This window comes from Streptomyces camponoticapitis, assembly GCF_014646115.1.
Taxonomy (GTDB): domain Bacteria; phylum Actinomycetota; class Actinomycetes; order Streptomycetales; family Streptomycetaceae; genus Streptomyces; species Streptomyces camponoticapitis.
In genome coordinates, this window is the sequence record NZ_BMMV01000003.1 from 154,770 (window position 1) to 265,004 (window position 110,235).

Sequence of the window (110,235 nt, forward strand, 5' to 3'; positions counted from 1 at the left end):
GAGACTTCCCCTTGTGTGTCGGCCGGCCGACTCCGGCCGACTCGTGCGAGTCTGTGATGTCCCCCGCGTTCTCGGCCTCCTCCCGGCCGGTCTCGCTGGCGACATGAGAAACATACGGCGGCACCAGGTCACCCGGCATGGGCCCCAAGGCCCAACCCCAGGCCCAACCAGCGCATTGGGCCCTCGCTCCGGACGTCCTGGGATTCGCACGCCATGAATATCGGCACGTCACGGGGCAATAACGGGATACCGAGCCGGACATGAGGAAAGCCCGGCAACTCCTGAGAGCTGCCGGGCTTCCGACCTGCGATCCAACTGCTGTGGGGCTAACAGGATTTGAACCTGTGGCCTCATCCTTATCAGGACTCTCGTCTAAGTCCGCCTGCTCCCCTGGTCAGCGCTGTGCGGCTCTGACCAGCGTCTACATCGCTCTACACGGACCGGCACACCCTCTACACGGGCCAGCACGGGTACCCGCTGGGGGAATTCTGGGGGAGTCCTGGGGGAGCTCACGCCACCAGCCGCAGGCGCTGACCCTGCCCCCTCTTCTTGTCCTCCAGCGCAGCCAGGACCTGGCCGGCCACGTTCGCCGCCGCGTGCGTGTAGAGCCATGTCACCGCAGCTCCGCGCTCATGCCCGAGGACCTCCTGGACCAGGACCTCGGGCATCCCGAGAGCATGGAGGCGTGAGGCGAAGGCGTCCCGCTGGTCCCGCCACTCCGGCCACCAGTCCGTCCTCTTCTTCTCCACCGCGCGCGGTCGCCCTGTCGCGTCGTTCATCTCCTGGACCGTGACGACCTTGACCGTCGGTCGGGCGACTCCGGCCCGCTGGATCGCCTTGACCCACGCCCGGTGCACACCGGAGCGGCGGACCGGCGACCGATGCGGCTTGCCCTCCCGGTTCATCCGGTTGCGTCCGTGGAAGACGAGCTCCTCCTCGCGCATGCCGTCGTCCGGCTCGGACACCGCGAAGCTTGCTCCGGGCTCCTGGTCCAGGAGGTCACGGAGTACCCGTGCAGCCAGACCGGTCAGCGGTACGGTGCGCATTCCCGCGTAGCTCTTCGGGTACTTCTTCCGCTTGACCTTGCCCCTCGGCTCGATGAGGACTTCGCGGACGTGGAGCATGCGGGCCTCCAGGTCGACGCGGCACCATCGCAGCCCGGCCAGCTCCCCGAATCTAAGGCCCGTTTCCTGCGCGAGGATCTGCAAGGCGTGCATGTGCTTCGGCAGGTTGGCGCGGACGAGCCAGAGCTGGGCGTACGTCGGCGGGCGCTTCTCCTCCGGGTGCTTCGGGGGAATCGGCGGGAGCTTGATGCCCTCCGCCGGGTTATAGGGGACACGCCTGTCCCGCCGGGCGGCTTCCAGCATCCTGTCCAGGACCTGGAAGACCTTCGTCACCGACGACGCCGCCAGCGGACCGCCGTTCTTGTCGTGCAGCTCGTTCACCCACGTCTGGATGCCGAGCCAGTCGAGCTCGTACAGCGCCAGCGACCCGAACTTGGGAGCGATGTGGTTCGTGTATGCGCCGTGGTCGCGCTGGAGCGTGATCTCCTCCCCCGTCTGCGTCGGCCACCAAATACGGTGCCAGACGCACAAGGTGATCTCGCTGCGGGAGGGGTCGATCCACTCCCGTTTGCGGATCATGGTGCGCGTCTCCTCGAGGAAGGCGACGGCTTCGTCATAGGACGGCTTGAGCTTGCTGAGGGGCTTTCCGCCCGGTGCTGTGTAGCGGGCCTCCCACGAGCCGGTGTGCTCCGTGGCAGGCGGCCGGTTCCCCGGGTACTTCCTGAGGCATGGCGGGCAGCCGCATTTCATTGACGGGCTGGGCCGCGGATTGTTGGTCTGTCGGGTCGTCTTCTTCGTTGGCGTACGCACCACGTTGTACCTGCCTGATCAGGGTGTGGGTGCGCCGGTGGTGCTGTGCGGGAGGTCGGGCTCGGTGGGGAGCTCGATCGGGTCACCGCAGAAGCAGCGGAGGCCGGCGCCGGTGGTCGGGGCGCCGAGGTCGGACAGGAGTGCGCGCAGTTCCATGATCAGGTCGTGTGGGTGGGTGCCCCGTTGGACGGAGATGGTGATCTCGTCCGGGTCCCAGACTGCGGTCTCGTTCTGGCCATCAACCACGGCGATGAGCATGCACACAGGTGTCCCCCCAGAGATCACGATGGCTGGAAACCGCAGCGGGAAGACAGCGGGAATTGGAGATTACGCCTGTGTGCGTCTTGTGGAGACAGGTTCGGATTTTTAGTTGAAAGCTCCTTCCATTCAGCGAATTGCCACCAAAATCCAGACATACTTAGGCAACCCTTACTATTTCCCCGAACCCATGGTTCCGCGCAGCAGCTCCGCATGCTGAATCAGCGCGCGCTGCCCCTGAACAGGAAGGCTCCGATAGATATCGAGAAGCTTCCGCTCACGCTCCTCGACCGCCGGCCCGGGAACCGGTCGGCCACTGGCCTCGACCATCTGTCGTGGAGTTACATCCGCGCCCCAGCCACGCAGGGCGTCCGCGAGAAGCCGGAGGTCGTCCATCTTGATGCGCGATGTACCGCGCGTACGTGTCAGCCAGCTGTTGAGGCGCGAGTAGTTGATGCCCGTCTGGGTCGCCAGCTCCTTCTGCTCGCGCCCCGTCTCGGCAAGGAGACGGAGGAGTAGCGCAGGCAGATCCTCACCGTTGGGCGTGGGGCCCTCGGTGTTGGGGTCGTGCTGGCCGGTGGTCACAGAGAAGAGGATCGGGCATGCGGGTCTACATCCGCAAGTAGAACGTGGATTGTGCGGGCCCCTTCGGGGGACTGGCCGCAGCACGCCTCTCGGTCTACACGCGCCCCTGTGCGCCCCCGCATGACGATCAACCGGACATGCCGCACAGACCGTTGCCTCAATCCACATCCACATGTAGATTGTGGATTGCGGGATCACAGGGACCCCGCAGTAACCGAGGTTCACCATGCGCCGATTGGACAAGGGAGTGCCCCTCCGGGCCGCGATGGCAGCGGCCGGCCTGGACATTCCCACCCTCGCAGCCAAGACGGGCCTGAGTAAGACACTCATCGGCTTCACCGTCGGCAAGGGCCGTTCCGCTCGCGAAAATTGCAGCGACCGCACGGCCGAGCTCATCGCCAAGGCACTCGAAGTGGAGGTTGACGCTCTCTTCGAGGTCGTTAATTTCACGCTCACTGAATCCACATCCACACGTGGAACGCGGATTCTGGCGAGTCGATCGCCGCTGCCGGACCGCCTTATGGACCAGCAGGAGCTCGCACGGTTTCTCAAGAAGTCGTCGACGTGGATCGACCGGCAGATCCGGATGAATCCGGAATGGCCGGGCCTGATTTACGCGGGCCGCGCCCGCCGGTTCGACCCGTACGCCGTCGTCGACGGCCTGCGCCCCGAGCGCACCTCTGCCTGACACATGCGCGGGGTCGCCCCGCACGCCAGCACCAGGCGACCCCGACCGACCACACACCACCCGAACAGAACAGGAGGCGGGCCTTGAAACCACAGGCTAGCCCCAAGATCCAGCAGCCGGGAGTGGCCGAGCCGGAGATCCTCCGTCTCGCCCGCACCGGCGACAGCAAGGCATTTGCCGCGCTGTACAACGAGCACCACGAGACGGTGTCCCGGTACATCATGTTCCGCGTCCGTGACCGGCACCTCGCGGAAGACCTGACGTCGGAGACGTTCCTCCGCGCACTGCGTCGCATCTCCACCTTCAGCTGGCAGGGCCGCGACATCGGGGCCTGGCTGGTCACGATCGCCCGGAACATCGTCGCCGACTACTACAAGTCGAGCCGGTTCCGGCTGGAGTGGCCCACCGGCGAAATGCGCGACATGGACCAGATGGTCGGGGATTCTGCTGACGTCGCCCTCGACACCCTGGCCAAGTCTGACGTGCGCGAGATCGTCCGGACGGCCGTGGCCCGCCTCAACACGCGTCAGGCGACCGTGATCCGACTCCGGTACCTGGAAGAGCGCTCGATCACTGAGACGGCCGCCGCGCTGAACACGACGACCGGCGCTGTCAAAACGATGACCTTGCGCGCCATGCAGAACCTTCAGCACTCGCTGATCGACATGCGAGGTGTGGCATGAACAAGAACATTCCCCACGTCATCGCCACGATTCGCGAGGTCACCGGTTTCACGCCGGACGCCGCGAATGCCCTCGCGCAGGCGCTCAACAAGGCCGGCCTCCTGGCCGACCGGTTCGCCACGGCTGGGATTGTCCTGCGTAAGCACTCGGCGACCGGGACCTGGACTCGCCAGGCCACGGCCGCCGTACGGCCGGTGACCGAGCTGGAGCAGCAGACGGCTGCCTGGGATGCCTCGTGCGCCAGGGCGACGGTGCTTGCCGAGAAGATCGAGCGGGAGTGCGCGGAGGGCACCGGCTTGATGAGCGTCCGTACGGACGGCGATCGGCTCCTTGTATCTGTGCAGGTCACCGAGGCTGGACAGTGGGCTTCCTGGCGCACGTACCTCGGAATCACCGTGGACGTTCCGCAGACTCTCCCCTACGCGTATTGCGGTGAGGGGCACCGTGACGGTGTTTCCGTCAGCGTCCTCGCGTACGACGCTCCGCAGGTCGAGGCGAGGTTCACGGCTGCGGCGAGGATGCCGTACCGGCACGGGGGCCAGCTGTACGACCTGGCGCTCCCTCAGCGCGACTCGTCCGGCGCGGTGTGGGACTTCCACAGCACGCGTACGGACGGGATGCCGATGCTGTCGATGCGTGGCGTAGACCCGTCGGCCGCCCCGGTTCCGCTGTCGAACGTGGTGTACCACGTGGGTCCGCTGGTGGCCGTGCGCGAGCAGCTGCCCGTGCCGACCGTGCGCGAGGCCCCCCAGGTCGCTGCCGGTGCGGAGGTGTCGGCATGAGCACCGCGATGCCCCCGGAGCAGGACGAGATCCGCGTCCGCATCAGCCTCGACCACTACGACCTGGCGCACCCGGGCGACCGGCAGACGCAGGTGTACGTCACCGTGCCCGACGTCGTCCGCGTCTCCTACATGCTGCCTGCCCACTTCTACGAGACCATGCGCGACCAGGCATGGGGCGAGGTCCTGGACCAGGCCCACGGCTACTACACAAGCGCCGTGTGGGCAGACACCGACGCGGCCTCGAAGGCGAAGCTGCGCGAGTGGCTCGGGGTCGACGAGCACCGCGACCAGCTCGCCGACGCTCACCGCCAGGACCACATCCGCCGTGACCCGATCGCGCGCGGCCTTCAGACCGAAGTGGCAGTACTCAAAGCCACCGTCGCCGAGCTGGAGGCGCAGCGCGAGCGCCGTCGCGGTCGGCTGGTCGCCCTCCAGAACGACGCGACCAACATGCGGGGTGCCCTCTCTCCGAACGGCCAGCCGCGCCGAGTGCCGATGGAGCTGGGCGAGACGCTGACGCCGGCCGTCGAGTGGCTGATTGCCCGCGTCGCCGAGCTGGAAACCGCGGCGGGGGTGGAAAACGACACCCGCGAGGGCGAGTCCACTCCGCTGATCGTCTACCGGGCGGTCTACGAGCCACCTGGCCAGCCAATCCCGCTGGGCTGGTACACGACAACTGAGGCGGCACGAGCGCATTGCGAGACGGCGCTCAGGTTCGACAATCCGGCGCACGTGACGCTCGACCTGGACTGGATCGGCGACGAATCCGAACCTCTGGACCCCTGGGAGCTGGTTGCCGCCGTCGACGGCTCTGACGAGCAGCCCACGGGCTACGTCGTGACACCGATCGAGGTCGCTTCGACGTACGACCCGGACGCCGACGAGATGACCACCGCCGACCTCTTCACCGGCGACGAACTCCGCGAGATGGACCAGGCGGACGAGGCACGGTTCGACGCAGAGGACGACGCCCGCAACGCGGCCGAGGCCGGTGAGGACGAGTGAGCGCCTACACCCGTGCCTACCAGGGCCTCGTCCGGGGCGGCATGACACCCAACGAGGCCGCCCGCGTCCTCGCCGACCTGCGGCAGGACACCGGCACCGAACTGGGCACTGCCCTCCGGGTCCACGCCGCCGAGCAGTACGCGCCCGCACCGGCCGACAGCCGGGCCATCCACCGGCGGAAGAAGGCGCAGTTCGGCGCGATGTGTCGCGGCGCCGACTGGATCACCACGGCCGCCGCCGGCCCCAGCACCACCATCCCCGCACAGCGCAACACCGGGAGCACCACATGACCACCTTCACCTTCGCCCCGGCGACCCGCGAGACCGCCAAGGCCCGCATCGGTCTTCAAGGCCCCGGCGGCTCCGGCAAAACCAAGTCGGCCCTGCGCATGGCCGAGAAGCTCGCCGACGGCGGGCAGATCGGGCTCATCGACACCGAGCGTGAGAGCGCACTCAAATACGCCCCGGTCCCCGGCAAGCCCCACCTCGGCGGCCACGCTTTCGGGCACATGCCGATGACCGTGTGCAGCCCGGAGAACTTCATCGCGGCCGTCCGCGCCGCCGAGGACGCCGGGATCGCCGTGCTCATCGTGGACTCGTGGTCCCACTTTTGGGCGGGCAAGGGCGGCCTCCTCGCTCGCGTCGACCAGGAGTCGAAGAAGCCCGGTCACTACGGCGGCTCGTACACCGCGTGGGCTCCGGTCAACGACCTGGAGCAGGAAATGCTCGACGCTCTCCTCGGCTTCCCTGGCCACGTCATCGTGACGATGCGCACAAAGAACGACTACGACATGCAGGGCAAGACCGTCACGAAGGTCGGCGTCAAGACGATCCAGCGTGAGGGCGCCGAGTACGAGTTCGACGTCATCATCGACATGGTCAAGGGCACCGGCACAGTCACCAAGACCCGGTACGACGGTCTCGATGACCTGTCGGTCCATCACCCTGGCCCGGAGCTCGCAGAGACGATCCTGGAGCAGCTCGGTCAGGGCGTCGACCCCGTGACAGTCATCGTCGACGGAATCGCCAACGCCGATCTCACGCTCGACGGCGTGCTTCAGCTCCAGGGGGACGCCGCCCGCCGGCGCCTGATGCAGACCGGGCTCCTGCACCCGGGCACCGGCACCCCGACCACCATCGCCGCGCTGCTCCAGGAACGCCTGGGCGACATCGTCACCGGGCTCTTGGGCGACGAGGCATTGACGTACTCCGGTGCGCTCGACCTCTACCGCCGGGCGGACACCGGGAAGTGGTTGGGGGTGCCCCGGGCCCTTGAGTCGGGCGAGACGACGACGCTGGGCGACCTCATCAAGGAGCGCGGCACGGCCCTCAAGCCCGCCGAGTCTTCCGCCGAGGCGACGACATCGCCCGCGGTGACGCCCGAGACGCCCAGCGAGACGCGGGAACGGGGGCTCCGCGCCGCGATGGAGTCGGGACATCCCGAGGTCGAGGAGAGCGCGTTCCGAGAGCTCGTCGATCCCCCTTCGGAGGAGTCGGCTCCGGGCAAGCCCGAGGCCTCTGCCTCCGGACTGGCGACCAGCCCGCAGATGCGGAAGATCTTCGCCTCCTTCAAGGAGCTCGGGATCGCCGACGACCGCGAGCGGCGCCTCAAGGCAATCGGCCTGCTCATCGGCCGCCGGATCAGCACTCAGAACGAGCTCACCTTCGGCGAGGCGTCGCTGGTTGTCGAGGCGGTCGTCGAGTTCGAGGGCACGGCCGACGGCCCCGAGCGCTTCAAGGCGTACCTGAACGAGCTCCTGACGAAGGCCCAGGCCCGCGACCGCGAGCCCGCCACCGTCTGACGGTCCACCACACCGCGGGGCCTGGCCGTCCACCCCCCGGCCGGGCCCCGCACCACCCAGAAAGGAGGAGCACCACAGTGGTGGACCCAACTCCAGAGCAGCGAGAAGCGATTGCCACGTACGGCGACGGCATCGACTGCGTACTCCAGGCCGGCGCAGGATGCGGCAAGTCGAGCACGCTCAAGATGATCGCCCGCTCCGACCGGCGTCGCCTGATGACGTACGTCGCGTACAACAAGGCGATCGCGAGCGACGCCAAGCGCAGCTTCCCGCAGAACGTGGTCGCGAAGACCGGCCACGGCCTGGCGTTCGACCCGCGTCACCTGCCGCGCCTGAACCGGCCGCGCCAGACCGCGCACGTCGCCGCCCAGGCCCTGGACGTCAAGCGCATCCTCGGCGTCATCGGCTCGACTCCGTCCATCGCGACGGACCTCGGGCCGCTGAAGGCCATGACGTACAAGATCATCATGCGGGTCGCGCTCGACACCGTAGAACGCTGGTGCCAGTCCGCGGACCCCGAGATCGAGGCCCGGCACGTCCCGCAGTACGACGGCCTCACCCGGCCCGAGCCGCGCGCCGCGCTCCTCGCCCTGGTCCTCCCCGTCGCCCGAGCAGCGTGGACCGACCTGCTTGCCGAGGACGGCGTCCTCAAGATGTCGCACGACCACTACCTGAAGATGTGGGCCCTCTCCGGGCCGAAGCTGCCGACGGACGTCGTGCTCCTCGACGAGGCGCAGGACACCAACGACGTCCTCGCCCGCGTCCTCCTGGACCAGGAGCACGCGCAGCGCATCGCGGTCGGCGACAGCTCGCAGGCCATCTACGAGTGGCGCGGTGCCAAGGACGCGCTGAAGCAGTTCGTGCGCGAGCTCGGAGCCCCGGAGCTGACGCTCAGTCAGAGCTTCCGGTTCGGGCCAGCCATCGCCGAGCAGGCCAACGTGTGGTTGCACGTCATCGACGCGCCGCTCCGTCTTACCGGTTACGAGCGGTGCGAGAGCACGGTCGGGCCGATCGACGACCCCGACGCGATCCTCTGCCGCACCAACAGCGGTGCCATGGGGATCGTGATGGAGTCCCTGTCGGCCGGGCGGAAGACGGCGCTCGTGGGCGGCGGCGGCGACATCAAGCGCCTCGCCTGGGCGGCCGAAGCGCTCCAGTCCGGGCAGCCCACGGACCACCCGGAGTTGATGGGTTTCGCGTCCTGGGACTCCGTACGGGAGTACGCGGCCGAGGAAGACAACAGCCTCGAAGTCCTCGTGAAGCTCATCGATGAGCACGGTACGGACCGGATCGTGGAGGCGGCCGACGCGCTCGCCTCGGAGGACCACGCGGACCTGGTCGTGTCGACGGCGCACAGGTCCAAGGGCCGGGAGTGGCCGAAGGTCCGGATTCACAGCGACTTCCGGGCGCCGAAGCCGGACCAGCGGAGCGGGCTCGTGATCCTTCGCCGCGAGGAGGGGCGGCTGGCGTACGTCGCAGTCACCCGAGCCCGCGAGCGCCTCGACAACACGGCACTGGCCTGGGTTCGCGACGTGACGGCGGTGGAGGCATGACGGGCTCCGAGTACTTCACGGTCGGGATCATCGCGTGGCTCGCCTGCCTCGCCGCCAGCATCAACCTGGTCCGCATCGCCGCTGGCATGCCGGGCGACGAGGACGACGTCGAGCTCACCGAGGACATCGCGCAGCCGGCCGACCCGCACATGGAATCGCTCCTCACGGTCCAGGCCGGTGTTGATGCCCCCGCGCGCGGTCTCGACCCGGACCTCGCCCTCTGCCGCGAGCTGTACCCCGATGCTCCCGCCTGGCCTGACGCGCACACCTCCGCCGGAGAGGACGGCACCTCATGACCGACACCACGGAGTGGATCCCCGAGGCCGCGTGCATCGGTCCCGACAGGGACAACTGGTTCCAGGAGCGCAGCGTCACCGTCGACGCGATCGCAGCAACCCTGTACGCCCGCCGCGTCTGCGAGAACTGCCCGGTGCGCGAGGCGTGCCTCGACGCCGCGCTGGCCGAGGAGGGCGGCTGTGGCCGCGACTCACGGCACGGCATCCGCGGCGGCCTCGACGGCGACGAGAGGCACACCCTCGCCCGGCGCCGTGCCCGCGCGGCCCTCGCCGCAACGGCGCCCCACTGAGACCTGGTGCGCGGCCGTGCCTCCCCATACCGGCCGCGCACCAGCCCGAACCCCCCAACTCCCCCTTTTAGAAAGGCGCACATGACCACCAAGACCACCGCCGAGGAGCCGGAGCAGACGGTCGTCCGGCCGTTCGCCGCGTTCCTCCAGGAGCAGTCCGGCGGCCAGTTGCACGACGAGCTGTCCGAGAAGCTCCACGGCCTGATCGAGGCCATCAAGGAAACCGGCAAGGGCGGCTCGATCAGCCTGAAAATCGACATCAAGCCCATCGCCGGTACCGACGGCCGGACGCTCACCGTCACGGACTCGGTCGCCGCGAAGCTCCCGAAGACCGAGCGCCCGAAGTCGATCTTCTTCGCCACGGACGACGGCAACCTCTCCCGGTCTGACCCCCGCCAGCCCGTCATCACCGGTCTGCGCGAACTCGACACCCCCGCCACCAAGACCCAGCTCAGGAGCGCCAACTGATGAACCTCAGCGGCAACAACACCGAGGCCCAGGCCGTCATCGACGTCGCCCAGGCCGCCGTCGCGCCGAAGGCCCTGGAGCCCGGCAAGGTCCACGTCGTCGCCCTCGGGCGCGGCGAGTACCGCCAGATCGATCTCACCGGCCCGGAGCACACCGGAGTGCCCGCTCGGAAGTCCGGCACATCGATCGTTCGCGACGTCGATTCCTTCGTGGCGTACTTCGAGAAGCACGGCGACGACGACTCCGAGGTGTACGCGGACGTCGAGCAGCGGACCATCACCGCGGTCTTGGACGCTCACTCCGCGGAGGGCGCCCGCTGGGGCCGACACCGCCTCCAGCTCCAGCTCCGGCACACCCCGGCCTGGCTCGCCTGGACCAAGGTCGACAACCAGCTGATGCCGCAGAAGGACTTCGCCGAGTTCATCGAGGACAACCTCCTCGACCTGGTCGAGCCCTCCGCCGCGACGATGCTGGAACTGGCCGAGTCGTTCGAGGCCACCACGTCCGCCGCGTTCCAGTCGTCTCAGCGGCTCGACAACGGGCAGCGCCGCTTCTCCTACACCGAGGAGATCAGCGCGAAGGCTGGCCACAAGGGCGACATCGTCATCCCGGCCACGCTGAGGCTCGGCCTGCGCCCTTTCGAAGGCTCCGAGCCGTACAGCGTGAACGCGCGCTTCAAGTACAGCCTCGCCAAGGAGGAGTTGAAGCTCGGCGTCAAGCTCGACCGCCCCGGAGACGTCCTCGCCGCCGCCTTCAGTGACATCCGGACGCTCATCGACTCCGACGTCCCGATGGCCGTGCTGAATGGCGCCCCGCTCCGCTAGCCACTGGTCCCGCGCGGCCGGTCGCTCTGGCCGGCCGCGCAACCCCCCGCACCACCTGAGGAGTTCCGTGGGCAGCCGCCTGTACGTCGAGGTGCTGGACTTCGCACCGGAGACGCTGACGCATCGCGAGAAGCTGTTCCTCGCGGTGCTGGCGGACGACGCCCGTGACACGACGCGGATCACCTGGTCCAGCGTCGAGTCCCCGAAGACGCTCCGACGCGGGAAGGTGTCCCGCGCTCAGGTCTACGAAGTGATCAAGGCCCTCATCTCGAAGGGGTGCCTGGAGCGGATCAGCGCGGGCCAGAAGAACGGCGTCGCGAAGTACCGGATCCTCCCTCTTCAGTCTCCGGAGATCCCGGACGCTGACACCGACGCTCAGGGTCCGGATTCTGCGGACACTGACCGGTCTCAGAGTCAGGGATTCCCGGACACTGACGCAGCGTCTCAGTGTCAGGAGTTCCCGGACACTGACCCATCTCAGCGTCCGGAAACTCCTGACACTGACCCCGAATCCCAGTGTCCGGAAAACCCGGACACTGACGAGTCTCAGTGTCCGGAAATCCCGGACGTCAGTGTCCGGGAATCCCGGACGCCTACTCTCTCTCCTCTCTCTACAAGACCTCTCTCGTTCGGTGACGACCCGTCGGAACCTGCCGGTCAGGACGACGCGGAACCCGAACCGGAGATCGAGGCAGAGATCGTCACCGCGCAGGTGATCGTCGGCGAGTGGCTGGAGCGCGTCCCGAAACGCCCGCCGAGCTCCGTCATCGGCCAAGTCGCCAAGCAGGTCCGCGTGCTCCTCGATGAGGACCACATCGAGCCCTACGACATCCGGCGCGGCATCGCCACCTGGATGAAGAAGGGCCTCCACCCCTCGACCCTCCCCAGCGTCGTCAACGAGGTCATGAACGCCATGCCCGCCGGCGCCCCAGCCGCCCGCCGGGCCCCCGGCAACAACCTCTTCGACCCGGCCAGCGGAACCACCGTCTTCGACCGCGCCCGCGCCCGAGCCGCCGCACGTACCGCGCAGGAAGGACCCACCCCGTGAACCAGGACGAAGCGATCATGCTCCTGGAGTACGTCTCCGCCGCCTGCCCCGCCCAGCGCGTAGGCGAGTTCACCCCGGATGTCTGGGGCGAACTCCTCGCCCCGTACGACCTCGCCGACGCCCGCGCCGCCGTCCTCGCGGTCGCACGCCGCCAGCCCTTCGTCAGCCCCGCCGAGATCATCACCGAGATCCGCGAGCGCCGAGCCGAGCGCATCGAGCTGGCGCACGTCGTCTACGACGGGGACCCGGGCGAGACGGGCATTGAGTCGGCGCGCTCCGTACGCGCCCTCCTCCGCGCCGCCGCCGACGGCCAGATCCCGCCCCGCACGCCCTCCGTCGCCCTCGGCACCGCCGAGCGCCTGGCCCTCCCGCCCGGTGAGCCCGGCCCGTACGCCGGACGAGCCGCGGCAGCCCGCGCCGCCGTCGGCCAAGCGGTGCCCCGCGTCCGCGAAGGCGTCGTCAACCCTCGCGCGATCTCCTGCCGTCGCTGCCAGGCCATGCCCGGCGCCTCCTGTACCGCGGGCGGCCGCCGCATGACCGACGTCCACCCCGGCCGCCTCGAAGACGCACGTCGGACCGCCGCCGGCCTCCCCCCGATTGACCCCGCCGACGAGGAGCGCGAGCAGGCCCGACGCATCGCGGCTTCCGCCGCTCGGGCCGCCGCCGACACCACCCAGCCCGACTACGAGGACGCCACCTGATGGCCCGCCTCCGCTTCCCCCAGCTCGCAGTCCGCTGCTCCTGGTGCAAGGCCGCCCCCCGTGACCTCTGCACCAACCCGCAGACCGGCAAGCCTCGCGGCTCCGGTACGCACGACGCCCGCCGAATCGCCTGGGTCATGACAACCCCGTGCCCCGAGTGCCACGCCACCCCCGGCCAGCCCTGCACCGCCCACATCCGCGGCAACAACATCCCGCTCCCCGACGTCCACCCCACCCGCGCACACGCCGCCGAAGCCGCGTACGCCGCCCAGCACGCCCACGACCAGCAACTCCAGATCGCCATCAACCCGGACGGACACCGATGACCGAAGCTCTCCACGGCCCGGCCCGCGCCGAACTCCGAGACGACCTCGCCAGGCGCTACAACGCCGGCGCCTCCATCCGCAGCCTCCTCCCGTACGCCCAAGGCCGCTCGTACGGCTTCGTCTACCGCCTCCTCGTCGAAGCCAAGGTCGTACGACGCTCCCGAAACCAATTCCGACCTACCACCAAGTAACCAACCAGACAGACACCAGCCCAGCACCGGTTACTGCCGGTCTACGCGCAAAGGAACAGCACCGTGACACTGCCCACCATGACCGGGATCGGCCGCCTCACCGCCGACCCGGAACCCCGATACACCGCCTCGGGGAAGGCCGTCGTCTCCATCAGCCTCGCCTTCAACTCGCGTCGGAAGAACCCTCAGACCCAGGAGTGGGAGGACGGCGACGTCCTCTTCATCCGCGGTACGGCCTGGGAGCGCCTGGCCGAGAACGCGACCGAGACCTTGGCCAAGGGGATGGAGGTGCTGGTCACCGGGGAGCTGCGTACGGAGTCGTGGGAGAAGGACGGTCAGAAGCAGTCGCGTGCCGCTCTCTTGATTCGCTCTATCGCCCCCTCGTTGGCGTTCAGCGTCGCGACCGTGACCAAGGACGCACACAGCGTGAATGGGGCGCAGAGCGGCGGCCAGGGGCGTGGAGGGGCGCAGCAGGGATCTTCCCAGCGGTCGCGCCCGACGCAGCCGCCCCAGGACGACCCCTGGGCCACCGGCACACCCAACGAGCCCCCGTTCTAGAACCGGAGATCACCGACATGCGACTCATCCCGTTCGCCGCGGCGTTCCTGACGACCGTCGCTCTGCTCACCGCCTGCGACAACGAGCCCGACCGGGACGACTGCGACATCGAGGCCGCGGCTCCGGCCGTCGCCGCCCTGGCGCTTCCTGGGAAGACGTCCGGAGGTTCGAGTGGAGGCTCCCGCTCCGGCAGTTCGAGCAGCTCGGGCAGCTCGGGCACCAGCAACAGCAACGGCGGCAGCACCGGCGGCACCTCGGGCGACTCGAAGCCCGGCAAGGCCGCAGAGCCGAAACCCGTGAAGCAGGAGCCGGCACCCGCCCCGAAGAAGGGGAGTTCCGGCGGACACAGCAGCCACCACGACGACTGCGACGACGACTGATGGCCTGCCTCCTCACACTCCCCGGCGGCACACGCGACGCCTCCGAGATCGTCGAGGCACTCCTGGTGGCCGCGCAGGCCCGCGAGAACACCGCCCCCGAACTCTCCACCCGATGGCGCCTCATCGCCGACCAGATCGGCGACGCCCTCGACCAACTCCCCGCCCCGACAACCCCCCAGGAGCACCCGTGATCGACGTCAGCAAGGTCCCCAGCGGCCTCGTGAACCTCACCAAGACAGCAGCCGACAGCCTCCAGAAGCACGGTCTCACCGGCACCAAGGCCGCCGTCTACCTGGTCCTCGACCACTCCGGCAGCATGTACCCGCACTACCAGTCCGGTGCCGTCCAGCACCTCGCCGAACAGGCCCTCGGGCTGTCCGCCAACCTGGACGACGACGGGTCGGTGCCGCTGATCTACTTCGGCTCGCACGCCGTGGTCCAGGACGACGTCCGTCTCGACAACTACCAGGGCGTCATCGACCGCACCCACACCCGCGTCCACTGGGGCAGCACCAACTACCCGGCCGCGATCGGCGCCGCGACCCGCGAACACAAGGCCTCCGGCGCCACGGACCCGGGCCTGGTGATCTTCCAGTCCGACGGCGACCCCGACAGCGCACACGCCGCCGAAGCCGCGCTCCGCAGCGCGAGCCACGCCCCGCTGTTCTTCGCGTTCGTCGGCTTCGGCAAAAGCGTCGGCTTCCTCCAGCGGCTCGACACCCTCACCGGTCGCAGCGTCGACAACGCCAGCTTCTTCCACGCCGTCAACCCGCTGAACACCTCGGATGCCGACCTGTACGACGGCATCACCCGCGAATACGGGACCTGGCTCACCGCGGCCCGTACCGCTGGCATCATCCGCAATCACTGAGGAGCAGCACCATGCGCATCTTCTTCGACACCGAGTTCCTCGACGACGGCCGCACCATCGACCTGATCAGCATCGGCATGGTCGCCGAGGACGGCCGCGAGCTCTACGCCGTGTCCGCCGAGTTCGACCAGGCCGCCGTCCGCCGGCACGGCTGGCTCATGGCCAACGTCTGGCCCAGCCTGCCGATCGTCCGGAACCTGCCCGGCCAGCGCGGCCTCGACCGCCTCGACCTCGCCCACCCCGACGTGCGACCCCGTGCCCAGATCGCCCGCCTCGTCAAGGAGTTCGTCCTCGCGACACCGGACCCCCAGCTCTGGGCGTACTTCAGCGCGTACGACCACGTCGCCCTGGCTCAGCTCTTCGGCCCGATGAGCAACCTGCCGGCGGGCATCCCGATGCAGACCGACGACCTGGTGACAGAGGCGAAGCGACTCGGAATCCGGCCGGTGGACCTGCCCGAGCAGGCCGACGGGCACCACAACGCCCTCGCCGACGCCCGCCACAATGCAGTCAAGGCCGCGTTCCTCGACAGCATCGCCGCCCAGCGCCGCCGCTGAATCACCCGCCGTACGACCGGTCTTGGGGCGCAACACCTGTGTGCCCACCCCGGTGCCCCGAACCCAGGAGCACCGATGTTCGGACTCACCACCACCCGCAGCCTCCGCGCCGCCGAGCAGGCCCACGCCGCCGCATTCAGCGCACAGTTCCGCCAGACCATCCGCAGCGTGAACGCCCACTCCGCTACGAGGGCCGACCTCGCCGCCGCCAACCACGCCCTCACCGAAGTCTGCTCCGGGATCATCACCGAGCGCTTGCAGGCCGCCCGCGACCACGAGCACTACCGCCACCGCCTCACCCGCGCCCTCCAGGCCGTAGCCCGCTGGCGCACAGAGGCCGGCCGCGCCCGCCGCGAAACCCGACTCCTCGCCGAGCAGCTGCTCACCGCCACCTCTGGCGAGAACACCGCCGCCCGCCGCGCGCTCGGTCTCGACGTCGATCCGTGGCGGGCCGCAGTCGACGCGCTCAACACGCTCGTCGACGCCGGCGCAAGGCCCTACGCCTGGAACGACGGCATCGAGAGCGGCATCGGCAACGAGCGCATCGAGTACGCAGCCGGGCGCTGGCGCCTGGTCCACGACGAGACCAGCCAGCGGGCTGATGCCCCGTGAACCAGAACGTTACCGACGCTCAGATCATCAGCCTCCTCCACCGCGGGATGTCCAACACCGGGATCGCCCAGCAGATCCACTGCTGCAAGGCACGGGTCGCTCGCATTCGCCGGCGCCTCGGCATCCCGAACGTCCCTGCCCAACCGCTGACCCTGGAGCAGAAGTGGGCGGCGAGAACCAGGTCGGTCGACGGCGGGCACCTCGAATGGACGGGCGGTCGGCAGAGCACCAGCGGCACGCCGGTCATGCGGTACGGCGACAAGCTGCATACGGCTGCCGCCATCGCGTTCCGTATCCGCACCGGCCGTGAGCCGCAGGGGTACGCGTACGCCGAGTGCGGGTTCAACCACTGCGTCGCCCCGGCGCACGTCGACGATGAGCCGGCTCGCGCGAAGACCCGCGCGGCACTGCGGTACCTCACCGGTCTCGGTGAACGGCCGGCCAAATGCGGTCAAGGGCACGACCAGGCCGTCGAAGGCCGGTACACGCCGAACGGCCGGTCGTACTGCGAGGCGTGCAAGCGCGAGCGCCGGTCGGAAGAGCTCGCGCAGCGGACGCGGGAGCTCACCCGGTGACGCACACCGTCCTCCCGTCGGTCGTCGATCCGACCGTGCCTGTGGTGTGCGACGACTGCGACCGGCCGCTCACGGACCCCGCGTCCCGAGCGGCCGGTCGCGGCCCGGTCTGCGCCGCGAAGTACCACCGGCCCCGCGGCCGCCGTGAGGCCAGTCCCGACCAACTCACCATCCCGGAGGCCCACATGCCTGAGCCCACGAACCCCGCCGCCGCTGTGGAGGTGCGTGACCGGTGCCCGCACTGCGGTGACCATCAGCTCGTACCGCGCCGCCTGATGGCCGAGCACCTGGCCCGTCTGCACCCGGACCAGCCAGCACCGCGCGGACACTGCGGGAACGACCCGCGCACCGTCCTCAGCCCCGGCGACCAAGCCGCCATCGACGAATTCAAGGACTACCTCGCCGAGCGGAAGCGCACCGGGACCACCAGCCCTGCCGAGCCGGAGACCGATGAGGAGCGGGAGCAGCGCGAGGACCAGGAGGAGACCGAGCGCGCCCACGCGGCCGGGGACCACCGGTTCTGCGGGCCGACGTGCGAGGTCGAGTTCACCAGCGAGGCACTCCGCAACACGATCCTGGCCCGTGCGGTCCCAGGGTCGGCCGGGATGCTCGACGAGCTGCTGCGACGCGCGCGCGTCGCCGCCACCCCGAGCACCGCGGCCGAACTTCCCACCCCGCACGAGGCCCTGCACAAGCTCCGCTACATGCTCGACCGGGGCAAAGGGCGCGGCATCTTCGCCGAGTACTGGCGCGATGTCCTCGACCGACTGACCGACGGTCCGGTCGAGCCGTGCGACAGCGCGGAGCAGCACGACCGCGCGCAGCGGGCGGAAGCCGCGATCGAGCGCACGGTCGACCAGATGCGCGCGTACGTAGCGGCGGGCAGTACCGGTGTGAACCCACGCCAGGTGATCAACCTGTTGTCTCCGACGTGGCCTGACGGCAACTTCGAGGCACCGGCCGAGACCGAGGAAAGCCCGGCCGACAACCGCCGGTACTACGCCGTCGAAGCCGGTCTCGGCTGGTGCCGTCACTGCCCCCACTCCACCCAGGAGCCGACCCCGGTGCCGTGCACCTGCTCCATGGGCGCCCGCTGCTCCAACTGCCCCGACGACATCAAGGAGCCGACCTCATGACCGAACGCGCCCGAACGCACATCAAGGCGATCGTCCAGGAGCTCAAGGACGCGGCGACTCCCGGCGACGAGAGCACCGCTGCGGTGTTCGTGTCCGGCATGCTCGCTGGCCTGGCCATCTCCGTGCAGATCCTCGACGGCCAGACCGCCGAGCAGGCGATGCAGCAGATGGTCGGCAGCTTGGAGACTGCTGTCGGCAAGGCGTACCTCGACGGCACCCTGCCCGCGCCCGGCTCGGAAAAGCAGGACGCAGGGGTCGACTGGGAGGCCGTCGTCCGGCGGCGAGAGATCGAGCTGAAAACGGTGGGCGACGCGCGGCACCGGGCGGAGGACGTCGTCGCGCGTGCTCGCGCGCTCTGTATCACCTGGCGCGCCACGAGCATCCCGCTCGGCACCAGCATTTCCCGCTGGTGGGACGCCCGCCTGGTCGAACTCAGCGCCGCCCTCGATCCCGTGCCCGAGACGTGCTGCGTATGCGGCGGCCCCGGCGTCGTCTACCACAACTACCGTGAGCAGCCGTTCTGCTGGGAGTGCGCGGACTGCGGGTGCAACCAGGACCTGTGCGTACGGACCGACATCAACAAGACCGCCCCGGTCCTGACGACCGATGCAGCCCCCGATCAGAGCATCCCGCTCGACGTCCAGGTGCGGCAGGCACACGCCGACGCCCTGGCGATGATGCTCCCCCACGCCGACAGCTACCTGAGCGACGACGCTCGGCGAACGATGGCCCACGCTCGCCTCAACGTCTACCGGCGCGCTGCCGAGACGAAGGCAACCGTGGACCTGCGTGGCCGGTTGCAGGAGTTCGCCGACCAGCTCGACGACGTCGACCGCGAGGGCCTGCTCGATGTGATCGGCATGCCGCCGACCCCGGCCACCGGCGGTACGGCGGCCGCGCGCGAGGCCGTACGGATCGCGCGCGGCCACGACGCGGCCCCGCAATCACCCATCACCTTCGCCCATCCCACGGACGTACGGCCGCCAACCCCCGACGAGGCCGCAATCGAGCGCGTGCGCACCCTGCACCGTCCCGCCGACTACGCCGATGCGGGCATGCGCTGTGCCGGCTGCTGCGGCAGCGACCCGTACGTAGCACCCACGCCAGGGGCCTGCCCCACCCTGGCCGCCCTCGACGGACCGAAGGAACCGACCTCATGAGCAAGAAGAACACCGGCCGCCGAATCAGCGGCGACCCCCGCAAGACCGGCGGAGACATCGTCGGCCCCGGCGGACCCCGCGACCGCCACGGCGTCATCCTCGACGACCGGAACGCAGTACTCCTCGACCACTCCACCGTGACCCTCGTCGAAACGGCCAACGGACAGCCCGTGCTCGCCGCCCTCCTGGAGGGCCGCATCAACAAGACCACCGAGCGGGCCCGAACTCTCTACCTGATGAACGAGGACGGGGCGGCCGCACTCGTCTCCGAACTGCTCGCCCTGGCCCACAGGATCGGCCCCGAGTTCGGCGAGCGGTTCACGGCGCGGGTCCAGAAGTTGGTCGACGACGGGGCCTTCGGCTCCTGAGCATGCAGGAGGGGCGCGCCGCAAACGTCTGACCAGGACAGGCGCGCCCCCAGGTGCTGATCACCGTACCGCCCCGCGACACAGGAGCACGCGATGACCACCACCGACAGCACCATCAGAGCCCTCACCACCGTCCTCACCAACTGGGACTCGCTCCGCGACCTGCTCGACACCCGCAGCCCCTCCGTCTGGCCGCCCGCCGACCCAGCCGAGTACACCGCCCAACTCGACCAGCACGACGCCGCCGAAGTCGCGCTCACCCAGGAGCGGGAGCACCTCGTCCTCCGCGAAGTCGGCGCCCCGCTGCGCCTGCACGTCCTCGACACGATGCGCACGGTCGAGACCGCGCTGCTCCAGGTCGCCGACGAGATCGCCTCGGAGATCCAGCGCGCCGCCATCACCAGCAGCCGCCCCTCGTCGCTCGACCCGGTCCAGTTCGACATCGAGCGCCTGGCCGCACACGACGCCCGCGACCCCGCACGCTGGCGCTACAACCGCGGCCCCCGCACCGCGACCGCTGCCGCGCAGTGGCTCCGCGCCCGCGCCCACGGGGAGGCCGGCCCCTGCACACCCCTGACCGACGACCACTGGCAACTCCTGAACCGCGTCGCCAGCAATGCGGCGCGCCGCATCGAGCAGCTGCTGGGCGCCGAGCGCCGGCACGACGCCATGCCCCGCCCGTGCCCCTGGTGCAAGGGGCCGCTGATCCTCCACCACGGCGGAGTCGACGAGGCGGAGTTCGTCACCTGCGACAACGGGTTCGACTGTGCGGCACCCGTCCAAGTCGTCGGCGGCCGCCGCGCCTGGTCCACCCCGCAGCAGTTGGTCCAGCTGTACGCGGCGCTGGAAGCCGCCGAGCGGCGGGCACGACGCGCTGCGGCGAAGAAGCGCCAGCGGGACGCCTCGCGCGTAGGAGTGAACTGAGCTAGGGCACACGTAATGGGACGGGAGCTTCCTGCCCGTCCCACTGCACTAGAACCATCGGCGGAATGGCGTTTACCATGTCTCCGGCCATCATGAAGTCCACAACTTCACCAGGACCGAGCGTCAACCCCGCGGGCAGGTTGCCGATCAACGTGGGAATCTCCTCCGCGAAGTGCACGTTGTGGGCCGGGGCGGTTCCCTCGTTCGCCAATTGGAACCTGCTCCGACTGCGGTGGTGCAGAACCATAGCCACCTTGGGCGCAGCGGCCTCAGCCTCCGCAGCCCGCCGCTCCTCTGCTTCCCTGCGCTGCTCGGCCAGCGCTGCTTCGGCTGCGTCGGCGGAACGGCGGCCGTCGACAACCGATGCTTCTGCGGCCGCAGCCGACCGCCGGGCTTCCGTGACGGAAGCCTGCGCGGCGTCAGCCGACCGCTTCCCGTCTCCTCGTGCCTTCAAAGCCACGCCCAACGCCCCGGCCGCCAGCACCAATGCACCCCAAGCGGGCGCGTCTCCCCAATCCATGGCTGGGACCCTACTGGTGGTCTGCGTAGTTGAACCCCGGTATGAGAACTTCCCCCATGAGAGTGATCAGTCTGTGGAAGACCCTCAACTCCTCTACTGCCGCGCGTACCAAGAGCGCATGAACCTGATCACCCGCGGTCTTGCTGCCGCCGCCCTGCTCGCCCTGCCCCTCGCTACCACCACGCCGGCCGCCGCAGCACCCGAGCCCGCCGCGGCGCCGATGTCGCTCACGGCGAGCATCAACGCGCTGCCCACCGCCGACGAGGACCGAACCGGGTACCAGCGCACGAGCTTCAAGCACTGGACCGATGAGGACCGCGACGGCTGCAACACCCGAGCCGAGGTGCTGATCGCCGAATCCCGTATCGAGCCGACGATCGGGCCCGGGTGCCGGGTCACCGGAGGCGAGTGGTTCAGCTACTACGACGGCGAGACGTGGACCGCCCCCGGCGACGTGGACATCGACCACGTGGTGCCGCTCGCCGAGGCCTGGGACTCCGGGGCGTCCGCGTGGAGCGCGCAGCGTCGCCAGGCGTACGCGAACGACCTCGGGTCTGACGTCTCCCTCATCGCGGTCACGGACAACGCCAACCAGTCCAAGAGCGACCAAGACCCGGCCGAGTGGCTGCCGCCGCTCGCCGGCGTCCGCTGTACGTACGTCGCGGAGTGGGTGGGGACGAAGCTGCGCTGGAGCCTGGCCGCCGATCAGGCGGAGCGGGCCGCGCTCGCCAGGGTCGCCGAGGGCTGCGGGCAGCAGCAGGTGGACTACGCCCTCGCGCCGTAACCGCGTCACCGTGCCCGCCTCGGATCGGCGCCGGGGCGGGCGCTCGTTCGCCCGGACACGACAGAGCCCTTGAGCTGCGGGAACTCGAGGGCTTCTGTACCTCCGGGGGCGACACGGCAGTGTGCCGGAACTCGCCCCCATCGGGGCGAATGTGCGGATTCAGCCGCAGCGGATCGGCGGCGGAACTCGTTTACCGAGGCATGGATCGCGACTTCACCCCAGACCGTAGGAGCGCCTGGCCCCGGTTCAAGCATGACCACGAAATCGGTGGACGCTCTTGGGACTGCCAGCACTGCCATTCGCCCCGAGTCTTCCAAGCCAGTGGCGTGCGCCTTTGCGCCTCATGCGGATATCAACAGAAACCCACGGGCCAATGCCTTGCCTGCGGAACCCAGCTCTACACCAAAGGGGGCGCCTCCTCGGACGGCCTCTGCCGCCAATGCCGTCAGCGCGATGAAGAGGAGATCGCCAAACCAGACTGATCGCCAAAATGTTCGGCCTGTCGCCAGCCGACAGCGCGCCTCTTCCGAGATTACGCCCGCCCCAGCGAGTCCCCGGGGCGGGCGCTCGTGCGTCAGGACACCCGAAGCACCTTGTCTGGCTGGCACACGTCGCACGGTGTGGCACCGTCGGCCAGTGCCTCGATCGCCTCGGCCCGGTCCACCGTCTGCGTTGCCTTCCCGGATGCCCAGCAGTCCGCAGCGTGAAGAACCTGCCTGGTTCCGCTGGGCAGGCGCTGGACGATCCACCCGGGCGCGGGCGCCAGCGGTTGGTGTTGCGCGGCGGCGGTGCGCTGCTCCTCGTCGGCGATCCAGCGGTCTGTACGCGCGAGGTCCTGCGCCTGGACGCGGCGCAGGAAGCGCAGCTTGGCGAGCCGCTCGGCAGCTGAATCGGACACGCGTTCGAGTGTAGGTGGCAGGCATCCGGCAGCACGAAGCCCCGAACATGACAGTCGGGGGGCTTCGTCGCGCGGCCGTTTGGCGTGGACGCCTGGCCACCGACCGGGCCCCACCACGTCATTCTTTCGCCCCTCCGTTCGATGCGTCACGGGTTGTCCAGACCTTCACCCGCCCTCTTACGTGGACGGGCAAGTGACCGATACCGTGGGCCACCTGGGGGAAGTGCCGCGCTGCCCGTGGACCTGCCGAGTCGCGACTGGGGGCGACTCGCCTACGGTGAGCGAGGGGCACTAGAGGGGACGATCATGGCAGCGACAGCGTTAGACGTAGCCGCGTACATACTGGCTAAGGAAGCGCCGATGTCCGCGATGAAGTTGCAGAAGCTGTGCTACTTCGCCTACGGCTACCACATGGCGTGGGAGGACCGGCAGCTGTTCCCGGAGCGGTTCGAGGCGTGGGCCAACGGCCCCGTGGTCTACGAGCTGTACGACCAGCACCGCGGGAAGTACCGGCTCGACCACGGCGACATCATCGGAGACCCCGCCGTCTTGGATGACGACGAGCGGGAATCGGTGAACATCGTCCTGGAAAGCTTCAAGGCTTACACCGCCCACGAACTGTCAGCGATGACTCACCGGCCGGGCCCTTGGCTCGACGCCCGCAGGCGAGCCGGCGTCGAGGATGACCTCAAACGGAGCAACGAGGAACTGCGGGACGAGGAGATCGCCGACTTCTTCGGCGCGCTGGTGGGTCGCGAAGACGACTGATGCGCAAAGGGGGGAAGGCCAAACCGAAGAAGATCCAGCAGGTCCCGGACGCCACGGTCGCGGACCGAAAGCGGACGGGCGATCCGCAGGCGCTGTTACCCAGTGGAGCCACTTCCAGCGACCGGGTCTGCTGGCGATTGACTCATTTAGACATAGACGGTCCGTGGGGGCTGAAGTCTTTAGATCATGACCGGCTGCTACTTCTCCTGACGGACATGGCCAAGTTTGAGAGCCAGACGGTGAACGAGCTGTTCCATCAAGGTGAGTGGCCGGGGAAGTGCCATGACGTCCACGCCTTGCCGAACAGGGTGGCTTTGGCCCGACTTGACGCCCTTGGCCTGTCGGACATGACGAAGATCTGGAAGCTTCGCATCGGCGGCGCGGGTAGGCTCTGGGGCTTCCTGGTCGGCAACGTCTTCCACGTCGTGTGGTGGGACCCAGAACATGAAGTCTGGCCATCGAAACTGCGGAACACCTGACGAAGCCCCCGGCCGGATGGCCGGGGGCTCAGTCGTGCGAGCGGGCTACGGGCGCCACGCCTCCCGGTAGCCCGGGTGGTCGGCGTACGCGGTGGCGATGCGCAGACAGACCTCCCGCAGGGTCTCGATGTGCCCCTTCCAGTACGCGGCCCGATCCGTCGCAGCGGGCGCCCCCAGGGCGATGTCGTACTCATCGACGGTGGTTCGGTGGGCCTGGATCTCGCGCAGCACGCGGGCCGGGTCATGGCGGGCGATGTGCTGCGCCACACCCTCACCGTCCGACGCGGCCGGGTCCACGTGCGTGATCACACCTTCGTCCATCGCGTCCTCGATGTACCAGCGCTGGCCACCGTCTCGGGCGCCGAGCGGCGAGGGCTCGGCACGCCAGACTGCCGCGTCGGCGCACCACGTTGCCGCCCCCGCCGCTGCCGCGTCCTCGTCGAGCCGGGCCCGCAGGAACGCGATCAGGTCATCCACCATCGGACTCCTTCTTCGGCCGGGCCGTACCCGAGCCGGAGTAGCCGCGGAAGACATCCTGCACCGTGCTGAGCTTGCAGCCGAGACGGTCCGCGATCTGCCGGTACGAGAGCCCGCGCCCCTCGTCGTTGAGCTTGAGGATCATCTCCCGCCGCTCCGCCGACCACTCCCTGTTGCGCTTCACCTGCGCAGCCATGACGGCGCTCTTGGCCCGCACGCGCGCCTCGGGATCCTCGATCCGCTCGACTTCATCCAGCGCGTCCGCCACCCGCCGCACCTCCTCTTCGTCCACGCCGGCCCTCTCTTCCGGTGGGCCGCTTGCCAACACTGTAGGGGACCCCTACAGTCATGGGCAAGCAGTCCGCGACTGCCCAATTGGAACGGCCCCGACCGGAGTTGCGCCTCTGGTCGGGGCCAGCCAAACCGCCTGCCACACAGGAGGAATGACATGCCCGAGCGTACCGATCACAGCTGGATCGACACAGCGCTCCACAAGATGCTGACCGAGCCGAGCTGGCCCGCCCGGCTCCTCTGCTCCACCGCCGCGTGTCTGGAGAACGGGCAGCCGTTCATGGTCCTCGACATCCAGACCCTCTCCGACGCCGAAGAAGCGGCCAAGGAGCAGGTCCTCGCCGATCTCCCCGACATCGTCGCCCAGGAGGCCGAGGACCTCGCCTCGCTCGCGATGCCGATGCTCCGCCCGCGCGAGACCGGCGGCGAGTACGCACTCCGCCTCCGTGCGATCGCAGGCACCGTCTGATGCCGCCCGAGCCGACCCCCGTAGTCGAGGACGCGAACGCCACGCGCGCCGAGCTCCAGCAGCGCGCCGCCGACGACTACGAGGCGCAGACCGCGAACGCCGCCGACCACGACCGGCGCGACGACGCCCACCTCTGACCCATCCCAAGACCGCCGGGCCCGCGACCACCCCCACGCGGGCCCGGCCCCATACCTCAAGGACCCACACCCATGCGCACTGCCGCCATACGCGCCCTCGCGTACGTCGCGCTGCTCGTCATCGTCGGGATGGGCTCGGCCGCAACCTTCGCGTACGTGCTGCTCGATGACAGTTCGTGGACGGACCGCCCGGCCGAAGCCGCCACGCCCCGGCCGGCCCCGAAGCCCAGCCAGACCGCGCGCCCCGCGCCCGACGCTGTGACCGCCAGCGACTGCTACACGCCCGACCTCGCCCCCGTCGGCTGCACACGGGACGGGGCGCTCGCCGTCGTCGGTGTCATCGATCAGCCCACCAAATGCCCGTGCTCGCGGTTCCCCGAGACGGTCCTCGTCTGGCACACCGGCACGAAGGCTCTGTGCCTTGCCTCACCTCGATAACCCGCCTACACCCGCCTGGAAGGCATCACGACGATGACCATCGACCGCCTCACCGACTGGGTGCTCGCGCACCCCTGGCCGGCCGCGGGCATCACTGCGGCGGTGCTCCTGGTCGTCGCCGGTGTCCTGTGGGCGATCGTCCGTACGGCGCGCGCCGTCACGCTGCCCCCGGCCTCCGCCGTGGCGGCGGTCGGCGCGCTCGTATGCACCGTCTACACGGCGGACACCAGTTGGCGGTTCGCTGCGCACCAGTTGGGCATGCGCGACCTCACGGAGCGGCTGATCATGTTCTCGGCCGCCGAGATCGCGTTGCTCGCCTGCGCGTTGATGGCCCGCGCGAACAAGGCCGCGACCGCCACCGAGACCGAAGCCGGGTCACCGGGCGTGCCGGGCGCCCTGGTCTGGGTCATCACCGGCGTCCAGATCATTCCGGCCTACAGCGAGTCGGGGTTCGTGGGGGGCACCGTCCGCGCGATCATCGGGCCGATCATGGCCGGTCTGCTCTGGCACCTTGCCATGGGGCTGGAGGTCCGCGTCGTGCGGCCGGGCGCCATGTCGACCGGCCTGCCCGCGATGATCGCCCGCGAGCTCCGCGAGCGGCTGCTCTCCCACCTCGGTCTCGCGGTGCGGGACCGTACCGCAGAGCAGATCACGCGCGACCGCTGGACAGCGAAGGCCGTCGACCTTGCCGCGCGCCTGGCCCCGATGAAGGCGGGCAGCCGAGGGCACGCCCGTCTCTCCCGGCGGCTGTCCGTAGCGGTCGGCCGCGCACAGGTCGGGTCCCACCCGGAGCAGCGCCGCGCACTCCTGCAACTGCTCTCCGCGCGGCTGCACTCGGGTGCACTCGCGGACCTGGATCTGCCGTCGCCGTGGGAGCTGCGCGCACCCGGCGCCCCGTCCGGTCCCGTCCGGCCGGCCCCCGTCGTCGCGTACGAGCAGCTGCGCGAGATGCCGCAGCTCGACGCCGTCACCACGGTCGCGGATGCGCACCCCGACCTCCCGTCCGAGCAACTGCGCGAGCTCCTCCTGGACCACGGCGTCGTCGTCTCCCCGGCACAGGTCGACATGGGCCGACGTCTGAGTGCATCCGCGCAGCCGTCCGCGCTCGCGGGCGCATCCGCCGCAGCTCAGACCCTGTTCGCGGTTCACGCCCGATGGGACGGCGAAGACGCGTCGGATGCGCTCGGCGACGACCCGGATGCACCCGGAGCGGATGCGGATGCGGACGTCCCGGATGCGGCTGCGGACCTCGCGCTTCTTCCGGACGCGCGCCGTGTCGACGCCGCCCACCAGGCGCAGCACGGGCGCCCCGCCGGATTGCGTGCACTCCAGTCCGGGTTGCGCATCGGCCAGGCCCGCGCTCAGCGGATGCGCGCACTCCTCGACGCCCCGAAGGACAGCTGACCGATGGCCGACAAGCCGATCATCCCGTCCCGCATCATCCCCGCCGGCCAGCCTCTTCCCCCGCGGCCGCCGCAGCCTGGTGAGGCTCCGCCGTGGCGCACACCGCCGCCCTCGCCTCCGGCACCGCCTGCCGCTCCGGAAGCCCCGCCGCTCGCGATCCAGGTGCACGTCACCCTCGACCTGGCACCGGTGCCCGAGCCGACCTGGCGCGAACGGCTCTGGGCATGGGTCGCGCGCATTCGCCCCTGGCAGGCCCTCGCCGCGCTCGCCGCCGCCGTGTTCCCGATCCCGTTCACCGGCCACAGCGCCGCCACCACCTGGGCGTACACCGTCGGCGAAGCGCGCGACGGGTTCGGTCCCGGGTATGGCTACGCCCTGGCCGGTATCCCGCTCGCTGTCGTCGTCTGGCGCCTCGTACGGAAGGGCGGCACGTTCCTCCGCGTCTTCGGTCTGGCCGTCTTCCTCGTCGGTCTGACCGGCGCCATCTCCCTGTACGACCCCGTCACTTGGATCACTGGAGTCACCCCATGATCGGCACGACCCTCGCCGGGGTGGCCATCGCCCTGGCGATCCTCTTCCTCAACCTCCGCAAGTGGTGGACAGGCGGACGGGCCCTCAAGGACCTCATCCCCACCGGACAGGGGCTCATCACCGGCGCGTTCAGCACCGTGTGCGTCGGCGGCCTCGCCGGATGGCTCGCCGGATGCACCCGCCAGGCCACCAATTTTGGCGGCGGCAAGGTCGTCAGCGGTACAACCGGAACTGACTCCGGCGGCACCATCGCGAGCGGCTCCCTCGGATCGCTCAGCGAGGAGGGCGGCGTCGTCGTCTTCATCCTGTTCGTCGCCACCGTGGCCGCCTACAAGGCCTTCTCCAAGGAGGAGAAGGGCCGCCTGATCGGCGCGTTCGTCGCGGGCTGCATCCTCTGCGCGACCGCCGGCGTCGCCGGGATGCTCAACGGGCTGCCCGAGATCGCCAACAGCCTCGGCACCGAGGGCAAGAACTTCTTCGGGGGGCAGATGTGACTCGCCTTCAGCGCCTCGCGGTGCGCCTGGTCGACGGCTCCGGACTCCTGACCCGGCGCCTCGCGGGCCGCGCTGCGGCGTGGATCCGCGCGGGCCGCCGCGACGACCTCACCGGTTTCGCCGCCGTCCTCGGCTGCTGGGTCCGCCTCGGCCTGGTCGTCGCCGGACTGTGGGTGCTCTGGCGCGTCGTGCGTGCTGCCCCCGCGCTGCTCTGGGCGCTGGTGCCGGTCTGGGTCGTGGCTTCGTTGCGTATCCGGCCCGAGCCGACCCGGTCCGCGCCCCAGGCCAGCACCGTTTCGGAAGGGGACGAAGTCGAGGCCGTACGGGCGCTCCTCTTCGAGGTCATGGGCGACCGCCCGGCTGTGCATCTCTCGACGGTCGTCAAGCACCTCCAGAAGGAGGGTCACCACCCCGACTGGACGGTGACCGATCTGCGCGTCCGCCTGGGGGCCCTGGGTATCCCTCACGACCGCCGGGTGAAGGTGGGCCGCGTCCCGACGTGGGGGGTCCGCCGGAGGGACCTCGAAGCCCCTTCCCCGGACGACGGCCCGGGTCCGTCTCCCACCTCGTCTACCGCCGTCTGACCTGCACTTCTACCGACGCGTCTACCGCGATCTCCCGCCGGATCTACCGGCCATCTACCCCGGGGCGGCCGTCCGCCTGGCAGCTAGCCGGCCGCCCCGGTTCACCCATCCCGAGAGACAGGAATCGCCAGCATGGCACTCCCCAAGACCATGTCCGCCGACGAACTGCGCCGCCGCAACGAGCAGACGAAGGCCGCACAGCAGCAGAAGACCGGAGCGTCTGCGCCGACCACGCCGAAGACGGGACGATAAGGACATGGCGACCACCGACCCACACCACTCGTACATCCAAGCCGTACAGCACACCCTCGGCGACCTCCACGACCCGGCCGAGTCCTGGACCGAGTACGCCTCCGACAACGGCGAGGTCATGCTCATGGAGACCGCCATCCGTATCAACCGGCACGCCGACGAGGAATGGCCAGAGCCCGTCTTCCTGTTCTGGGACCAGGTCCACGGCTGGACTTGGGCCTACGAGACCGAACCCGGCCGGAACTCCGATCCGCTGCCCCTGCTGACCGGCCCGCTGGTGCCGGACCCGGTCGATGTCGCCCGCGCCGTAAGCCACCTACTCAACGGAACCGCCGACCAACTGCCCCTCCCAAACTGCCGCGAGCGCCCCTACAGCGACACCGAGCCCATCGCCCTCACCCCCGCACTCACAGAGGCCCTCGGGGACGGCACCGACGACAACCCCGGGAACATCGACCACACCGGTGCGGTCGCGCTCGCCGCATACGCCGACCCGGTCCGGGCGATGACCGACGCCCTTGCCGCCGCCGGGCTGTCCGGCGCGACGGCCGCCCCCGACGTTCACGACCAGAGCGCCGTCACCGTGCGGATGACCCCGGCCGCAGGACGCGCCCTGGGCCGGCATCTCGGCGTCGGCCCCGAGGCTCTGTTCCCGATGGCCCTGTGGGACGTCGGCGTCCGGCCCATCGGCGGCGCTCACATGCCCCACGGCATCACACTCCACCTCGACGCGCACGCCGCCGGCCGCCTGACCGCCCTGCTCCGCCAACCCCCGGCACCGGGGGCAACCAACAAGATGATTAACCGTGACGACAACATGAGGGACAGTCAGATGAGTGAGCAAGTGAACGTGCGGGTCCTGTTGCTGGTGGGGGATCAGGCGGAGGTGGTGGCGGACGCTGGGGATGCTGGGGAGCCGGCGCGGTATCCGGCGGTTGAGATCTCGGAGGCGGTCGGTGTGCCGGTGCGGGAGTTGCCGGGTGTGCGGCTGACGGCGGATGTTGGTGCTGGTGATCGCTTGTCGGGGTGGCGTCTGCGGTAGTTCGCTGGTGGGGACGGCTCTGGATCTTCGGATGCGGGGCCGTTTTCACTCCCAAGAGTGTTGCAAATCGATCCATCAATACGGCATAATTGAGCCCAAGAGGGAACGGGCCGCGAACCCGAACCCCACACCCACAACAGAAAGGCGGACACCATGTCCGACACTCCGGACTCCATGATGGAGGCCTTCGAAAGCCGCCTCACCACCGTCTACATCGGGCTCGTCTCGGTGTGCGAGAACCTTCCGGTGCCGATCACCCTGCCCACCGGTGTGGTCCACAGCAAGGAGCTGGTCCAGACGGTGCGCCGGGTCGCTGACATCGCCGAAGAGCAGCCGATGCCCGAGGAGCAGCACGCGATGCTTTACACGGGGGCCGTCATGTGGCTCGCGGCGGCGGACCTCTTCGGGATCCTGACGCGTACCGACTATGTCGAGGCCCGAGCGGCTGGCGGGCTCGGCATCCTGCTGATCGCAGGCGATTCCATCTCGGAGCTCGGCGCATGGCTGCTGGACAACGAGATCTGATCTAGGTCGGCGGCGCCCCTCGGCATCCAGCCGGGGGGCGCTTCTCGTTTCGGCGATTCACTCGCAGGGGTGTTGCAAAACGATCCACCAATACCCCATAATGGAGACACAAGGGAAGGGGCCGCGAACCCCAACCCACCACCCACACAGGAAGGAAGCCGAAATGGCCGACTCCGAAGACCAGGCGATGAAGACCCTGGCCCGACACCTCTCCCAGGCCTACACCGTCCTCGCGACGCTGTGCCTCAACCTCCCCGTCCCGGTCACGCTCCCCACGGGCGCCGTGTCCAACGTGGAGACCGTCCCGGCCGTCCGCCGCATCATGGACATCACCGAGGACCAGCCGATGCCCGAGGAGCAGCAGGCTCTTCTCTTCGCCGCCTGCTCGTTCTGGCTCGGGGGGCTGGACATCTACGGACTCCTGATCCGTGACTTCCACACCGCCCGAGCCCACTCGGCAGCCGCCAACCTGATCATGTGCGACGACACGATGCACGACCTGATCGTCTGGCTGGCGGACAACCAGAAGTAAGACCCACCCCTGTCGCCCCCGGCACCCAGCCGGGGGCGGCCCCATTCCCCGGACAGCACAAGACCGGCGGGCCCGAGCCGAAGCCCAGACACCCCCGCGAAGGGGGCGCTCGCGAAAACCCACCGGTCACACCCAGCCAGAAAGGCCGGACCACCATGGTAGACAGACCCACGCCCACGGGCGAGACGTTGCGCGAGATCGCCGCCCGCCACGGCCGCGCGTACAACACGCTGCGCACCGTCTGGTCACGACACCCCGACTGGCCCGAGCCGATCGGTAAGCGGGGCCGCTCGTACGTCTACGACTCGGCCGCCGTCGACAAGGTCGTCGCCGAGCACTTCGCTCGCGATGCCGTCGAGCTGGAGCCGCTCCGGCTGTACACCGCCCGGCAGATCGCCGAGGCCACCGGCATCAGCGCAGCCACCATCCGCGCTGACCAGGCCAAGACCCGTGCGGACGGCACACCACGTTGGCCGGCCCCCGACGACACGAGCGGACCCGCGAACCGCTGGTACGGCAAGACAATCTCACACGCTTTCTCAAAACGCCGCAACTACCAACAAAAACCGCTCTAATTAGCGTTGTGGCAGGGGATGCACGCTTGAGTAACCCGCAATTGCGGGTAACATCTTCACTTGCGAAGCTAGCTAGGTAAGTGAAGTTGAAATAGGCCTACGAGAGTCACTAATAGTGAACGTGGGTATCAAGTACGAAGGGCCCAACCCGGGACTGGCATCCCGAGTCAGGCCCCTCAACGCAGTTCACGAGTCCGGTCGCTCTCCTGGAGACCGGGCTCGCTGCGGTTGCAGCTGCTGCCGGGTTCCCGACCGGGGTCTCGCGCGCGGCCCTCAGATGGACTGAGCGAACTGTCCCGCGCTGGTGATGATGGCCACGAGCACGCCCATCGCTGCGAGTACGACCTGCCACTTCTCGGGGCCGGTCCATCGCTTACGCGGCTTGCGCATACCGGGACTTACCATCGCGCTTCCTCCTTCTCCTCCTACCAGCCCCGAGGTTGGGACTGGAGCCCATGAACTCGGGCCCCCGCGCCCTGAGTTCGGGGAGGGTCGGTGAAAGCAGGTTCATCATACTGGCGGGGTCCGTACATCCGCGCGCACGCCATCACACCGACACGCCGAATGACGCAAGCCCTTCCACAGAGATGTTGATCTTTTCCACAGACAAAGAAGGCGAATAATCGGAAGTCGGACTTCCGATGGCTAGGCGCTGGTCGGGGGTGCACAGCTCCGCACCTGAGGCCGCCCCGAGCGGCGGTGAAGCCTGCCCTTTCGGGCAGCCGTACGCGCATCCCCGACCGTCTCCATGCCGCTGCGATGCTTCCTGGCCGGCAGGTTCTTGCACATTGGTGATCAATGTCGCACCATAAGCGCACGGACCCGGCATGCCCGGAACCGGAAGCTGATTTCCTCCCCCATCACACCGTCCGTCCCGGATGATGGCGCCTTCAACCACCGTCCTTGGGGGGACCATGCGAACTACCACCATCACGGCGCTCGCCGCCGGCTTACTCCTCGTCACGCTCACCGGCTGCGACGCCGAGGAGTTCGACAAGCAGGGCGCGGCCGTCATGTGCGAGGAGTTCGTCTCGAAGTCCCTGAAGGCCCCCGGCAGTGCCGACTTCTCGGGCGTCAGCGACACCACGATCGAGACGCTCAGCGACGCGAAGCCCTGGAAGTACAAGGTCAACGCCTTCGTCGACAGCCAGAACGGCTTCGGCGCGAAGATCCGCACCGACTACGTGTGCACCATCTCGACCAAGGACCACGACACCTGGACCCTGGACGACCTGGACACCAGCGAGCGCTGACCCACCCCAGACTGGGCCCGACCGTTCCGTGCTCCGGCGGTCGGGCCTTTCGCATGCCACCTAGAACGGCGCCGCGCCGCTCCCGGTGATGACCAACGGCCCCGTACTGAAGTCGCCAGCGCTCACCAGGAACTCCCCCTCGCGGCCGTCCGGCAACCGCAGCCGTGCCATGTCCGCGTCCGAGATGCTCCAGGCCGCGTCCGGCCCCTGCACCGTGAGCGTCCCGCCCCACGACCTCAGGCCCTCGACCGTCTGCCGCATACCTCCCGCGATGAAGCCAACGTGCTCCGTCTCGACGCGTAGGTCAGCGGTCACCTCGTACTCAACGGCGTTCACGATGACCGTGGCCTCGCCCTGATAGGTAGTCATGTGGACAGTCTGCGGGCCACCGGCCCCAACTGCCCTCACGGGGAGGTGACCGGTGGCCAGCACCCGCCCAGTCACCGACGAGGAGCGCAAGGAGATCCGGCGCCTACACGGCGAGGGCAAGAGCCGGAACGCGATCGCAAAGTACCTGCGCCGCTCGGGCCGCACGATCTCCAAGATCGTCGCCGAGATGGGGCTGTCCTTCGACCGCGCCACGATGACGGCCGTCGCGACCGAGGCCCGCTCGATGGACCTCGCCGCCCGCCGCCTCCGACTCGCTGAGGACCTCCAAGTCGACGCCGAACGAATGCGCCGCCAGCTCTGGGAGCCCGCAGTCGTCTTCAACTTCGGCGGCAAGGACAACACCTTCGAGAAGCGCACGCTGCCCGAGGCGCCCGCCGAGATGAAGAAGACGATCATGGGCGCCGTCGGCATCGCCATCGACCGCTCACTCAAGCTCGCCCCTCCGAAGGATGAGACCGGCACAGAGGAGGGCATCGCGCTGATCACCAACCTGATGTCCGGCCTGACCGCCATCCACCGCGCCCGCCAGGAGCAGGAGGCCACCGAGGGGGCGTGATGCTCAACCTCGACGACTTCCCCCTCTCGCCGAAGCAGATCGCTTCCATCGTCGAGGCCGACGCCCGCATCAACTTGTGGCACGGCGCCATCCGGTCCGGCAAGACGATCGCGAGCCTGATCGCGTTCCTCTACGCCGTCGCCACCGCGCCCCGGACCGGCCTGATCCTCATCACCGGCCGAACGCTCGACACCATCGGCCGCAACATCATGGAGCCGCTCACCGACCCGGGCCTGTCCGGCGCCCTGGCGAAGCTGATCGACTGGACGCCCGGCGCGAAGACGGCCGTCATCCTCGGCCGGACCGTGCACCTGGTGGGCGCCAACGACCGGCGGGCCGAAGGCAAGATCCGCGGGGCCACGGTCGCGCTGGTCTACTGCGACGAGGTCAGCCTGCTGCCGAAGGACTTCTTCCGCCAGCTCCTCGGCCGCCTGTCCGTCAAGGGCGCGAAGCTCCTCGGCACCACGAACCCAGACAACCCCGCGCACTGGCTGAAGAAGGAGTTCATCGACCGGGGCGGGGAGCTCAACCTCCGCAGCTGGCACTTCGGCCTCGACGACAACCCGTCCCTTGACCCGCAGTACGTCGCCGACCTCAAGCAGGAGTACGTCGGCCTCTGGTACCGCCGCTTCATCCTCGGCCAGTGGGTCCAGAGTGAGGGCGCGATCTACGACATGTTCGACCCGAACCGGCACGTCGTATCGACGCTGCCCCGGATCGAGCGCTGGATCGCCGACGGGATCGACTACGGCACGGTCAACCCGTTCGCCGATGTGCTCGTCGGCTTGGGCGCCGACCGCAAGCTGTACGTCGTCAGCGAGTACCGGCACGACTCGCGCATGCAGCGCAAGCAGATGACCGACCGCGAATACTCTGCGGCCCGCCGGAAGTGGCTCGCGGCCGTTCCCCACCCGCACTCAACAGTCGTCGGTGTGGCACCGGAGTGGACGGTCGTCGACCCGTCCGCGAGCTCGTTCATCGAGCAGCTGCACCGCGACGGCGTCGCCGGCGTCACGCACGCCGACAACGCCGTCCTCGACGGCATCCGCACCGTGTCCTCCCTCCTCGCCAGCGAGGACCTGAAGATCCACGAATCGGCCGTCGGCCTCATCGACGAAATGCCGGGTTACTCCTGGGACGACACGGCGGCCGAGGCTGGCGAGGACAAACCGATCAAGGAAAACGATCACAGTTGCGACGGTCTCCGCTACGCCGTCCGTACGACCGAGTCCCTGTGGCGCCCGTACCTGCCGACCCGCCTGGAGGCCGCCGCATGATGCCCACGGTCGACCAGGCCATCGCCAACGCCGCCCGCCTCCTGGAGCGCGCGGAGATCGACCCCAACCCACAGCAGATGGCGACGTACGACGCCATCGCCGCCTCGTGGATTCAACTCGCCAGCCTGCTGATGGAGAAGGAGCGCGTCTGATGCCCCTGCCCACCAGCAACGTGCCGTGGCCGCCCCCGTACCTCAAGCCCGCCCTCGACGCCATGCACTCCTGGGACACCTGGTGGAGTGGCGACTCCGACCGCCTGGAGACCTTGTACGGCGGCGGGTCCGGCAGCGGCACGCCCGATCCGAAGCGACTCCAGTACGCCGGCGGCGTCGTCGGTCGGATGGCCCGCTGGTGGTGGGGCACCCCCACCGCACCGGGCGAGCGCCGGACGAAACTCCACGTGCCGATCGCTGGTGACCTCTGCTCCGGCAGCGCCAACTTGCTGTTCTCCGAGCCGCCCACGTTCAGCGTCGATGACGACGTGACACAGAAGCGCCTCGACCTCCTGGTCGATGACGGGATGCTCGCCACCCTCCAGTCCGCCGCCGAGGTCGGTGCAGCACTGGGCGGCGTGTACCTGCGCCCGGTGTACGACCTCGACCTGGCCGACGCACCGTGGCTCGACGCCGTCCACGCCGACCGGGCCGTGCCCGAGTTCCGATGGGGCCGCCTGAGCGCCGTCACCTTCTGGCGGATCGTCCACGAGTCGGACGGTCAGGTCTGGCGCCACCTGGAGCGACACGAGCCGGGCACTATCGAGCACGGCCTCTATCAGGGCACTGCGGGGAAGCTCGGCCGTCCCGTGCCGTTGCAGGACCATCCGGTCACGCAGGGCTTCGCCGAGATCGTCTCTGACGAGGGCCTCATCGAGACCGGTTACGAGGGGCTCGATGTCTCGTACATCCCCAACGACATGTCTCGCCGGTGGCGCTGCAACGTCGCGCTCAAGGACCTGGGCAGGAGCGACCTGGACGGCGTCGAGCCGCTCATGGACTCCCTGGACGAGGTGTACGCCTCCTGGATGCGCGACATCCGGTTGGGCAAGGGACGCATCGTTGTCCCGAGTGCCTACCTCCAGTCCCACGGTCCCGGCCAGGGGGCCAGTTGGAATCCGGACCAAGAAGCGTTCGCCGGTATCAACATGCTGGCCAGGGGCGACGGTGCACAGCTGACGGTCGCCCAGTTCGCCATCCGCGTCCAGGAGCACCGGGACAGCGCGGAGGATTTCGTCAACCAGATCCTCCGGTCCGCCGGCTACTCGGGGCAGACCTTCGGGATTGGCGGCGACGTCGCGGTGACAGCGACGGAGTCCAACGCGAAGGAACGCCGCTCGATGACGACGCGCGGGCGGAAGATCCTGCGCACACGTCCGGGGCTTGGCAACGCCGGGCATGCGATGCTCGCGCTCGACCGGCACGTGTTCGGCACCAAGGTCGTGCCGCAGCGTCCGAATATCGAGTTCTACGACTCCGTGCAGGAAGATCCGCTGTCGCTGGCGAACACTGCGGACGTCCTCAAGCGCGCCATGGCCGCGTCCACGGACACCTTGGTCCGCATGGTGCACCCGGAGTGGGACGAGACCATGGTCAAGGCCGAAGTCGGTCGGATCCAGGCGGAGTCGGGGCAGGCCGTAGAAGACCCGATGCAGGCCGGGGCGTTCGCGTAGAGGGGCGGACCGCGATGCCTGTCTCTCCGTCCATGGCTGAGGACCTCGCTGCGGCGATCGCCGATCTGTACGAGGCGGCCGAGGGCACGATGATCGCGAGGATCCGCGACGCCCTGGCCGCCGGCATCAATTCGCCCGCGTGGGTGGAGATGAAGCTGGCGGCCCTTGGCAACTTGCAGTTCGCTATCCAGGAGGTCATCGACGCCCTGGTCCTCGACGCGTCCGGGGCAATGCACCAGGCCGTTGCGGAGGCGTACGACCGTGGGCAGCAGGCGGCCGTCGCCGAGCTCGGCGCCGTGGCTGTTGGGCAGGCTGCGGTCGCGGCGACGGTCCTGCCGTCCGCCCCGGCCGTGGACCGTCTGGCCGCCGCGCTCGTCTCCGAGACCGGGCCGGTGCATCTGCGGATCCTGCGGCAGGGCATGGACGTGTACCGGGACGTCGTAGCCCGCGCGGCGGCCGCGCCGCTCCTCGGTGCGCAGACCCGCCGCCAGGCCGCGCAGACCGCGTTCGACGACTTCGCCCAACGCGGGGTGACCGGCTTCGTGGACCGGACCGGACGCGGATGGAACCTGCGCAGCTACGTGGAGATGGCGACCCGTTCCGCCGTCGGCCGCGCCGCCGTGGATGCGCACAGCGACCGCCTGGGCGCCGCGGGCATCGACCTCGTGATGATCTCGGAGTCCCCGGAGGAGTGCCCGCGCTGCCGCCCCTGGGAGGGCAAGATCCTCACGCTCACGGGCGGGGGCGCCCGCACGATCGAGGTCGAGCACGCCACGGAAGATGGCCGCATGGTCACCGTGCAGGTGGCCGGCTCCCTCGCCGAGGCCCGCGGGGATGGGCTCTTTCATCCGAACTGCCGCCACAACCAAGTCGCGTACCTGCCCGGCCTGACCCGCCGCCCGCCGTCCGTGCCTGCGCGGGCGACGTACGAGCAGACGCAAAAGCAGCGTCACCTGGAGCGTCAGGTCCGGAAGTGGAAGCGCCTCGCTGCCGCCGCGCTCAACGAGCAAGCTGCGACGACCGCGCGCGCCAACGTCCGCGCCTACCAGGCGAAGATCCGGGCGCTCCTCACGGAGACGGACCTGCCGCGTAAGCGCCACCGCGAGCAGCTGGGCGGTGCTCGTTAGCGCAGTCGGGGAACCGGACGATCGGCCCTGCCCACAGGATCTCCGGTCACGCTGAACCACGCCGTCGGGCCGTAGACCGCGATCGGCACTGCCTCCTTCCCGATCGTCTCTCCGTCCTCCTTTTCGTAGATGGACAGAGCTCCGCTCCCTTCTGCTGTGTACCGGTACTCGCGGCCTTCGCCGTCTTCGTATCGCTGGTCGTCTTCGCGGTTGGTGAACTTGATCTCGACAGACATACCGGCAGATTAAGCCGACTTCCCTATTTCCGCGTGAAGTTACCGAAACTTCGGTCCGCCAGGTGCGGGCCGGGACACCGGCCGCCGCCAGGTGCGGGGCCACCATTCGGGCCGGCCAGGAGTCGGTCACTCCCCGACGCGCACCAGGAGTGCACGCATGCAGAAGCGAACCCTCGCGCGCCACACCGGCAGAACCGGTGGATGGGCGCACCCGTATCGCACGGGCCCTTTCGACCCGTACTTGTACGCCGACGGAGGGGACGGAGACGACTCCGACTCCACGGACGACGGAGCAGACGGCGACGCGGACGCTGATGGCCAGGACGACGCCGCCGGAAGCGGCGACGACAACCAGGACGACGCGGACAAGGGGGCGAAGGAGGACAAGCCGAAGCCCAAGGCACCAGCGCAGAAGGACGGCGGGAAGGATCTCGCCGCTGAGAACGCGCGCCTCGCCAAGGAACTGAAGGCGGCGAACTCGGAGTCGGCCAAGGCCCGCGTCGAGGCCAAGGACCAGGCGGCGAAAGAGGCCCGCGACTCGCTCGCCAAGGACCTCGCCAACTTCCTCGACCCGAAGCGCGACGAGAAGGCCGACCCGCCGGACCCCGAGAAGCTCATGGCGCAGATCTCCGAGGAACGCACCGCGCACCGCGGCACAGCCATCGAGCTGGCGGTGTTCAAGGGCTCGTCGAAGCACGGCGCGGACCCGGAGCTGCTTGCCGACTCGAAGTCGTTCATGACGAAGCTCGGCAAGCTCGACCCGGCGTCCGACGACTTCAGCAAGAAGGTCGGCGAGGCCATCAAGGCGGCCGTCGCCGACAACCCGCGGCTCAAGGCGGGCAACCAGGCGCCCGCGCGGAGTAGCGGCGATTTCAACGGCGCGACGAAAGACACGGGCGCCGACCCCGAAGACATCGACGAGATCCGCAAGGAGCGGCGTAAGCGCCGTAGCGGATAAGAAAGGACACACCCCATGGCCAACCAGTTCCTGACCGCGCAGGTCATCGCGCGCCAGGCCCTCGCCAACCTGTACGAGACCACCGTCATGGCGTCGCTCGTGCACCGCGACTACGAGGACGAGTTCGCCCGCAAGCAGGGCGACGCGATCACCATCCGGAAGCCCGCCGTCTTCGAAGCCCACGAGTACAACCGGGCGCAGGGCATCATCGTCCAGGAGGCGACGGAGACCAGCGTCAACATGACGCTGAACCACTTCGCTGACGTCAGCTTCGCCGTCACGTCTGAGGACATGACGCTGAAGATCGCCGACTTCGACGAGCAGCTCCTCACTCCGGCCATGGAGGCGATCTCCCAGAAGATCGACAACGACCTGCTGCTCCTGCGCAACGACATCGTCCAGGAGGTCGGCGGCGTCGCCGAGAACGCTGCGGGCGAGGACTACAACTACCCGGGCGGCCTCTACCCGTACAGCGACTCCCGAGTCCTGGTCCAGACGGGGGCAGTCCTGACCCGGAAAAACGTGCCGCTGTCCCAGCGCAGCGTCGTCGTCGGCCCGACCACTCAGGCCCGCTGGGTCGCCGAGAAGGCGTGGCGGAACGCGGAGAAGCGCGGGTCGACCGAGGGTCTGCTGGAGGCATCCATGGGCGGCCGGGTCTCCGGCTTCGACCCGTACATGACCCAGAACATCGGCCAGCCCGCCGAGGACCCGGACACCGGCGAGCCGACGACCGAGGTCAACCTCGCCTTCCACCGGACCGCGTTCGCCCTGGCGTTCCGGCCGCTGGAGCTCCCGAAGGGCGCCCAGAATGCCGCGATCATGGACTACAAGGGCTTTGCGCTCCGGGTGATCTACGGCTACGACCAGGACAAGAAGCAGGACGTCGTCAGCATCGACACCCTGTACGGGGCCAAGACACTGGACGCCAACCGGGCCGTCCTCATCAAGGGCGCCGACGCCGCCTGACCGACGGCGCCTCGCGCGCCACCGACCCAGCAGGACCCGCTCGCTGCGGGTCCTTTCGCATTCCCAGGAAGGGATTCCACATGGGCTACAAGGTCCACACAGTGGACGGTCGCGCGGGTGAGGTCGACACCTCGACGGCGCGCACCTACAGCAAGGAAGTCCGGGTCGCGTCCGGCACGGCCGGCACATACCAGCTCTGCAAGGTCCCGGCGGGGGCGGCTGTGATCGCCGTACGGGCGTACCGCACGGGCGGGTCTGCGGGCACGGTCCAGGTCAAGAAGAACACCTCGGACATCCTCGCGGCCCCGATGGCGACCGCGACGGACGCGTGGGCGGGCTCCACCACCGTGCAGAACGCCGCGTGCGCTGCGGGCGACAACCTGTCCGTCGTCCTCGCCGCCCCGGGCGGGAGCCCGACGGAGATCCTCGTCCAGGTCGACCTGCGAACGGCGGTCCCGGCATGAGGTACTTCAACGAGAACACCGGCGACGAGGTCCAGCTGGACGGACAGTCGGCGCGGCTTGACTCCCTGGCCAACTGGAAGCGAGTCGAGGACGGCGAACTGCTTCCCGAGGTCGTCGGCGACGGTGTCCTGTCGCGACCCTCTCTGGGTGGCGCGCGACCGTCGAGGGCGCCTGGTCAGGTGCTGGTCGAGACGGCTCCGCCAGCCCCGGAGGACGTACCGACGCAGGAGACGCCGCCCGTCGAGCTCACGCCGGTAACCAGCCCGGTCGCGGACGACGTGAAGGAGCCAGCGAAGAATGCCAGCAAGGCCGACTGGCTGGCGTACACGCGCACACGTACTCAGACCTCCGAGGAGGAGGCCGAGATCGAAGCCCTTTCCCGAGACGAGCTCGCGGCGCGGTACGGGGGCAGTAGCTGATGGCTCTGTCGAGCATGCTGGCGATCTGCGCCAGTGCGGACCTGAAGACGGCGCTCGATCTGGGACCCGCGTCGGCGTCGGCCTCGGTGGCCCGTTCCGTCGTGCTCGGTTCGGGCACTGGGGCGGGCAAGGCGGACAAGGTCTTTCATGACCGGCGCACGCTGGCGGCGTCGGCCAGCGAGGATCTCGACCTGGCAGGGGCCTTGGTCGATGCCTTCGGGCAGACGATCACTCTTGCCCGGGTCAAGGGCCTGGTCATCAGCGCGTCAGCGGACAACGTGAACAACCTGACCGTCGGGGCCGCTTCGGGGTCGCCTTGGGCGACGCTCCTGGGCGCGACGCACACGATGACTCTGCGCCCCGGCGCCACCTTCGCAGTGATGGCCGGGCAGGCGGACGCCACTGCGTACGCGGTGACCGCATCCACCGGCGACCTGCTGAAGGTCGCCAACTCCGGCGCCGGGTCGGCGGTCCAGTACGACGTCGTCATCATCGGCGCGAGCGCGTAAGGGGGCTCTGACCGTGCCCGACGTGGGAGACCAGGTCATCGTCCGTCTCGAAGTGTCGCCGCACGACGAGACGACGGCTGTCACGTTGGCGGTAACGAGCCCGTCCAGTGCGGTATCCACACCTGTGGTGTCGCCTGTGGACAACGGGGCGGCGTGGACCGCGCCAGTGGATTACACGGCGGCCGGGGTGTGGCGTCTGTCCTGGGCGGTGACCGGTACCGGAGCCAGCGCGGAGCACCAGCTCGTTCCCGTCGCCCCCGTCCCGGGGGCGACGGGGGACGGCCGCGTGTACGCAACGACGACCGACCTCGCGAACGCTCTGAAGGAAGCACCGCCGCTGAACGCTCAGAAGCTCCTGGAGCGCGCGTCCGAGCTGCTGGACTCGGACTTCCTACTCACGGCGATCTACGACGTGGACGACGAGGGCATGCCGACGCACCCGCTCGTCATCAAGGGGTTCCGCGATGCGGTCTGCGCGCAGGTCGAGTTCTGGGAGGAGGTCGGCGAGGAGACAGACATCTCCGGGCCGCTCCAGGGCGCGCAGATCGGTTCCGTCAACTTGCAGTTCGGCGCTGGCGCGAACCGCTCCGGGCCCGCGTACTACGCCCCCAAGCTGACCCGGGCGCTCCAGCTCATCCCGTCGGAGCACATCCGCTTCACGGTCCTGGCCGGCTGCTGATGGCAGCCATCCCGCGCCGGTTCCTGCGACACCGGATCATCGTCGAGCCGTACCTCGGGACGACCGGCACCGGAGACTCGTACGGACCGCCGGTCGAGATGCGGTGCTTCCTCGACCAGAAGACCCGCAACGTGCGCACCCCTGCAGGCGACACCGTCGTCTCGTCGTCGACCGCGTACGCCTCGCCCGGTACGTCCGCGCCGCCGCTGTCCCGCGTGACCCTGCCAGGCGGCCGTCAGACCAAGGTCATCCAGGACGCGCCCCGGGACAGCGGCGGCCTGGGCGCCCCGGACCACGTCGAGATTCAGCTCGAATAGCGGGAGGTCGGGATGCCGCGCTACCGCCTGACGGTCAACACCACGGCGGTACGGCGCGAGCTCCGCGCCGCCGCCGCCCGCGGGCTGCTCCTGGCCGCCGAGCACGTTCTCGGCGAGTCCACGGCAGTAGTCCCGCTGGATGAGGCCGCGCTGTCCCGCTCCGGCACGGTCAGCGTGGACGAGCCGACGCTCACAGCCGCGATCAGCTACGACACCCCGTACGCGATCAAGCAGCACGAGGAGCTCAACTTCCAGCATGCGCCCGGCCGTACGGCGAAGTACCTGGAGGGACCGCTCAACGCGTCGACCGCCCAGGTGCGGGACATCGTCGCCGCCCAGCTGAGGCGGGCGATGCGGTGAGCTACACCACCGACCTCGTCGAGGGCTTCGCCGACCTCCTGGTCGACGGGGCCCTCGCCGCTTACCGGCCCGACGGCCCGCCGTACGGCCCGGCGGAGACCGGGATCTATCTCGGGGTGATGCCGCCGGACCCGGACCGGGCGATCGCCGTCAACGCGTACCCGGTCGAGGACGACGACTCGACGGACGCGGTCACCGGACTTCAGTTCCGGCTCCGCGCCGGCCGCGACGTCCGCCAGGTCGACGCCCTCGCCGACGAGCTCTTCGACCTCCTCCACAACCGCCGCGACTACCGCGCGCGCGGCATCTACGTGGCTATCACCTGGCGGCAGTCCCAGGCCTGGATCGGCCAGGACACCCATGGGCGGATGGAGATCACCGCCAACTACTACGCCCGGACGGTCCGTTCGGCCCCCCATCTGCACGAATAGGAGACGCGCGATGTCCACACCCACCGAACAGACCGAGCTCGCCAGGGAATGGCGCCTGGAGATCAACGTGGCCGCCGCCGACGCGGAGGAGCCGGACTGGCAGCTCTGCCCCGGTGTCCGAGAGTTCCAGCCCGCGTCCGAGCCGAACATCGAGGACTCCTCGGACTACGACGGCGAGGGCTGGGCGGGCAACGAGAAGACCGGCCAGGCGTGGGAGTTGTCGGTCACGATCCGCCGGAAGGCCAACAAGGCAGTCAAGGTCTACAACGCAGTGCACGAGAAGATCCGCCTCGCCCACTACGCGTACGGCGCGGACAACAAGATTCACCTCCGCTACATGAACCGGCTCGGCCTGCCGGAGGCGTACGAGGGCAAGGCGATCCCGAACTGGCAGCCCGCTGGTGGCGAGTACACCGCCCTCGGCGAGACGGAGATCACCTTCACCGGCGACGGTCCGCTCACGCCGATCGACAACCCTCTGGCCTCCTGATGGCGGAGCGGTTCGAGGCCCTCGACGACTTCCTCGACAACGCCCTGGAGCTCCCGGTCACTGGCAAGGACGGGGTGGAGCGGATCTACCGGATTGAGGACCCGGCAGCCGACGACGGCCTGAAGGTCGAACGGATCACTGCCCTGGCGGCGCGCGCTTTCGCCGGCGGCGCCGCGCCCACGGAGGACCTCCTGGACGACGAGGAGGAGCTGGACCTGTACCGGCTATGCCTCGGCGATACCTGCGACAAGCTGCTCGCCGAGGTGGGCTGGACCGACTTCAAGCGGGTCGCACTCACCGCGATGTTCTGGATCACCGCTGATCTGGAGACCGCGAAGGCCTGCTGGAAGTCAGGTGGTGACCCAAATCGCCTGGCTCCGAACCGGGCGACTCGGCGGCAGAAGCCCGGCTCCACGGAGTCGGGCGCGGCGAGTACGACCCGGTCACGGAGCTCTACGAGTGGTACGAGGGCGGGTTCCCACCGTCGCAGGGGCAAGGGCGGCGGGCGGGGCTGACGCTCGCCGCCGTCCTCGCTGAATGGCCGCTGGTCGAGGCCGACTTCCAGCAGACGTACGGGATCGATCTGTCCATGCCGGGGCTGCTCCGTGAGCGGTCCTGGCGGTGGCTGAAGGTCCGGATCTACGGGCTCCTGAGCGCCGAGACGCGACTCAACAGGCACTTCACACCTCCCGAGCGGAGGCTCAAGCACAAGTAAATAGGGGGCGTCGTGGCGCTGACCGTTGGCGAGTTGGTCGGCTTCATCCGCCTGGACGACGGCGAGGTCGATCCTGCCCTGACGCGTATGGAAGGGGCGCTCAACGCGTCCGGGCAGCGGATGACGGCGGACGCCGACGCCGCCGGTACGCGCGCGGGCCAGGCGCTCGGCGACGGCATCACGCGGGGCGCTGACGGCCGTCTCCGCAACGCCCAGGGCCGTTTCGTCACCGCGGGCCAAGCGGCCGGGGACGGCTTCGGCGACAGCGCGGCAGCGGGGGCGCGTACGGGCTTGACGCGGCTGACCACCGTGGCGGGCCAGGCGGGCGACCGCGCGGGCGACGCGCTCGGCGACGGCCTACGCGAGGGGGCAGCGGACGGCGCGGACGACGCGGTCGCCGAAGCCGAGGGCGGCATGTCCCGCATGCAGATGATCGCCGCCGGTGCAGGGGTCGCCGCTGGCGGCGCGCTGCTGGTGGGGATCACGAGTGCACTGGAGCAGTCGCAGATCACGGGCAAGCTCGGTGCCCAGCTCGGCGCGACCCCTGCCGTAGCCCAGCAGTACGGGAAGATCGCCGGGGCGATGTACGCCGACGCCGTCACCGAGGACTTCCAGGGCGCGGCGGACGCGATCTCAGCGACGATGCGCGCCGGGCTGCTCCCTCCGGGGGCAACGAACGCACAGATCCAGTCCATCAGCACGAACGTCAGCGACCTGGCCACCACGTTCGAGCTCGACCTCGGACAGGCCGCGAACGCGGTCGGCCAGATCATGAAGACCGGCCTCGCGCCGAACGCGAAGGTCGCGCTCGACATCATCACGCGGGGCATGCAGGTCATGGGCCCGCGCGCTGACGACATCGCGGACACGTTCAACGAATACAGCACGATCTTCAGGCAATTGGGGATCTCCGCTGGTGACGCCACGGGGATCATGGCGCAGGGCCTCGCCGCTGGCGCGCGGGACACTGATGTCGTCGCGGACTCCCTCAAGGAGCTCGTCCTGATCACTCAGGGCGGCGGCGAGGAAGTCGACAAGGCATTCAAGAAGATCGGCCTGTCCGGCTCCGAAATGCAGACCGCCTTTTCGAAGGGCGGCCCCGCCTCAAAGCAGGCGCTCGATCAGATCTTCGACGGGCTCCGCAAGGTCAAGGACCCGGCCGACCGGTCCGCGCTCGCGCTCACTCTCTTCGGGACCAAGTCCGAGGACATGCAGAAGGCCCTCTTCGCCATCGACCCGTCCGGAGCCGTTGGCGCGCTCGGGGAGACCGCTGGCGCCGCTGACAAGGCCGGGAATTCGCTGCGGGACAACGCAGGTGCGAACGTCACCCGGTTCCAGCGCAGCCTGGAGCAGGGTCTGGTGAACGTCATCGGCGGGGATGTGATCCCGGCTCTGATGAGTCTCGGGCGGTGGATGAAGGAGAACGAGACCACGGTCAAGGTGCTGGCCGGCGTCATCGGCGGGGTCATGGTGACGGCGCTGACGTTCATGTCGATCAACGCCACCAGGGCGGCGATTACGAACACCGCCGCCTGGTTCACCTCGGGAGCGGGTGCCGGGGCGAGCGCGGCCCGGCAGGTCGCTGCCGCTGGGCGCGTCGTTGGGGCCTGGCTGCTGATGGCTGGACGGGCTGCCATGCAGGCGGCGCGCGTAGTCGCGAGCTGGGTCCTCATGGGCGCGCGCGCAGTCGTCCAGGCGGGCATCCACGTGCTCCAAGCCGGTCGGGTTGTGGCTGCCTGGGTTCTGATGGGCGCCCGAGCCATGGTCCAAGCGGCGATCATGGCCGGAGCCTGGTTCATTGCTCTCGGGCCGGTGGGTTGGGTGATCACGACGATCATCGCTCTCGCGGCCCTGATCTGGGCCAACTGGGACAAGATCAAGCGGTGGACGACTGAGGCGTGGAACTCGGTCTGGACCAAGATCAAGGCTTTTGGTGGGCTGATCCTCGGCTACATCAAGTCGATCCCGCTGGTGAATCTGTTCCTCAACCACTGGGACAAGATCAAGTCGGGAACGGTCTCCCGGGTGCTCGGTCTCGTCAGCTACGTGCGCGGCATGCCCGGAAGGATCAAGTCGGCTCTCGGCTCCCTCGGCTCCCTCCTGACCGGGGCCGGCCGGAACGTCGTCCAGGGCCTGTGGAACGGCATCAAGAGCATGGGCGGCTGGCTGAAATCCCAGCTCATCGGCTTCGCGAAGTCGCAGATTCCCGGCCCGATTGCCAAGGCCCTCGGAATCAGCTCCCCGTCGAAGGTCATGGCCAAGGCAGTGGGCCGCCACATTCCCTCGGGCATCATCGCGGGGATCAACGCGGGTGCGCCCGCGCTGGACCGCACCATGGCAAACCTGGTCGCCCCGCCCAACGCCGGGATGACGTACGGCGGTTCCTACGGGTACGGCGGCGGGAGTCGTCGCGGCGGACAGCCGATCAGCGTGCAGTTCACCTCCGACGGCGGGCAGGTAGGAGACACCCTCGTCGGTCTCATCCAGGACAACGTCCGGGTCAAGGGCGGCAGTGTGCAGCGCGTGATGGGGGCTGGTCGCTAATGGCGTTCCCAGAGCAGGCTCTGGATCTGCGAGCCGAGGTACAGATCGGCGGCCTGTGGACAGACATCACGTCCCGACTGCGCACTTCGGATCCGCTGGTGGCGAGCTACGGCATGAGCGCGGAGGGGACCAGCGTGGACCCCTCCACGTGCACCCTGAAGGTGGACAACAGCGACGGAGCGCTGAGCGCCAGGAACCCTCTCTCCCCGTGGCACGGAGCTCTGGGCAGGAACATCCCGCTCAGGGTGACCGTGCCCAGTGGCGAGTCGTACCTGGCGCTCACCGGCACCTCATCCGACATCGCATCCGCCCCGGACCACAACGACCTCGACATCGTCGGGGACTTGGACCTGCGGGTCGAAATCACCGGCGACCTGTACAACCAGGCGGTCACACAGAACCTGATCGGGAAGTGGGACGACGGCCCCAACCCGAGCTTCCTGCTTCAGATCTCCACCGACAGCCAACTACGGCTGCGCTGGTCAGACGCCTCCGCAGCGTTCCGTAGCTACACGGTGACCCTGCCTGCAGCGCTGCCTCGCCGGGTGGCTCTGCGCGCGCACCTGGACGTCGACAACGGGGACGATGGGTTCATCGCCCGCATGTACTGGGCGCCTTCGCTGGCCGGCCCGTGGACACGGTTCGACTCCGACATCCCCGGAACCGGCACCACCAGCATCTACAGCTCGACCGTCCCACTCAGCATCGCTCCCACCAGTCAGGTGTCATCCACCCCGGGTGTCCCCCTGGCCGGCCGGGTGCATGCGGCCGAGGTCCGCAACAGCTCGGGCGTGGTCGTTGCCAGCCCGGACTTCGCTGCACAGGTTCCTGGGACCGCCACCTTCACGGACAGCTCCGGCAAGACCTGGACCCTGGCGGGGGCGGCGGAGATCACGGACCGCGAGTACCTGTTCCACGGGGAGATGTCCAAGTCGCCGCCGCGGTGGGTACCGAGCGGTAAGCAGGTGTGGGTGTCCGCCGAGGCAGCAGGCATCCTCCGGCGTCTGGGGCAGGGCAGGAAGGCCCTCGACAGCACGCTGCGCCGTCGCATCCCCAGCGCTCCGGGTTTGGTTGCCTATTGGCCGATGGAGGAGATGACCGGGGCGACGCAGGCATACAGCCCGGTAGCAGGTGTGGCGCCGCTGAAGATCACCGGCTTCGACTTCGCCACCGAGGACACCCTGGGTGGTTCCAGTCCGCTGCCGAAACTGAAGAACCCGGCCTCCCTCTCGGGCGCGGTCCCACGGGCTGCGACCAACGGGTGGCAGGTCGAGATGGTGTACCTGCTGCCGACCATGCCCGCCGCGCAGACTGAGATCCTGCGCGTCAGCGTCGGCGGTTCCACGATGCGCACGGCGCACGTGTACGCCAGCACTGCGGGGATCCGGGTGGAGGCCCGCGACAGCGAAGGGGATGTGATCCAGTTCTTCCTCTACACCGGGCCGAACGGGATCGCGGCTTTTCACTCGCGCTGGAACAAGCTCGTGATCTTCGTGTCCAACGAGGGCGGCGGAGATGTGCGCCTGACCGCCGGCTGGCAGGACGTGACCGAGATCGGCGGACGGTCTACCGTTTCAACAATCTTCACCGGATCACTCGGATACGTCACCGCCGTCACGGGGTCGTGGGGCGCGGCGACCGAGGGGATGGCCCTCGGTCACCTCGGCGTGATGGCCGTCGCAGGGGCCGGCGCGACACCCGGCTCCGTCTACTACGACGGGGCCGACTCCGGGTACTTGAGCGAGAGCGCGCTCAACCGCATCGTCCGCCTCGCAGCCGAGGAATCGCTGCCTCTGACGTGGGAGGACGGCGACGGGACCGCCGCGACTGCTCAAATGGGGCCGCAACGCCCCGCGACCATGGTGAACCTGCTCCAGGAGTGCGCGGACGCGGACGGCGGCATCTTGATGGAGCGCCAGGACCGCCTAGGACTGCACTACCGAGACCGGACCAGCCTCTACAACCAGGCGCCTGCGCTGGTCTTGGACTACGCGGCGCGCCAGCTCGCGCCGCCCCTGGAACCGGTCGACGACGACAAATGGACGCGCAACGACATCACCGTGACACGTACGGCCGGGTCGTCGGGCCGGGTCGTCATCGAGGAGGGCCCGCTCTCGGTGCTACCTCCTGAGGAGGGCGGGGTAGGCACATACGACGACTCGGTGACCCTCAACCTGTACACGGACGAGCAGCCCATTCAGGTCGCAGGCTGGCTGGCGCACTTGGGTACGTGGAATGAGGCCAGGTACCCGTCGGTGAAAGTCCGCCTGCACAGGCACCCCGAGCTGATCCCGGCTGTGCTCAAGATGCGGATCGGCGACACCCTGCGCATCCTCAACCCTCCCGCCTTCGTGCAGCCGGGCCCGATCGACCTCCAGGTCCGCAAGATCACCCACACCCCTCGCCCGCGCGCCTGGGAGGTCGTCTTCGAGTGCCTGCCGGCCGGCCCCTGGAATGTGGCGGTCGTCGGGGTGTCCAAGGCGGACACCGCGGGCTCCGTCCTGGCTGGTCCCGTGGATGCGGACGACACCGTGATGACGGTGGCGACGACGCGCGGTCCGCGCTGGGTCGACGCGGCCACCGGGTGGGACTTCCCGTTCGATGTCCGCGTGGGGGGTGAGGTAGTGCGCGTGGATCAGATCACGGGCCCGGTCCAGGACGCTTTCGCCCGTACTCTCACGCCCGGGTGGGGCACCGCCACCTCCGGCCAGACGTGGACCACCACCGGCGGATCCAGCGCCGACTACTCCGTGCAGGGGGCGTGAGATGGCTGACCTGTATCCCGACTACGCCGCCCTCGCGGCCGCGGAGACCGAAGGCGTCGACTACTCCCGCACCGCGGTCATCCCGACCGGCACCACATGGGCGTCGGTGGCGATCCACGGTGGCGGGATCGAGGCCGGGTCAGGGGAGATTGCGAAGGAGGTAGCCGGGACGCGGATGAGGTTCTACGAGTTCGCCGGCCTGAAGACCTCCGGCAACGTAGACCTCCACATCACCAGCACCAACTTCGATGAACCGACCGCCCTGGGGCTGATCGCCGCATCCCGCCGGTGCCTGAGTTTCCACGGGTACACGGGGACGGACGGCGTCCCGGAGACCGCGATCGGCGGTCTGGACACGGAGCTTGTCTCCCGCATCAGCCTCGCCTTGCGCGGCGCGGGGTTCGCGGTGGTTGACGCGCCCAGCGAGATCGCTGGAACGAACCCACTCAACATCTGCAACTCGACCCTGTCGGGCGCCGGCGTGCAGCTCGAACTGTCCCGCTCGCAGAGAGCGGCGTTCTTCCCGGGCGGGGATCTCAGCCGGGCGATGCGGGACTCCGGGCAGAGGACGGATGCGTTCTATGCCTACGCCGCTGCGGTGCAGTCCATCTTCAGCGGATACGGCGTCGTCGCACAGAACAGCATCAACGTCTCCCGCTACTGCCTGATCCCCGCCCCGGCCGCCAACGTGGACATGGTCGCCACGGTGGCCACGGACAAGCTCGCCACGGGCGGCAGCCACTTCCTCAACCTCGTCGCCCGCTACGCCGACGCCTCCAACTCCTACCTCGCGCGGCTGGAGTTCACCGCCACAGCCACTGTCGCCCTGACCGTCCGGCGCCGTCTGGCGGGCACGGAGACGTCCCTCGGTGGCGGCACCGTCGCCGGACTCACCCACGTCGCAGGCCGGCGCTTCCGCATCCGGCTTCAAGTCACCGGTACCGCCTTGCGGGCGAAGGTCTGGCTCGACGGCCGACCCCAGCCCGCCGCGTGGAACGTCGACGTGACGGACAGCAACCTGACGGCGGCCGGGCAGCTCGGCATGCGCTCGATCCTGTCGACCTCGAACACCAACGTTCTTCCGGTCGTGGCGTCATGGGGTGACTTCCTCCTTGCCGGGCCTCAGCGATTCGAAGTGACCCGGGCGGTCAACGGCATCGTCAAGCCTCATGACGCGGGCGCGGATCTGCGTCTCGCTCACCCCGCCATCGTCGCGCTTTAAGGAGGCCCTCGTGGAGTGGCACGCTGGCATGACCATCACGGCGGAACGCCTGATGAATCGCGACCTTGAGGAAGAGGTGACCGTCGGGGCCGTGGCCGCCACCGGCTGGTCCATCTCCAGCTTCGAGGGCCGCCGGAAGTCAGGTGTCACCACGGTGAACCTTCTGGTCACAAGGACCGGGGCCGACGTCGCACAGTCGGCGGCCGACTCGGGCAACATCGCCGGCGACCCCGCGGTGTGCACTCTTCCCGTCGACTGGCGGCCGCCAGCCACCGCGAACGGCCTCTTCGGAAACGGCGTGGTCGACGGCGAGTTCAGCGTCAACATCGCCGGAGTGATCATCATCCGGAGCATCTCCGGCAACGCCGGGATCGTCACCGGCACGAACACCCGGATCTTCTGCACCTGGCTCTGACCCTCGCCCCACCCAAGCCCCGCGCCCGTCTGGCCGGGGCTTTCTGCATGCAACGAGGAGGCACCGTGCCCGAACAGCAGCCGTCCGTCGGCGGCATCGTCCACTACGTCCGCTACGGCACGCCCGGCGGCGAGTACGGAAAGGAATGCCGGGCCGCAGTGGTCACTGAGACCCACGGCCCCGACTCGCTCGGGGAGGTGGTATCCCTGGCCGTCCTCAACCCCGGAGGCCTGTTCTTCGCACAGCGCTGCCAGCAGGGCGACGAGCTGACCGGGGAACACCCGCCCGGCGCTTACGGCGGCACGTGGCACTGGCCGGAGCGTGTGTGATGGCGACTCCGATGTCCGCTGCCGCGTTCGTGGAGGCTCTGGTCGAGGAGGGCCTGGTCGTCGTCGAGACGGACGGCTGGCGAACCCGGAACCGGAATCACGTGGGGCCCTGGGGCCCGGTCCACGGCGTGATGATGCACCACACGGTCACCAAGGGCACCGCGAATACCGTCCGGATCTGCCGTGACGGCTACGCGGGGCTTCCCGGGCCGCTGTGCCACGGTGTGATCGCCAAGGACGGCCGGGTGCACCTGGTCGGCTACGGCCGGGCCAACCACGCCGGCAGCGGCGACGACGACGTCCTCCAGGCGGTCGTCGCCGAGAGGAAGCTCCCGGCCGACAACGAGGCCAACACGGACGGCAACAGGCACTTCTACGGCTTCGAGTGCGAGAACCTCGGCGACGGCAAGGACCCCTGGCCCGCCGTCCAGGTCGAGGCCATGGAAGCCGCGGCCGCCGCCGTGTGTCGAGTCCACAAATGGGGCCCGCCCTCGGTCATCGGCCACCTGGAGTGGCAGCCGGGCAAGATCGACCCCCACGGCGTCTCGATGGACGGCCTGCGCAGACGGATCGACGAGCGCCTGGTCGACCGCCCCGACAAGCCCACCCCGCCGAAGCCGCCCGTACGGCCGCCGTTCCCCGGCGACTCCGCGTTCCGACCGGGCAAGTCGAGCCCCGCCATCGAGCTCCTCGGCCGGCAGCTGGTGAAGCGCGGCTATGGCAAGCACTACCGCGTCGGCCCGAGCCCTCAGTGGGGGGAGGCCGACCGCCTCAACGTGCGCGACTTCCAGCGCTCGCACACACAGCTCCGCGGCGACGCCGACGGATACCCCGGCCCCCTCACCTGGCACCTCCTCTTCTCCTGAAAGGGCGTACAGCCATGTTCACGAAGGCATTCTGGAAGTCGACCTCCGAGCGCGCGGTACGTACCGGCGCGCAGGTCCTCGCCGCAACGCTCGGACTCGAAACCCTCGGTGTGATCAACGCGGACTGGGGCGACGGCCTGTCGCTGGCCGCCGGAGCCGCGCTCCTGGCGGTCCTGACCGGGGTGGCCACGTCTGGCGGGACGGAGGGGCCGGGCATCACCGAGACCGTACGGACCCGTCGGTGACGCCGGTCGAGTCCGGCCAGATCGCGGTCGAGCTGGAGAAGATGCGCGGCGCCGTCGACACCGGCCTGGCCCGGGTGGACGGCAAGTTGGGCGTCCTCGTCGAGCGAGGACAGCACACCGAACAGCGGCTATCAGCGGCCGAAGCCGCGGCCGCGGCGCTCGCGACCCGAGTTACCGCGTTGGAGCGCCGTGTGTGGACGGCGTCGGGGATCGCCGCAGCGCTCGGTGCCGGTGGCGGCATCCTCGCCGCGTTCATCGGCGCGTAGAAGAATCGCCCCCTGTTCCGGCTTCGGCCGGCAGGGGGCGCCTTTGTCGTGCTCAGGTCTGGTCGGGCTCGCAGCTGTAGAAGAGCGTCGGGGCCGCAGACGGGAGGTCCACCCCCTGCGCCCTGATCTGCTTGCCCGCTTCCGTGTACGCGACCTCATACCGCTGCTGGCGCGTGCTGACCGTCGACGCGTGAAGGGTGTTGGACACGGACACCGGCCCGCCGGGGGTGCCGATCGTGATCACGTAGAAGTACCTCGTCATGGGCCAAGGATGGCGTGTACTTGACGCCGCGTCCGGTCCTGCGGCCCGAACCACCCGTGACGGGGACCACGCCACCGCGCCCTCAGTCTGGCCTTCGGCCAGGCGGGGGCGCTTTCGTGTGTGGCTGGCCCAGAATCTTCCGGCCACCTCGGGCCCGATGGTCATACGATCGTTGCATGATTCGAGCAGTCGTTTTCGACGTCGGCGAATGCCTTGTGGACGAGACTCGCGAGTATGGGACTTGGGCGGACTGGCTCGGGGTCCCGCGGCACACCTTCGCCGCCATGTTCGGGGCGGTCATCGCTCAGGGGAAGGACTACCGCGACGTATTCCAGGAGTTCGCGCCCGGCTTCGACCTTCACGAGCAGCGCGAGGCTCGCGCCGCCGTCGGCCAGCCAGAGCACTTCGGGGAAGACGACCTGTATCCGGACGTCCGCCCCGCACTCGCGGAACTGCGCGCGGCCGGAATGTGGTTGGGCATCGCGGGCAACCAGACCACACGCGCCGGCGGCATCCTCCGAGAGCTGTTCACCAAGGACGTGGACCTGATCGGCACCTCGGACGACTGGGGCGCCAGCAAGCCGGACCCTGACTTCTTCATCCGCGTCGCCGAGATCGTGCCGTACGAGCCGGACGAGATTCTGTACGTCGGCGACCGTGTCGACAACGACCTCCGCCCCGCTGTCGCCGCGGGGATGCGGGCTGCACTCATCCGCCGAGGGCCGTGGGGCACCATCCAGTGGAAGACGAGGGAAGCCAAGAGGCTCCCCACCTTCCGGGTAGAGAGCCTCGGCGAACTGCGTTCAGCGATCGCCGACTTCAACGCGCGAGCGCGCTGACGGTCGTTGCCCACCCGTACAGCCGGTCGTCCAGCTCGCGTACACACTGTTCGTGCTGGTGCGGCGCGAGGGCCCGTCGGACCTCGGTCACTCGGTCCATGCCCATCGCGTACCAGGTCACGGAGAGCTGATCGAGGGCCAGGAGCGCGTACCGGCAGGCTTCTTCCGGATTCCTGGCGGCGGCTTCGACGGCGGCCAGGTCGCCGAGGATCACGGTCCGCTGTTTGTCCTCAGTGGCGGGCAGCTCGTCGATGACGCTGAGGAGTGTAGTGCGGGCCTGCGGCAGGTGTCCCGCGAGCAGTTGGGTGTTGCCCTTGAACGCGGCCAGCCTGACGGGGCTGAACCAGTCAAGCCACTCAGGAGACGCGTGCTCACCGCCCACGGCGAGCAGGTCCTCGGCGTGCCCGATCAGGTGCAGCGCTGTGCGGGTGTGCCCGCAGCGGGTCTCGCACTCCGCCTCGACTGCGTCCAGCCACGCCAACAGTTCGACGGACGCCGGGGCGCGCCGCGCGTACGTACGGGCCGCCACCATGCGCTCCACCGCTGCACCGCGATCTCCTGCCCACGCGGGGACGAACGCCATGTGCGCGAGGATCGCCGCGCCGAGCAGCGCGTCGTCAGCCTCACCGGCGGCCTGGAGGGCTCGCAGTAGCGTCGCGCTCGCCCGCTCGGGCTCCCGCATGTCGAAGAACTCGATCCGTGCGCTCAAGAGGTATGACTCGGCGACTGCGGCGGCCACGTGCCGACGGGTCTGGCCGGCGGTCTCGGTGAGGAGGGCGCAGCCGAGGGTGGCGTGTGCGAGGGCGGCCGGGTGGAGGGTGGCGGGCGCAACGGACCAGTACAACCGGCGGTGCGAGCGGGTCACAGCCTCGAAGTCGGCGGCCACAGTGGCGGGTTGCAACGTGCCCGACGTCTGAGTAGGCACCATGGGGTGCCCGGAGAGCGCGGACAGGGCAGGGCGCCTCGGGGCGTCGTTGGGCTGGTCCCGTCCGTCCGGGGCGGTGAACCCGAGGTCCCGGAGGTCCTGCCCGAGGGCGGTCACGAGGGCCTGCTGGAGGTCGGGGTGGGGCCAGGGCGGGGAGTCGGACTCCCACCGGCGGACCTGCCGGACCCCGACCCCGAGCACGGTGGCGAGCGCCTGCTGGGAGGCGTATCCGGCCGCGATGCGCGCGGCTCTTAGGCGGGGGTTTCCTGTCGGCTGCGGCACGCTGCACCTCCGTATCGGTCCGGCGCCCAGTGTGACAGCGGGCCCTCCCGGAAACCAGCATCCACCCGTATGAGCGTACGAAAGTCCTCATCTGGGCGTCAAAAAGTCCTCTTCAAGTCCTCGTAGTTGGGGTGTTGGCAGTCCACTGTAGGTGCCCCACCCACCAGCACGGGGCCACAGAGGAGCCGCCGATGCCTGACACGCCACCATCTACGGACTGGGACGCTATTCGCGTGCCCCGCTTCCTGGGCCTCACCGCGCTCGACATCCTCGGCTCCCGGTGTGGCGCCGTCGTGGATGACCCCGTCGAGATGGCCCTGTACTGGCTTATCCCGGCGGGGGCCGGGGCAAGCTGGGACGTCGCGACCACGCGGCTCGACACGGAGCGCGTGACAATCCCGCCGCCTCGGCGGACGCAGGGGCCGGGGCCGTACTGGCGGATGTGCCCTGGACAGGACCGGTGGCTCACCGACGCAGATGCCCTGCGCGCGGCGCTCGAAGATGCGCTCGGACCACAGCAGTCGGAGGCGACCCGATGAGCAGCGAGTCGTGGCGGTGTCACCCCGGCGGATCGGGGGCCGGGCGTATGCAGCGCGTTTCTGTCGCCGACCGCGTAGAGACCGCACGCCGGGTAGACGACGGGCGAGTCTCCGACGCGTACAAGAAGTACCTCCACCACCTCGACCAAGCCGCGTGCGGCACCTGTCCCGAGCTGCTGGAGGGCCGCTGCGACGAGGGCCAAGCCCTGTGGGACACGTACAAGAAGGCGATGAGGCCGTGATCTGCGCACGATGCGACAAGCCCATTGCCCGGGGCCAGGCGGAGAAGCGGAGTGTGGAGCAAGGCTCCGGTGGCGGCGGCACGGTCTGGCTGCACAAGACCCTGTGTTCCAAACGGCTGACCGGCCGCACGTACAGCCCGCCTCGTGTCTGAACGGGCTCTTTCAACTCCCTTGTCCGTTGGCGCGGCGGCGCGCAGCGGGCGAGGGGCCTCACGTCCCGGTCGGCGGCTGTCCCCCTGGCCGCCGACCGGGGCTCTACGTCCGTACGAGATCGGCGAGCGCAGTGTCAAGGGCCGCAGCGATGCGGATGAGCATCGTCAGGCTCGGGTCGGTGATCGCGTACTCGATCCGGTGAATCGTCTTGTGGTCGAGTCCGGCCATTTCTGCGAGCTGTATCTGGGTGAGGCCTGCGGCTTCACGGGCGGCGCGGATGCGGGTGCCGATCTCCTGGCGGCGGGTGAGTACCCAGGGGGGCGGGGGATCGGTTGGCACGCACCAACCGTTGAACGATCATGGGGGAAAGTCTTTACCTAGCTGGGTAAATCTGGGGACCATGAATATGCCAGTGAGCGCTCTCCCCAGCGTCTTAGACTCCCCCAGACTCCGCGCCCTCAAGGGCGGCGGAGGCAGCGGGCCGCGGTGTGATGGACGTCCACCGCGGCCCGCTTTGCCGTGCCTGCGTTGACTGATTCTTGACTGAGCGATGCAGGCGGCCTCTACGTATAGAGGGAAGACGCGCTTACTGTGGGTAGCACGGAGCCCCTCGCCGTATGCACCGGCGAGGGGCTCCGCTCCGGCCCGGGACGCTTCCCGACGTCGCCGACCGGTCCGTGAGGGGTTGGACGTCAGACGGACGGTGTGGTCACGACCGTCTCCCCGCGCACTACTGTACCGAGCGCACACATCTATCTACACCGTGTAGACGCCCCACACACAGAACGGGTGCAAAATGTTCGCCCTCAACCCCAACTGTTCGATGTTACGGGGGAGTAGTGGGGAACCAAGATCGACACATGTAGAAAGCCCGGCAGCTCCTGAGAGCTGCCGGGCTTCTGACCTGCGATCCAACTGCTGTGGGGCTAACAGGATTTGAACCTGTGGCCTCATCCTTATCAGGGATGCGCTCTAACCAACTGAGCTATAGCCCCGCGCTGCCCCTGAAGATTAGCGCACTCCAGGGCCAGTCCCAAAATCGATACCGAGGCCCCGACCGTCCCCCGTCCCCTCCCCGTACAGCCTGCTGGGAGGGGCTCCTACTCGTCCTCCGCCAGCGTCAGCTCGACGCCGCCCACGAAGCCCGCGGAGAGGTTGTAGATGAAGGAGCCGAGCGTCGCCAGAGCCGTCGCCAGCACCACGTCGATCACCGCGATCACCGACGTGAAGATGAGCACGCGCGGCAGCGAGAGGAACGACTGGAGGTCGAAGCCGTTGCTCTCGTTCGAGCCCGTCGCCTCGCTGATCGTCCCGCCCACCGTCGAGAAGACGCCCATCGCGTCCATGACCATCCACAGCACGGCCGCCGCGATGACCGTGCACACGCCGAGGGCGATGGAGAGCAGGAAGCTGACCTTCATCACCGACCACGGGTCGGCCTTCGCCACCCGCAGCCGCGCCTTGCGCGTGCGCGGTGTCGTGCGCGCGCCCGTACGCGGCAGGCGTACGCCCGTCGTCGTGGTCGGCCGGCCACCGCCGGCCGGATATGTCTGTGCCGGCTGACCCGGACTCACGCCCTGCCCCTGTCCTTGGCCCAGCTGAACATGCGGCTGCGCCTGAGCCTGTGCCGGCTGTGCGGCCGGTCGCTGCTGTCCGCCCTGTGTCCCCCCGCCCGACGGCGTCGGATACGCCTGCGGCGGGTGGTACGGCTGCGCCGCCTGCTGCTGCGGCTGCTCGGATCCGTACGTCTCGTAGGGGGGCTGCTGCCCCCGGGTGTCGGTCACCGTAACCCCCTGGGAGTCCGTGGCAGGGCCACGGGCACCGTTCGCTCCGGAAGCGGCCGAGCCGGCGCCCGTGGCTCCACTCACGCTGTCTACTCCTCGTGCTCCGCGACCGAGGGCTGGGTGCCCTCAGCGTCCTCGGCAAGCGCGGCTCCTTCGGTCACCGGACCATCGTCGCCATCCTCGCCGACGACCCCTTCGACCTCTTCAGCCTCACGACCGGCCTCGGCGTTACGAGCGATGCCTACCACGGCATCGCGCTTGCCCAGGTTGATCAGTTGAACACCCATGGTGTCACGGCCCGTCTCCCTGACTTCGTTGACTCGCGTACGAATCACGCCGCCGCCCAGGGTGATGGCGAGGATCTCGTCCGTCTCCTCCACCACCAGCGCACCGACCAGCGACCCGCGGTCCTCCACGATCTTCGCGGCCTTGATACCGAGGCCGCCACGTCCTTGGACGCGATACTCGTCGACGTTGGTTCGCTTCGCGTAGCCGCCGTCTGTAGCAGTGAACACGAACGTACCGGGCCTGACGACATTCATCGACAGCAGTTCGTCCCCTTCGCGGAAACTCATCCCCTTCACACCCGATGTCGCCCGGCCCATCGGGCGCAGCGACTCGTCCGTCGCGGTGAAACGGATGGACTGCGCCTTCCGGCTGATGAGCAGCAGATCGTCGTCCGCCGACACCAGCTCGGCTCCGATCAGCTCGTCGTCCGCGCCCGAGTCCGTCTCTCGGAGGTTGATCGCGATCACACCGCCGGAGCGGGGCGAGTCGTAATCCTTCAGAGACGTCTTCTTGACCAGACCGGCCTTCGTGGCCAGAACCAGATACGGCGCCGCCTCGTAGTCCCGTACGGCGAGGATCTGCGCGATCTTCTCGTCCGGCTGGAACGCCAGCAGGTTCGCCACATGCTGGCCGCGCGCGTCACGACCGGCGTCGGGCAGCTCGTACGCCTTCGCCCGGTAGACCCGGCCCTTGTTCGTGAAGAACAGCAGCCAGTGGTGCGTCGTCGACACGAAGAAGTGGTCGACGATGTCGTCCGACTTGAGCTTCGTACCGCGCACGCCCTTGCCGCCGCGCTTCTGCGAGCGGTAGTCGTCGGTCTTCGTACGCTTCACATAGCCGCCACGCGAGATCGTGACGACGATGTCCTCCTCGGCGATCAGGTCCTCGATGGACATGTCACCGTCGAAGGGCACCAGCTTGGAACGCCGGTCGTCACCGAACTTGTCGACGATCACCGCCAGTTCCTCGCTGACGATCTGCCGCTGGCGCTCCGGCGAGGCCAGGATCGCGTTGTACTCGTTGATCTTCGCCTGGAGCTCGTCGTGCTCGGCGACGATCTTCTGCCGCTCCAGCGCCGCCAGCCGGCGCAGCTGCATCTCCAGGATCGCGTTCGCCTGGATCTCGTCGATCGACAGCAGCCGCATCAGGCCGCCGCGCGCCGTCTCGACGGTGTCGCTGCGCCGGATCAGCGCGATGACCTCGTCGATCGAGTCCAGCGCCTTGAGCAGACCACGCAGGATGTGCGCGCGCTCCTCGGCCTTGCGCAGCCGGAACCGCGTACGCCGGACGATGACCTCGATCTGGTGCGTCACCCAGTGCCGGATGAACGCGTCGATCGACAGCGTGCGCGGCACACCGTCCACCAGGGCCAGCATGTTCGCGCCGAAGTTCGACTGCAGGTCGGTGTGCTTGTACAGGTTGTTCAGCACGACCTTGGCGACCGCGTCGCGCTTGAGCACGACCACCAGCCGCTGCCCCGTACGCGAGGACGTCTCGTCACGCACATCGGCGATGCCGCCGACCTTGCCGTCCTTCACCAGGTCGGCGATCTTCTGCGCGAGATTGTCGGGGTTCGTCTGGTACGGCAGCTCCGTGACGACCAGGCACTGCCGGTTCTGGATCTCCTCGACCGCGACGACCGCGCGCATCGTGATCGAGCCACGGCCCGTGCGGTACGCCTCCTCGATGCCCCGGCGGCCCACGACCAGCGCGCCGGACGGGAAGTCCGGGCCCTTGATGCGCTCGATCAGCGCGTCCAGCAGCTCCTCGTGCGAGGCTTCCGGGTGCTCCAGCGCCCACTGCGCGCCCGCGGCGACTTCCCGCAGGTTGTGCGGGGGGATGTTGGTGGCCATACCGACGGCGATGCCGGCCGATCCGTTGATCAGCAGGTTGGGGAAGCGCGCCGGCAGGACCGTCGGCTCCTGGTTGCGGCCGTCGTAGTTGTCCGTGAAGTCGACGGTCTCCTCGTCGATGTCCCGGAGCATCTCCATCGACAGCGGCATCAGCTTGCACTCGGTGTACCGCATGGCGGCGGCCGGGTCGTTGCCGGGAGAGCCGAAGTTGCCGTTGGAGTCCACCAGCGGCATCCGCATCGACCACGGCTGCGCGAGGCGCACCAGCGCGTCGTAGATCGAGGAGTCGCCGTGCGGGTGGTACGTGCCCATCACGTCACCGACGACGCGGGCGCACTTGTAGAAGCCCTTCTCCGGGCGGTAGCCGCCGTCGTACATCGCGTACAGCACCCGGCGGTGGACGGGCTTCAGACCGTCCCGTACGTCGGGCAGCGCACGCGACACGATGACGGACATCGCGTAGTCGAGGTACGAGCGCTGCATCTCCGTCTCGAGCCCCACGGGCTCGACACGCATGCCCACGCCTTCCACGGCGGGCACCTCTTCGGGCATCACGGGAGTGTTCTCGTCGGCCATTGCTGGTCAAAATCCTTTCGAAGCGGTCACCGGAAGACCGACTCAGATGTCGAGGAAGCGGACGTCCTTGGCGTTGCGCTGGATGAAGGAGCGCCGGGCCTCGACGTCCTCGCCCATGAGCACCGAGAACAGGTCGTCGGCCTGCGCCGCGTCGTCGAGCGTGACCTGACCGAGCACCCGGTGGTCGACGTCCATCGTCGTGATGCGCAGTTCCTCGGCGTTCATCTCACCGAGGCCCTTGAAGCGCTGGATCGAGTCTTCCTTGATCCGCTTGCCGTTCTGCTTCCCCAGCTCGACCAGGGCGTCGCGCTCCCGGTCCGAGTACGCGTACTCGAAGTCGTCCCGGCCCCACTTGATCTTGTACAGCGGGGGCCGTGAGAGATACACGTGCCCCGCCTCGACCAGCGGGCGCATGAAGCGGAAGAGGAACGTCAGCAGCAGCGTGTTGATGTGCTGGCCGTCGACGTCGGCGTCCGCCATCAGAATGATCTTGTGATACCGGAGCTTCTCGATGTCGAAGTCCTCGTGCACCCCCGTACCGAACGCCGAGATCAGCGCCTGCACCTCGGTGTTCTGGAGGATCTTGTCGATCCGCGCCTTCTCGACGTTCAGGATCTTTCCGCGGATCGGAAGAATGGCCTGATACTGCGGGTTGCGGCCGGACTTCGCGCTGCCGCCGGCCGAGTCGCCCTCGACGATGAAGATCTCGCACTTGGACGGGTCGTTCGACTGGCAGTCGCTCAGCTTGCCCGGCAGCGACGCGGACTCCAGCAGACCCTTGCGACGGGTCAGATCCCGCGCCTTACGGGCCGCGACCCGGGCCGTGGCGGCCTGGATCGACTTACGGATGATGTCGGCCGCCTCATTGGGATGCCGGTCGAACCAGTCCGTCAGGTGCTCGTGCACGATCTTCTGTACGAAGGTCTTCGCCTCCGTGTTGCCGAGCTTGGTCTTCGTCTGGCCCTCGAACTGCGGCTCGCCCAGCTTGACCGAGATGATCGCCGTCAGACCCTCGCGGATGTCCTCGCCCGCCAGGTTGTCGTCCTTCTCGCGCAGGAACTTCTTCTCGCGCGCGTAGCGGTTGACCAGGCCGGTCATCGCCGCGCGGAAGCCCTCCTCGTGCGTACCGCCCTCATGCGTGTGGATCGTGTTCGCGAAGGAGTACACCCCCTCGCTGTACTGCGAGTTCCACTGCATCGCGATCTCCACCGAGAGCATCCGCTCCTTGTCCTCGGCATCGATGTCGATGACCGTGGGGTGGATCAGCTCGCCCTTGCGGGAGTTGAGGTACTTCACGAAGTCGACGATGCCGCCCTCGTAGAAGTACGTCACCGTGCGCGCCGGCTCCTCGCCGGCCGCCTCCGCGGCGTCCGTGCCCGCGACGTCGGCGCCCACGACGGCCTTCGCCGACTCGCGCTCGTCGGTCAGCTTCAGGGTCAGGCCCTTGTTGAGGAAGGCCATCTCCTGGAAGCGCCGCGACAGCGTCTCGAAGGAGTACTCCGTCGTCTCGAAGACGTCCGGGTCGGCCCAGAAGGTGACTGTCGTGCCCGACTCGTCCGTCGCCTCGTTGCGCGCCAGCGGCGCCGTGGGCACCCCGAGCTTGTAGTCCTGCGTCCAGCGGTAGCCGTCCGTCTTGACCTCGACGGCGACCTTCGTCGACAGCGCGTTCACGACGGAGACGCCCACGCCGTGCAGACCGCCGGAGACGGAGTAGCCGCCGCCGCCGAACTTGCCGCCCGCGTGCAGCACCGTCAGCACGACCTCGACGGCCGGCTTGCCCTCGGACGGGACGATGCCCACGGGGATGCCACGGCCGTTGTCGACCACGCGTACGCCGCCGTCGGCGAGGATCGTGACGTCGATGGTGTCCGCGTGCCCGGCCAGAGCCTCGTCGACGGAGTTGTCGACGACCTCGGTCACCAGGTGATGAAGGCCACGTTCACCGGTCGAGCCGATGTACATACCGGGACGCTTGCGGACCGCGTCCAGGCCCTCCAGCACCGTGATGGCACTGGCGTTGTACGAGGCCGTTACCTCGCCGTTCTCACCAGTGGCTACGGACGGAGTCTTCTCGTTGGGGTTGCCGGAATCGGCCACGAAGCGCCCTTTCTGGCACAGCACAGGCCGTTCTCCGGGCAGGCGGGAGCGGCTGCGTCGTTCGGCTTGCGACAGTGTTTGACAGTCTTGGTAGGCGAGTCCCGCCGACGAGGCGGGATTCTTCATCAGTCTACCGGTAGCGGCGACCCGAATGGGGGTTTGCCGGTACCTGAGTCCGCATGTGCCGCCCTGAACCGGCGGTTGCCGACTCCCCATATTCGGGCAGGGGCTCCAAGAGGCTCACGCGGGCTTTGAGCGCTTCGGGCTGTCAACCTCCGGCTACCGTGAGGGACAGCTCACACTGCGCAGCCGTACGACGAGGTCACAGCGGCCTCCCCGGCACCCCCGCGGGACACCGGGGAACTGGTGTGAAGTGAGGCCCGCCGACGGGCTGTTGGGGCCTCCGGGGCCCTCCTGATGGCCCGTCGAAGCGGGTCGGCGAGGCGCCGCGGTCAACCGCGAGGCGGCCCCGTCAGCCGTACGGGCAGGCGAGTCAGGGGCTTCCGGGGCGGGGCGCACGCCCTGCGCACGGAGCGTGACCGGACAGCCACCGAACGCTCAGGCAGCGGCGTACGCCTCCGGGAGACGTACGCGAAGGGCCTCCCCGCTCAGCCGTACGTGTCCCCCGGGCCCTTGCTGCCGGGCGCCCGCAGTCCGCCGAAGCGCCGCGGCGGACCGGCCGGGCCGCGCATCTTGATCACCTTCACCGTGCCGTGCCCCAGGTCCTCGTTCAGCCGGGCCACCAGCCGGGGGGCCAGCAGCCGCAGCTGTGTCGCCCACGCCGTGGAGTCGCAGATCACCGTCAGGATCCGCTCGTCCTCCTCGTACCTCTCCGGCACACAGTGCTTGGCCAGGTCGTCGCCCACGATCTGCGGCCAGCGGCCCATCACACCGCCCACGGCGGCGGGCGTCTCCCAGCCGCGCTCGGTGATCAGCCGGTTGATCGCGGCGCCGAGCGACAGCGGGTCACGGCCGTCGGCCCCCGAACCGGACCGCAGACCGCCGCCGCGTCTGGCCTGCTTCTTCTGCTGGGCGGCGGCGCCGCGGGCCCGTGCCTGCTCCTTCGCCGCCCGCAGCGCGACCCGCGCCAGGTCGACGCCCGACGCCTCCGCGGGCGCCGGCGCGGTCGGCTCCGAGGGCCCCTCGCTTCCCTCCGGGCCGCTCATGTCCGCTCCACCGTGCCGTCGGCCACCGTGAACCGCACCCCGGCCAGGACGTCCGGCACGTCGTCGTCCACCGCCGCCGTGACCAGCACCTGCTCGCCGGGCGCCACCAGCTCCGCCAGCCGCTCCCGGCGCCGCGCGTCCAGCTCCGCGAAGACGTCGTCGAGGACCAGCACCGGCTCGTTGCCCTCGGCGCGCTGCAGGTCGTACGAGGCCAGCCGCAGCGCCAGCGCGTACGACCAGGACTCGCCGTGGCTCGCGTACCCCTTGGCCGGCAACTGGCCGAGCTTCAGCAGCAGTTCGTCCCGGTGCGGACCCACCAGCGTGACCCCCCGCTCGATCTCCTGCTTGCGTGTCCCCGCCAGCGCGGCCATGAGCTGGGCGTACAGCTCCTCGCGTGAACGCGGCGCCTCGGCGCCCGCCCCGCCGGAAGCGGCGCCCTCGGCGCCGGCCGACGAGGAGCGGTACTCCAGCGCCACCGGCCCGCCACCGGGCGCCAGTTGCTCGTACGCCTTGTCCGTCAGCGGCTGCAGCGTCTCGATCAGATCCAGCCGCTGCGCCAGCAACTCCGCGCCCACCTGGGCCAGATGCTGGTCCCACACGTCCAGCGTGGAGAGATCCATCCCGCGCCCGCCGTGCCGCCGCGCCATCGCCGCGGACTTCAGCAGGGTGTTGCGCTGCTTGAGCACCCGGTCGTAGTCCGAGCGCACGCCCGCCATACGCGGGGAGCGCGCGGTGATCAGCTCGTCGAGGAAGCGGCGGCGCTCACCGGGATCGCCCTTCACCAGCGCCAGATCCTCCGGCGCGAACAGCACCGTCCGCACTATCCCCAGCACATCACGCGGTCTGACCTGCGAAGACCTGTTGATCCTGGCTCTGTTCGCGCGCCCCGGATTGAGTTCGAGCTCGACCAGCTGCGAGCGCTCCCCCTGGGTCACGGCGGCCCGGATCACCGCGCGCTCGGCGCCCATCCGCACCAGCGGCGTGTCCGAGGAGACCCGGTGGCTGCCGAGCGAGGCGAGATAGCCGACCGCCTCGACCAGATTGGTCTTCCCCTGTCCGTTGGCCCCCACGAACGCGGTGACGCCCGGATCGAGCGGCACCTCGATCCGGGCGTACGAACGGAAGTCGGCCAGCGAGAGATGCGTGACGTGCATGGGCTTACGCCGACCTCCCCGGTTCTCCGCGCCGCCCGCGAGGGCGGAGGACTACTTCTTGTTCTTGGAACCCTTGGGGTCCTTGGGATTCGCCGGCTTGGGCTTGCCGGGCTTGCCCGGCGTGCTCTCGTCCGCCTGCTCGACCGCGTGGCCACCGAACTGGTTGCGCAGCGCGGCGACCATCTTCATCTGCGGTGAGTCGTCCTGCCGCGACGCGAACCGGGCGAACAGCGACGCCGTGATCGCGGGCAGCGGCACCGCGTTGTCGATGGCCGCCTCGACCGTCCACCGGCCCTCGCCGGAGTCATCGGCGTAACCCCGCAGCCCGGCCAGGTGCTCGTCGCCGTCGAGCGCGTTGACCGCCAGGTCCAGCAGCCAGGAACGGATGACCGTGCCGTCCTGCCAGGAGCGGAAGATCTCGCGTACGTCGGTGACCGAGTCGACCTTCTCCAGCAGCTCCCAGCCCTCGGCGTAGGCCTGCATCATGGCGTACTCGATGCCGTTGTGGACCATCTTCGCGAAGTGGCCGGCGCCGACCTTGCCCGCGTGGACCGCGCCCTTGTCGCCCGCGGGCTTGAGGGCGTCGAAGATCGGCTGGACCTTCGCGACGTTCTCCGCCTTGCCGCCGTACATCAGCGCGTAGCCGTTCTGGAGGCCCCAGACGCCGCCCGAGACACCGCAGTCGACGAAGCCGACGCCCTTGATGCCGAGCTCCACCGCGTGCTTCTCGTCGTCCGTCCAGCGGGAGTTGCCACCGTCCACGACCACGTCGCCGGGGGACAGCAGGCCCGCCAGCTCGTCGATCGTCGACTGCGTCGCCGCACCCGAGGGGACCATCACCCAGACGACCCGGGGAGCCTTGAGCCTGCTCACCAGCTCTTCGAGGCTGTGGACGTCCGCGACGTCCGCGTTGCGGTCGTATCCGATGACGGTGTGGCCTGCGCGGCGAATGCGCTCGCGCATGTTGCCGCCCATCTTGCCGAGGCCGACGAGACCGAGCTCCATCAGTGGTTCCTTAAGCGTTGAGCCGACAGTCGTTCAGGCGCGGGGCGGACGGCGACAGTGCCGCGGGCCCCGGCCCGAGCCTACGCCGGGCCTGGTGGGACGGCCTGGCGACACCGCCCCGACCGCCGGTGGTGACACCCGGCGGCCCGCGCGGGAGCGGTCAGCCCGACAGCCGCACCGGCATGATCAGGTACTTGTACGCGTCGTCGGCCTCGGCGTCCAGCGCCGGCTTCCCACTGAGGAGCGCCGGCTTGGTGGAGGTCGTGAAGGAGAGCTGCGCGACGGGCGAGTCGATGGCGCTGAGGCCGTCGAGCAGGAACGTCGGGTTGAACGCGATCGAGATGTCGTCGCCGTCGAGCTTGGCGTCGACCCTCTCCACAGCCTGTGCGTCGTCGCTGGAACCGGCTTCGAGGATGAGCACACCCTGCTCGAAGCTGAGCCGCACCGGGGTGTTGCGCTCGGCGACCAGCGCCACGCGCTTGACGGCCTCGACGAACGGCGCGGTCTCGATCACCGCGATCGAGTTGAACTCCGTCGGGAACAGCGTGCGGTACTTCGGGAGGTCGCCCTCCAGGAGCCGGGTGGTCGTCCTGCGGCCCGCGCCCTCGAAACCGATCAGACCCTCGCCCGCACCGGAGCCGGAGAGCGCCAGGGTGACCGTGTCGCCGCTGGTGAGGGCCTTGGCGGTGTCCAGCAGCGTCTTGGCGGGCACCAGGGCGACCGCGGAGATGTCGGAGACCTCGGGCTTCCACAGGAAGTCGCGGACGGCGAAGCGGTAGCGGTCGGTCGAGGCCAGGGTGACCGTGTCGCCCTCGATCTCGATCCGTACGCCGGTGAGCACCGGGAGCGTGTCGTCACGGCCCGCCGCGATGGCCACCTGGGCGGCGGCGGAGGCGAAGACCTCACCGGGGACGGTGCCGGTGGCGGTCGGCATCTGCGGCAGCGCCGGGTACTCGTCCACAGGCAGTGTGTGCAGGGTGAACCGCGAGGAGCCACAGACCACCGTCGCCCGTACACCGTCTGTGGAAATCTCCACCGGCCGGTTGGGGAGGGCCCGGCAGATGTCGGCGAGCAGCCGGCCGGAGACGAGGACGGTGCCGTCCTCCTCGACCTCGGCGTCCACCGAGACCCGGGCCGAGACCTCGTAGTCGAAGCTGGAGAAGCTCAGCGCGCCTTCCTCGGCCTTCAGCAGAAGGCCCGCAAGAACGGGCGCCGGCGGACGGGCCGGGAGGCTACGGGCCACCCAGGCCACCGCCTCCGCCAGTACATCGCGCTCCACCCGGATCTTCACCGGAACCGCCTCCTGCTGTTGCTGACTCGTCCTGCCGGCCTTCTTCGTCATCGGCATGGGCTCACTCCGCCGTGGGCAGGGTGAGGTTGCCGGGGAACAGTCTGACCTACGGCACCGACACTCGGTGCTGCTCGGGGTCAAGTCGAGACAACCCGGCGGGAGCGGTCCGGCGCCGAGTTGTGCACAGCACCCACTTCGAAGCGGATTCCCAGGTAACTCTAGGTGTTAGTAGTAGTAGGGCCTGTGGATTCCGTGGATAACGTCGTTTTCGCAGGTCAAGCCCACTTTTTTGTCCACCGGTCCTGTGGGCGCCGCCGGTGGACAACCCCGTCGTTCTGTGGACGGCCGAAAGTTCTGCACAACCGGTGCACAGGGCACCCCTACTTCTCCCCAGGGTCGTCCCCAGCTTTTCCGACGTTCCCCACAGGCCCCGAGGCAACCTCGGTGTGACGCCTTTCACTCGACTCGGTGAACAGTCGTGTTCCGTTGCCGAACAGTGGACAGCGATGTGGAGAAGCGGGCCGAAGCTGTGGGCAACGGCCCGTTGCCTGTGGGCCGCCGGTGGACAACGGGACTCGGTGCCTGTGGGCGAAAAAACTGTCCACAGCCTGTGGAGGAAAGTTGGCCACAAATCCCCAGGGGTCTGACCAGGCATGATCCACTTCCGGTCGGCCGGCCTGTGGACGCAGTCTGGACAACTTATCGATCCCCAGGGTGTGGACGGGAGATCGGGCCGCTTTCTGTGGAGAAGCCACCTGCGGCGACCCGTATTCGAACAGCGGTTGAGCGCGTGTCATGCACCGGCGGCCCTCCGGACATGACGAAGGGCGCCCCGGGAGGTGTCCCGGAGCGCCCTTGAACGCCCTGGAGCCGGCCGCGGGCGCGCGGCCGGTCCGGTCAGCCGTTCTTGATGCGGTTGGTGAGTTCGGTGACCTGGTTGTAGATCGAGCGCCGCTCGGCCATCAGCGCGCGGATCTTCCGGTCGGCGTGCATCACGGTCGTGTGGTCGCGGTTGCCGAACTGCGCGCCGATCTTGGGCAGCGACAGATCCGTCAGCTCACGGCAGAGGTACATCGCGATCTGCCGCGCGGTCACCAGCACCCGGCTGCGGGACGAGCCGCAGAGGTCCTCCACGGTCAGCCCGAAGTAGTCGGCCGTCGCCGCCATGATGGCGCCCGCGGTGATGTCGGGGGCCAGGTCCTCGCCCCCGGGGATCAGGTCCTTGAGCACGATCTCGGTCAGCCCGAGATCCACCGGCTGCCGGTTGAGCGAGGCGAACGCCGTCACCCGGATCAGCGCGCCCTCCAGCTCGCGGATGTTGCGCGAGATCCGCGAGGCGATGAACTCCAGCACCTCGGGCGGTGCGTTCAGCTGCTCCTGCACGGCCTTCTTGCGGAGGATGGCGATCCGCGTCTCCAGCTCCGGCGGCTGTACGTCGGTCGTCAGCCCCCACTCGAAGCGGTTGCGCAGCCGGTCCTCCAGCGTGATCAGCTGCTTCGGCGGCCGGTCCGAGGAGAGCACGATCTGCTTGTTCGCGTTGTGGAGCGTGTTGAAGGTGTGGAAGAACTCCTCCTGCGTCGACTCCTTGCTCGCCAGGAACTGGATGTCGTCGACGAGCAGGATGTCGACGTCGCGGTACCGCTTGCGGAAGGTGTCGCCCTTGCCGTCACGGATGGAGTTGATGAACTCGTTGGTGAACTCCTCCGAGCTCACGTACCGCACCCGCGTACCGGGATAGAGGCTGCGCGCGTAGTGCCCGATGGCGTGCAGCAGGTGCGTCTTGCCGAGTCCGGACTCGCCGTAGATGAAGAGCGGGTTGTACGCCTTGGCCGGCGCCTCCGCGACGGCGACGGCAGCCGCGTGCGCGAACCGGTTGGACGCCCCGATGACAAAGGTGTCGAAGAGGTACTTGGGGTTGAGGCGCGCGTGCGGCTCCCCCGGCCCCGGCGGCGGCGAGGCCTGGGCGCCGAGCGGCCCGGTCGCCCCGCCCCGGCCGCCGTGCCGGGACTGCTGCGGGTCCAGGTCGTGCCGCTCCGGGCGCTGCTGGTCGTAGGACCGGCCCTCGGGCGACTGCGGCGGCCGGTAGTCGTGCTGCGGCTGCTGCGGCCTCCCGCTCGCGTACGGGTCGCGGTCCTGGAAACCGAGCCGCTGCTGCTGCCAGGAGAGGTCCTCCTGGGTACGGGGCCAGGAGCCGGGGTCGGGGCGCTGCTGCTGGTAGTCGGGGTAGGCGGGGCGTGCCGTCGGCATGCCGTCGTCGTCGGAGGAGCGGCGGCCGTACGGGTGGTAGCCGCCGTCGGGGCGCATGTCGTCGTGCCGGGAGTCGTCCGGCCGCATGTCGTCGTGGCGCATGTCGTCGTGGCGCGGACCGCGCGGGTCGCGGCCGTCGTCGTGCTGCGCGTTCTGGTAGCGGTTCTGCTGCGGTGGCAGCGGGAGGGGATCGCCGGCCGAGTCGTCGACGGTGATCGCGATCCGGATCGGCCGGCCGCACTCGCGGCTCAGGGTCTCGCTGATGAGCGGGGCGAGGCGGCCTTCGAGCACGCGCTTGCCCCACTCGTTGGGCACGGCCAGCAGTGCGGTGTCGGCGACCAGGGCGAGCGGCTGACAGCGCTCGATCCACTGTTTGTCCTTGGGCTCGACTCCCTGCTGGCCCTCCCTGAGGAGCTGCTCCAGCACTCGTGGCCACACTGCGGCAAGATCGGCAGGTACATCAGCCACAGGGCACGCTCTCTCGCAGGTCCCACGAATATGTGGTTCTCGGGACGGGGTGGGAAGACCGGCGGAAAAGAATCCGGAGTTCGGCCACGGTAGTCAGGGCACCCACGCGGTTCAAGTTGTTGTCCACAGGCTGTGCATAATGGAACGTGGCAACTGGCTGGTTTGACCGTATGGCGTAGCCGCGCGTACCGTGACCAGGTCGAGTTGTCGATGGCTGCTGCCGCCTGCCTCCGATGGGCAAGGATCACGATCCGTGGTTGTGAAGCGGTGCACTCGGGCGTTGTCGCGAGCTACTCGTGGGCGCACGGTGACAGCCAGGCGATGTCCCGCCCTTCCAATCATCATTTCTGGAGCCCTCGAGTGAGCAAGCGCACCTTCCAGCCGAACAACCGTCGTCGTGCCAAGACCCACGGCTTCCGGCTCCGTATGCGCACCCGTGCCGGCCGCGCGATTCTCGCGAACCGCCGTGGCAAGGGTCGCGCCAACCTGTCCGCCTGATCGCCACCAGGTTATGACGTGCTGCCTACCGAGAATCGGCTGAGGCGGCGCGAGGATTTCGCGACCGCGGTACGCCGGGGACGCCGGGCCGGACGCCCGCTTCTTGTCGTACATCTACGTAGCGGTACTACGGGCCCGCACGCGCCGGGGGAGAGCGATCCCCCGACGCGGGCGGGTTTCGTCGTAAGCAAAGCCGTGGGCGGGGCCGTCGTACGGACCCGGGTGAAGCGCAAGCTACGTCACCTCATACGGGATCGGCTGTCCCGGCTGGCCCCCGGTAGCCTGGTTGTCGTACGTGCGCTGCCCGGTGCGGGCGACGCCGACCATGCACAGCTGGCCCGAGACCTGGATGCCGCCCTTGAGCGGCTGCTGGGAGGGGGCGCGCGATGAAGTACCCGCTACTGGCTCTGATCAAGCTGTACCAGTGGACGATCAGCCCTCTGCTCGGGCCCGTCTGCCGGTACTACCCGTCGTGTTCCCACTACGGCTACACGGCCATCGACCGCCATGGCGCGATCAAGGGGACCGGTCTGACGGCCTGGCGCATTCTGCGGTGCAACCCGTGGTCGCCGGGCGGTGTGGACCATGTTCCCCCACGCAAGCGCCCGCGGTGGCATGAACTGCTGCGCAACGCGTGGCGCGGCACCAAGGGCGGGCAATCCGCCGCCGGCGTGCCTTCCGGGGGTTCGGCCTCGGCCCCCGAAACCCCGAGTCCGGCCGCAGAGACCTCGTCCAATGCTCAAGGAGCTTGATTAGTGGACACGATTGCCAGTTTCTTCAGTTTCATCACCACGCCAGTCTCGTGGGTCATCGTGCAGTTCCACACGGTGTACGGGGCGATCTTCGGCCCCGATACGGGTCTGGCCTGGGGACTGTCCATCGTGTCCCTGGTGATCCTCATCCGGATCTGTCTGATCCCGCTGTTCGTCAAGCAGATCAAGTCGACCCGGAACATGCAGGTCCTTCAGCCCAAGATGAAGGCCATCCAGGAGCGCTACAAGAACGACAAACAGCGTCAGTCCGAAGAGATGATGAAGCTGTACAAGGAGACGGGCACCAACCCGCTCTCCTCGTGTCTTCCCATCCTGGCGCAGTCCCCGTTCTTCTTCGCGCTCTACCACGTGCTCTCCAGCATCGCCTCGGGCAAGACGATCGGTGTCATCAACCAGGGGCTGCTGGACAGCGCGCGCCAGGCGCACATCTTCGGCGCCCCGCTGGCCGCCAAGTTCACGGACAGCACCGAGAAAGTCGCGTCCCTGGACGCCTCGCTGACCTCCGTACGTATCGTCACCGCGATCATGATCGTGATGATGTCGGCGTCGCAGTTCTACACGCAGCGCCAGCTGATGACGAAGAACGTCGACCTCACGGTCAAGACGCCGTACATGCAGCAGCAGAAGATGCTGATGTACATCTTCCCGGTGATCTTCATGGTGATGGGCGTCAACTTCCCCGTCGGTGTCCTCGTCTACTGGCTGACCACCAACGTGTGGACCATGGGCCAGCAGATGTACGTGATCAACCAGAACCCGACTCCGGGCAGCAAGGCGCAGGACCAGTACCTGGAGCGTCTGCTCAAGAGCATCTCCACGCACAGCGAGGTCCGCTCGAAGCGCCGGCGCAACATCGTCTCGGCGATCGTGGCCAAGGGGCCCGACCGCAACGACAATGAGCGTAAGTTCATCACCAGCCTTTCGAAGACTGGTCTGGTCGCGCAGGCGGACGGCACGGTGATCAAGGGTGAGGCTCTGCCCGAGGGCGAGTCGCAGGCGACGAAGCGGCAGCAGCCCAAGCGCCAGCCCAAGTCGAAGCGACAGGCCGGCGGCGGTCAGCAGACCCCGTCCAAGACCTCGGGCGCCAAGCCTTCCGACGCCGCCGACGAGCCGGCCAAGACGTCGCTGCAGAAGAAGGACGAACCGCAGGACAGCAAGCCCAGGCCCCCGGGCAAGTCCGGCAACGGTGCAGCACGGGCCAAGGCCGGGCCGCGCAAGGGGCAGCAGCGGCCCAAGCACCCGAGCAAGAAGTAAGCGCACGCCCCCGTAGCCCGTAGCCAGCCGTAGTACGAAGGAGTCCATCCGTGTCGGAAGGCACCATCTCCGCCGCCACCGAGGGAAGCGACACCCTCACCCGCCTTGAGCAGGAAGGCGAGATCGCGGCCGACTATCTCGAGGGTCTGCTCGACATCGCCGACCTCGACGGCGACATCGACATGGACGTCGAGGCCGACCGGGCCGCGGTTTCGATCATCAGCGATGTGAGCGGCCGTGATCTGCAGAAGCTCGTCGGGCGGGACGGCGAGGTGCTCGAAGCCCTCCAGGAGCTGACGCGGCTGGCGGTGCACCGGGAGACCGGCGACCGCAGCCGGCTGATGCTCGACATCGGGGGCTTCCGGGCGAAGAAGCGCACGGAGCTCGCCGAGCTGGGCGCCAGGACGGCCGACGAGGTGAAGAGCACCGGTGAGCCGGTGAAGCTGAACCCGATGACGCCCTTCGAGCGCAAGGTCGTGCACGACGCCGTCGCGGCGGCCGGACTGCGGAGCGAGTCCGAGGGTGAGGAGCCGCAGCGCTTCGTCGTCGTGCTCCCCGCCTGAGCGGTCCCCCGGTTCTCGGCCCCGTCTGATCCCAGACGGGGCCGAACTTTGTCAGCCTGACAGTGATTGTGAGCCACGGTCTGGTGGTTCTGTACGGAAGGACGGTTCCCTTGACGGGGTCAGAAGAGCTTCCCGCTGCGCCGGACGAGGCGAGGACGGTGTTCGGGGACTCCTTCCCGGCGGCCGTCCGGTACGCGGAGCTCCTCGCCGACGCGGGGGTCACCCGTGGTCTCATCGGGCCGCGAGAGGTGCCGCGGCTCTGGGAGCGGCACCTGATGAACTGCGCGGTGCTCTCCGAGGTCGTGCCCGAGGGTGTGAGCGTCTGTGACGTCGGCTCGGGCGCCGGGCTGCCGGGGATCCCGCTGGCGCTGGTACGGCCCGATCTGCGGATCACGCTGCTGGAGCCGCTGCTGCGGCGGACGAACTTCCTTCAGGAGGTCGTCGAGCTGCTGGGGCTGGACCATGTGACGGTCGTACGGGGCCGGGCCGAGGAGGTGCTCGGGTCGCTCCAGCCCGTCCATGTGGTGACGGCGCGCGCGGTGGCGCCGCTGGACCGGCTGGCCGGCTGGGGCGTACCGCTGCTGCGCCCGTACGGAGAGATGCTGGCGCTCAAGGGCGACACGGCCGAGGAGGAGCTGAAGAACTCCCGGTCGGCCCTGAGCAAGCTCGGGGTGATCGATTCCTCGGTGCTGCGGGTCGGTGAGGGGCTGGTGGATCCGCCCGCCACCGTGGTCCGCGCGGAGGTCGGCGAGAGTCCCGGTGGGGTGAGGTTCGCCACGAAGCGCGCCAAGGCGGCCCGAGCGGACCGGGTCCGCCGCCGCCGGTAAGGCCCGCCCGCGGGGCGCGGAGAGCGATCCCCGCTGGTGATGCTCCATCGAAGGAGCCATGAACATCCCCTGCGGAGTGTCGTGACGATCTAGCCCTGCGGCAAGTGCATCGTGTTTCACGTGAAACGTCGCTCACTGCTGCAGGGCATTATCGATAGGGGCCGCGCCGGTTCCACACCGCGGGGCAGGAAACCCCTCGTAAGGGGTACCGGGTTGGCCACAGATATGGATTCATCCACAGAACCACGGGCCTCGCTGGTTCCCGACCCCGAAAGCATGGCAGGCTCTCCTCATTGCGAGCCTGAAGTCGAGGAGAGTGAATCCTTGCGGTCCGACGCCAACATCGCGGGACCGATGACCGATCCGGTCCCCGGCCCCCGTTCCGAGTCGTCGGGCGGCGATGTTTCACGTGAAACATCACCGCCCCCGATGGATGACACCCCCATCGGTCGTGCTGCCCAGCTGGCCGTGGAGGCGCTGGGCCGTGCCGGTGAAGGCCTGCCACGCCCCGAGCAGACGCGGGTCATGGTCGTCGCCAACCAGAAGGGCGGCGTCGGCAAGACCACCACCACGGTCAACCTCGCCGCCTCGCTGGCCCTTCACGGTGCGCGCGTCCTCGTGGTCGACCTCGATCCCCAGGGCAACGCCTCCACGGCGCTTGGGATCGACCACCACGCCGAAGTCCCCTCGATCTATGACGTCTTGGTGGAGAGCAAGCCCCTCTCCGAGGTGGTCCAGCCCGTCGTGGACGTCGAGGGCCTCTTCTGTGCGCCCGCCACGATCGACCTCGCCGGTGCGGAGATCGAGCTGGTGTCGCTGGTCGCTCGGGAGAGCCGGCTGCAGCGGGCGATCGAGGCGTACGAGCAGCCGCTCGACTACATCCTGATCGACTGTCCCCCGTCGCTGGGCCTGTTGACCGTCAACGCGCTGGTCGCCGGCGCCGAGGTGCTGATCCCCATCCAGTGCGAGTACTACGCGCTCGAAGGGCTGGGCCAGTTGATCCGGAACGTGGACCTGGTGCGGGCGCATCTGAACCCGACGCTGCATGTGTCCACGATCCTGCTCACCATGTACGACGGCAGGACCCGGCTCGCCTCCCAGGTGGCCGACGAGGTCCGCAGCCACTTCGGTGACGAGGTGCTGCGGACGAGCATCCCGCGCTCGGTACGTATCTCGGAGGCGCCGAGCTACGGCCAGACGGTCCTGACCTATGATCCGGGTTCCAGCGGCTCCCTGTCGTATCTCGAAGCCGCTCGTGAAATCGCCCTGCGTGGGGTCGGCATGAGCTATGACGTCAAGCACGCCCACGCGATCGGCAACAGTCAGCAGAGCATTTCGGAGGGGACGCAGTGAGCGACCGACGTAGGGGTTTGGGGCGTGGGCTCAATGCGCTGATCCCCGCTGCTCCGCAGGAGAAGCAGGGAGCCTCTTCCGGGGAGGCGGCCTCCTCGGGACAGACGCCCGTCCTGACGGCGGAGAGGGGTGTCGCGGCGGCCAAGGTGACGACGCTGCCGCAGGCGCCCGCCCCGGCGACGGCGGAGATTCCCGCCCAGGAGACGCCGGCCTCGGCCGAGGTGACCGCGCCGGAGGGCGTGTACTTCGCCGAAGTACCGATGGACTACATCACGCCCAACCCGCGGCAGCCCCGTGAGGTGTTCGACGAGGACGCGCTCGCCGAGCTGGTCACCTCCATCAAGGAGGTCGGGCTCCTCCAGCCCATCGTCGTACGGCAGTTGGGACCGGAGCGCTTCGAGCTCATCATGGGCGAGCGGCGCTGGCGGGCCTGCCGGGAAGCGGGCCTGGAGCGCATTCCGGCGATCGTCCGCGCCACCGAGGACGAGAAGCTGCTGCTGGACGCGCTGCTGGAGAACCTGCACCGCGCACAGCTCAACCCGCTGGAAGAGGCCGCGGCCTACGACCAGTTGCTCAAGGACTTCCACTGCACGCACGATCAGCTGGCCGACCGGATCGGGCGTTCGCGCCCCCAGGTCTCCAACACGCTGCGGCTGCTGCGTCTCTCCCTGCCCGTGCAGCGCAGGGTCGCGGCGGGAGTGCTGTCGGCCGGGCACGCCAGGGCGCTGCTCTCGGTGGACGACTCCGACGAGCAGGACCGGCTGGCTCATCGCATCGTGGCCGAGGGGCTCTCCGTGCGTGCCGTCGAGGAGATCGTGACCCTGATGGGGTCACGGCCGAAGAACTCGCCCCGGGCGAAGGGTCCCAGGGCCGGCGCCCTGCCGTCGCCCGCGCTCAACGATCTCGCTTCCCGGCTGTCTGACCGCTTCGAGACCCGGGTGAAGGTCGACCTCGGCCAGAAGAAGGGGAAGATCACCGTCGAGTTCGCCTCGCTGGTCGATCTGGAGCGCATCCTCGGCACTCTCGCCCCCGGTGAGGGGCGCGTCCTGGAGCGGGGACTCGCCGACGAGGAAGCGGACGACGCCGAGGGTGTCGACGGCCCGGACCGGTCGAACGGCCTGGAGCCCGACGAGAACTGACGCCTCCGCACCGCCATGGGGCGGGCCGTGGCCCCACGCGTACCGGGACACGGCCCGCCCTTTGCCGTCCCCCGGTGTGCGAGGCACCTCTGGGTGGATACGATGCGTTCTGGTATGGCGCATCCACCTTGATCCACCTCAGAGGAAGGGCGGGGCCATGCAATTGGTGAGCCGCAGCCAACTGGTGTCAGCTGGACTCGGCCTGGGGATCGTGGGCGGCTTCGTCGGCAGCCTGATTCGAGAGCACAGCGCGCTGTCCGCGGCTCGTGACGCGGCAGGCGTAGGAAGTGAGGAACGGCCTCGATGGGGCGTCGGCTCGTACCGCTCACGCTGGACAACCTTCCCGATCTCCCACAGCGATGCAGGGAGTGCGTCTTCTGGGAGCTTGATCCGGTCAGGGGAGAAGCGGCGGTAAGAGCCGGCAGAGCCCGCGAGGAGAAGGAAGCCTGGATCTCGGCAGTCCTGCTGGAGTGGGGGTCGTGCGGTCGGCTGGCCTATGTGGACGACGTGCCCGTCGGCTTCGTGCTGTACGCGCCTCCGGCGTATGTCCCGCGCGCCACGGCTTTCCCGACGAGTCCGGTCTCCCCCGACGCCGTACAGCTGATGACCGGGTGGATCATGCCGGGCTATCGGGGGCAGGGGCTCGGCCGGGTGATGGTGCAGACCGTCGCGAAGGATCTGCTGCGGCGGGAGTTCAAGGCGATCGAGGCGTTCGGGGACGCGCGCTGGGAGGAACCCGCCTGTGTCCTGCCGGCGGACCATCTGCTGGCCGTGGGGTTCAAGACCGTACGGACGCATCCCACGTATCCACGGATGAGGCTCGATCTGCGGACGACACTCTCCTGGAAGGAAGACGTCGAGCACGCGCTGGACAGGTTGCTGGGCGCGGTCAAGAAGGACCCGGCGCTCAGGCCGCTCTGAGGACGGCGCCGTGATGGCGAAACGAACAGGCGAGTAGACGAACAGGCCCGTCCCCCTGAGAGGGGGACGGGCCTGTTTCACGTGAAACATCGCGCGTGGTGCGTGGTGTGCGCCGCGCCCTTTAGGCGATGAAGCTCTCCAGGTCGCGCACGATGGCGGCCTTGGGCTTGGCGCCGACGATGGTCTTGGCGACCTCGCCGTTCTGGTAGACGTTCAGCGTCGGGATGGACATGACGCCGTACTTGGCTGCCGTGGCCGGGTTCTCGTCGATGTTGAGCTTGACGACCTCGATCTTGTCTCCGTGCTCGGCCGCGATGGCTTCGAGCGACGGGGCGATCTGGCGGCACGGTCCGCACCAGGCGGCCCAGAAGTCCACCAGTACGGGCTTGTCGCTCTTGAGGACGTCCTCGTCGAACGAGTCGTCGGTCACGTGCTTCAGGTCGCCGGCCACGGCGGCCTCCTTAACTTCGTGGGGTGTGGGTCGGTACTGCTGGTCAGACGGAGGCGGTCTTCTCCGGCTCGGCGGCCTTCTCGCGGTCACCGAGCGCGGAGAGGAAGCGCTCGGCATCGAGGGCAGCGGAACATCCGGTGCCCGCGGCGGTGATCGCCTGGCGGTAGGTGTGGTCGACGACATCGCCGGCGGCGAAGACACCCGTGAGGTTCGTGCGCGTCGAAGGCGCCTCCACCCGCAGGTATCCCTCGTCGTCGAGGTCGAGCTGACCCTTGAAGAGCTCGGTGCGCGGGTCGTGGCCCACGGCGATGAACAGCCCGGTCGCGGGCAGCTCCGACGTCTCACCGGTCTTGGTGTTCCGCAGGGTCAGACCGGAGAGCTTCTGGTCACCGTGGATCTCCTCGACCGCGCTGTCCCAGGCGAACCGGATCTTCGGGTCCGCGAAGGCCCGGTCCTGCATGGCCTTGGAGGCCCGCAGGGTGTCGCGGCGGTGGACGATCGTGACCGACTTGGCGAACCGGGAGAGGAAGGTCGCCTCCTCCATCGCCGTGTCGCCTCCGCCGACGACCGCGATGTCCTGGTCCTTGAAGAAGAACCCGTCACAGGTGGCACACCAGGAGACGCCGCGTCCGGAGAGGGCATCCTCGCGGGGCAGCCCGAGCTTGCGGTGCTGCGAGCCGGTCGTGACGATCACGGCCTTGGCCCGGTGTACGGTGCCCGCCGTGTCGGTGACCGTCTTGATCTCTCCGGTGAGGTCGACGGTGATGATGTCGTCCGGGACGAGCTCGGCGCCGAACCGCTCCGCCTGTGCCCGCATGTTGTCCATCAGGTCCGGGCCCATGATGCCGTCGCGGAAGCCGGGGAAGTTCTCCACATCGGTGGTGTTCATCAGCGCGCCGCCCGCGGTGACAGCCCCCTCGAACACGAGGGGCCGCAGCGAGGCGCGTGCGGTGTAGAGCGCGGCTGTGTATCCGGCCGGACCAGAGCCGATGATGATCACATTACGGACGTCGCTCACGGGTTTCTTCCTCGTCTCTGCAGACTGCCTGCTACTGCCAACGGGGCGCTTCAGGACTCTCACCCCACCCAACGGATCCTACGGGCCTCGCATTCCCGCGAGGTCCCGGCGCCGCCGGGCAGTCTCAGCGGCGAGGGTAGGTCTGCGTGAGGAGGAGTTCACCCTTGGTGGGCGGGACGACGTCGACACACGCGGCGTCGATGACATAGACCCGCACCAGGCTGCCGTCGGTGGGATCCGACAGGACGACGAGGAAGGCGTCGGTGCCCTCGTACGTGCCCCTCTCGGCGGCCAGCGGAGTGTCGGGGCGTCCTGTTCCCTGCTGGATGCAGGGCGGCAGCTGGGGCACCAGCTTGGGCGACGCCTCACCGGAGGGCGCGTTCCTGGTGGAGTCCTCGTTCTCGGCGGCGCGCGGTTCGCCGGTGGCGGGCGTGGTCGCGAGCAGCGAGTCGACCCGTTCGCGGATGCCAGTGCCGGAGAACGCCTGAGCGCCATCGAGCTGGCGCGTTCCCGCGTCGCTCTTGAAGGAGGTCGCGTCATCGCCCGTGGACGACGTCTGGATCGTCTGGAACAGCAGAACGCTGACACCGATCGCCGCTGTTCCGAAGACGGCGCCGAAGATCGCGCCGCGACGGCGGCGAACCTGCCGGGCGCGGCCGGGGCCCGTGGCCCCCCGTGAGCGTCCGGCCGGGCGGTCCGCCCGTGGCGCGTCGGGGGTGGTGGCGCCGGCGGCCGTGGCACCAGGGGTGACCGCGGCGGGGACAGCCGACGGCTCGCGCTCGGCCTCGGAGGCTTCCGGAGCGGCGGTGTCGGTGTCGGTTTCAGCGGTCTGGGTGGTGCGCGATGTTTCACGTGAAACATCGGCGGCCGCGTCCGCCGCGAGCGGATCCGGTGCGGTCGCGTTCAGCAGCGCCTCGGCGGCCAGAGCGGCGTCGACCCGGGCGGCCACGTCCGCGGGCATACGCGGCGGGCCCGGCAGTGAGCCGAGCAGTCCCCGGATCTCCTCCAGCGACTCGTACACATCGGCGCACAGAGAGCAGCCGTCGAGGTGTGCGCGTACCTCGACGCTCCGCGTGGGGGAGAGCAGGCCCTCCGTGAGGTCGGAGATCTCCGAGACGTCCGGGTGCTCGGTCGTGCCGGTCGTGGTTGTCACGCGCGCCCACCTCCTCCCTTCACGGCGGCAGGACCGTGTGGTCCCGCGTCTGGTCCGGCGTCCGGTTCTCTGTCCGGGCCTCTGTTCTGTGGTCCCGGCTCCGATGGGACGGATGTCCCCGCCGTCCGGTTCCTTTGCGGTCCCAGACCACCTCTCTCGCCGGTGCCGCCGCCCTCCCGCAGATGGGCGAGCATCGGCAGGAGTCTGGCTCTGCCCCGCGCGCAGCGGCTCTTGATCGTGCCGACGGGAACGTCGAGGACTTGCGCGGCCTCGGCCACGGGATACCCCTGCATGTCGACGAGGACCAGGGCCGCCCGCTGATCGGCGGGCAGCTTGGCGAGGGCGACGAGAAGCTGACGGTGGAGGTCCTGGCGCTCGGCGGGCGCCTCGGCCGACTCGTGCGGTTCGAGGAGCTGCTCCAGACGATCCGTGTCGTCCACGGGAGACGTCTTGCGGGAGGCGGCTTTTCTCGCCCGGTCGAGACAGGCGTTGACGGTGATGCGGTGCAGCCAGGTGGTGACGGCGGACTGGCCGCGGAAGGTGTGGGCGGCGCGGAAGGCGGACACGAGCGCGTCCTGCACGGCGTCGGCGGCTTCCTCGCGGTCTCCGAGTGTGCGCAGCGCCACCGCCCACAGACGGTCGCGATGGCGTCGTACGAGCTCACCGAAGGCGTCGGGATCTCCCTCGACATGCCGTGCCAGGAGGTCCTGGTCGTCCACGCCGGCGAGTGTGGCGTCTTCCAACGGTGAGCCCCCTCCCCCTGGTCCGCAGGGTCAGCCTATGACCTTGATCTCCGAGATTCCGCCGCGGAACTCGTTCGCCGAGTCGGCCGGGGCGAGTTCCGTGATGTGGATCAGTACGTACCTGGTTCTGACGGGCTTGTCCAGGGTGGCCTTGAGATTGCTGTCGGTCTGCCCCAGTTCGGTGATGCGCTGGGAGAAGTCCGCCAGGGCTGCCGGGGCCGAGGCGTCCTTGCCGGCGGCGAGGACCTGGGCCTTCTGGCCGGCGCGGTACATGGCGACGTCGACGCCGTACACGTCCCGCACGCTGCCGAGATCGACGACTATGCCGCTGCCGCCCCGGCGGTTGGGCAGGTTGCCGTAGTTCGCGTAGCCCTTGTACGTCCCGGTGATCCAGGCGGTATTGGTGTCGCCGTCGGTGGCGAGAGGGACGTCCTGCGCCTGCACGCCGTCACCGTCCGGGGCGAACGCCGAGGCTCCGGCGATCTTCAGCTTCTTCGGAGTCCGGGGCTCGGGTTTCTCCTGAGTGCCGTCCGCCGACTGCGACTGGGTCGTGTCCTCGGCGCTCTTGCGGTTGAGCATGTGGTCGGCGACCTGCCAACTGGCGAGCCCCAGCGCGGCGATGAGAAGCGCTGAGACCGTCCACTTCAGCGCCTTGCCGGTACGGCTCTGGAGCGGCGGCGGCGGGACGGGCACGGGCTGCGCGGGGGGCTGTCCGACAGGGCGGGTGGCGGGACGGGCGTAGGAGCCCTGCTGGTAGGTGGTGCGCTGGTACTCGGGCGGCGCGGCGAACGTGGGCTCCGGGGGCCGGACGCGCGGCATCTCGGCGACGGCCTTGGCGAGTTCGTCCGGCGTGGTGCAGGGCGGGTCCTGACGCGAGGCGGTGGCGCCCTCGTTGACGAGCGCGCGCATGGCGAGCTCGGACAGACCTCGGTGCACCCCGGCCCGTACCTGGTCGGGGGCGATCAGACCGACGCCCTTGGGCAGCCCCGCGAGACCGTACGCGTCCGTCTCGTACGGCCAGCGCTGTGTCAGCGCCGCGTACAGGAGCGCACCGATCGCCTCGGTGTCGGCGCGCTGGGGGCGTTCCGCGCTGATGCCGCGCAGGGCGGCGTTCACGGCGAGGCCGCGGATCCGGTACTGGCCGGTGGAGCTGCGCAGTACGGCGCTGGGCGTCAGCTTCAGATGGGCCAGGCCCTCGCGGTGCGCGGCGGCCATCGCCTGGGAGACCTGGCTGACGAGCTGGTAGGCGTCGTGGGCCTCCATGGGGCCCGCGGCGAGGATCGCGGTGAGTTCCGTGGCGTCGGGCAGCCATTCGTGAACGACGTAGACGAGGTCGTTCTCCTCGACGGCGTCGAGGACCTGGACGAAGCGCGGGTCGCCGAGGAGCGCGGAGGAGCGGGCCGCCGCCAGGACGGAGCGGGCGCGTGGGTGGTCGGCGGGCAGGAGGTGGACGCCGACGGCGCGGCGCAGCTTCTCGTCGACCGCACGCCAGCTGCTGAATCCGTCCAGACGGGTGACGCACTCTTCGAGCCGGTAGCGTCCGGCGAGCTTGTGGCCGCTGTGGAGTTCGGGTGCCGTCACGGCCTGCCGGGCCTCCTGGCGCTTTCCGTCGTCCCGCGCGGCCGAGTCGCCGGACCCGGACTCCGCGGGCTTCCTGGCGGCGGATCCGGCCGTTTCCTCGGATCCGGACTCCGCGGCCTCGCCGTCCTCTGTCTTCTGGGCTTTCGCCACCCCGTCGGTGGTGGCCTCGTCCGCCTGGGCGGCCGGCGGTTCGTCACCGCTGTTGTCGGCCACCTCGACGGCAGCCGTGCTCCGTTCCGCCACCGTCGCTCCTGCCTCCCCATCCGTTGCGCACTGTCCAACAGCCACGCCAATTGTGCCCACAGTTGGACGCTATGCACGACACACGGCGGCCGACGATGGTTGTGCTCGGCCGTCGCGAGCTAGCGTCCGAGACGGCCCCGGACCATTCCGACCAAGGCGTTCATCTCTTCGATACGCAGTTTTCGCGCGACGACGAAGAAGGCGCCCAGCAGGACGATTCCGCCGGCCGCCAGTGCGGCGAACGAGCCGAGAACCTCACTGCCGAGCTTCTGGAGCACGAAGTAGGCGACCGCGCCGGCCGCGATCGTGCCGGGGACGGACGCCAGACAGAGCCGTGCGTACGTACGCAGCACGCGGGAGCCGTCCAGATCGCCTCCCAGGCGCTTCTTGAGCCTGCGCCAGGCGATGCCCACACCGACGGCGTACGCGAGGCCGTACGAGGCGGCCATGCCCACGACGGCCCAGCGCGAGGGCAGGACGAAGAAGCAGAGGGCGGAGGCGGCGGCGTTCACAGCGGCCACGATGACCGTGTTGTAGAAGGGAGTCCGGGTGTCCTCGTACGCGTAGAAGGCACGCAGCACCACGTACTGCACGGAGAACGGGATCAGACCGAGGCCGAAGGCCATCAGCATGTACCCCATGGAGCGTGCCGATTCGATGCCCGAGGAGCCGAAGATCAGGGTGCACATCGGGATGCCGAGGGCGACGAAGCTGAAGGCGACGGGGACGATCGCGACGGCCGAGTTCCGCAGGCCCTGCGAGATGTCGTCGCGTACGGCTCCGGTGTCCCCGTCGTGCGCGGAGCGGGAGAGCCGGGGCAGCAGGGCCGCCATCACCGAGACCGTGATTATGGCCTGCGGCATGCCCCAGATCAGCTGGGCGTTGGAGTAGGCGATGTAACCCGCGCCCTGGGTGCCGGAGTCGACGCCCGCCGCCGTGGAGAGCTGAGAGACGACCAGCACACCGGCCTGGTTGGCGAGGACGAACAGCACGGTCCACTTGGCGAGCTTCGCGGCCTTGCCGAGGCCGTGGCCGCGCCAGTCGAACCGCAGCCGGATCCGGAAGCCCGTCTCCCGGAGGTAGGGGATCATCGCGAGGGCCTGGACGGTCAGGCCGAGCACCACGCCGACGCCGAGCAGGCGCTCGGCCTCGGGCGGGATGGACGCGACCGTCATCCCGGAGTCCTCGGCCGTGCCGTACACCCAGATGAACATGACGAGGGTGGCGATGATGATGATGTTGTTGAGGACCGGGGTCCACATCATCGCGCCGAACCTGCCGCGGGCGTTGAGGATCTGCCCCATCACCACGTGCACGCCCATGAAGAAGATGGTGATCAGGCAGTAGCGCACGAATGTGACCGCGACGTCGTTGGCCGCCGGGTTGTCGGCGATGCTCACCGACATGAGGCGCACCAGCAGCGGGGCGGCGTACACGGAGAGCGCGGTCAGCGAGCCGAGGATGACGACGACGAGCGTGAGCAGGCGGTTCGCGTACGCCTCGCCGCCGTCCTCGTCGTCCTTCATCGCCCGGATGAGCTGGGGTACGAAGACGGAGTTGAGGCCGCCGCCGATGGTCAGGATGTAGATCATCGTCGGCAGGGTGATGGCGAGCTGGAAGGTGTCGCCGAGGGTGGCGGCGCCGAGCGCGGCCACGATCAGCGCGGAGCGTACGAAGCCGGTGAGCCGGGAGACGAGCGTGCCCGCCGCCATCACCGCACTGGACTTCAGCAGCCCTGACGCCCGCCCGCCCGCCTTCTTCGCGGCCGGCGGCGCGGCGGGCGCCTCGGGCGCGGGGGCCGGCGGCCGGTTGGTCCCCTGCTGGTCGCGGAAGAGATGCGCGAAGGCGTCAGGCTCCTGCTCGTCCGTGCGCGCCCGGGTGGCGTGGTCGGCGCCCGAGAACTGCATGGTCCGCGCGTCGTCCCCGTACGGGACGTGGTGGGAGGGCCCGTCGGGCTCGGGCGGCGGGGGCTGGGCCCAGACACGCGGGTCCGCGGCGTACTGCCGCACCGGCGGCTGCTGGTGCGGGGGCGCCTCCTGATAGCCGCCGGGAGGGGGCGGGGGCGCCGCGCGGTCGTACCGCGCCTCGGGGGCCGGGTCCTGCGCCGAGAAGTCCTGCGCGCCGTAGGGATCCTGCTGGTAGGCGTCCTGGACGTACGGAGCCTGGGGATAGGCGTCCGGCGTGTACGGGTCCGGGCTGTACGGCGCCTGGACGTACGGACTCTGGGAGTAGGGGCCCTGGGCGTGCGGGGGTCCTGTCTGCGGGCCCTGGGCGTGCGGGGTCCCCGGATGCCGACCCTGCGCGTACGGGTCCGGGTTGTGGGGGCCCTGGGCGTAGGGGCCCTGGGCGTGCTCGGGTGCGGGGGCGTGGGGGTCGGTGGTGGGTGGCGGCGGCGGAACATGCCCTGCCGGATCGCCGCCGGCCCCCTGGCCGCGGTCACCGTCGTACGGCGCGTTCATGGTTACCCCACCTCATCGTCCCGGGCCGGCCGGCCACGACATCGCTCAACGGTCCACTTTCTCACCCTTGCCCGACGGGTCCCCGCTTTCCGGACGGGTGTCCGGTGTCGGGTCACTCGGCTGCCCGGGTTCGGTGCCGACGATGTCTGCGGGAGTTTTCCGCCCCGAGGCCAGGGCGGGAGGCGCCTGGGCAGGCCCGGCGTCCTCCTCGGCGGCGAGGCCGGCAGGGCCGCTGCCGTGAGCTTCGTCGCCTTCGGTGCCGCCGTCGGTGCCTTCGTCGGCGGTCTCCGCCGTGGTCTTGTCCTCGGCCGCCCTCGCCGCCACGGCCCGCTTGCGCTGGCTGTACATCTTGACTCCGGCCAGGACCAGGAGCAGCACACCACCGGCGATGACGAGCATCACGGTGGGAGTGAGCTCGGAGACCCTGACCTGGAACTTCATGGGGCCGCCGTAAGGCCGCCCGTCGGTCGTGTACAGCTGCGCCGTGAGCTCCACCGGGCCGTTGGCGTTGGCCGCGCCGGTGAACTTCACCACCTGGGTGTGTCCGCCGTCGACCTTGATCGGCTGCTCGGCGACGGCGCTGCCGTCGTCCAGCTTCAGCCGGGTCGCGTTCGTGGAGTGCAGCCGCAGGACGAGATCGTCGACGCCTTGCAGCAGCTGGTTCTGGACGGTCACCGGGATGGTCGCGCTGCGTCCGGACAGGGTCAGCTCCGACTTCTGGATGAGCTGGACCTCGTTGGCGAGGCTCACCAGATAGCGGTTCACCGAGTCGCGGTACTTCCTGGCGCCCGTCGCGTCGCCCCGCCAGGAGGTCGAGACCGCCCTGTTCACGGCGTTGGCGAACGGTGTCGCCACCCGGTCGGGAAGGGTGAGGATCGCCTTGAACTTCCCGAGCCGTTCGTCGATCCCCTTGATCTCCTCGAACGCAGACGGGGGGAGTTCCCGGGCACGGAGCTTGTCCGGATACCGCGAGGCCCCGGGCACCTTGGTGGTGGCGTTCGTGTCGGGCTTGGCAGCGGCGGCGGCGACCAGGTCGGACGACTGGGTCCAGCGCTCACCGTCCAGCCCCTGGAGGGCACGGGCCATGGACTGCGCCTGGCCGGCCGAGGGGGTCCGCTGCGGGGCGACGACGACGTCGCGCTGCTTCGAGGGGTCCTGAAGGGTCACGGCCAGCGACTGGGCGAGGAACTTCTGGACCGCGAGCGTGGAACTGGCGGCGGTGGACAGGTCGCCCTCGAAGGCGGTGGACAGCCTGGTGTCGCTGACCACGGCCGTCGTACCGCCGCCGATGGGGCGCGCGGCGGTCGCCGTGTACGGCAGGTTGTCCTGGATGCTGTCGCTGCGGGAGATCACCTTGTCGGCGCCCGCGGAGGTCGCCACATCGACGATCGACGGGTCGACGGCGCCGTTCACGGGCCACGCGAAGTCGGTGGCCGGCGGCACATGGAGGATGGTCTCCACGGTCTTCGCGGCCACCTCGCTGGAGCCCTGGAGATGGCCGAGGCTGCCGGAGACGTTCTCGCCGCCGTGGGCCAGCGACGCGAGATCGGGGTCGCCGAAGGGCAGCGCGACGACATTGCCGTTGTCCTGGACGGCCTTCTCCAGCGAGTTGAGCCACGTCCGGGCCACGAGCTGGTTCGTACCCGCGACGGTGGCCTTGCCCGCCTTGACGCGGTAGGTGTCGGCCATCGCCTCGACGGTGGCGAGGAGGTCCGGGTCGACGACCCAGGTGACGGGAAGCTGGCTGCCGAGGGAGACGAGCTGCTCCAGCCGCCCGCCCGGGGCCAGCTCCTCGGCCAGGTCGTCGTTCTCGAAGACCGGGGTCTGCCGCTCGTCCGAGCCGGTCTCGGCGGAGACGTGGGAGGTGGAGATCAGCGGCCAGAGGTAGGTGAACTTCGTCTTGGTGTCCACCGGGTCCGGCTGCCACGGCAGGAACGTCCGCCGGATGCCGAGGGTGTGGTCGTACGGTTCGGCCTCCGTACGGCCCGTGAGCGACACACCGAGCTGGTAGACCCCGTCCCCGCCGAGACCGAGCTTGCTCACCGGCACCGACAGGGCGAAGTCGTAGCTGATGCCGGAGGCGAGCTTCTCGAACTCGACCTTGTACTTGCCGCCCACCGGCAGTGGATCGTTCGTGGTGTCGTTGGAACGCTCGTCGGCGTCGTCTATGGCGGTCCGGCCGACGAGCTGCGGGCCCACCCTCAGATCGACCTGGGCGTCGGTGACCGGCTTCTTGCTCTTGTTGGTCACCGTGCCGGAGATCGTGAGGGTGTCCCCCTTCGTCGGCGCGCTGGGCGCCAGGGTGTCGAGCGCGACGGAGACGGTGCTCGACCCGGACGGCTCGGCGGCCGCGCTCGCGGGAAACGCCGTGGCGGCCCCTGTGACGGCCGTGGAGCCGGTCGAGGGCGTCGCGGTCGCCTGAGGGGCCGCGAGGCCCCCCAGCAACCCGGCCAGGAGCGGCACCCCCGCGGCCACGGTGGCGCCGCGCCCCAGCCATCGGCGGGCAGGAGAGTGCTTCATCCCCTGGATGTCTGCCGCCTCGGCCACGCGCCCGCCCGTCCCTCGTCGTCGTCAATGGTCGTCGTCGATTGTGCGTCCACGCATGGTAACGATGTGCGCTGTGGCGAAGTGCCGGGGACCGCCCCCCCCCATGATCGGCAGAATCTCATGGGCGGAGCAAACCGGTGCACCGGAAACCCGGGCGCCGGGGCCGACGGGGGCACGTACCCTTTTCTGTTGTGCCGAACGCCAACGAAGAGACTCCCCATGCACTGAGTCAGGTGCAGCGCCGCGCGGTCAGCGAACTGCTGCGGGTGTCCCCTGTCGCCGACGACCTCGCACGCCGATTCCAGGAGGCAGGCTTCACACTCGCCCTGGTCGGAGGCTCGGTGAGGGACGCCCTCCTCGGTCGCCTCGGCAACGACCTCGACTTCACGACCGACGCCAGGCCCGACGACGTACTGAAGATCGTCCGGCCCTGGGCGGACTCGGTGTGGGAGGTCGGGATCGCCTTCGGCACGGTCGGGGCCCAGAAGGCGGGCCGGGTCGGCGACGACCGGCAGGACTTCCAGATCGAGATCACGACCTACCGCTCGGAGGCGTACGACCGCACGTCACGCAAGCCCGAGGTGTCCTACGGGGACTCCATCGAGGACGACCTCGTACGCCGGGACTTCACCGTCAACGCGATGGCCGTCGCGCTGCCCCAGAAGGAGTTCATCGACCCGCACGGCGGTCTCCAGAACCTCGCGGCCGGTGTGCTGCGCACGCCCGGCACCCCCGAGGCGTCGTTCTCCGACGATCCGCTGCGCATGCTCAGGGCCGCGCGCTTCGCCGCGCAGCTCGACTTCGAGGTGGCCGCGGACGTGGTCGCCGCCATGAAGGCCATGGCCGAGCGTATCGAGATCGTCTCGGCGGAACGCGTACGGGAGGAGCTGAACAAGCTGATCCTCTCCGGCCACCCCCGCAAGGGGCTGGCGCTGCTCGTCGATACCGGACTCGCGGAGCGCGTGCTGCCGGAGCTGCCGGCGCTGCGGCTGGAGAGCGACGAGCACCACCGGCACAAGGACGTGTACGAGCACTCGCTGACCGTTCTGGAGCAGGCCGTCGACCTGGAGGAGAACGGGCCGGACCTGGTGCTGCGGCTGGCCGCGCTGCTCCATGACATCGGCAAGCCCCGGACGCGGCGCTTCGAGAAGGACGGCGGGGTCTCCTTCCATCACCACGAGGTGGTGGGGGCGAAGCTGACCAAGAAGCGGATGACCGAGCTCAAGTACTCGAACGAGTTGGTGAGGGACGTCTCGCGACTGGTGGAGCTGCATCTGCGCTTCCACGGTTACGGGACCGGTGAGTGGACCGACTCGGCGGTGCGGCGGTACGTACGTGACGCCGGCCCCCTGTTGGACAGGCTCCACAAGCTGACCCGTTCGGACTGCACCACCCGCAACAAGCGCAAGGCGGCCGCTCTCTCGCGCGCGTACGACGGCCTTGAGGAGCGGATCGCGCAGTTGCAGGAACAGGAGGAGCTGGACTCGATCCGGCCCGACCTGGACGGCAACGAGATCATGCGGACGCTGGGCGTCGGTCCCGGGCCGGTGATCGGAGCCGCGTACAAGTTCCTCCTGGAACTGCGGCTGGAGAACGGGCCGATGGAGCGGGACGAAGCGGTGAGCGCGCTGAAGGAATGGTGGGCCAACCAGAGCTGAGGTCCGGGCGGCCGTGCTCGCGGTCGATGTTTCACGTGAAACATCGACCGGACCCACAAGGCTTCACGCCGCAGCGAGGGGGGCGATGTTTCACGTGAAACATCGCCCCCCTCGCTGCGCTACCCGTCCTTCTTTCTGAGCTTCCGCCAGCGGAACAGCCCCACCGCGACGGCCGAATAGACCACCGCGACGCCGAGTACGAGCGGCACCGAGCGCCCGTCCGGCGGCAGTACCAGCGCGGCGACCCCCGCGGCCCCCACGAAAGCGACGTTGAACAGCACGTCGTAGAGGGAGAAGATCCGCCCCCGGTACTCGTCGTCCACCGATGTCTGCACCACCGTGTCCGTCGCGATCTTCGCGCCCTGGGTGACCAGACCGAGGACGAACGCGGCGGCGAGCATCGGGGCGGGCGCGAACGGCAGCCCGAGTGCCGGTTCCAGTACGGCCGCCGACCCGGCGCACACGACCATCCAGCCGAACGAGCCGAGACGGCCGACGGCCGACGGCGTGACGATCGCGGCGGCGAAGAAACCCGCTCCCGAGACGAGGAGCGCCACCCCCAGCAGGGCGAGTCCGTCGTCCTCGTCGCTCGTCCAGGCGTAGCGGCAGAGCATCAGCACCATCACGGTCAGCGCCCCGTAGCAGAAGCGCATCAGTGTCATCGCGATGAGCGCGGCCGCCGCGTCACGCCGCTCCGCCAAATGGAGCAGTCCATGGCCGAGGCCCCGTGCGGTCGACCTGAGCGCGGCCCTCAGGCGTGGCTGCACCAGTCCCGGATCGGGGCCGAGGAGATCACGCGCCATGGTGACGGACGCCAGCGCCGACGACAGGTACAGCAGGGCGGCCAGCAGCACCACGGCGGCGTCGGAGTCGGCGATGAGCAGCCGCACCAGGAAGGCGAGACCGCCGCCCGCGGTCGCGGCGAGCGTTCCGGCGGTCGGGGAGAGGGAGTTGGCGACAACCAGTCGCTCGTCCTCGACGACGCGGGGCAGCGCGGCCGAGAGCCCGGCGAGTACGAACCGGTTGACGGCCGTGACGGCCAGGGCGGAGGCGTAGAAGAGCCAGTCCGGCAGCGAGGTGAGGATCAGTACGGCGGTGCAGGCGGCCAGGAGCGCCCGCAGCAGGTTCCCGAACAGGATGATCTGGCGCCGCCGCCAGCGGTCGAGCAGTACCCCGGCGAACGGACCGATGACCGAATAGGGCAGCAGCAGTACGGCCATGGCCGACGCGATGGCGCCCGGGGTGGCCTGCTTCTCGGGGGAGAACACGACGTGCGCGGCGAGCGCGACCTGGAACACCCCGTCGGCCCCCTGCGACAGCAGACGCACGGTCAGCAGGCGGCGGAAGTCGGGCAGACGCAGGAGCACGCGCAGATCGCGCACGGCAGACATGTGGATCAGCGTCACACACGATGCCCGCGCCGTACGTGAGGGGTCCCCGGGCAGCGTGCCCGGGGACCCCTCGGTGGTATGTCTACGGGGAGGCCGTTCTCCCCGGGTGTTCTAGCGCTCGACGTCGCCGCGGATGAACTTCTCCACGTTCTCGCGGGCCTCGTCGTCGAAGTACTGCACCGGCGGGGACTTCATGAAGTACGAGGACGCGGAGAGGATCGGGCCGCCGATGCCGCGGTCCTTGGCGATCTTCGCGGCGCGCACGGCGTCGATGATGACACCGGCGGAGTTCGGGGAGTCCCAGACCTCCAGCTTGTACTCCAGGTTCAGCGGGACGTCGCCGAAGGCGCGGCCCTCAAGGCGGACGTACGCCCACTTGCGGTCGTCCAGCCAGGCCACGTAGTCCGAGGGACCGATGTGGACGTTGTCGGCGCCCAGGTCGCGGTCCGGGATCTGCGAGGTGACGGCCTGCGTCTTGGAGATCTTCTTGGACTCCAGGCGCTCGCGCTCCAGCATGTTCTTGAAGTCCATGTTGCCGCCGACGTTCAGCTGCATCGTGCGGTCCAGGACCACACCGCGGTCCTCGAACAGCTTCGCCATGACGCGGTGCGTGATGGTTGCGCCGACCTGCGACTTGATGTCGTCACCGACGATCGGCACACCGGCCTCGGTGAACTTGTCCGCCCACTCCTTCGTACCGGCGATGAAGACCGGGAGGGCGTTGACGAAGGCGACCTTGGCGTCGATGGCGCACTGCGCGTAGAACTTCGCGGCGGCCTCGGATCCGACGGGCAGGTAGCAGACCAGGACGTCGACCTGCTTGTCCTTGAGGGTCTGGACGATGTCGACCGGCGTCTCGTCGGACTCCTCGATCGTCTCGCGGTAGTACTTGCCCAGACCGTCGTAGGTGTGGCCGCGCTGGACGGTCACGCCCGAGTTGGGCACGTCGCAGATCTTGATGGTGTTGTTCTCGCTGGCACCGATGGCGTCCGCGAGGTCGAGGCCGACCTTCTTGGCGTCGACGTCGAAGGCGGCGACGAACTCCACGTCCCGCACGTGGTAGTCGCCGAACTGGACGTGCATCAGACCGGGCACCCTGCCGGCCGGATCGGCGTCCTTGTAGAACTCGACGCCCTGCACCAGCGAGGCGGCACAGTTGCCCACGCCGACAATGGCTACGCGAACGGAACCCATCCTGGTTGCTCCCTGTGTGTGATCTCAATGTTGCGATGAAGCCCCGCGCTGATGCGGAACCTCATGGGGTGGTGTCCCCGGACGGATCCGGCTGGCCGGGGGCTTCCGGAGGCGAACCCCCGGAAGACCCCCGGAGCCGGGGCAGGCCGTCCGTGTCTCCCGTTGTGCTGCTGTTGGTCGTGCCGCTCGATGTACCGCCGGCCGCGCTGTCCCGCTCCGGAGCGGGGCTGTCCGGGCCGGGTCGTCGCTGATCCCGTCCCGCCCGCTCGCTCTCGATGAGCTCGTTGAGCCAGCGCACTTCGCGCTCCACGGATTCCATTCCGTGCCGCTGAAGTTCGAGCGTGTAGTCGTCGAGACGTTCACGGGTACGGGCCAGGGAGGCGCTCATCTTCTCCAGCCGCTCCTCCAGCCGGCTGCGACGGCCCTCCAGCACGCGCATCCGGACTTCGCGCTCCGTCTGTCCGAAGAAGGCGAAGCGAGCGGCGAAGTGCTCGTCCTCCCAGGCATCCGGGCCCGTCTGCGAGAGCAGCTCCTCGAAGTGCTCCTTGCCGTCCGCCGTCAGCCGGTAGACGATCTTGGCGCGTCGGCCCGCGAGTGACGCGGCGAGCGCCTCGTCGGGCGCACTGCCCGACTCCTCGATCAACCAGCCGCTGGCGACCAGCGTCTTGAGGCAGGGATAGAGCGTCCCGTAGCTGAAGGCCCGGAAGATCCCCAGCGAGGTGTTGAGCCGTTTCCGCAGCTCGTACCCGTGCATCGGGGATTCGCGCAGCAGACCCAGGACGGCGAACTCAAGGATGCCCGAGCGTCTGCTCACTGTTCGCCTCCCCCGTCGTCCTGGCCGCTTATGTCGTCCCGATGTATCGACTCGATACATCGGGACGATAGAACACCGATGCTCATGGGACAAGAGGGGCCATGGTGAACGGCGTCACATCATCAATTCACAGCGAGTAACTTGCCTGGTTTGGGGTGAAGTTCAGATCTCGGAGGGGTTTGACCCTGCGTAGTCTGTGCGGCATGCAGACCACCGGGAACCGCGTGACGCGTGAGAGCGTCGTCGTTCTGGATGCATGCCGGATGAGCCCGACGGCGGGTACATCCGTATTCATCTCGGGGGGACCGGAACTCAACTGCCGCTTCCAGGCGCCCGCGCCTGCCCGAGGAGTAGTCGTTAGATGAGTGAGCACCGTCGCAAACAGCCACAGCCGCAAGGTGGCCAGGGTGGCGGACGAGCCGCGGCCAGGCGCGCCGCACAGCGGCCGTCGGGCCGCCGTGCGGACCCTTCCCGTGGAGTCCCCACGGCCTCCCACTCAGACTCCTACGAACCGGAGCCTTCCTACGGAGGGCGCGCCGAAGCACGTAAGGCGGCTCAGCGGGGCCGCCGACGTGCAGCCGAGGGCGGCGGCGCCGGGGCGGGAGGCCACGGCGCGGGCCGCCGTGGCGGTGGGCCAGGAGGTCCTGGCGGTGCCGGCCGGGGGCGCGGAGGACGGCCGGGCAAGAAGCGGCTGATCGACTACCCGCGCCACGACAAGTACGGCTGGCAGCGCTGGATGCCGTCCTGGAAGCTGGTGACCGGCCTTTTCATCGCCTTCATGGGCGGTCTGATGGCCGCCGGCACGATCGCGTACGCCATGGTCGAGGTGCCGAAGGAGAACCTGGCCTCCAAGGCGCAGAACAACGTCTACCTCTGGGACGACGGGACGCCGATGGTCGCCACCGGCGGTGAGGTCAACCGGCAGATCGTCGGGATCGAGCAGATCCCCGAAGCGATGCAGAACGCCGTGATCTCGGCGGAGAACAAGACGTTCCGCAAAGACGCGGGTGTCGACCCGATGGGCATCGGCCGGGCCGTGTTCAACATGGCCAGGGGTGGTCAGACGCAGGGTGGATCGACGATCACCCAGCAGTTCGTCAAGAACGCCATGCTGAACCAGGAGCAGACCTTCAAGCGCAAGTTCGAGGAGCTGTTCATCTCGATCAAGGTCGGCGCCGACCTGGACAAGAACGAGATCATGGCGGGCTACCTCAACACCTCCTACTACGGACGCGGCGCCTACGGCATCCAGGCGGCGGCCCGTACGTACTACAACGCCGACGCCAAGGATCTCAACGCCAGCCAGTGCGCCTTCCTGGCGACCCTGCTCAAGGGCGCGACGTACTACGACCCGAACGGCAACCCGTCGATCGACAAGAACGCCAGCGCGAAGAACAACACCGAGCGCGCCCAGAAGCGCTGGTTGTGGATTCTCGACGAGATGGTCAAGGACGGCCACCTCAGCGCGCAGGAGCGGGCGACGTACAAAGAGTTCCCGATGCCGGGGCCGCCTAAGCAGAACGCGCAGCTCAGCGGTCAGATCGGCTACCTCGTGGACCTCGCCAAGGCCTACTTCATCAACAACAACGACCGGGGCATCACGGCGGACGACCTGGCCAAGGGCGGCTTCGAGATCAAGACGACCTTCAACAAGAAGAAGGTCGAAGCGCTCGAGAAGGCGGTCACCGACGTCTACAAGGCGAACATCGACCCCAAGAAGCGCAAGGACAAGGACACCCACGTCCAGTTCGGTGGCGCCTCGGTGGACCCCGAGACCGGCAAGATCGTCGCCATCTACGGCGGCCAGGACGCCACCAAGCACTTCACCAACAACGCCGACCAGACCGGTGCCCAGGTCGGATCGACCTTCAAGCCGTTCGTGCTGGCGGCGGCGATGCGTGACGGTGTGCGCGATCCCGAGCTGGGGCCGGAGCAGGGTGATGAGTCCCGTACACCGGTCTCGCCGGACAAGAGTCAGTACAACGGCGAGAACAAGCTGAAGATCAAGGACTACAACGGCGAGATCTGGACCAACGAGGAAGGCAAGCAGTGGGAGCAGCGCAACGACGGTGACGAGTCCTACGAGGACATCAACCTGCGCGAGGCCATGAAGGTCTCGGCCAACTCGCCGTTCGTTCAGCTCGGCATGGACGTCGGCATTCCGCAGGTCAGGCAGTCGGCCGTCGACGCGGGACTGCTGGAGGACAGCCTTCCGGGCGGTAACAACCCGTCGTTCTCCATCGGCATCTCCGACCCCAGCGCCATTCGCATGGCGGGCGCGTACGCCACCTTCGCCGACAACGGCACGCAGCGTGAGCCCTACTCCGTCCAGGAGGTCAAGGAGAAGGGCGCCGTCGTCTTCAAGTACGACAAGAAGCCCCAGGCCAGGTTCGACTCCGACGTCGCCAACAACGTGACGGACGTCCTGAAGTCCGTGGTCATGGAGAAGGGCGGCACGGGTACCTCCGCCCAGCTGCCCGACGGCCGCGAGGTGGCCGGCAAGACCGGTACCACCGACGGCAACAAGTCGGCCTGGTTCGTGGGCTACACCCCGCAGCTCTCGACCGCCATCGACATGTACCGGCTGGACGACAACGCGGAGAACAAGGACCGCAAGTTCCTGGAGATGTTCGGCACCGGCGGCCAGGAAGAGATCCACGGTGCGTCGTTCCCGGCCGACATCTGGCGCGAGTACATGACGGTGGCGATGAAGGGCACGAAGGCCCTGAAGTTCCCCGAGCCCGCACCGATCGGCGAGGCCGTCTACGGAGGCGGCGTGCCGTCCCCGACGCCCACCCCGACCGCGACGCCCTCGGAGACGCCTTCCGAGACGCCTTCCGAGACGCCTTCCGAGAAACCGTCGCCGACGATCAGCGAGTCCGAGTCCTGTGACCAGTGGAACGGCTGCGAGGACGGTGGTCCTGGTGGTCCCGGTGGTCCCGGTGGTCCGGGTGGTCCGGGCGGTGAGGATCCGGGCGGGGTCATCGGGGATCCGGGCAACTCGTCCAGTCCGCCACCGGACGAGGGAGACGACGAGGGCGGCGATGGCGACGACAACGGAGGCTTCTTCGGCGGACCGGGAGGCTGAGCGCCCCGGCGGTCGGAGGAGCGTGACCGGCGAGAGGCACTGAGCCGGGCGTGATCCGCGGCCCGCCGAGAAGGACCTGGGACTGCCCGAAGGCCGTCGCACCAGCGCCGTACACACACCGTGTCCGGCCCGGTTCGGCGGCCTTCGCCGTGCCACGGCGGCGTACGGCAGGATGGGCGGCATGCCGAGCACAGAAGACACCACGGTGCCCAAGGACCGGCCGGTCGTACCGCCCACCCGGCGGGACCGGATCGCCGCGTCCGGCAGCGAGCTGATCGGCGGTCCCATCGGCCGCTGGGCCTGGTACGGCGGCAGCCGGCTCACCCCGGTGCGGGTGGTCGTGCTGGTGGCGATCGGGATGTTCGCGCTCGGCATGGTGCAGAAGATGCCCTGCTACGAGTGGGCGTGGTTCCGGGGCGCCAGCTCGCAGTACACGCACGCCTGTTACTCGGACATCCCGCACCTCTTCCTCGGGCGCGGTTTCGCCGACGATCTCGTGCCGTACTTCGACCAGCTCAGCGGTGACATGCAGTACCTGGAGTACCCCGTCCTGACGGGTCTGTTCATGGAGGTCGCGTCCTGGTTCACCCCGGGCGGCGGCTCGATCCAGCACCGCGAGCAGATGTACTGGATGGTCAACGCGGGGATGCTGATGATCTGCGCGGCGGTCATCGCCGTCTGTGTCGCCCGCACCCACCGGCACCGCCCCTGGGACGCCCTGCTTCTCGCCCTCGCGCCCGCCTTCGCTCTCACCGCCACCATCAACTGGGATCTGCTTGCCGTCGCGCTCCTGGCGGCCGGGATGCTGATGTGGTCGCGCGCCCGTCCGCTGGCTTTCGGCATCCTCATCGGCCTCGCGACGGCGGCCAAGCTCTATCCCGTACTGGTGCTGGGGCCGCTGCTGCTGCTGTGCTGGCGCGCCGGGCGGCTGCGGGAGTTCGGGGTCGCGCTGGGCGGAACGGCCGCCTCGTGGCTGCTGGTGAACCTGCCGGTGATGCTGCTCGCGCCGGAGGGGTGGAAGAAGTTCTACACCTTCAGCCAGGAGCGGCAGGTCGACTTCGGATCGTTCTGGCTGATCATCACGCAGCGCACCGGTCAGTCCCTGGAGGTCGAGACCGTCAACACGTGGTCGATGGCGCTGATGGTCCTGGCGTGCGCGGGCATCGCGGCGCTCGCGCTGACGGCGCCGAGGCGGCCCCGATTCGCTCAGCTTGCCTTCCTGGTCGTCGCCGCCTTCATCCTGACCAACAAGGTCTACTCGCCGCAGTACGTGCTGTGGCTGATCCCGCTCGCCGCGCTGGCCCGGCCGCGCTGGCGCGACTTCCTGATCTGGCAGGCCTGCGAGGTCATGTACTTCCTGGGCATCTGGATGTACCTCGCGTACACGACGAGCGGGGACGCCCACAAGGGACTGCCGACCGAGGGCTACCAACTGGCCATCGCGCTGCACCTGCTGGGGACGCTGTACCTGTGCGCCGTCGTCGTACGGGACGTCCTGCTGCCGGAGCGGGACGGCGTACGGCGCGACGGTTCGGACGATCCGTCGGGCGGGGTGCTGGACGGGGCGCGGGACGTGTTCGTGCTGGGGCAGGCGGCCCGGCCGGCGGCGCCCGCGGCGCACACGGTGGAGGCGACGCAGCGGGTGTCGTGGGGGGTGCGGCCGCCGGGAGCCGCGTGAGGCTCGGGCGGGTGGCCGGACGGGCGGACGGCCCGGCCCCGGCGTGATCGCCGGACGGGGCGGCTCATCGTCCGCGTCCGTCCGGCGGCCCGGGCAGGTCGGCGTTTCGGGTGTTCCGGCGGGCTAGCGGTCCACGAGGCGGTCGAACTGGGTCGTCGTGTGGCGCAGGTGCGCCACCAGCTCGTCGCCCACCTTGGGCTCCTGCGCGTCGGCCGGCACGAACAGGATCGACACCTGCATGTGCGGCGGCTCGGCGAACCAGCGCTGCTTGCCCGACCAGACGAACGGTGACAGGTTCCGGTTGACCGTCGCCAGGCCCGCCCGCGCCACGCCCTTGGCGCGGGGCATCACGCCGTGCAGGGCCTTGGGGGCCTCAAGCCCGACCCCGTGCGACGTTCCGCCCGCGACGACCACCAGCCAGCCCTCGGAGGCGGTCTTCTGCTGGCGGTAGCCGAACCGGTCACCCTTGACGACGCGCGTCACGTCCAGCACCGCGCCCCGGTACTCGGTGGCGTCGTGATCGCCGAGCCACAGCCGCGTCCCGATGCGGGCGCGGAAGCGGGTCTGCGGGAACTGCCGCTGGAGACGGGCCAGTTCCTCGGCGCGCAGATGGCTGACGAACATGGTGTGCAGCGGGAGCCGGGCGGCCCGCAGCCGGTCCATCCAGCCGATGACCTCCTCGACCGCGTCGGATCCGTCCGTACGGTCGAGCGGCAGGTGCAGGGCGAAGCCTTCGAGCCGTACGTCCTCGATGGCCGCGTGCAGCTGGTTGAGCTCCTCCTCGCGGACGCCGTGGCGCTTCATGGAGCTCATGCACTCGACGACGACGCGGGCGCCCACGAGGGCGAAGACGCCGTCGACCGAGGAGACGGAGCGGATGACGCGGTCGGGCAGCGGCACGGGCTCCTCGCCGCGGCGGAAGGGGGTCAGGACCAGCAGGTCGCCGCTGAACCAGTCCTTGATGCGGGCGGCTTCGTAGATGGTGCCGACCGCGAGGATGTCGGACTCGAAGCGGGTGGTCTCCTCGGAGAGCCGCTCGTGACCGAAGCCGTAGCCATTGCCCTTGCAGACCGGGACGAGGCCCGGGAACTGGTCAATGACCGACTTCTGGTGCGCCCGCCAGCGCGCGGTGTCGACGTAGAGGGAGAGCGCCATGCCGGTCCGGAACCTTTCTCTCGGCTGCGGTGTATGAAGGATATGAACGTTCTTGAGGGCCTTGGGGGCCTTACGCAATTATTGGGCGCGCTGGTGCGGTTCACCGGTGGCTCGCACCGCAGCGTGCTGACCACCGGCACTCCGCCGCCCAGGGGCTCGGGGTCAGCGCCGAGACATGTACATGTCGAGAGCCTTGTGGAGCAGCTTGTTGAGCGGGAAGTCCCACTCACCCACGTACTCGACGGCCTCGCCACCCGTGCCCACCTTGAACTGGATCAGACCGAACAGGTGATCGGTCTCGTCGAGGGAGTCGGAGATCCCGCGCAGGTCGTAGACGGTGGCCCCCATCGCGTACGCGTCACGGAGCATCCGCCACTGCATCGCGTTCGACGGCCGGACCTCCCGCTTGTGGTTGGCCGACGCCCCGTAGGAGTACCAGACGTGGCCGCCCACGATGAGCATCGTCGCGGCGGCGACGTTCTCCCCCTCGTGCCGGGCGAAGTAGAGCCGCATGCGGTTGGGGTCCTCGGAGTTGAGGACGGTCCACATCCGCTGGAAGTACGAGAGCGGGCGGGGCCGGAAGTGATCGCGCTCGGCCGTGATCTCGTACAGCCGCTGCCACTCCTCCAGGTCGTTGTAGCCGGCCTGGACGACCTCGACGCCCGCCTTCTCCGCCTTCTTGATGTTGCGCCGCCAGAGCTGGTTGAAGCCCTTGAGGACATCGTCCAGGGAACGGTTGGCCAGCGGCACCTGGAAGACGTAGCGGGGCTGTACGTCTCCGAAGCCGGCCCCGCCGTCCTCGCCCTGCTGCCAGCCCATCTTGCGCAGCCGGTCGGCGACCTCGAAGGCGCGCGGCTCGATGTGGGTGGCCTCGACGTCCCGCAGCCGCTTGACGTCCTGGTCCTGGATCCCCGACTTGATGGCCCCGGCGTCCCAGCGGCGGATCACCACGGGCGGGCCCATCTTCACGGAGAACGCGCCCTGGTTCTTCAGATGGGCCAGCATCGGCTGGAGCCATTCGCTCAGGTTCGGGGCATACCAGTTGATGACCGGGCCCTCGGGCAGATACGCCAGATACCGCTTGATCTTGGGAAGTTGGCGGTAGAGCACCAGGCCGGCGCCGACCAACTGGCCGTCCCTGTCGAACCAGCCCAGGCTCTCCGAGCGCCACTCCGTCTTCACGTCCGCCCACGCGGGGACCTGGCAGTGGCTGGCCGCGGGCAGGCTCTGGATGTACGCCAGATGCTGCTCGCGACTGATGGTGCTCAGCGTCAGGGTCATGCGGGGCGCTCCTCGCAGATGTGTCCCCATGGAGTAGGGGGGGCTCCGGCTCTCGCGCCGAAGCCTACTTGCCGATGGAGCGCCCCGGCTGGCCACGGGGCGGAGCGGGCCTCGGGCCCGCCTTCGGAGCGGGTGCTAGCCGATCACTCCGCCGAACAGGCCGCCGTGTGCCATCCCGAGGTAGAAGCCGACCCCCGCCGAGCCCAGGCCCATGAGCGTCGCGAACCGCTCGTGTGTCGTCACGGAGACGAACTGGCTGTACAGGCCGGTGAGGATGCCGATGAGCCCCGCCCAGGAGCTGAGCAGATGCAGGTTGTGGAACATCCCGGAGATGAACGCGAGGACGCCCAGCACCGCGGTCACCCAGAGCAGGGTGTCCTGGAGGGGATGGGGCCGATGATCGGTGGCGAAGAGAGAACCGGTGGTCGACTTCGGTTGCGTTGCCTGTGCCATGGGGCACCTCCTGGCGCCTTGCCGGAAGCGGCGCATCGTCACGCCGCCCACACCCGATGTGTACAGAGTGCGTCCGTACCCGGCCGGATTTCAACCGGAAGCCGGTCTGCGGGTAGTCTGTACGGTCTGCACCGGTGTCTGCCCAGGCCAGAAAGCGATCATCGCTCGTCGAGCGGGATTGTCAGTGGCGGCCGATACCGTTGCTCACGCATCACGACCCTCCTGCCACGGAACGACCGTGGCCGCTGAGTCCAAAGGAGGTGGGTTCCACATGCGTCACTACGAGGTGATGGTCATCCTCGACCCCGATCTCGAGGAGCGAGCAGTCTCCCCGCTGATCGAGAACTTCCTCTCCGTCGTCCGTGAGGGCGAAGGAAAGGTTGAGAAGGTCGACACCTGGGGCCGTCGTCGTCTCTCTTACGAGATCAAGAAGAAGCCCGAGGGCATCTACTCGGTCATCGATCTGCAGGCTGAGCCCGCGATCGTCAAGGAGCTCGACCGACAGATGAACCTGAACGAGTCGGTCCTCCGGACCAAGGTCCTCCGTCCCGAGACCCACTGAGCTCCTAGCTCAACGGTCGTCGGGTCCGAGTAGCAGCCAGGCAGCAAGCAGAAATCCCCGCCGAGAGGTTCACCCAATGGCAGGCGAGACCGTCATCACGGTCGTCGGCAATCTCGTCGACGACCCCGAGCTGCGCTTCACCCCGTCCGGTGCGGCGGTCGCGAAGTTCCGTGTCGCGTCCACTCCCCGCATCTTCGACAAGCAGACCAACGAGTGGAAGGACGGCGATGGCCTGTTCCTCACCTGCTCGGTCTGGCGTCAGGCGGCGGAGAATGTCGCCGAGTCGCTTCAGCGGGGCATGCGCGTCGTCGTGCAGGGCCGGCTGAAGCAGCGGTCCTACGAGGACCGCGAGGGCGTCAAGCGCACGGTCTACGAGCTGGACGTCGAGGAAGTCGGCCCCAGCCTGAAGACGGCCACGGCCAAGGTCACCAAGACCACCGGTCGCGGTGCCCAGGGCGGTTACGGCGGTGGCGGCGGTCAGCAGCAGGGCGGCGGCAGCTGGGGCGGCGGTCCCGGTGGTGGCCAGCAGGGCGGCGGCGGAGCACCCGCCGACGACCCCTGGGCGACCAGCGCGCCGGCCGGCGGCCAGCAGCAGCCGCAGGGCGGCGGGGGCAACGGAGGCGGCTGGGGCGGAAGCTCCGGCGGTTCCGGCGGCGGCTACTCGGACGAGCCGCCCTTCTAGGGCAGCTCGCTCCCACTTTCTTGATCACACAGGAGAAACACCATGGCGAAGCCGCCTGTGCGCAAGCCTAAGAAGAAGGTCTGCGCATTCTGCAAGGACAAGACCCAGTACGTGGACTACAAGGACACGAACATGCTGCGGAAGTTCATTTCCGACCGTGGCAAGATCCGTGCCCGCCGCGTCACCGGCAACTGCACGCAGCACCAGCGTGACGTCGCCACGGCCGTCAAGAACAGCCGTGAGATGGCGCTGCTGCCCTACACGTCCACCGCGCGATAAGGGGAGGGTGACCTAATCATGAAGATCATCCTCACTCAAGAGGTCTCCGGCCTCGGCACCGCCGGCGATGTCGTCGAGGTCAAGGACGGGTACGCCCGTAACTACCTGGTTCCGCGTGGTTTCGCGATCCGCTGGACCAAGGGTGGCGAGAAGGACGTCGAGCAGATTCGTCGCGCTCGCAAGATCCACGAGATCGCCACCATCGAGCAGGCCAACGAGATCAAGGCCCGCATCGAAGGCGTGAAGGTACGTCTGGCCGTTCGCTCCGGCGACGCCGGCCGTCTCTTCGGCTCCGTCACCCCGGCCGACCTCGCTTCGGCGATCAAGTCCGCCGGTGGCCCGGACGTCGACAAGCGTCGTATCGAGCTCGGTTCGCCGATCAAGACCCTGGGCTCGCACCAGGTGTCCGTGCGTCTGCACCCCGAGGTCGCCGCGAAGTTCGGCGTCGAGGTCGTGCCCGCGTAGGGCTCTGACCGAATTGGTTCACCGGGTCCGCCCGGTGGCCGGTAGACAGTGGGAGGGCCGCGCCCCAGCCGGGGGTGCGGCCCTCTCGTCGTTTCACGTGAAACCACAGCGATCCCGCCCCGGCGCTCCCGACTCGCCCCGCGGTCTCGACCCGCCCGGCTCCGGTCAGCGGGTGGCGCCCGTGACCAGCCAGTGGCCGGACCGGGTGCGCAGCCACAGCGTCAGCATGCGGACCGCCATCATGAGCGTCATCGCCCACCACAGGGCGGTGAGGCCGCCCCCGAACACGGGCACCAGCAGGGCGGCCGGGGCGAAGACCGCCAGCGTCACGACCATCGCCTTCGCCAGATAGGGACCGTCCCCCGCTCCCATCAGCACACCGTCCAGGACGAAGACGATGCCCGCGATCGGCTGGGTGACGGCCACCACCAGAAGCGCAGGCAGCAGGGTGTCCTGGACCACCTGGTCGCCGGTGAACAGCGGGATGAACAGCGGCCGCGCCAGCACGATGAGCACCCCGAGCCCGACGCCGGAGACCACGCCCCACTGCACCATGCGACGGCACACGTCCCTGGCGCCCTGGGGATCGTTCGCCCCCAGATACCGGCCGATGATGGCCTGTCCGGCTATGGCGATGGCGTCGAGCGCGAAGGCCATCAGGCTCCACAGGGACAGGATGATCTGGTGCGCGGCCACATCGGCGTCACCGAGGCGGGCGGCGACGGCGGTGGCGATCATCAGGACGGCGCGCAGGGAGAGCGTACGGACGAGGAGAGGGACGCCCGCCTGGGCGCTCGCCCGTATGCCGGCGGAGTCGGGCCGCAGCGAGGCGCCGTGGCGACGGGCCCCTCGTACGACCACCACCAGATAGGCGGTCGCCATGCCGAACTGGGCGATGACGGTGCCCCAGGCGGAACCGGCGATGCCAAGACCGGCGCCGTAGACGAGACCCACATTGAGGACCGCGTTGGCGGCGAAGCCGCCGATGGCGACGTACAGCGGGGTCCGGGTGTCCTGGAGACCGCGCAGGACGCCCGTCGCCGCCAGGACGACCAGCATGGCGGGGATGCCGAGGCTGGATATTCGCAGATAGGTGATCGCGTACGGGGCGGCGGTGTCCGAGGCGCCGAAGATGTCGACGAGCCAGGGCGCCAGCGGGAGGGTGATGGCGATGACGGCGGCGCCCAGCAGCAGGGCGAGCCAGATGCCGTCCATGCCCTGCCGGATGGCGGCCTGAAGATCGCCCGCGCCGACGCGGCGGGCGACGGCCGCCGTGGTGGCGTAAGCGAGAAAGACGAAGATGCTCACGGCCGTGGTCAGCAGTGCCGCCGCGATCGCGAGACCGGCGAGCTGCGGAGTGCCGAGATGGCCGACGATGGCGCTGTCGACCATCAGGAACAAGGGCTCGGCGACGAGGGCGCCGAAGGCGGGTACCGCGAGCGCGAGGATCTCGCGGTCGTGCCGCCGCCGGCCGGTCCCGGGGGACCCTGGGGTCTTGGACGGGCCGGCCCCTGACCGGCTGTCGAGTCCATTGCCGGAGTCACTGTCGGGCCGGGACCCGGGCGCCGTGGGGACCTGTGTCATGCGGTCAATCTAATCTTCCACAGGTAAGAGATGCAATGCGGCTGTGATCCTTACTGTCCGACGGGAACCGGGCCCTGGTGTGCGCCGTTTGCTCGGATCTTGGACCAGCTTGAAAAGTTTTTCTCCCCCACAGCCGGTGGATGGAGAAAGACCAGCTCAGGGTGGGTGCGGCGGCCGGGACGCGAGGTTGTCCACAGTGCTGTCCCCCGGTCCGTGCACAGGTTCGGCGGGGTTCTCCACAGCATATGGTCCTTCGTCCACATGGCCTGTGGATAACCAGATTGGCGGACGGTCCCCGCGGGCCTACCGTGGACCGACGTCCGACGCGCCGGAACCGGAGTCAGGCCACTCGATTTGTCAGTGTCGTGCCGTAGAAAGAGTGGCACGGCGAGGTCCGCTGGGCGGACGGGAGGAGGTGGCCGGATGAGCATCCCCGAGCCATTGGACGACCCCTGGACCGAAGCCGGGCCGAGCGATCGTCTGCCGGTCACCCGCCAGCGCCGCGGTGAGGTGAGGGGCCGCGAGGAGCAGCACGAGCGCGGCAGGGACAACGCGGCGTGGGACGGCGGATCACCCGGCTTCGAGCGGGTGCCCCCCCAGGATCTGGACGCCGAACAGTCCGTCCTCGGCGGCATGCTCCTCTCCAAGGACGCCATCGCCGATGTCGTGGAGATCATCAAGGGCCACGACTTCTACCGTCCCGCGCACGAGACGGTCTTCCAGGCGATCCTCGACCTGTACGCGAAGGGCGAGCCGGCCGACCCCATCACGGTGGCCGCCGAGCTGACCAAGCGCGGTGAGATCACCCGGGTCGGCGGAGCGTCGTATCTGCACACGCTGGTCCAGTCGGTGCCGACGGCGGCGAACGCGTCGTACTACGCGGAGATCGTGCACGAGCGCGCCGTGCTGCGCCGTCTCGTCGAGGCCGGCACCAAGATCACGCAGATGGGATACGCGGCGGACGGCGACGTCGACGAGATTGTCAACTCCGCCCAGGCCGAGATCTACGCGGTCACCGAGCAGCGCACCAGCGAGGACTATCTGCCCCTCGGCGACATCATGGAGGGCGCGCTCGACGAGATCGAGGCGATCGGTTCGCGCAGCGGTGAGATGACGGGGGTGCCGACGGGGTTCACGGACTTCGACTCACTCACGAACGGGCTGCACCCGGGCCAGATGATCGTCATCGCGGCCCGTCCCGCGATGGGCAAGGCTCTCGCCCTGGACACCCCGCTGCCCACCCCCACCGGGTGGACCACCATGGGAGAAGTGCGGCCCGGGGACCTCCTCCTTGACGCGACGGGCCGACCGACACGTGTGGTGGCCGCGACCGGCATCATGCACGACCGCCCCTGCTACAAGATCACTTTTGATGACGGGGCGAGCGTCGTCGCCGATGCCGAACACCAGTGGCTCACGGACACCCGCGCTTCCCGCCGATCAGGTCAGCAAGCCGCCACCGGGCACAACGGGTACCGCGAGCAGCGGACGTTCGCCTCGGTCAAGACCACCAAGGAGATCGCCGAAACGGTCCGCTGCGTCACGTCCGACGGACGCGTGAACCACTCGGTACGGACTACCGCGCCGCTCGACCTGCCCGAGCGTGATCTCCCGGTCCCTCCGTACACGCTGGGCGCCTGGCTCGGCGGCGGAACCGGCGAAGAGGCCACCACCGGCCTGCGCGACATGGGAGTTCTGGGGAACAAGCACATCCCGCAGGAGTACCTACGGGCTTCCATCCCGCAGCGTCGGGCGCTCCTTGCCGGTCTTCTCGACACCGACGGCACTGTGACCGGCACGGGGTCGGTGCGGTTCGCTGTCACGAATCGTGCCCTCGCCGAGGACTTCCGCGAGCTGGTGCTGAGCCTCGGGTATCGGTGCGGGATCTCGACCAAGCGCGTCGAAGGACGGTCGGAAGAGTCCTCCACGTACAAGATCACTTTCACGACCGCGGACGAGGTGTTCCGGCAGAGCCGGAAGCAGCAGATTCAGCGGGACCGGTGCCGGCCGGCGACACCGAAGCTGACGCAGCGTTTCATCACGGATGTGCGGGAGGTCGAGAGCGTTCCGGTCCGCTGCGTTCAGGTGGACAACCCCGCCCACCTGTACCTTGCGACCCGTGCCATGATTCCCACCCACAACAGCACGCTCGCGCTGGACTTCGCGCGCGCGGCCTCCATCAAGAACAACCTGCCGAGCGTCATCTTCTCCCTGGAGATGGGCCGTAACGAGATCGCGATGCGTCTGCTCTCGGCCGAGGCGCGGGTGGCGCTGCACCATATGCGCTCGGGCACGATGACCGACGAGGACTGGACGCGACTGGCCCGCCGGATGCCGGACGTCTCACAGGCACCGCTGTACATCGACGACTCGCCGAACCTGTCGATGATGGAGATCCGCGCGAAGTGCCGCCGGCTCAAGCAGCGCAACGGACTGAAGCTGGTGGTCATCGACTACCTCCAACTGATGCAGTCCGGCGGCTCGAAGCGCGCGGAGAGCCGCCAGCAGGAGGTCTCCGACATGTCGCGAAACCTCAAACTGCTGGCGAAGGAGCTGGAGCTCCCGGTGATCGCGCTCTCCCAGCTGAACCGTGGCCCCGAGCAGCGCACGGACAAGAAGCCGATGGTCTCCGACCTGCGCGAGTCGGGCTCCATCGAGCAGGACGCGGACATGGTGGTGCTGCTGCACCGCGAGGACGCCTACGAGAAGGAGTCCCCGCGCGCGGGCGAGGCGGACCTGATCGTGGCGAAGCACCGTAACGGCCCGACGGCGACGATCACGGTGGCGTTCCAGGGCCACTACTCACGCTTCGTGGACATGGCGCAGACCTGAGCCGGGGATGTTGTAGGGTCTCAGATTTCGTGGCCAAATCTCACGAGCGATGGCCAACCGATGGCATATCGGACACGAATCTGAGACTGGCAGGTCAAGTCGCTCACTCGTATGGGTGAGGCTCCCCGAGCAGGGGGAGGCCGCCGAGTAGGCGGGAGAGAGCGCGGTCAGTGGGTTGCTGCTTTTCTACGCTGGTGCCCACGTTCACTGGTTGGGGGACTGCGTTGCCAGCGGGATGCCGCACTGCAGGCAGCCGTTCGCGTGGTCGTCCCGGCAGACGTAGCCGATGGCACCATCCACGCACCATTCGGCGGCCTCCTCGGACAGCAGGTCGGGCCCGGCATGGAGCAGCCGACGAAGTTCCGTGGTGTCCGCAATGTCGGCCGGGCGGTTGGTGAACCACTCGTCGAACCAAGGCTCGTCTCGGTGTATGCGCCAGTGTGCATTCTCCCGGTCGTCGACAGCCGTAGTGAACCGATCGACGATGCGCCCCCAACTCGGTGTTCCGAACCAGCCGTTGTCGGACGCGCAGAAAAATTTGATCAGGGTTCGCAGGCCGAACTCCTTCTCGCGAAGAGAGTACGCTCGCCCCCAAGCGATCGCGTCCTGTGCCATCTCCGCGAGTTCTTCGCGCGGATCAGCCTCGTGTGCCGGGTCGTCAGGGTTGTGGCAGGCCAGCCCGAGCGCGAGAACAGACTGCCCGGTCGGTAGAGCCCGGGACGGGTTGACGATCGCGAGACCGAGACCGATCCAGTCGACACGGTCGAACGACAGCATCGAGCGCACGAGTCGGGTGGTTGCCGTGTTGATCCGCATCATTGTGCCGTCGTGGAGCGGACTCTTCCCGGCATGCCAGTTCTCGACGGGTGTGTTGCGCCACACGGCCAGGGTGATGCGGGTGGCAGCGAGCCACAGAAGGGCGTCGTCGTCGAGGTGCCCGAACCGCTTGGCGCACTCCTGGGCGCCGTAGGTGATCAACTCTTCCGGTTTCGGCCACTTGTGGCTGTCGGGCCCTTCAGGCCCTTCAGGCGCGTACTCGTAGTCGTCGACGTACTCGTCGAGGATCGCGCTCAACTCGGCAGCGCTGTAAGCCTCGCTGTACTCGGAGCTGTCCGGCTCCTCGACGGTGTACATGTCGTGGTCCCAGGAGACGTACACGTCGCGCCAGAGCACCACGTCATCGCACTCGCCGGCGTTGTCCGTCACAACCGGCCTGATGGTGATCGGGGCAGTACGCCCGTCGGTTCGCTCGCCGTCCTTCTCGGCGGCCCATGCGGTGATGACCCCGAGCGGCTTCGGAAGGAGAGGACCGACCTCGGTGATGCTGAACGGCTCGTCGTCGTCATCGGTGTCGAACCGGCTGTTGACGAACGCGACCGCCTCGGAGGGCGTGCTGACGATGGACTGGCTACCACTCTCGTTGTCAACCACTCGCCACAACGGGCTGTTCTTCACGATGCTCTCCGATCGCGGTGAGCGCACCCGGGGCGGGTGCGATGCGCCGGGTGGCACTGACTCCAATTATGGGCTGATCAACCCATCCGTAGTCCCGAAGGCGCTTGTCGGCGACAACGTTCGGTACGTTCGCGTGCAACCTGCTTTTCGCGACCGCGGCGACACAGCAGAGTCCCACAGCGGAGGAGGCGAAGATGGCGCTGAACAAGAAGGGTTCCCGGCGCATAACCGTTGACGGGATCGAGTACCGCTGGCGGATCCGCAGGAAGCCCTCCTGCATGCAGGGCCTCTGCTGGACACCGCTGACCTATGCGGTTGAAGCGGCCAACGGTAGCCAGCCGGGCACGACCTTGATCTTCACCAGCGGTCAGGCCCATCCCAGCAACTGAGTGGGCGTCGAGACGGGGCCCATTCGCCCAGCTCACGTTGCTGCCAGCATTCGAGAGGCACGGGATCAAGGCTGGGATCCAACCCGGGTCGGTTCTCCTTTCCCGCTCGACCGATCCGCAGGATTCATCGCCCAGTCATGAGATAGAGCGGAGTAGGGCGGCGCATCTGGCCCGGCATCATGGCCTGGTGACCACATGGATGCGCTGCCACTGGGACGAGGAAGACACCTGGTTCTACTTCGAGGTCGACGCCGAAGGCTGGGTGATCCGGCAGGTCGAACTCGAAGGGCCTGAGCTGATCCCGATCGCAGCTGCTTCCCTCGCTGAGTGGCAGCGGGCCCGCGACGCAGGCCGCCTCGGTGACTACGACAGCAGATTCGGGATCACCGCCGAGTTGCCCGTCTCGGAATGGGAAGGCCATGACCCCGAACAACTCACCTTCGAGGAGTTCGAGGATGTCTGGGGGTCTGCCCGTCGCCAAATTGTGGCCCGGCCAAGCTGACCTCTCGGTCCCGCGTGTTGGCGTACTCGCCTTTGCGCAGAGCCGCCTACGGATGAACGTGCAGAGCAAGGAGACCTGTGAAGCGCGACAGTCCAGGTTCGAGATGATGGAGCGGTGTCTCTTCGCTATTTCAATCAGACTGGCTGGACCGCGATCTTCAACGGCACCGACACCGAGATCGGCCGCATGGTGCGTGTGGAGGGCTGGGACCAGGCGACCGGGACGGCCTTGGTCGTCGATCCCAAGCGCGGCGCCCTGCGTCCGGTAACGGACTACGAGGACTTCTCCCACTTGGAACGAGCTGACCAGGTCGTGGCCGCGGTGCCGGGTGGAGGGTGGCTGGTGCACTGGAAGGATGAGGGGCCAGGAGGAGCGCCGCTGACGGAGCAGGTACTGGCCTGGCTCATCACCTCGCAGGGGCGGGCGACAGCCATCACGGTCGATGCCCAGGGGCATGTCGAGGATGCCGATGGCGCCGACGCCTTCATCCCGCCGGGCGAGGACCCGGTGTCCTGATCGGAGCTGGTCAGGCCACGTCGCTTCCGCCGATCGGGCACTCGATCAGTCGTTGACCACCCGCTTAAAGATCTCGGAGAACTCGCCGCTCCCAATCAGTCCGGCGATCACGGCGGTCATGTTGTCGATGCCGGGATCCCTGACGATCAGACCGTCCGAGACCCAGAAGTACCGGCCCCCAAGGGCTTCGTCGGTTCCTGCCCAGAGCTTCATCAGGCGTTCGACTTCCGCAACGGTGAACACAGTCGCAGTCCAACGAGATCCATCCTTCAGAGTCACGAAGACATCGACGTTGCAGACATCGTCCAAGCCCTCGACGTCGCTGGGCAGGAACGACGCCTGGAAGTCCTCCGTGCGGACCCGATACCAGGGCTCGTCCCAC

The 110,235-nt window shown here is 68.9% G+C and carries 127 protein-coding genes and 1 tRNA gene (1 of these 128 cut by a window edge); 90 read left to right on the top strand and 38 right to left on the bottom strand.

Translation table 11 applies throughout. The features are described from left to right. Positions 1-509: 509 nt before the first annotated feature. From IEY79_RS05650 to IEY79_RS05660, 3 genes are all read right to left on the bottom strand, one after another. Positions 510-1,643 carry a tyrosine-type recombinase/integrase gene (locus IEY79_RS05650; RefSeq protein ID WP_189106182.1) on the bottom strand — a complete coding sequence of 378 codons (1,134 nt, stop codon included), beginning with the start codon at positions 1,641-1,643 and terminating at the stop codon, positions 510-512. 249 nt (positions 1,644-1,892) lie between these two features. Beyond that, positions 1,893-2,120, bottom strand: coding sequence for a hypothetical protein (locus IEY79_RS05655; RefSeq protein WP_229700672.1), 228 nt, complete (start codon positions 2,118-2,120; stop codon positions 1,893-1,895). Between the two features lie 186 nt (positions 2,121-2,306). Then, positions 2,307-2,717, bottom strand: coding sequence for a helix-turn-helix domain-containing protein (locus IEY79_RS05660; RefSeq protein ID WP_229700673.1), 411 nt, complete (start codon positions 2,715-2,717; stop codon positions 2,307-2,309). Positions 2,718-2,952: 235 nt separating this feature from the next. Here IEY79_RS05660 and IEY79_RS05665 point away from each other — a divergent pair, with 235 nt between their 5' ends. The 26 genes from IEY79_RS05665 to IEY79_RS05790 all read left to right on the top strand — a co-directional run bounded on the left by IEY79_RS05665 (position 2,953) and on the right by IEY79_RS05790 (position 20,516). Further along, on the top strand, positions 2,953-3,405 hold the full coding sequence (locus tag IEY79_RS05665) for a hypothetical protein (protein ID WP_189106184.1): 453 nt from the start codon (positions 2,953-2,955) through the stop codon (positions 3,403-3,405). Between the two features lie 122 nt (positions 3,406-3,527). Beyond that, positions 3,528-4,088: a sigma-70 family RNA polymerase sigma factor gene (locus IEY79_RS05670; RefSeq protein WP_189106185.1), complete on the top strand. Its 561-nt coding sequence runs from the start codon at positions 3,528-3,530 to the stop codon at positions 4,086-4,088. Then, positions 4,085-4,870 (top strand): BN159_2729 family protein, encoded by a 786-nt coding sequence (locus tag IEY79_RS05675; RefSeq protein WP_189106186.1) that lies wholly within the window; start codon positions 4,085-4,087, stop codon positions 4,868-4,870. The genes IEY79_RS05670 and IEY79_RS05675 overlap by 4 nt, the downstream gene beginning before the upstream one ends. Further along, positions 4,867-5,877, top strand: coding sequence for a hypothetical protein (locus IEY79_RS05680; RefSeq protein WP_189106456.1), 1,011 nt, complete (start codon positions 4,867-4,869; stop codon positions 5,875-5,877). Before IEY79_RS05675 ends, IEY79_RS05680 begins: the two co-directional genes overlap by 4 nt. Next, positions 5,874-6,167, top strand: a complete 294-nt coding sequence (locus IEY79_RS05685) for a hypothetical protein (RefSeq protein ID WP_189106187.1) — start codon at positions 5,874-5,876, stop codon at positions 6,165-6,167. The genes IEY79_RS05680 and IEY79_RS05685 overlap by 4 nt, the downstream gene beginning before the upstream one ends. Then, entirely contained in the window at positions 6,164-7,678 is a 1,515-nt protein-coding gene (locus tag IEY79_RS05690) for an AAA family ATPase (RefSeq protein ID WP_189106188.1), read from the top strand. Before IEY79_RS05685 ends, IEY79_RS05690 begins: the two co-directional genes overlap by 4 nt. Positions 7,679-7,758: 80 nt before the next feature. After that, on the top strand, positions 7,759-9,231 hold the full coding sequence (locus tag IEY79_RS05695) for a UvrD-helicase domain-containing protein (protein WP_229700674.1): 1,473 nt from the start codon (positions 7,759-7,761) through the stop codon (positions 9,229-9,231). Further along, entirely contained in the window at positions 9,228-9,527 is a 300-nt protein-coding gene (locus IEY79_RS05700; RefSeq protein WP_189106190.1) for a hypothetical protein, read from the top strand. The genes IEY79_RS05695 and IEY79_RS05700 overlap by 4 nt, the downstream gene beginning before the upstream one ends. Next, positions 9,524-9,817: a WhiB family transcriptional regulator gene (locus tag IEY79_RS05705; RefSeq protein WP_189106191.1), complete on the top strand. Its 294-nt coding sequence runs from the start codon at positions 9,524-9,526 to the stop codon at positions 9,815-9,817. The genes IEY79_RS05700 and IEY79_RS05705 overlap by 4 nt, the downstream gene beginning before the upstream one ends. A gap of 81 nt (positions 9,818-9,898) precedes the next feature. After that, positions 9,899-10,285 (top strand): YfdP family phage-associated protein, encoded by a 387-nt coding sequence (locus IEY79_RS05710; RefSeq protein WP_189106192.1) that lies wholly within the window; start codon positions 9,899-9,901, stop codon positions 10,283-10,285. Beyond that, a complete protein-coding gene (locus IEY79_RS05715) occupies positions 10,285-11,109 on the top strand; it encodes a DUF2303 family protein (protein WP_189106193.1) in 825 nt (274 codons plus the stop codon). Before IEY79_RS05710 ends, IEY79_RS05715 begins: the two co-directional genes overlap by 1 nt. 67 nt (positions 11,110-11,176) lie before the next feature. Further along, entirely contained in the window at positions 11,177-12,157 is a 981-nt protein-coding gene (locus IEY79_RS05720) for a hypothetical protein (protein ID WP_189106194.1), read from the top strand. Then, the gene (locus IEY79_RS05725; RefSeq protein ID WP_189106195.1) at positions 12,154-12,858 is read left to right on the top strand and encodes a zinc finger domain-containing protein; all 705 of its coding nucleotides are present in this window, start codon (positions 12,154-12,156) and stop codon (positions 12,856-12,858) included. Before IEY79_RS05720 ends, IEY79_RS05725 begins: the two co-directional genes overlap by 4 nt. Next, the gene (locus IEY79_RS05730; protein WP_189106196.1) at positions 12,858-13,184 is read left to right on the top strand and encodes a zinc finger domain-containing protein; all 327 of its coding nucleotides are present in this window, start codon (positions 12,858-12,860) and stop codon (positions 13,182-13,184) included. Before IEY79_RS05725 ends, IEY79_RS05730 begins: the two co-directional genes overlap by 1 nt. Further along, positions 13,181-13,375 (top strand): helix-turn-helix domain-containing protein, encoded by a 195-nt coding sequence (locus tag IEY79_RS05735; protein ID WP_189106197.1) that lies wholly within the window; start codon positions 13,181-13,183, stop codon positions 13,373-13,375. The genes IEY79_RS05730 and IEY79_RS05735 overlap by 4 nt, the downstream gene beginning before the upstream one ends. 63 nt (positions 13,376-13,438) lie before the next feature. Beyond that, positions 13,439-13,933, top strand: coding sequence for a single-stranded DNA-binding protein (gene ssb, locus IEY79_RS05740; RefSeq protein WP_189106198.1), 495 nt, complete (start codon positions 13,439-13,441; stop codon positions 13,931-13,933). A 17-nt stretch (positions 13,934-13,950) separates the two neighbouring features. Beyond that, positions 13,951-14,313, top strand: a complete 363-nt coding sequence (locus IEY79_RS05745) for a hypothetical protein (RefSeq protein ID WP_189106199.1) — start codon at positions 13,951-13,953, stop codon at positions 14,311-14,313. Then, entirely contained in the window at positions 14,313-14,504 is a 192-nt protein-coding gene (locus tag IEY79_RS05750; RefSeq protein WP_189106200.1) for a hypothetical protein, read from the top strand. The genes IEY79_RS05745 and IEY79_RS05750 overlap by 1 nt, the downstream gene beginning before the upstream one ends. Then, positions 14,501-15,184, top strand: a complete 684-nt coding sequence (locus tag IEY79_RS05755) for a VWA domain-containing protein (protein WP_229700675.1) — start codon at positions 14,501-14,503, stop codon at positions 15,182-15,184. The genes IEY79_RS05750 and IEY79_RS05755 overlap by 4 nt, the downstream gene beginning before the upstream one ends. Before the next feature lie 11 nt (positions 15,185-15,195). Further along, the gene (locus IEY79_RS05760) at positions 15,196-15,741 is read left to right on the top strand and encodes a 3'-5' exoribonuclease domain-containing protein (protein WP_189106202.1); all 546 of its coding nucleotides are present in this window, start codon (positions 15,196-15,198) and stop codon (positions 15,739-15,741) included. A 75-nt stretch (positions 15,742-15,816) separates the two neighbouring features. Then, entirely contained in the window at positions 15,817-16,353 is a 537-nt protein-coding gene (locus tag IEY79_RS05765) for a hypothetical protein (protein WP_189106203.1), read from the top strand. Beyond that, positions 16,350-16,928, top strand: a complete 579-nt coding sequence (locus IEY79_RS05770) for a hypothetical protein (RefSeq protein ID WP_229700676.1) — start codon at positions 16,350-16,352, stop codon at positions 16,926-16,928. Before IEY79_RS05765 ends, IEY79_RS05770 begins: the two co-directional genes overlap by 4 nt. Further along, positions 16,925-18,064, top strand: a complete 1,140-nt coding sequence (locus tag IEY79_RS05775; protein ID WP_189106204.1) for a DUF6011 domain-containing protein — start codon at positions 16,925-16,927, stop codon at positions 18,062-18,064. The genes IEY79_RS05770 and IEY79_RS05775 overlap by 4 nt, the downstream gene beginning before the upstream one ends. Continuing rightward, positions 18,061-19,224, top strand: coding sequence for a hypothetical protein (locus IEY79_RS05780; protein ID WP_189106205.1), 1,164 nt, complete (start codon positions 18,061-18,063; stop codon positions 19,222-19,224). The genes IEY79_RS05775 and IEY79_RS05780 overlap by 4 nt, the downstream gene beginning before the upstream one ends. Beyond that, on the top strand, positions 19,221-19,592 hold the full coding sequence (locus IEY79_RS05785; RefSeq protein ID WP_189106206.1) for a hypothetical protein: 372 nt from the start codon (positions 19,221-19,223) through the stop codon (positions 19,590-19,592). The genes IEY79_RS05780 and IEY79_RS05785 overlap by 4 nt, the downstream gene beginning before the upstream one ends. Before the next feature lie 93 nt (positions 19,593-19,685). Then, on the top strand, positions 19,686-20,516 hold the full coding sequence (locus tag IEY79_RS05790) for a hypothetical protein (protein ID WP_189106207.1): 831 nt from the start codon (positions 19,686-19,688) through the stop codon (positions 20,514-20,516). A gap of 1 nt (position 20,517) precedes the next feature. Here IEY79_RS05790 and IEY79_RS05795 read toward each other — a convergent pair whose 3' ends face one another. Continuing rightward, complete coding sequence (locus IEY79_RS05795) at positions 20,518-21,036, bottom strand: hypothetical protein (RefSeq protein WP_189106208.1); 519 nt, start codon at positions 21,034-21,036, stop codon at positions 20,518-20,520. A 118-nt stretch (positions 21,037-21,154) separates the two neighbouring features. On the opposite strand from IEY79_RS05795, the gene IEY79_RS05800 reads away from it, so the two are divergent. Further along, positions 21,155-21,820 (top strand): HNH endonuclease family protein, encoded by a 666-nt coding sequence (locus IEY79_RS05800; protein ID WP_189106209.1) that lies wholly within the window; start codon positions 21,155-21,157, stop codon positions 21,818-21,820. A gap of 574 nt (positions 21,821-22,394) precedes the next feature. On the opposite strand, the gene IEY79_RS05805 is transcribed toward IEY79_RS05800, so the two are convergent. Continuing rightward, positions 22,395-22,718 (bottom strand): DUF6233 domain-containing protein, encoded by a 324-nt coding sequence (locus tag IEY79_RS05805; protein ID WP_189106210.1) that lies wholly within the window; start codon positions 22,716-22,718, stop codon positions 22,395-22,397. Between the two features lie 306 nt (positions 22,719-23,024). Here IEY79_RS05805 and IEY79_RS05810 point away from each other — a divergent pair, with 306 nt between their 5' ends. Both IEY79_RS05810 and IEY79_RS37240 read left to right on the top strand, forming a co-directional pair. Further along, positions 23,025-23,486: a Panacea domain-containing protein gene (locus tag IEY79_RS05810; protein ID WP_189106211.1), complete on the top strand. Its 462-nt coding sequence runs from the start codon at positions 23,025-23,027 to the stop codon at positions 23,484-23,486. Then, the gene (locus IEY79_RS37240) at positions 23,486-23,965 is read left to right on the top strand and encodes a hypothetical protein (protein WP_229700677.1); all 480 of its coding nucleotides are present in this window, start codon (positions 23,486-23,488) and stop codon (positions 23,963-23,965) included. Before IEY79_RS05810 ends, IEY79_RS37240 begins: the two co-directional genes overlap by 1 nt. Before the next feature lie 45 nt (positions 23,966-24,010). Here IEY79_RS37240 and IEY79_RS05820 read toward each other — a convergent pair whose 3' ends face one another. Together IEY79_RS05820 and IEY79_RS05825 are read right to left on the bottom strand one after the other, a co-directional pair. Beyond that, positions 24,011-24,445 (bottom strand): DUF6221 family protein, encoded by a 435-nt coding sequence (locus IEY79_RS05820; protein WP_189106212.1) that lies wholly within the window; start codon positions 24,443-24,445, stop codon positions 24,011-24,013. Further along, the gene (locus IEY79_RS05825; protein ID WP_189106213.1) at positions 24,435-24,734 is read right to left on the bottom strand and encodes a helix-turn-helix domain-containing protein; all 300 of its coding nucleotides are present in this window, start codon (positions 24,732-24,734) and stop codon (positions 24,435-24,437) included. Before IEY79_RS05825 ends, IEY79_RS05820 begins: the two co-directional genes overlap by 11 nt. 156 nt (positions 24,735-24,890) lie before the next feature. Between IEY79_RS05825 and IEY79_RS05830 the strand changes: the two genes are divergently transcribed. The 11 genes from IEY79_RS05830 to IEY79_RS05880 all read left to right on the top strand — a co-directional run bounded on the left by IEY79_RS05830 (position 24,891) and on the right by IEY79_RS05880 (position 31,716). Further along, a complete protein-coding gene (locus IEY79_RS05830) occupies positions 24,891-25,202 on the top strand; it encodes a hypothetical protein (RefSeq protein WP_189106214.1) in 312 nt (103 codons plus the stop codon). Further along, positions 25,202-25,339: a hypothetical protein gene (locus IEY79_RS05835; protein WP_189106215.1), complete on the top strand. Its 138-nt coding sequence runs from the start codon at positions 25,202-25,204 to the stop codon at positions 25,337-25,339. The genes IEY79_RS05830 and IEY79_RS05835 overlap by 1 nt, the downstream gene beginning before the upstream one ends. A 72-nt stretch (positions 25,340-25,411) precedes the next feature. Beyond that, a complete protein-coding gene (locus IEY79_RS05840; RefSeq protein ID WP_189106216.1) occupies positions 25,412-25,777 on the top strand; it encodes a hypothetical protein in 366 nt (121 codons plus the stop codon). 33 nt (positions 25,778-25,810) lie between these two features. After that, positions 25,811-27,181 carry a hypothetical protein gene (locus tag IEY79_RS05845; RefSeq protein WP_189106217.1) on the top strand — a complete coding sequence of 457 codons (1,371 nt, stop codon included), beginning with the start codon at positions 25,811-25,813 and terminating at the stop codon, positions 27,179-27,181. Between the two features lie 3 nt (positions 27,182-27,184). Further along, positions 27,185-27,712 (top strand): hypothetical protein, encoded by a 528-nt coding sequence (locus IEY79_RS05850; RefSeq protein WP_189106218.1) that lies wholly within the window; start codon positions 27,185-27,187, stop codon positions 27,710-27,712. Next, complete coding sequence (locus IEY79_RS05855; RefSeq protein WP_189106219.1) at positions 27,709-28,206, top strand: hypothetical protein; 498 nt, start codon at positions 27,709-27,711, stop codon at positions 28,204-28,206. The genes IEY79_RS05850 and IEY79_RS05855 overlap by 4 nt, the downstream gene beginning before the upstream one ends. Beyond that, positions 28,203-28,790 carry a hypothetical protein gene (locus IEY79_RS05860; RefSeq protein ID WP_189106220.1) on the top strand — a complete coding sequence of 196 codons (588 nt, stop codon included), beginning with the start codon at positions 28,203-28,205 and terminating at the stop codon, positions 28,788-28,790. The genes IEY79_RS05855 and IEY79_RS05860 overlap by 4 nt, the downstream gene beginning before the upstream one ends. A 256-nt stretch (positions 28,791-29,046) precedes the next feature. Next, positions 29,047-30,084 carry a DUF6292 family protein gene (locus IEY79_RS37245; RefSeq protein WP_229700678.1) on the top strand — a complete coding sequence of 346 codons (1,038 nt, stop codon included), beginning with the start codon at positions 29,047-29,049 and terminating at the stop codon, positions 30,082-30,084. A 153-nt stretch (positions 30,085-30,237) separates the two neighbouring features. Further along, positions 30,238-30,609 (top strand): hypothetical protein, encoded by a 372-nt coding sequence (locus tag IEY79_RS05870; RefSeq protein WP_189106221.1) that lies wholly within the window; start codon positions 30,238-30,240, stop codon positions 30,607-30,609. Positions 30,610-30,772: 163 nt separating this feature from the next. Then, positions 30,773-31,141 (top strand): hypothetical protein, encoded by a 369-nt coding sequence (locus IEY79_RS05875; protein WP_189106222.1) that lies wholly within the window; start codon positions 30,773-30,775, stop codon positions 31,139-31,141. 155 nt (positions 31,142-31,296) lie between these two features. Continuing rightward, positions 31,297-31,716: a hypothetical protein gene (locus IEY79_RS05880; protein ID WP_189106223.1), complete on the top strand. Its 420-nt coding sequence runs from the start codon at positions 31,297-31,299 to the stop codon at positions 31,714-31,716. A 273-nt stretch (positions 31,717-31,989) separates the two neighbouring features. Here the strand turns inward: IEY79_RS05880 and IEY79_RS37970 are convergent, their stop codons facing one another. Then, positions 31,990-32,121 carry a hypothetical protein gene (locus tag IEY79_RS37970; protein ID WP_268240580.1) on the bottom strand — a complete coding sequence of 44 codons (132 nt, stop codon included), beginning with the start codon at positions 32,119-32,121 and terminating at the stop codon, positions 31,990-31,992. Between the two features lie 509 nt (positions 32,122-32,630). Between IEY79_RS37970 and IEY79_RS05885 the strand changes: the two genes are divergently transcribed. Further along, complete coding sequence (locus IEY79_RS05885; RefSeq protein WP_189106224.1) at positions 32,631-32,969, top strand: hypothetical protein; 339 nt, start codon at positions 32,631-32,633, stop codon at positions 32,967-32,969. A 60-nt stretch (positions 32,970-33,029) separates the two neighbouring features. On the opposite strand, the gene IEY79_RS05890 is transcribed toward IEY79_RS05885, so the two are convergent. After that, positions 33,030-33,338, bottom strand: coding sequence for a hypothetical protein (locus IEY79_RS05890; protein ID WP_189106225.1), 309 nt, complete (start codon positions 33,336-33,338; stop codon positions 33,030-33,032). A 52-nt stretch (positions 33,339-33,390) separates the two neighbouring features. On the opposite strand from IEY79_RS05890, the gene IEY79_RS05895 reads away from it, so the two are divergent. From IEY79_RS05895 to IEY79_RS05915, 5 genes are read left to right on the top strand one after another with little or no spacing between them, the layout of a single operon-like run. Beyond that, the gene (locus IEY79_RS05895) at positions 33,391-33,915 is read left to right on the top strand and encodes a helix-turn-helix domain-containing protein (protein WP_189106226.1); all 525 of its coding nucleotides are present in this window, start codon (positions 33,391-33,393) and stop codon (positions 33,913-33,915) included. After that, positions 33,915-35,192, top strand: a complete 1,278-nt coding sequence (locus IEY79_RS05900; protein ID WP_189106227.1) for a PBSX family phage terminase large subunit — start codon at positions 33,915-33,917, stop codon at positions 35,190-35,192. The genes IEY79_RS05895 and IEY79_RS05900 overlap by 1 nt, the downstream gene beginning before the upstream one ends. Further along, positions 35,189-35,344, top strand: a complete 156-nt coding sequence (locus IEY79_RS05905; protein ID WP_189106228.1) for a hypothetical protein — start codon at positions 35,189-35,191, stop codon at positions 35,342-35,344. Before IEY79_RS05900 ends, IEY79_RS05905 begins: the two co-directional genes overlap by 4 nt. Then, positions 35,344-36,858, top strand: a complete 1,515-nt coding sequence (locus IEY79_RS05910; protein ID WP_189106229.1) for a capsid protein — start codon at positions 35,344-35,346, stop codon at positions 36,856-36,858. Before IEY79_RS05905 ends, IEY79_RS05910 begins: the two co-directional genes overlap by 1 nt. A gap of 32 nt (positions 36,859-36,890) precedes the next feature. Beyond that, complete coding sequence (locus IEY79_RS05915; protein WP_229700679.1) at positions 36,891-37,985, top strand: phage minor capsid protein; 1,095 nt, start codon at positions 36,891-36,893, stop codon at positions 37,983-37,985. On the opposite strand, the gene IEY79_RS05920 is transcribed toward IEY79_RS05915, so the two are convergent. Then, positions 37,982-38,221: a hypothetical protein gene (locus tag IEY79_RS05920; RefSeq protein ID WP_189106231.1), complete on the bottom strand. Its 240-nt coding sequence runs from the start codon at positions 38,219-38,221 to the stop codon at positions 37,982-37,984. The two genes, IEY79_RS05915 and IEY79_RS05920, sit on opposite strands and share 4 nt — an antisense overlap. A gap of 157 nt (positions 38,222-38,378) precedes the next feature. Here IEY79_RS05920 and IEY79_RS05925 point away from each other — a divergent pair, with 157 nt between their 5' ends. The 20 genes from IEY79_RS05925 to IEY79_RS06020 all read left to right on the top strand — a co-directional run bounded on the left by IEY79_RS05925 (position 38,379) and on the right by IEY79_RS06020 (position 53,181). Further along, positions 38,379-39,179 (top strand): hypothetical protein, encoded by an 801-nt coding sequence (locus IEY79_RS05925; RefSeq protein WP_189106232.1) that lies wholly within the window; start codon positions 38,379-38,381, stop codon positions 39,177-39,179. Positions 39,180-39,194: 15 nt separating this feature from the next. Beyond that, complete coding sequence (locus IEY79_RS05930) at positions 39,195-40,145, top strand: P22 phage major capsid protein family protein (protein ID WP_189106233.1); 951 nt, start codon at positions 39,195-39,197, stop codon at positions 40,143-40,145. 80 nt (positions 40,146-40,225) lie between these two features. After that, positions 40,226-40,609, top strand: a complete 384-nt coding sequence (locus IEY79_RS05935; protein WP_189106234.1) for a hypothetical protein — start codon at positions 40,226-40,228, stop codon at positions 40,607-40,609. Further along, positions 40,606-41,028, top strand: coding sequence for a hypothetical protein (locus IEY79_RS05940; RefSeq protein WP_189106235.1), 423 nt, complete (start codon positions 40,606-40,608; stop codon positions 41,026-41,028). The genes IEY79_RS05935 and IEY79_RS05940 overlap by 4 nt, the downstream gene beginning before the upstream one ends. Next, on the top strand, positions 41,028-41,537 hold the full coding sequence (locus tag IEY79_RS05945; protein WP_189106236.1) for a hypothetical protein: 510 nt from the start codon (positions 41,028-41,030) through the stop codon (positions 41,535-41,537). Before IEY79_RS05940 ends, IEY79_RS05945 begins: the two co-directional genes overlap by 1 nt. 166 nt (positions 41,538-41,703) lie before the next feature. After that, positions 41,704-42,216, top strand: coding sequence for a head-tail connector protein (locus IEY79_RS05950; protein WP_229700680.1), 513 nt, complete (start codon positions 41,704-41,706; stop codon positions 42,214-42,216). Continuing rightward, the gene (locus IEY79_RS05955) at positions 42,216-42,533 is read left to right on the top strand and encodes a hypothetical protein (RefSeq protein WP_189106238.1); all 318 of its coding nucleotides are present in this window, start codon (positions 42,216-42,218) and stop codon (positions 42,531-42,533) included. Before IEY79_RS05950 ends, IEY79_RS05955 begins: the two co-directional genes overlap by 1 nt. A 12-nt stretch (positions 42,534-42,545) precedes the next feature. Then, positions 42,546-42,893 carry a minor capsid protein gene (locus IEY79_RS05960; RefSeq protein WP_189106239.1) on the top strand — a complete coding sequence of 116 codons (348 nt, stop codon included), beginning with the start codon at positions 42,546-42,548 and terminating at the stop codon, positions 42,891-42,893. Next, positions 42,890-43,324 (top strand): minor capsid protein, encoded by a 435-nt coding sequence (locus IEY79_RS05965; RefSeq protein ID WP_189106240.1) that lies wholly within the window; start codon positions 42,890-42,892, stop codon positions 43,322-43,324. The genes IEY79_RS05960 and IEY79_RS05965 overlap by 4 nt, the downstream gene beginning before the upstream one ends. A 10-nt stretch (positions 43,325-43,334) precedes the next feature. After that, positions 43,335-43,814 carry a phage tail tube protein gene (locus tag IEY79_RS05970; RefSeq protein ID WP_189106241.1) on the top strand — a complete coding sequence of 160 codons (480 nt, stop codon included), beginning with the start codon at positions 43,335-43,337 and terminating at the stop codon, positions 43,812-43,814. Next, positions 43,814-44,329: a DUF7426 family protein gene (locus IEY79_RS05975; protein ID WP_189106242.1), complete on the top strand. Its 516-nt coding sequence runs from the start codon at positions 43,814-43,816 to the stop codon at positions 44,327-44,329. Before IEY79_RS05970 ends, IEY79_RS05975 begins: the two co-directional genes overlap by 1 nt. A gap of 74 nt (positions 44,330-44,403) precedes the next feature. After that, the gene (locus IEY79_RS37975; RefSeq protein ID WP_268240581.1) at positions 44,404-44,529 is read left to right on the top strand and encodes a hypothetical protein; all 126 of its coding nucleotides are present in this window, start codon (positions 44,404-44,406) and stop codon (positions 44,527-44,529) included. Positions 44,530-44,541: 12 nt separating this feature from the next. Next, positions 44,542-47,073: a phage tail tape measure protein gene (locus tag IEY79_RS05985; RefSeq protein WP_189106243.1), complete on the top strand. Its 2,532-nt coding sequence runs from the start codon at positions 44,542-44,544 to the stop codon at positions 47,071-47,073. Beyond that, complete coding sequence (locus IEY79_RS05990) at positions 47,073-49,838, top strand: hypothetical protein (protein ID WP_189106244.1); 2,766 nt, start codon at positions 47,073-47,075, stop codon at positions 49,836-49,838. The genes IEY79_RS05985 and IEY79_RS05990 overlap by 1 nt, the downstream gene beginning before the upstream one ends. Position 49,839: 1 nt before the next feature. Then, positions 49,840-51,060, top strand: a complete 1,221-nt coding sequence (locus IEY79_RS05995; protein ID WP_189106245.1) for a poly-gamma-glutamate hydrolase family protein — start codon at positions 49,840-49,842, stop codon at positions 51,058-51,060. Positions 51,061-51,070: 10 nt separating this feature from the next. Further along, positions 51,071-51,475, top strand: coding sequence for a hypothetical protein (locus tag IEY79_RS06000; RefSeq protein ID WP_189106246.1), 405 nt, complete (start codon positions 51,071-51,073; stop codon positions 51,473-51,475). Between the two features lie 65 nt (positions 51,476-51,540). Beyond that, positions 51,541-51,804 (top strand): hypothetical protein, encoded by a 264-nt coding sequence (locus tag IEY79_RS06005; RefSeq protein WP_229700681.1) that lies wholly within the window; start codon positions 51,541-51,543, stop codon positions 51,802-51,804. Continuing rightward, positions 51,804-52,670: a peptidoglycan-binding protein gene (locus tag IEY79_RS06010; protein ID WP_189106248.1), complete on the top strand. Its 867-nt coding sequence runs from the start codon at positions 51,804-51,806 to the stop codon at positions 52,668-52,670. Before IEY79_RS06005 ends, IEY79_RS06010 begins: the two co-directional genes overlap by 1 nt. A 14-nt stretch (positions 52,671-52,684) precedes the next feature. Then, positions 52,685-52,915 (top strand): holin, encoded by a 231-nt coding sequence (locus tag IEY79_RS06015; RefSeq protein ID WP_189106249.1) that lies wholly within the window; start codon positions 52,685-52,687, stop codon positions 52,913-52,915. Beyond that, complete coding sequence (locus tag IEY79_RS06020) at positions 52,912-53,181, top strand: hypothetical protein (protein WP_229700682.1); 270 nt, start codon at positions 52,912-52,914, stop codon at positions 53,179-53,181. Before IEY79_RS06015 ends, IEY79_RS06020 begins: the two co-directional genes overlap by 4 nt. 52 nt (positions 53,182-53,233) lie before the next feature. On the opposite strand, the gene IEY79_RS06025 is transcribed toward IEY79_RS06020, so the two are convergent. Further along, a complete protein-coding gene (locus IEY79_RS06025) occupies positions 53,234-53,443 on the bottom strand; it encodes a hypothetical protein (RefSeq protein ID WP_189106250.1) in 210 nt (69 codons plus the stop codon). A 176-nt stretch (positions 53,444-53,619) separates the two neighbouring features. On the opposite strand from IEY79_RS06025, the gene IEY79_RS06030 reads away from it, so the two are divergent. Further along, a complete protein-coding gene (locus tag IEY79_RS06030; protein ID WP_189106251.1) occupies positions 53,620-54,282 on the top strand; it encodes an HAD family hydrolase in 663 nt (220 codons plus the stop codon). Here IEY79_RS06030 and IEY79_RS06035 read toward each other — a convergent pair. Further along, positions 54,263-55,489, bottom strand: coding sequence for a helix-turn-helix domain-containing protein (locus IEY79_RS06035; protein ID WP_189106252.1), 1,227 nt, complete (start codon positions 55,487-55,489; stop codon positions 54,263-54,265). The two genes, IEY79_RS06030 and IEY79_RS06035, sit on opposite strands and share 20 nt — an antisense overlap. A gap of 191 nt (positions 55,490-55,680) precedes the next feature. Between IEY79_RS06035 and IEY79_RS06040 the strand changes: the two genes are divergently transcribed. Then, positions 55,681-56,028 carry a hypothetical protein gene (locus tag IEY79_RS06040; protein ID WP_189106253.1) on the top strand — a complete coding sequence of 116 codons (348 nt, stop codon included), beginning with the start codon at positions 55,681-55,683 and terminating at the stop codon, positions 56,026-56,028. Beyond that, complete coding sequence (locus IEY79_RS06045; protein WP_189106254.1) at positions 56,025-56,270, top strand: hypothetical protein; 246 nt, start codon at positions 56,025-56,027, stop codon at positions 56,268-56,270. Before IEY79_RS06040 ends, IEY79_RS06045 begins: the two co-directional genes overlap by 4 nt. 255 nt (positions 56,271-56,525) lie before the next feature. On the opposite strand, the gene IEY79_RS06050 is transcribed toward IEY79_RS06045, so the two are convergent. The 10 genes from IEY79_RS06050 to dnaA form a co-directional block, all read right to left on the bottom strand. Further along, entirely contained in the window at positions 56,526-56,762 is a 237-nt protein-coding gene (locus IEY79_RS06050) for a helix-turn-helix domain-containing protein (protein ID WP_189106255.1), read from the bottom strand. A 582-nt stretch (positions 56,763-57,344) separates the two neighbouring features. Then, positions 57,345-57,418, bottom strand: a tRNA-Ile gene (locus IEY79_RS06055). Between the two features lie 105 nt (positions 57,419-57,523). After that, positions 57,524-58,207 (bottom strand): DUF3566 domain-containing protein, encoded by a 684-nt coding sequence (locus IEY79_RS06060; RefSeq protein ID WP_189106256.1) that lies wholly within the window; start codon positions 58,205-58,207, stop codon positions 57,524-57,526. A gap of 89 nt (positions 58,208-58,296) precedes the next feature. Then, positions 58,297-60,924 (bottom strand): DNA gyrase subunit A, encoded by a 2,628-nt coding sequence (gene gyrA / locus IEY79_RS06065; protein ID WP_189106257.1) that lies wholly within the window; start codon positions 60,922-60,924, stop codon positions 58,297-58,299. A gap of 42 nt (positions 60,925-60,966) precedes the next feature. After that, positions 60,967-63,045, bottom strand: a complete 2,079-nt coding sequence (gene gyrB, locus IEY79_RS06070; RefSeq protein ID WP_308426649.1) for a DNA topoisomerase (ATP-hydrolyzing) subunit B — start codon at positions 63,043-63,045, stop codon at positions 60,967-60,969. A 584-nt stretch (positions 63,046-63,629) separates the two neighbouring features. Beyond that, positions 63,630-64,187 (bottom strand): DciA family protein, encoded by a 558-nt coding sequence (locus IEY79_RS06075; protein WP_189106259.1) that lies wholly within the window; start codon positions 64,185-64,187, stop codon positions 63,630-63,632. Continuing rightward, positions 64,184-65,341: a DNA replication/repair protein RecF gene (recF, locus tag IEY79_RS06080; protein ID WP_189106260.1), complete on the bottom strand. Its 1,158-nt coding sequence runs from the start codon at positions 65,339-65,341 to the stop codon at positions 64,184-64,186. The genes IEY79_RS06075 and recF overlap by 4 nt, the downstream gene beginning before the upstream one ends. A gap of 51 nt (positions 65,342-65,392) precedes the next feature. After that, the gene (gnd, locus tag IEY79_RS06085) at positions 65,393-66,346 is read right to left on the bottom strand and encodes a phosphogluconate dehydrogenase (NAD(+)-dependent, decarboxylating) (protein ID WP_229700683.1); all 954 of its coding nucleotides are present in this window, start codon (positions 66,344-66,346) and stop codon (positions 65,393-65,395) included. A gap of 160 nt (positions 66,347-66,506) precedes the next feature. Continuing rightward, the gene (gene dnaN / locus IEY79_RS06090) at positions 66,507-67,637 is read right to left on the bottom strand and encodes a DNA polymerase III subunit beta (RefSeq protein ID WP_189106438.1); all 1,131 of its coding nucleotides are present in this window, start codon (positions 67,635-67,637) and stop codon (positions 66,507-66,509) included. Between the two features lie 897 nt (positions 67,638-68,534). Then, entirely contained in the window at positions 68,535-70,352 is a 1,818-nt protein-coding gene (dnaA, locus tag IEY79_RS06095; RefSeq protein ID WP_189106261.1) for a chromosomal replication initiator protein DnaA, read from the bottom strand. Positions 70,353-70,712: 360 nt separating this feature from the next. On the opposite strand from dnaA, the gene rpmH reads away from it, so the two are divergent. From rpmH to IEY79_RS06140, 9 genes are all read left to right on the top strand, one after another. Continuing rightward, entirely contained in the window at positions 70,713-70,850 is a 138-nt protein-coding gene (gene rpmH, locus IEY79_RS06100) for a 50S ribosomal protein L34 (protein ID WP_014047156.1), read from the top strand. Positions 70,851-70,868: 18 nt separating this feature from the next. Further along, the gene (rnpA, locus tag IEY79_RS06105) at positions 70,869-71,240 is read left to right on the top strand and encodes a ribonuclease P protein component (RefSeq protein WP_189106262.1); all 372 of its coding nucleotides are present in this window, start codon (positions 70,869-70,871) and stop codon (positions 71,238-71,240) included. Next, entirely contained in the window at positions 71,237-71,602 is a 366-nt protein-coding gene (gene yidD, locus IEY79_RS06110) for a membrane protein insertion efficiency factor YidD (RefSeq protein WP_189106263.1), read from the top strand. Before rnpA ends, yidD begins: the two co-directional genes overlap by 4 nt. A gap of 3 nt (positions 71,603-71,605) precedes the next feature. Further along, positions 71,606-72,877: a membrane protein insertase YidC gene (yidC, locus tag IEY79_RS06115; protein WP_189106264.1), complete on the top strand. Its 1,272-nt coding sequence runs from the start codon at positions 71,606-71,608 to the stop codon at positions 72,875-72,877. Between the two features lie 50 nt (positions 72,878-72,927). Continuing rightward, complete coding sequence (locus IEY79_RS06120; RefSeq protein WP_189106265.1) at positions 72,928-73,440, top strand: Jag family protein; 513 nt, start codon at positions 72,928-72,930, stop codon at positions 73,438-73,440. A 110-nt stretch (positions 73,441-73,550) separates the two neighbouring features. After that, positions 73,551-74,267 (top strand): 16S rRNA (guanine(527)-N(7))-methyltransferase RsmG, encoded by a 717-nt coding sequence (gene rsmG, locus IEY79_RS06125; RefSeq protein WP_189106266.1) that lies wholly within the window; start codon positions 73,551-73,553, stop codon positions 74,265-74,267. Between the two features lie 276 nt (positions 74,268-74,543). Next, a complete protein-coding gene (locus IEY79_RS06130) occupies positions 74,544-75,620 on the top strand; it encodes a ParA family protein (RefSeq protein WP_189106267.1) in 1,077 nt (358 codons plus the stop codon). Continuing rightward, positions 75,617-76,759 carry a ParB/RepB/Spo0J family partition protein gene (locus IEY79_RS06135; RefSeq protein WP_189106268.1) on the top strand — a complete coding sequence of 381 codons (1,143 nt, stop codon included), beginning with the start codon at positions 75,617-75,619 and terminating at the stop codon, positions 76,757-76,759. The genes IEY79_RS06130 and IEY79_RS06135 overlap by 4 nt, the downstream gene beginning before the upstream one ends. Positions 76,760-77,062: 303 nt before the next feature. Next, positions 77,063-77,680 (top strand): GNAT family N-acetyltransferase, encoded by a 618-nt coding sequence (locus IEY79_RS06140; protein WP_189106269.1) that lies wholly within the window; start codon positions 77,063-77,065, stop codon positions 77,678-77,680. Positions 77,681-77,801: 121 nt separating this feature from the next. On the opposite strand, the gene trxA is transcribed toward IEY79_RS06140, so the two are convergent. The 7 genes from trxA to IEY79_RS06175 form a co-directional block, all read right to left on the bottom strand. Continuing rightward, positions 77,802-78,131 carry a thioredoxin gene (gene trxA, locus IEY79_RS06145; RefSeq protein WP_189106270.1) on the bottom strand — a complete coding sequence of 110 codons (330 nt, stop codon included), beginning with the start codon at positions 78,129-78,131 and terminating at the stop codon, positions 77,802-77,804. A gap of 43 nt (positions 78,132-78,174) precedes the next feature. Continuing rightward, positions 78,175-79,149 carry a thioredoxin-disulfide reductase gene (gene trxB, locus IEY79_RS06150; RefSeq protein WP_189106271.1) on the bottom strand — a complete coding sequence of 325 codons (975 nt, stop codon included), beginning with the start codon at positions 79,147-79,149 and terminating at the stop codon, positions 78,175-78,177. Between the two features lie 124 nt (positions 79,150-79,273). Beyond that, positions 79,274-80,302 carry an RsmA family anti-sigma factor gene (locus IEY79_RS06155; protein ID WP_189106272.1) on the bottom strand — a complete coding sequence of 343 codons (1,029 nt, stop codon included), beginning with the start codon at positions 80,300-80,302 and terminating at the stop codon, positions 79,274-79,276. Then, positions 80,299-81,045 (bottom strand): RNA polymerase sigma factor SigM, encoded by a 747-nt coding sequence (gene sigM, locus IEY79_RS06160; RefSeq protein WP_189106273.1) that lies wholly within the window; start codon positions 81,043-81,045, stop codon positions 80,299-80,301. Before sigM ends, IEY79_RS06155 begins: the two co-directional genes overlap by 4 nt. A 30-nt stretch (positions 81,046-81,075) precedes the next feature. After that, positions 81,076-82,869 carry a protein kinase family protein gene (locus IEY79_RS06165; protein ID WP_189106274.1) on the bottom strand — a complete coding sequence of 598 codons (1,794 nt, stop codon included), beginning with the start codon at positions 82,867-82,869 and terminating at the stop codon, positions 81,076-81,078. Between the two features lie 119 nt (positions 82,870-82,988). Beyond that, positions 82,989-85,328, bottom strand: coding sequence for a murein biosynthesis integral membrane protein MurJ (gene murJ, locus IEY79_RS06170; protein ID WP_189106275.1), 2,340 nt, complete (start codon positions 85,326-85,328; stop codon positions 82,989-82,991). A gap of 45 nt (positions 85,329-85,373) precedes the next feature. Continuing rightward, positions 85,374-87,875 carry a DUF6049 family protein gene (locus IEY79_RS06175; RefSeq protein WP_189106276.1) on the bottom strand — a complete coding sequence of 834 codons (2,502 nt, stop codon included), beginning with the start codon at positions 87,873-87,875 and terminating at the stop codon, positions 85,374-85,376. Positions 87,876-88,066: 191 nt separating this feature from the next. Between IEY79_RS06175 and IEY79_RS06180 the strand changes: the two genes are divergently transcribed. Beyond that, positions 88,067-89,533 carry a CCA tRNA nucleotidyltransferase gene (locus tag IEY79_RS06180; protein ID WP_189106277.1) on the top strand — a complete coding sequence of 489 codons (1,467 nt, stop codon included), beginning with the start codon at positions 88,067-88,069 and terminating at the stop codon, positions 89,531-89,533. A 119-nt stretch (positions 89,534-89,652) separates the two neighbouring features. Here the strand turns inward: IEY79_RS06180 and IEY79_RS06185 are convergent, their stop codons facing one another. From IEY79_RS06185 to IEY79_RS06195, 3 genes are all read right to left on the bottom strand, one after another. Further along, positions 89,653-90,924, bottom strand: a complete 1,272-nt coding sequence (locus IEY79_RS06185) for an MFS transporter (RefSeq protein ID WP_189106278.1) — start codon at positions 90,922-90,924, stop codon at positions 89,653-89,655. Positions 90,925-91,035: 111 nt separating this feature from the next. Continuing rightward, on the bottom strand, positions 91,036-92,118 hold the full coding sequence (locus tag IEY79_RS06190; protein WP_189106279.1) for an inositol-3-phosphate synthase: 1,083 nt from the start codon (positions 92,116-92,118) through the stop codon (positions 91,036-91,038). A gap of 61 nt (positions 92,119-92,179) precedes the next feature. After that, entirely contained in the window at positions 92,180-92,932 is a 753-nt protein-coding gene (locus IEY79_RS06195) for a PadR family transcriptional regulator (protein ID WP_189106280.1), read from the bottom strand. A 365-nt stretch (positions 92,933-93,297) separates the two neighbouring features. Here IEY79_RS06195 and IEY79_RS37250 point away from each other — a divergent pair, with 365 nt between their 5' ends. From IEY79_RS37250 to IEY79_RS06205, 3 genes are all read left to right on the top strand, one after another. Further along, positions 93,298-93,627: a hypothetical protein gene (locus IEY79_RS37250; RefSeq protein WP_229700686.1), complete on the top strand. Its 330-nt coding sequence runs from the start codon at positions 93,298-93,300 to the stop codon at positions 93,625-93,627. Positions 93,628-93,668: 41 nt separating this feature from the next. Next, on the top strand, positions 93,669-96,020 hold the full coding sequence (locus tag IEY79_RS06200) for a transglycosylase domain-containing protein (protein ID WP_229700687.1): 2,352 nt from the start codon (positions 93,669-93,671) through the stop codon (positions 96,018-96,020). 181 nt (positions 96,021-96,201) lie between these two features. After that, a complete protein-coding gene (locus tag IEY79_RS06205) occupies positions 96,202-97,698 on the top strand; it encodes a glycosyltransferase family 87 protein (RefSeq protein WP_189106282.1) in 1,497 nt (498 codons plus the stop codon). A 123-nt stretch (positions 97,699-97,821) separates the two neighbouring features. On the opposite strand, the gene IEY79_RS06210 is transcribed toward IEY79_RS06205, so the two are convergent. From IEY79_RS06210 to IEY79_RS06220, 3 genes are all read right to left on the bottom strand, one after another. Continuing rightward, complete coding sequence (locus IEY79_RS06210) at positions 97,822-98,853, bottom strand: alanine racemase (protein ID WP_189106283.1); 1,032 nt, start codon at positions 98,851-98,853, stop codon at positions 97,822-97,824. Positions 98,854-99,015: 162 nt separating this feature from the next. Further along, positions 99,016-100,134 (bottom strand): lipid II:glycine glycyltransferase FemX, encoded by a 1,119-nt coding sequence (locus IEY79_RS06215; RefSeq protein WP_189106284.1) that lies wholly within the window; start codon positions 100,132-100,134, stop codon positions 99,016-99,018. A gap of 135 nt (positions 100,135-100,269) precedes the next feature. Then, positions 100,270-100,587: a hypothetical protein gene (locus IEY79_RS06220; RefSeq protein WP_189106285.1), complete on the bottom strand. Its 318-nt coding sequence runs from the start codon at positions 100,585-100,587 to the stop codon at positions 100,270-100,272. Positions 100,588-100,858: 271 nt separating this feature from the next. Between IEY79_RS06220 and rpsF the strand changes: the two genes are divergently transcribed. The 4 genes from rpsF (at position 100,859) to rplI (ending at position 102,575) form a co-directional block, all read left to right on the top strand. Continuing rightward, positions 100,859-101,149, top strand: a complete 291-nt coding sequence (gene rpsF, locus IEY79_RS06225) for a 30S ribosomal protein S6 (RefSeq protein ID WP_069626054.1) — start codon at positions 100,859-100,861, stop codon at positions 101,147-101,149. Between the two features lie 76 nt (positions 101,150-101,225). After that, positions 101,226-101,831, top strand: a complete 606-nt coding sequence (locus IEY79_RS06230) for a single-stranded DNA-binding protein (protein ID WP_189106286.1) — start codon at positions 101,226-101,228, stop codon at positions 101,829-101,831. Between the two features lie 42 nt (positions 101,832-101,873). Next, positions 101,874-102,110, top strand: coding sequence for a 30S ribosomal protein S18 (gene rpsR / locus IEY79_RS06235; RefSeq protein WP_003967857.1), 237 nt, complete (start codon positions 101,874-101,876; stop codon positions 102,108-102,110). Positions 102,111-102,128: 18 nt separating this feature from the next. Beyond that, entirely contained in the window at positions 102,129-102,575 is a 447-nt protein-coding gene (gene rplI / locus IEY79_RS06240; RefSeq protein WP_189106287.1) for a 50S ribosomal protein L9, read from the top strand. Positions 102,576-102,740: 165 nt separating this feature from the next. Here the strand turns inward: rplI and IEY79_RS06245 are convergent, their stop codons facing one another. Then, positions 102,741-104,159: an MATE family efflux transporter gene (locus IEY79_RS06245; RefSeq protein WP_189106288.1), complete on the bottom strand. Its 1,419-nt coding sequence runs from the start codon at positions 104,157-104,159 to the stop codon at positions 102,741-102,743. A 423-nt stretch (positions 104,160-104,582) separates the two neighbouring features. On the opposite strand from IEY79_RS06245, the gene dnaB reads away from it, so the two are divergent. Then, on the top strand, positions 104,583-106,991 hold the full coding sequence (dnaB, locus tag IEY79_RS06250; RefSeq protein WP_189106289.1) for a replicative DNA helicase: 2,409 nt from the start codon (positions 104,583-104,585) through the stop codon (positions 106,989-106,991). A 204-nt stretch (positions 106,992-107,195) separates the two neighbouring features. Here the strand turns inward: dnaB and IEY79_RS06255 are convergent, their stop codons facing one another. Further along, the gene (locus tag IEY79_RS06255) at positions 107,196-108,446 is read right to left on the bottom strand and encodes a hypothetical protein (protein ID WP_229700688.1); all 1,251 of its coding nucleotides are present in this window, start codon (positions 108,444-108,446) and stop codon (positions 107,196-107,198) included. Positions 108,447-108,640: 194 nt separating this feature from the next. Here IEY79_RS06255 and IEY79_RS38175 point away from each other — a divergent pair, with 194 nt between their 5' ends. From IEY79_RS38175 to IEY79_RS06270, 3 genes are all read left to right on the top strand, one after another. Next, positions 108,641-108,835 (top strand): hypothetical protein, encoded by a 195-nt coding sequence (locus IEY79_RS38175; RefSeq protein ID WP_308426650.1) that lies wholly within the window; start codon positions 108,641-108,643, stop codon positions 108,833-108,835. Positions 108,836-109,034: 199 nt separating this feature from the next. Next, a complete protein-coding gene (locus IEY79_RS06265) occupies positions 109,035-109,337 on the top strand; it encodes a hypothetical protein (protein WP_373292484.1) in 303 nt (100 codons plus the stop codon). Positions 109,338-109,451: 114 nt separating this feature from the next. Beyond that, on the top strand, positions 109,452-109,853 hold the full coding sequence (locus IEY79_RS06270) for a hypothetical protein (protein WP_189106291.1): 402 nt from the start codon (positions 109,452-109,454) through the stop codon (positions 109,851-109,853). 45 nt (positions 109,854-109,898) lie between these two features. Here the strand turns inward: IEY79_RS06270 and IEY79_RS06275 are convergent, their stop codons facing one another. Then, a protein-coding gene (locus IEY79_RS06275; protein WP_189106292.1) for a hypothetical protein crosses the window boundary here: on the bottom strand, positions 109,899-110,235 show its 3' portion. The gene runs 38 nt beyond the window's last position; only the last 337 of its 375 coding nucleotides appear in the window; the start codon falls outside the window, past its right edge; its stop codon occupies positions 109,899-109,901.

Bases quoted from the DNA above. Each gene is read 5' to 3' on its own strand.
- IEY79_RS06130 (WP_189106267.1), top strand. From the start codon at position 74,544: ATGGCAGGCTCTCCTCATTGCGAGCCTGAAGTCGAGGAGAGTGAATCC.
- IEY79_RS05650 (WP_189106182.1), bottom strand. From the start codon at position 1,643: ATGATCCGCAAACGGGAGTGGATCGACCCCTCCCGCAGCGAGATCACC.
- rplI (WP_189106287.1), top strand. From the start codon at position 102,129: ATGAAGATCATCCTCACTCAAGAGGTCTCCGGCCTCGGCACCGCCGGC.
- IEY79_RS05800 (WP_189106209.1), top strand. From the start codon at position 21,155: ATGAACCTGATCACCCGCGGTCTTGCTGCCGCCGCCCTGCTCGCCCTG.
- IEY79_RS05690 (WP_189106188.1), top strand. From the start codon at position 6,164: ATGACCACCTTCACCTTCGCCCCGGCGACCCGCGAGACCGCCAAGGCC.
- IEY79_RS05840 (WP_189106216.1), top strand. From the start codon at position 25,412: ATGCGCACTGCCGCCATACGCGCCCTCGCGTACGTCGCGCTGCTCGTC.
- IEY79_RS06215 (WP_189106284.1), bottom strand. From the start codon at position 100,134: ATGACCCTGACGCTGAGCACCATCAGTCGCGAGCAGCATCTGGCGTAC.
- IEY79_RS06040 (WP_189106253.1), top strand. From the start codon at position 55,681: ATGCCTGACACGCCACCATCTACGGACTGGGACGCTATTCGCGTGCCC.
- IEY79_RS05845 (WP_189106217.1), top strand. From the start codon at position 25,811: ATGACCATCGACCGCCTCACCGACTGGGTGCTCGCGCACCCCTGGCCG.
- IEY79_RS05710 (WP_189106192.1), top strand. From the start codon at position 9,899: ATGACCACCAAGACCACCGCCGAGGAGCCGGAGCAGACGGTCGTCCGG.
- IEY79_RS06200 (WP_229700687.1), top strand. From the start codon at position 93,669: ATGCCGTCCTGGAAGCTGGTGACCGGCCTTTTCATCGCCTTCATGGGC.
- IEY79_RS05765 (WP_189106203.1), top strand. From the start codon at position 15,817: ATGTTCGGACTCACCACCACCCGCAGCCTCCGCGCCGCCGAGCAGGCC.
- IEY79_RS06045 (WP_189106254.1), top strand. From the start codon at position 56,025: ATGAGCAGCGAGTCGTGGCGGTGTCACCCCGGCGGATCGGGGGCCGGG.
- IEY79_RS05940 (WP_189106235.1), top strand. From the start codon at position 40,606: ATGAGGTACTTCAACGAGAACACCGGCGACGAGGTCCAGCTGGACGGA.
- IEY79_RS06075 (WP_189106259.1), bottom strand. From the start codon at position 64,187: ATGAGCGGCCCGGAGGGAAGCGAGGGGCCCTCGGAGCCGACCGCGCCG.
- IEY79_RS05910 (WP_189106229.1), top strand. From the start codon at position 35,344: ATGCCCCTGCCCACCAGCAACGTGCCGTGGCCGCCCCCGTACCTCAAG.
- yidD (WP_189106263.1), top strand. From the start codon at position 71,237: ATGAAGTACCCGCTACTGGCTCTGATCAAGCTGTACCAGTGGACGATC.
- IEY79_RS05990 (WP_189106244.1), top strand. From the start codon at position 47,073: ATGGCGTTCCCAGAGCAGGCTCTGGATCTGCGAGCCGAGGTACAGATC.
- IEY79_RS05850 (WP_189106218.1), top strand. From the start codon at position 27,185: ATGGCCGACAAGCCGATCATCCCGTCCCGCATCATCCCCGCCGGCCAG.
- IEY79_RS06265 (WP_373292484.1), top strand. From the start codon at position 109,035: ATGCGCTGCCACTGGGACGAGGAAGACACCTGGTTCTACTTCGAGGTC.
- IEY79_RS05715 (WP_189106193.1), top strand. From the start codon at position 10,285: ATGAACCTCAGCGGCAACAACACCGAGGCCCAGGCCGTCATCGACGTC.
- IEY79_RS06030 (WP_189106251.1), top strand. From the start codon at position 53,620: ATGATTCGAGCAGTCGTTTTCGACGTCGGCGAATGCCTTGTGGACGAG.
- IEY79_RS05890 (WP_189106225.1), bottom strand. From the start codon at position 33,338: ATGACTACCTATCAGGGCGAGGCCACGGTCATCGTGAACGCCGTTGAG.
- gnd (WP_229700683.1), bottom strand. From the start codon at position 66,346: ATGGAGCTCGGTCTCGTCGGCCTCGGCAAGATGGGCGGCAACATGCGC.
- IEY79_RS05955 (WP_189106238.1), top strand. From the start codon at position 42,216: ATGGCAGCCATCCCGCGCCGGTTCCTGCGACACCGGATCATCGTCGAG.
- IEY79_RS06010 (WP_189106248.1), top strand. From the start codon at position 51,804: ATGGCGACTCCGATGTCCGCTGCCGCGTTCGTGGAGGCTCTGGTCGAG.
- IEY79_RS05935 (WP_189106234.1), top strand. From the start codon at position 40,226: ATGGGCTACAAGGTCCACACAGTGGACGGTCGCGCGGGTGAGGTCGAC.
- murJ (WP_189106275.1), bottom strand. From the start codon at position 85,328: ATGAACGCGCCGTACGACGGTGACCGCGGCCAGGGGGCCGGCGGCGAT.
- IEY79_RS37245 (WP_229700678.1), top strand. From the start codon at position 29,047: ATGGCGACCACCGACCCACACCACTCGTACATCCAAGCCGTACAGCAC.
- IEY79_RS05820 (WP_189106212.1), bottom strand. From the start codon at position 24,445: ATGGTGGATGACCTGATCGCGTTCCTGCGGGCCCGGCTCGACGAGGAC.
- IEY79_RS05885 (WP_189106224.1), top strand. From the start codon at position 32,631: ATGCGAACTACCACCATCACGGCGCTCGCCGCCGGCTTACTCCTCGTC.
- IEY79_RS05930 (WP_189106233.1), top strand. From the start codon at position 39,195: ATGGCCAACCAGTTCCTGACCGCGCAGGTCATCGCGCGCCAGGCCCTC.
- IEY79_RS05790 (WP_189106207.1), top strand. From the start codon at position 19,686: ATGACCACCACCGACAGCACCATCAGAGCCCTCACCACCGTCCTCACC.
- IEY79_RS05700 (WP_189106190.1), top strand. From the start codon at position 9,228: ATGACGGGCTCCGAGTACTTCACGGTCGGGATCATCGCGTGGCTCGCC.
- IEY79_RS05960 (WP_189106239.1), top strand. From the start codon at position 42,546: ATGCCGCGCTACCGCCTGACGGTCAACACCACGGCGGTACGGCGCGAG.
- IEY79_RS06230 (WP_189106286.1), top strand. From the start codon at position 101,226: ATGGCAGGCGAGACCGTCATCACGGTCGTCGGCAATCTCGTCGACGAC.
- IEY79_RS05905 (WP_189106228.1), top strand. From the start codon at position 35,189: ATGATGCCCACGGTCGACCAGGCCATCGCCAACGCCGCCCGCCTCCTG.
- IEY79_RS05750 (WP_189106200.1), top strand. From the start codon at position 14,313: ATGGCCTGCCTCCTCACACTCCCCGGCGGCACACGCGACGCCTCCGAG.
- IEY79_RS05920 (WP_189106231.1), bottom strand. From the start codon at position 38,221: ATGTCTGTCGAGATCAAGTTCACCAACCGCGAAGACGACCAGCGATAC.
- IEY79_RS05780 (WP_189106205.1), top strand. From the start codon at position 18,061: ATGACCGAACGCGCCCGAACGCACATCAAGGCGATCGTCCAGGAGCTC.
- IEY79_RS05675 (WP_189106186.1), top strand. From the start codon at position 4,085: ATGAACAAGAACATTCCCCACGTCATCGCCACGATTCGCGAGGTCACC.
- IEY79_RS05900 (WP_189106227.1), top strand. From the start codon at position 33,915: ATGCTCAACCTCGACGACTTCCCCCTCTCGCCGAAGCAGATCGCTTCC.
- IEY79_RS05945 (WP_189106236.1), top strand. From the start codon at position 41,028: ATGGCTCTGTCGAGCATGCTGGCGATCTGCGCCAGTGCGGACCTGAAG.
- IEY79_RS06210 (WP_189106283.1), bottom strand. From the start codon at position 98,853: ATGGCGCTCTCCCTCTACGTCGACACCGCGCGCTGGCGGGCGCACCAG.
- IEY79_RS06205 (WP_189106282.1), top strand. From the start codon at position 96,202: ATGCCGAGCACAGAAGACACCACGGTGCCCAAGGACCGGCCGGTCGTA.
- gyrA (WP_189106257.1), bottom strand. From the start codon at position 60,924: ATGGCCGACGAGAACACTCCCGTGATGCCCGAAGAGGTGCCCGCCGTG.
- IEY79_RS05705 (WP_189106191.1), top strand. From the start codon at position 9,524: ATGACCGACACCACGGAGTGGATCCCCGAGGCCGCGTGCATCGGTCCC.
- IEY79_RS05680 (WP_189106456.1), top strand. From the start codon at position 4,867: ATGAGCACCGCGATGCCCCCGGAGCAGGACGAGATCCGCGTCCGCATC.
- IEY79_RS06220 (WP_189106285.1), bottom strand. From the start codon at position 100,587: ATGGCACAGGCAACGCAACCGAAGTCGACCACCGGTTCTCTCTTCGCC.
- dnaB (WP_189106289.1), top strand. From the start codon at position 104,583: ATGAGCATCCCCGAGCCATTGGACGACCCCTGGACCGAAGCCGGGCCG.
- IEY79_RS05970 (WP_189106241.1), top strand. From the start codon at position 43,335: ATGTCCACACCCACCGAACAGACCGAGCTCGCCAGGGAATGGCGCCTG.
- IEY79_RS38175 (WP_308426650.1), top strand. From the start codon at position 108,641: ATGGCGCTGAACAAGAAGGGTTCCCGGCGCATAACCGTTGACGGGATC.
- IEY79_RS05810 (WP_189106211.1), top strand. From the start codon at position 23,025: ATGGCAGCGACAGCGTTAGACGTAGCCGCGTACATACTGGCTAAGGAA.
- IEY79_RS05875 (WP_189106222.1), top strand. From the start codon at position 30,773: ATGGCCGACTCCGAAGACCAGGCGATGAAGACCCTGGCCCGACACCTC.
- IEY79_RS06190 (WP_189106279.1), bottom strand. From the start codon at position 92,118: ATGGGTTCCGTTCGCGTAGCCATTGTCGGCGTGGGCAACTGTGCCGCC.
- IEY79_RS05870 (WP_189106221.1), top strand. From the start codon at position 30,238: ATGTCCGACACTCCGGACTCCATGATGGAGGCCTTCGAAAGCCGCCTC.
- recF (WP_189106260.1), bottom strand. From the start codon at position 65,341: ATGCACGTCACGCATCTCTCGCTGGCCGACTTCCGTTCGTACGCCCGG.
- IEY79_RS37240 (WP_229700677.1), top strand. From the start codon at position 23,486: ATGCGCAAAGGGGGGAAGGCCAAACCGAAGAAGATCCAGCAGGTCCCG.
- IEY79_RS06140 (WP_189106269.1), top strand. From the start codon at position 77,063: ATGGGGCGTCGGCTCGTACCGCTCACGCTGGACAACCTTCCCGATCTC.
- IEY79_RS05835 (WP_189106215.1), top strand. From the start codon at position 25,202: ATGCCGCCCGAGCCGACCCCCGTAGTCGAGGACGCGAACGCCACGCGC.
- IEY79_RS05975 (WP_189106242.1), top strand. From the start codon at position 43,814: ATGGCGGAGCGGTTCGAGGCCCTCGACGACTTCCTCGACAACGCCCTG.
- rpsR (WP_003967857.1), top strand. From the start codon at position 101,874: ATGGCGAAGCCGCCTGTGCGCAAGCCTAAGAAGAAGGTCTGCGCATTC.
- IEY79_RS05855 (WP_189106219.1), top strand. From the start codon at position 27,709: ATGATCGGCACGACCCTCGCCGGGGTGGCCATCGCCCTGGCGATCCTC.
- IEY79_RS06245 (WP_189106288.1), bottom strand. From the start codon at position 104,159: ATGACACAGGTCCCCACGGCGCCCGGGTCCCGGCCCGACAGTGACTCC.
- IEY79_RS05995 (WP_189106245.1), top strand. From the start codon at position 49,840: ATGGCTGACCTGTATCCCGACTACGCCGCCCTCGCGGCCGCGGAGACC.
- IEY79_RS05795 (WP_189106208.1), bottom strand. From the start codon at position 21,036: ATGGATTGGGGAGACGCGCCCGCTTGGGGTGCATTGGTGCTGGCGGCC.
- IEY79_RS05925 (WP_189106232.1), top strand. From the start codon at position 38,379: ATGCAGAAGCGAACCCTCGCGCGCCACACCGGCAGAACCGGTGGATGG.
- IEY79_RS05735 (WP_189106197.1), top strand. From the start codon at position 13,181: ATGACCGAAGCTCTCCACGGCCCGGCCCGCGCCGAACTCCGAGACGAC.
- IEY79_RS05745 (WP_189106199.1), top strand. From the start codon at position 13,951: ATGCGACTCATCCCGTTCGCCGCGGCGTTCCTGACGACCGTCGCTCTG.
- IEY79_RS06185 (WP_189106278.1), bottom strand. From the start codon at position 90,924: ATGTCTGCCGTGCGCGATCTGCGCGTGCTCCTGCGTCTGCCCGACTTC.
- IEY79_RS05830 (WP_189106214.1), top strand. From the start codon at position 24,891: ATGCCCGAGCGTACCGATCACAGCTGGATCGACACAGCGCTCCACAAG.
- IEY79_RS05880 (WP_189106223.1), top strand. From the start codon at position 31,297: ATGGTAGACAGACCCACGCCCACGGGCGAGACGTTGCGCGAGATCGCC.
- IEY79_RS05730 (WP_189106196.1), top strand. From the start codon at position 12,858: ATGGCCCGCCTCCGCTTCCCCCAGCTCGCAGTCCGCTGCTCCTGGTGC.
- IEY79_RS37975 (WP_268240581.1), top strand. From the start codon at position 44,404: ATGCCGGGGCTGCTCCGTGAGCGGTCCTGGCGGTGGCTGAAGGTCCGG.
- IEY79_RS05785 (WP_189106206.1), top strand. From the start codon at position 19,221: ATGAGCAAGAAGAACACCGGCCGCCGAATCAGCGGCGACCCCCGCAAG.
- IEY79_RS37970 (WP_268240580.1), bottom strand. From the start codon at position 32,121: ATGGTAAGTCCCGGTATGCGCAAGCCGCGTAAGCGATGGACCGGCCCC.
- IEY79_RS05760 (WP_189106202.1), top strand. From the start codon at position 15,196: ATGCGCATCTTCTTCGACACCGAGTTCCTCGACGACGGCCGCACCATC.
- IEY79_RS05915 (WP_229700679.1), top strand. From the start codon at position 36,891: ATGGCTGAGGACCTCGCTGCGGCGATCGCCGATCTGTACGAGGCGGCC.
- IEY79_RS06025 (WP_189106250.1), bottom strand. From the start codon at position 53,443: ATGACGAGGTACTTCTACGTGATCACGATCGGCACCCCCGGCGGGCCG.
- IEY79_RS06015 (WP_189106249.1), top strand. From the start codon at position 52,685: ATGTTCACGAAGGCATTCTGGAAGTCGACCTCCGAGCGCGCGGTACGT.
- rpsF (WP_069626054.1), top strand. From the start codon at position 100,859: ATGCGTCACTACGAGGTGATGGTCATCCTCGACCCCGATCTCGAGGAG.